Source organism: Vibrio sp. Isolate33 (assembly GCF_022397895.1).
GTDB classification, from domain to species: domain Bacteria; phylum Pseudomonadota; class Gammaproteobacteria; order Enterobacterales; family Vibrionaceae; genus Vibrio; species Vibrio pomeroyi.
The window spans coordinates 114301-229643 of the sequence record NZ_JAKEUP010000004.1 but is presented as its reverse complement, the minus strand read 5'-3'; the positions used below and the strand labels follow the sequence as shown (position 1 = coordinate 229643).

Below are 115343 nucleotides of genomic sequence, written 5' to 3'. Positions count from 1 at the left end.
ATATAAAAATTGGGGAGCTATCTATATATCTAGAAAATTAACGCCAAACTCAGGGGCTCGGCGCTATGTAGCTATGTAGCTATGTAGTATGTAGATATGTTAATTACGCTTTTTCAGTCTCAACCGTTTGCTTAGAACTAGATAGAAGAGCATCCACAATTTCTTTAGAACGAACAGCCAACACTGAAAGAAGCGTGTCACTTAGACCGTGAGAAGATTCACAACAACCCTGTAGGAAGATTTTGACGTCACAGCTTGGCTTCATGTCTAATTGGTATGAACGCCCTACCGATTTACTATCAATCAGAGGTTCAATTGAGCTCAGCATTTGGTTGAACTCATCGTATCGATAACCAGTGGCAAGAATGATGGCATCGTATTCATTCCATGCCTGTGCTTTGTTGATCGTGTCATTCAAGCGCAATGCGACTTTCTCGTCTTTCTGCGCGACTTCTTGAATGTCATGGCAGCGTAGATGCTGATGTTTGCCTTCTCCCGTTACTTTTTGCAAATAGAGTAACTCATATATTGCATTGAGCTCTTCCGTATCGACTACCGAGTAGTTGGTTGCACTAAATCGAGAAAGAATATGATCGCGCTGCTCTTGCGTGCTTTCATACATATGGTCAGTGAAATCAGGATCGAACACCTCATTAACGAACGGACTGTCATCAGCAGGGTGTAATGCGAAGCGACGGTTGACCATATGTATCTCGCCATCGGCATAACGGTTTGTTAGATCAACGAATATTTCTGCCGCGCTCTGTCCTGCTCCGACTATCGCGATTTTAGGATCTGAACTTCCTTTAAAGGTCTCGCGCCATGCTTTGTATTTTGAAGAATGAATAATTTGTTCATTATCATGGCCTTCAAACTGTTTCGGTAGCTTCGGCATTCCTCCCATACCAACAATAAGGTTCTTAGCGATTCGAACCGTCTGATTGCCGTGTATATCGGTAGAGGTAACTTTTACTTTTGAGCTATGACCGTTTTCTTCAATCGCTTCAATATCAATGACTCGCTGGCCGTAATTTACGCGTTCTGAGAATTGATTAGCAACCCAAGTCAGGTAGTCGTTAAACTCAACACGGGAAGGGTTCATGCTGCCTAGGTTGATGAAAGCGTTGAGCCTGTCTTTGGTGTGCAAATAGTTTACGAACGAGTATGGGCTTGTTGGGTTTCGTAGCGTCACCAGATCTTTCAAACAAGAGATCTGCATTCTTGTTCCATCAAGCAACATGCCGCCGTGCCATTCAAAATGAGGTTTTTGCTCTAAGAAGCAATAACTTAAGCCTTTGTCTTTAGCTTGTTCTTCTAACGCAATGGCTATCGATAAATTAGCAGGGCCAAAACCTACTCCGAGAACATCATATTCCTTAATTTGTTTCGTCATGTATAACCTCATGATAATTGTTGGGTACAAGGCCCCTATTCCGACTCCCTTTACCAGTACTTACCGCTTCATTATTAGAACTCGTTACTGAAAAAGCTGTCTTTCAACTGACACATTAAAGCCGCACGTTTATGCGGAAATTCAAATTCTTTTACTTTGGCAAATCCATACTTCTGCAGATATCCGATCATCTTGTCGTTATCGGCTCTTGGCTCGCTAACAATCTTTTCTGTACGAGGATCTGATAGGTAGATGAAGTGGCAAACAGAAGGCAACCAAGCAGCAACTTTATGTGCACCACGGTGGGATTCTTCACCGACCAACATATGAATACCTCGGTCATAATCCCCCGCCGCGTAATAAGGTGCGATTCGGTCTTCTTTGGTCCAGTACACTTCGATATAAGCGAAAGGCTGATTGTCTAAGCAAACAATAAGAAGCTGATTCTTATTGTTTTTAACTGATTCTTCTAAGTACTTCCTGTGCTCTTCCAGTGAGCCAGTTTGCTCCCAGAAATTCGCTACACGTTGGTTGTTTTGCCACTTATTGAAGAAGGTTAAGTGTTTGTCGACATCTAAGCCTTCTAGAGTGAGCACGGCGTTAAGATCGGGAATATAACGGCGATACAGCTCACCCAATAAGGGTTTTGGTCTGGCTGGGTGATACCCTGCAGCGTCGAGGACTTGCTTGTGCGGATAAAGGCAATGATTCCTATTTTTGAGCCAAAGATCAGGCGTTTGCATAACGGATTCACGCCATAACACCTTTAAACCTTCAGCAGTTTCAAAACACAAAGAATCCAGCACTTCGCTTTTAAACTGTCCAAGTTCAATCGTTCGAATCCCAGGGTTAGCAGAGAACAGTATGGCAAAGGCAGAAAGTTGCTCCGTATTAAGCGCTGTCATTTGAGATAAACGCCAAAACTGGTTTGTTTCACGCACAACTTCAATCACACCTGAGCTTACTTCCACGCAGTAACTGTCTTGTGCCTCACTTAAAGACACACTCTGCCCATGGGGCAGAGTGTTCAAAGGCTGGTGGCTACCAGTCATAAGTTACGCTCGCAATCACATTACGGCGATCGCCGTAGAAGCAGTAGAAGTCACACGTAGCCACGTACTCTTTATCTGCTAAGTTCTTCGCTGCAACTTGGAACTTGTAATCTTCGATTCGGTAACTCAATGTTGCGTCAAACAATGTGTATGAAGGAACAACGTTAGTCTCGGTATTATCAGCGTATGAATCACCAACGTAACGTGCACCCGCACCAACGGTTAGGCCATCAAGTGGACCACTCAAGAAACGGTAGTTTGCCCAAGCCGAAGCCAGTTGATCAGCAATTTGTGACGGAGTGTTACCCACATAACTGCTGTTTGCATCTTCAGTAATTTCAGAATCAATGAATGACACGTTACCGATTAACGTTAGCTCTTCGGTTACGTTAGCCACCGCTTCTAATTCAAGACCACGGTTACGAACTTCACCAATTTGCGTTAGCTGGCTATTAACAGTGCGTGCTAGGTTTTCTTTCGAGACTTCAAATGCCGCTATATTGAAGTAGCCTTCAAAACTACGCGGTTGGTATTTCAAACCTACTTCATACTGTTCGCCGCGTTCTGGTTTAGCCGGGTCGCCATTTACGTCAAGTTGAATAATAGGATTGAATGACTGTGCGTAACTAACGTATGGCGTAAAACCATTATCCATTAGGTAAGCAACACCTAAGTTAGTTGTCCATTCTTCGTTATCAACCTTAGTTTTCTTACCTGTCGTGGTGTTGTGAGTCTTGTTTTGAGAATCATCATAACGGACACCAACCTGAACAGCCCATTTGTCAGCAATCATCATCTGATCTTGTAAATACAAGCCAAGCTGATTATTTTTGGTCTTGGTCGTTTGGCGGTCAGATTCATCAACAACACTAAAGGTTGAATCAAGCAGAGTAACGTTATTGCTATATGATGGGTTGAACACATCAAACAATGGATTAGCGATTGGAACTAAGCCCACTCCGGGCACTGGAATGCCAATCGAACTATTGCCATCTGCAACAAATGGATCTGCAGCATAATCTTTACTATCAATATCGATGTTTTGGTAATCAATACCAGCCAATAACGTATGCTCTACAACCCCGGTTTTAAAGGTATGCACAACTCGGTTATCAATGTTGAATGCGTCCGATGTACCTTCTTCCGTTGATGCCCCACGTAGAATCTGACTGTCCGTAGGGTCATATGCTCCTAACCGATTATCTTTTGCATAACCAAGGGAATACATTTGACGAAGGTTAATGTCCATCTTGCTGTAACGCGTGTTCTGCATGAAGTAAGTGCTGTCATTGAAATGATGTTCAAATTCATAACCTACTGACAGTTGTTCACGCTCGAACGTTTCCCAATCTGTATTGCCTACAGCAGTGCTATCACTGATTTTGCCATTCGGATTCGAGGTTAACGTTCCTTCCATTGGTAAAAACTGTAGGTACGGATCAGAATCATCTTTCTGGTAACTGGTTAGTAATGTGATTTTTGTGTCGTCTGTGAATTTATAAGCCAGAGAAGGAGCGATAAAAATGCGTTCAGCTTCTACACCATCGACACGGCTGCCATTTTTACGCCCAAGTGCCTGCAGGCGAAACGCCATTTTATCGTTAACTTCAGAGTTCACATCTACGCTAATTTGCTTGCGATCATCAGTACCGTATTCGATAGCAAACTGACCCGAGCCACCATCAAACTGTGGGCGCTTGCTGATTACGTTAATAACACCACCTGGAGGGGTTTGGCCGTACAACGCTGATCCTGGACCACGTAAGATTTCTACACGCTCCAAACCAAACGGGTCGATTTGCCAACTGTAGAAACCGGATGAATACAAACGCGTTCCGTCTTGATACAAGCCACTGTTTGCTTGCTGAAAACCACGGATAACAAACCAATCTTGCTTGTTGTCTTCACCAAAATAATTCGCTTGGATACTCGGTGTGTATTGCAATGCATCGGCAATACTGATTGACGCTCGGTCGTCCATCTGTTCACGAGTCACAATCGAAATAGCGCGCGGTGTCTCACCTATAGCAACGTCAGTTTTGGTTGCTGTGCGACTGCTTAATCCCACGTAACTAAAATCTGGACCTACTGAACTGTCTTCTAGCTGCTGACCAATAACAACAACGGTTTCATCTTCGTTGGCCTGAACCATTCCTGACGATATAACTAAAGCGACCGCAAGTGCTGTTGGGGTACGCATAAAGTGCCGATTCATATAATTCTCCTTCAATACGGCTATGAACCAATTGTAATAAAAACACAAACAATAACGATAATGGTTATCATTGCGATTAATAATTTAACGGAGTGTACCACGTAATTTTCAAAATAAAACATTTCAGCAATAGATATTTATAAAATTATTCACAATACAAATGTCTGTATAAGTCTTTGATTACTGTATTGTTCTGTACGATCCCTAAATGATCCGTATCTATAACAGAGGAATATTGAAGCTTGTTATGCTTATTCAACCCTTTTGATAACAGCTCTGAGCGCCCATTTGGTTGCCCTGCCCACCAACAATGCAACTGGGTTTTTATGCTCGGTAATTGATACCCACGACACAAAGCACGCATGTGTTGTTCCACAGCCCAGCTATAGAGCATCTGTTGTGCATTGTCCGCCATGTAGCGGTCGAAGTGATTTTCCGCTAACCATGTATTAAAGACTTCTGACCACCTTCTAGGGGGTACGGAGTCGAGCAACTCTAAACATCGCTGCCCTTGAGCTTCCGTAATTGAACCGAGCAGCAATGAAATATGCTCGATGAGTTTGTTTTTTGAGGTTGGTGAGTCCCACTGATCTTCAGCAATTTCAGTACCTGGCACATAGCAATCAAGTAACCCGACGAATGCAATATCGTCACCATTCTTCTCTAAACGTAGTGAGATTTCCTGAGCGAGTGCCCCGCCCAAAGACCATCCAACTAATCGATAAGGGCCATGAGGCTGGATCTGTTTGATCGTTTGGTAGTAGGTGTCGGCCATGTCATTAAACGAGGAATCAAATACGCTCTCTGATGCAAAGCTCTGTGACTTTATGCCAAATACACTTCTATCACCTTCAAGTGCTTGTGCGAGTCTCTGGTAACCCGTCACACGCCCTGTCACAGGGTGAATACAAAAAACAGGTTCATTCTCGCACGCTGTATTATTGAGTTTGTCTACCAGTCGCAGATTGGCAATGCACTGATTACTCTTTGCTACTTTCGGTCCTTGTTTCATAGCACTGACAAGCGCCGTTAAACTCTCAACGTATTGCTCTGCTATACGCTCGATTTCCGTCAATGAATAGTGCGTTTTCGCAAATTCCCATGACAGGCTTAACTGCCCAGACACAACCTGAGCATTGACGACAAGTGGCGTCAGCATCTGATTTAATCCAGATTGAGGTAGGCTTCCGTCTTCTATAGGTGTACACCAGTGTGCGAACCCATCACTTGAGTACTGGCCGAGATAGTTAAACGTTGCACTTGCGCGATAACTATCATTAGTCTCTTTGTTTAAATACCTAACGCCATAGCCAATGCCGCCATCTTGCTTAACGCTCTCTAAATAGTCATGAGTTTGGTTGAGCACACCTAGAATATCAGGTTGGAAATGCCCAATCATTGGGTACAAACTGGTCGTCCAACCCACCATTCTTGATAGTTCAACGCTAGAAAAAACAGAGGCTTCTCGACCATGTCCCTCTAAGTAAAGAGGAACCTCAGGTTGCACTTCATTCGTTAATGCTGACACTAACGCAGCAATCAACACGCTTTGAATATCTCCGTGATTGGTGTTTGAAACACGCAATAACGTTTGAGTGAAGTCATTCGATAGCTCAGTTTTGTAAACCTGTTTATCTTGATAAAGCGCAGGAGGAAGCTCTTGATTACTCTTGACTGAATTTGACGATTTCTGGACCAAATCATGCCAAGTGTATTGCATCAACTCTCCCTGTTCAGTAGTCGACCATTGTTCAACCTGACGGACGGTTTCATCGATTTCACTCGAATTCGACATTAACTGGATAGCTTGCCCCGCAACTTGTTGTTGATACGCCTTCCAAAGGTCATCTAACAGAATTCGCCAAGACACACCATCCACTGCTAAGTGGTGAATAGCTATCATCAAACGATTTGGGGATTCTGAACATTGCGCGTAACCAGCCTGAATTAATCGACCAGTATCGATATCCATGCTTTGATGAATCTCTTGTGCAAATGCTGAAAATGCGTCTTCAGAGCTCACCGAGCTTATCCAAAGGTATTGGCGTTCTTGATAAGGTTGATACTGTTGTTTCCAACGACCTTGATGTTGTTTGAAAGCGAGCCTCAGACTTGGGTGTTGTTTAACCAACGCTTGAATCGCCAATTCCAAATAGTCGGTATTCATGTCTTGTTTAAGCTCAACACAGATATGCTGATTCCAATGATCAGGCTCAGGAAACTCTTGAGCAAAGAAATGCGCCTGGATTGGCATTAAGCCAAACGCTTCTTCGGTCAAAACACGCTCTGTTGCGGCCTTATGGATATCCAACGCTTCGGCTAGGTCAGACAACGTTTTGCCTTCAAAGACTTGCCGTGGTGTTAAGTTGTAGCCCGCAACACGTACTTTACTCACCATTTGTAAGCAAAGTATCGAATCACCTCCCAATGCAAAGAAGTTATCCGCACAGCTCACTTGATCGATGCCTAGTAGCTGCTGCCATATATCTACAAGCAACGCCTCTTGTTCGGTTGTAGGTAACACAACTGTCGCGATCGATTGAACGTTCTCATCCATCGCGGGGAGCGAGGCTCTATCAACTTTACCAGCAGGTGTTAAAGGCAATTTATCCAAGAGCATTAATTGGTTTGGTACCATGTAATCGGGTAACTCTCGTGAAAGTGCTTCTAGAATTTCATCGAGATTGAAGCGCTCAGGCTCGCTACTCTGCAAATAACCAAACAACTGTTTGTGTTGGCCGACCTCTTTCGCTGCAACAACGCAATGCTCAACCTTAGAGATGGATTGGAGGCGACTTTCAATCTCTCCTAGCTCAACGCGAAATCCTCTTATCTTAACCTGTTGGTCTACACGGCCTATGTATTCCATCACGCCATCGTGGTTCCACCGAACCAGATCACCAGTTCGATACATACGCTGACCTACTCGTGCGTTATTGCTATGTCTATTGCTCGTGTCATCGAGATTAAACGGGTCAGGCATAAACCGCTCAGAAGTTAAGTCTGGTTGGTCTAAATATCCACGAGCCAACCCAACCTCTCCACCGATGTATAACTCCCCAACGGCGCCAAATGCGACCTTATTGAGCTGCGAATCCAATATATACAAACGACGTTCGCCGACAGGCTGACCAATCGGAGCATACGCACTGTCCAATTTATCCTGAGGGTATGCGCGCCAAATCATCGGAGTGACAACCGTTTCTGTTGGTCCATAACCATTGATAATACGAGGAGGATTCACAACCTTTTGCAAACGTTGATAGGTTTCAGCGGTAAAAGCTTCACCACCAAGTGTCCAGGAGCGAACAACGATAGATGGTTTTTGATATTCTATCCAATCAAGCAACGGACCCACGTAACTCGGCGGGAAACAGGCAATAGTAATCTTTTCATTGCGCAGTAGCTCGCAAGTTTTCTCCGCACTCCACAACTCTTGATCTCGGATCACAAGCTTGCTACCAAACGCTAACGGCACTGTCCAACGCTCAACCGCACCATCAAAGCTAATCGAAGCGAAGTGGAGCTCAACGTCTTCTGGTGTCATACCATATTGCTTCCCAATGGTTTGAACATGCATAGACAAACCATTGTGGTTAACTGCCACGCCTTTCGGTTTACCTGTCGAACCGGAGGTATAAATGATGTATGCCAATTGCTCAGGGAGTATCGTTGGCATTAATTCAGTTGGTAAACATTGTCCGTTATCTAAAGATTGAGTTAGGTCTTGCAGACGATAAACTAAAGAACTTACTTTCGGTGATGAAACGTCAAACTCAAATTGAATGTTTTGCCAACGTAGCTCTAAGCCTTGCTGCGTAATCACAAACCCTGCCTTAGAATCTTGAACCATATATCCAAGACGCTCAGTTGGATAATCAGGGTCTAGTGGTAGAAATGCCCCGCCCGCCTTCATGACTGCAACCATAGAGACAATCATTTCGACGCCTCTCTCGAACAGCACACCGATCGCTTGATCTCGAACTACGCCTTTAGTGACAAGTTTGGACGCCAATTCTGATGACGCCGAATCCAATTGCGCGTAGCTCAACTCAAAGTCATGATGCTTTAGTGCGATGGTATCAGGTCGTGCTCTGGCTTGAACTCCAACAAGCTCAACAATTGACTGAAACTCCCACTCACCTTCTGGCTGCGAAAGTTTTTCTAGAACAGATGCATCGTGTCGTGTGAGGTGATTGATTCGAGCTAGGCTGATATCTACATTCGATTTCAGGCTGCCGATTAGATGTTCAAGTACAGCATTCAACTCAACCATCGCATCAGAATCGATTCGATCTTTTGAGTACGTGAGCACGACACATGTTTTTCGCTCTGTCTCACGTATATCCAGTGCAATATCGAATAACGCAAACTCCCCGTTTTGTTGCTCAGCCTTCAATGTAAGTTGACTATCTAATTGAATCTCATCAGCCAACGAACTTTGATGGTTAAAAAGCACTTGAAACAAGGGAGTTTGTCCTGCTTTTCGTTCGTAATTCTTTGGCTCACCGTCGTTTTGCTCAGTCGTGAAAGCACTGACTAACTGATCGAATGGCAATAGTTGATGTTCTTGCGCGTCAAGTACTTTGTTGTGGGCTCTTTCAATCACATCAGATAAAGAGCTGTTAGGCGTTATGGATTGCTGAATAACCATTGTATTCACAAAAAAGCCTATCAGATTAGACACTTCGTGGCGGGTACGATTCGCCATCGGTACGCCGACTGATATATCTGTGCGAGACGTTACCTTGGCTAAAGCAGCCTGCCATATCCCTAACCATAAGCTCGAAGTCGTTACCGACAACTGACGCGCAATCTGTTTTAGTTTGTCAGATTGCGACTCATTGAGTTCATAGGTGATCGAATCAGCAATGCGTCTTTGATTTGGTGTAACGTCACTATGCCAAGGGAACAGTGGGCTTTGATCTGTTTGTAAAAGCTCACGCTTCCAAAACTCAATATGTTGCTGCCCTTTCCTCGCATCCAATAACGCGCTTTGCCAATGAGAATAATCACGATATTGAATCGCTAACTCTGGCAATTTACCTTGTTGATAAAGCGTAACGAGTTCATTTAAAAATACGCCAATCGACCAACCATCAGAAACGATGTGATGCATGACAAGCTGTAGCTTCCACGAATGATCACCGGTTCGTAAACATTGCATACGAATTGGCAGTTCAGTCTCAAGCTCAAACGCTTTGCCAATAAACTCCTGCTCTGCGTCTTGAATTTGCTCTTGATTCCAACTTTGAGCATCAACACCAACCGGATGCATCACCGCCGCTTTGTCGACAAACTGAATAACCTGCTCTGTGGTACTGGTAATAAAGCGTGTTCTCAGCACATCATGACGTTCTAAGACTTGGTTGACGAGCTGGGTTAATCGGTCAATATCCAAATCACCATTAACTTTGAACGTCCCCGACATATGGTAGGCACTGTTACCTTTGTCTAGACGATAAATATCCCACAAACGTTGTTGTGCCGGAGATAACGAGACTTGCTGTTCAGAACTAACCGCAACAATAGGTAGTTTTTCGAAATCTAAACCTTTGTTACTCAGCAGTTCGATAAACTTGATTTGCTCTGGTTTTCCCAGTTGTAAAAAACGTTTTGCTAACGCATGTTTATCGATTTGTCCTTGATTAGTGGCCTTGGGTTGAGTCGTCGCTTTTGACTGACTCTTTGTTTGTAGATTGTTCTTGTCTATTGGGTCGTTCATAGCAGCTCCAGCTCGTCCATCAATGCTGCCATGGCATCGAATTCGTCTTGTTCATGTTCATTTTGTGTTTGATATTGAGCTTGCAAGCTATCCGTTAACGCCTGCAGGTTATTGGCCTCGAAAAAGTCTTTCAGTACCACCTCTAAACCAAGCTCTTGATGTGCTTTAGCGACCACTCGAGTTGCTAATAGTGAATGACCACCCAGAGCAAAGAAGTTATCGTCCAAACCCACTCGAGGGATTTCTAGAACCTCTTCCCAATTACTCGCAAACCATAATTCCAACTCCGTCTCCGGAGCGCGGTATTCGATTGATTGCCATTCCGGTGCAGGTAGAGCTTTTCTGTCGCGCTTACCATTTGGAGAAAGTGGCATTTCACTCAGCCCAATCAATATCGTTGGCACCATGTAGTCAGGGAGATGTTCAGAAAGGTGTTTGTTCACGAGTTCTTGTTTGTCTTGATCCCAATTGGAGTCGATGACATAGCCAACCAATTGATCGCCAGTTTGATGCTTAAACGCGATCACAGCTGACTCCTCTACCCATTCGAGTTGATTAATCACATTTTCGATTTCTTCTAACTCAATGCGTAGACCGCGAATTTTGACTTGATTATCCAAGCGACCCAAATATTCCAATCGACCATCAGCAAGTTGAATAACCTGATCTCCCGTTCGGTACATTCGGCTTCCTGGCGCTCCAAACGGATTGGGTACGAATCGGTCTGCGGTAAGGTCCGGGCGAGCAAGATATTCACGCGCTAATCCAATACCCGCTAAATACAATTCACCAGGAACACCAATCGGCACAGGGTTCCAGTTGTCATCAAGTACATGTAGCTGAGTATTGCTGATCGCATAACCTATCGGGATACGCTTAGACACGGGTAACTCACACGGCCAATACGTCACATCGATCGCCGCTTCAGTAGGCCCGTATAGATTGTGCACTTCAACAAGAGCGTTATTAAGCACTTGGCCAACAAGGTCGGCAGGCAATGCTTCACCACTACAGATAATGCGTTTTAAAGAGACACAGTCTGATATGTCTGTTTCTACCGAGAACGCGTTCAACATCGACGGTACAAAGTGAAGTGTTGTGACCTGTTCTTGTTGAATGACTTCGGATAGGACACTTGATTGGCGATGAGCGTCAGGCGGCGCGATCGCTAAGCGGGCGCCAGTCATCAATGGCCAGAAGAACTCCCATACTGAAACATCAAAGCTAAATGGCGTTTTCTGTAACACACAATCGGATTCATTGAGTGCATACTCTTGTTGCATCCAATTCAAACGGTTTTGTAATGCGGCTTGAGTGTTCACCACTCCTTTTGGTAAACCCGTTGAGCCAGAAGTAAAGATCACATACAACGCCTGTTCTGGATGCCATTGCACTAATGGAGGCATTGATGACTGCGCTGAGGTATCTAACTGGCTTAAATCGAGATATTCGCAGCCCTCACTTTCTGGCCACAAGTGCATTGAGCTTGAATCCGTAAGCAGCAAGTCTATATTCGCCGACTGCAATATATACTGAAGTCGTTCTGCCGGATAACTTGGGTCCAATGGCACATAAGCACCACCAGCACGAGTGATAGCATGCAAACCAACCACTAAGTCAAACGAACGTTCAAGTCCTAAACCAACACGTGTTTCACTAGTAACCCCTCTCTCACGCAGCCAGTTAGCGAGTTGGTTAACACGATCATCAAATTGTTTGTATGTAAGGGTTTTACCTTGCATAGATAAGGCGACGGCATCTGGTGTTTCTTCAGCTTGCTGTTGAATCGCTTGTGACGGCGTCACTAAGTTACCCCAATCAAGTGAGGTGTTATTGAACGCTCGACTTTGCTGTGTTGCATTCTCATCGATCAAATGAAGTTGGCTAACTAACTTATCACTATTTGTAGCTACCCTAACTAAAAGCAATAGCCAATGATCAAGTAACGCTTGTGCGAAATCTTGTGTGAAAATCGGTGATACATAGCTTATGAAACCATGCCATTTACTCTCAGACATCTGTTGAACGTCCATACCGATTTCGAGCTGAGCATTCACAACACCTGGATCAAATGGCTCGACATCGAGTCCTTGCCAGTCGAACAATGATTGCTCATCAAAGCTCTGGAAGTTGAAACTGGTTTGGAACACTGGGTGGTACCGCAGATTTCCGGTAATCCCAAGTGATTCAACCAACATTTCAAATGGGAAGTCTTGTCGCTGTAGTGCCTGTTCAGTGAATGACTTCACTTGATTCAGTAAAGCAGAGAAAGACAGCTCTCCACTAAATTGTGCTGGAATAACCAAACTGTTGATGAAGCAGCCTTGCATCGTCTGTGTTTCAATCTGTGTTCGACCTGCGACCGGCACACCGACACGTATTTGCTCTTGACCGGAATACTTGTGCATCAGCAAGTGCCACAACGTCAGCATGACATTAAAAGGAGTCGTGTTATGCGCTGCCGCAAGTGCAGTGATATTGGAAACTTGCTCACTTGTCAGTTCAAAGTGGAGTCGGTTACCTCGCGTATCCGCTTGAACTCTAGACACGTCACTGTGCAATACCAGTGGTTCAATGTCATATTTCAGCGCATTCAACCACCATGCTTTTTGTTCGGATGCTTCTTCAGATTCAAGCCACTGCTTTTGCCAATTCGCATAGTCTACGTACTGCAAATCATTAGTAATTTCAGGTGTTCGTAGCCCCTGTCCTTTCCTTTCCTCTTCACTTCTGATCATGGACACATAGCAATCAGCCAATTCTGAAAGCAGTTGCTGCATGGAGATTCCATCAGAAATAATATGGTGCGCGACAATAAGCAATTCGCCCTGTTTAACATTCGCTGATGTCTCAGGTTTTTCATTCTGCGATGTTTCAGGTTTAACGATTATCCAATCAAATCGAATCAACGGCCCTTCAGAAAAATCAAAAGGGGTAGCAATCAGATCTTGGTAGGCAGACAACCTTTGTCCATCGGTTGCAAAGTGCTCATGAAGACCTAGAGGAATTTCTCGCTCAGCATGAATAGATTGCATCAGCTCACCTTCAACCTGGCTAAAGTTCGTCCTCAATATTTCATGACGCGCAATCAGCATATTGATTGCTCGCTCAAGAACCGTGACGTTTACATCCCCATTAAATTTAAGTCCTAAAGGCATGTGGTAAGCGGCACTGTTTGGTAGCAGTTGTTGAACGAACCACAATCGTTTCTGTACAGCAGAAGCCGGCATGTATGGCAGTCGTGACACGCGCTCGATGACAGGCATTTCTCTTCTACTCTGAGTGTCTGACAAAACACATTGAGCAGCAAGGTCTTTAAGCAAAGGCGTATCAAATACCGCCTGTAATGGCAGCCTGATGTTGTCTTGTTGGTTCAGCCTTCCTACAAGTTGAGTCGCCAATAGCGATTGACCGCCCAAAGCGAAGAAATCATCCTCACGGCTTATCTTCTCTTTGCTAAATAGTACTTGCCATTGATTTGCTAACGCTAGCTCCATCTCCCCAATTGGCGCTATATACTCTGAGCTAGCTTCCTCTTGCCAGTTTGGCATCGGTAGGCGCTTTTTATCGACTTTACTTGCTGGAGTTAAAGGAATCTTATCCATTTTGACAACTTGGCTAGGCACCATGTAATCAGGAAGATCTCTGGCAAGATCTTTCAGAGCCTGATCATTAGATAGCTCGTTATCGCTTTGTATGTATGCTACCAGCTGCTTACCTGATGGGCTATCACAAGCAATGACCGCACACTGCTCCGAATCGGTGATCTTTTGTAAGCGAGATTCTATTTCACCAAGCTCAACTCTAAACCCTCGAATCTTAACCTGTTCGTCGCTACGACCGAGATACTCCATAACGCCATCTGAACGCCATTTCACCACATCTCCGGTTCGATACATTCGCTCACCATTACTTGAGAATGGATCAGGAATAAAACGTTCAGATGTTAGATCAGGACGTTCAAAGTAACCTCTTGCGAGCCCAACTTCTTCCCCTATATAGAGCTCTCCTGAAACACCTGCAGGAACACGGTTTAATGCCGAATCCAACACGTATAAAGTTCGATTTCCGACGGCTTTCCCGATAGGTGCGTAAGCACTTTCTAATTCAGTTTCTGGGTAAGCTTCCCAAATCATTGGCGTGACAACGGTTTCGGTTGGCCCGTAACCATTAATGATTCGTTTAGGTTTTAGAACGCGTTGCAATTGGAAATAGGTATCACGAGTGAAGGCTTCGCCACCTAATGTCCACGAGCGCACATAGAGTTCGGGGCTACAGCCTTCAATCCATTCTAACAATGGCAGCACATAACTTGGTGGGAAACACGCAATAGTGATCTTTTCGCGCGTTAATACATCACAGGTTTGTTGCGCGCTCCACAATGATTGGTCTCGAATGACCAAGCGTGAACCGAATGCCAATGGCACAGCCCAACGTTCAATCGCACCATCAAAACTGATTGACGCGAAGTGTAGCTCTACATCGTTTGCTGTCATGCCGTATCGCTGTCCGATGGTTTGGACGTGCATGCTCAACCCTTGCTGTGACACACAAACTCCTTTCGGCTTGCCAGTCGAACCCGATGTGTAGATCATGTAAGCCAGTTGGTCAGGTAATATCGCAGGTTTTTGGCTGAGGGTTTCAGTTAAATCAAACGAGCTATAACTAATAGTTTTAGCTTGGTTCCTGATACGATTCGCTAACGATTCACTCAATAAATCATGAACCAAAACACGCGCACCGCTGTCTTTGACCATAAAGTCTAAGCGCTCTTTAGGATATGAAGGATCTAATGGCAAGAACCCCGCCCCCGCTTTCATCACGCCCATCATTACCACCAGCATATTGCAGTCACGCTCAAAGAGCACACCAACAATATCATCGCGTTCAACACCTTTAGTAATGAGCCTCGACGCTATCGCATCACTCTGTTCAACCACCTGCTGATAAGTTAAATGCTGTCTTTGTTGTCCATTATTCACCTCTACGTTCGATACTAGCGCTTCATTATCCGGACGCAGTAACATCTGCTTTGCCACTAAGTCGGTAAACGGTTCAAATGTCCAAGCCTCTGGTTCACGGTCAAATGAACTAAGCTCTTTCACCTGCTCTGGAGCCAATTCAGGCAATCGCCCTAAGTCTTCCGTTAAGTGTTGAACCAGTTGAGTTAAATAGTGTCGATTAGTTGCACACAAAGCGTCTATTTGCTGGGGTGTAAACTTGCCCTCGTCGTAAGCAAAAACAATGCGAAGCGACTCGCTCGGCAAAATAGCCAAGGTTAACGGGTAATGGGTAAACTCATAACTTTCAGGCTCACCAATGCTAAATTCTCCGTTCCCTTCACTATTTAGAAGAGCTTCATCCAAGGGGTAGTTTTCAAAAACCACTAAGGTGTCGAATAGGTTTTCACCAGACCACCCAGTTTGTGCTTGGATATCAGACAGAGAAGAATAACTGAACTCACGCTGATCACTGGATGATGTTTGAATCTCTAGCATCCATTCAGATACTGATTTAGAAAGATCAATTCGATGCGAGATAGGCAACGTATTAATAAACAAACCCACCATCGAATCACTATGAGCCAGCTCTGTCGGACGCCCCGCTACCGTATTACCAAAAACTGGGCTCTCTTGCCCGGTGAAGCGGTTCAATGTCAGTAGCCAAGCTGCTTGAGTTAACGTGTTAAGCGTCACACCCGCTTGTTTTAGCTTAGGTAACCATTCGCTGATGGTCTCAGATGAATAGTCGTCATTGTAACGATGGAAACTGGATACGTTAGAATCGGCGACCTCGGCATTCGGTTTACCAAAAGATTCAACCAAACGTGTTGGTGATTCCATGTTTTGAAGGTAGCGCTGCCAATACTGATTAGACTGCTGACTATCTTGGTTCTGTATCCAGGATAAATAGTCTGCAAACTCACCTTTGACTGGTGCAACAGTATGACCTTTATACAAGGCAAACAGATCGCTGAGTAGTACACCCGTACTCCAACCATCCATTAGAATGTGGTGGATCGTAAATATACACTGCACTTGATCATCATAGGTTTGAACGAAATCGACGCGCCACAAAGGTTTTACTTTTGCATGATCAACAAACTGCTCTAGCTCAAAGCCTTGCTCAATCGTTTTCTGCTTGTAGGAATCAAGGTCAAATTGGCTACGCTTTCGAACATCCAATATCGTGTAATCCAGACTAAGTTCTGGCCATTCGGCAAGGTACGCCCCACCATCAAATGAGAACAATGTAGAACGCAGCATTTGGTGTCTATTCATCACACCTTGCCAAGCATCAATCATCTTGGTCACATCAACGTTGTTTAAGGGCAACGTTATCTGGTTGACGTACGTACTGTTACTTTCAGACAGCTTCGCGTGGAAATATAGCCCTTGCTGTAAGGTTGATAACGGTAAAATTGTTCGAGGTAATGAGCTTGATGAACTGGCACCAGCACAAAGTTGATTTAATTGGGTTTGAGTCAACTCAACCAGTGGTACATCGTTGCTGGTTAATACCGGATTGGCTTCAATAAACAGTTCATGTAAGCGTTCGATGCTGCTATCAAATGCCGCAGGTAGTGCCTCAACTTCAACTTGTTTGAAATTGTGGCTATCCAACTCAACATCCCATGTTAAGTTCTCAGTGTGCACAGAAGCATTAATAACAATCGCCGCATCTGCAGCGTTTGATTCATCACGCCATAAGCCCGTATTTGTTACCTCAACTGCGTCATTCATCTGTTGAGTAAGATTGCCTAAATAGTTAAACAGCACATCCATATCACCAACATGAGGCCAAAGATTTTGCATCACACCAGCATGGAACGTAACGCCGCCTAGCTCGTCTGCACTAGAATTATCTTTGAGGGATTTTACCCACTCTTCCAACGAATCAAGAGCAGGAACGGTTTGCGGATATAATGATGTGTACCACCCGACAGTTCGACTTAAATCAATCCCAGAGTCCTCGGTATAGCGACCGTGAGATTCACGATGAATGGTTAACGCCTTTCCTTGGTTTAACGTACTGACCGTTAAAGCACTCACAATGAATGCAATTTGTTCCTGAGTGAGGCGAGCAAATTCTTGGCCAGCTTTATTTAGAGCATTGATTTTTGATACAGGAATATGCCATTGCATCGCAATAGGCTTTCCACGTTTTCTCAGATAAAGCGGTGGTTTCGTTTGCTCTGCCCAGTACGCTTTTTGATCTTTAGATATCGTCAATGTACTTAAGGTATGGCCCCAGTTACCTTGATGATGTGTCTTTTGACCCAATGAGAGTTCAGGTGATGCTTTTTGAGACTTATCTTGAGTTTCATAAGCTTCTTGATGTGCACTATAAAGCTTAGCGAGGTCTTCAATAATCACTGGCCACGAAAGTGCGTCTACAACGAGATGGTGAATCGCAATTAAAATTTCGCTTTGCTGACTAAGTTCACCCTGTTTGTTCAGGCTGCGAGTTCCGACAGCACCAATTACACCATGAGTTAGATCTATACTCGCCTGAACTTGTTCAAGGTTTATCTCGTCTTCAAATGAATGAATAGCAAACTCGGCGTTGTCTTGATAATTTGCCGTCGCTTTTAATGAAGAGTCCGACGAATGAGCAAAGCGCAGTCTCAATGCGTCGTGGTGTTCAACAAGACCTTTGAATGAAGCAGTCAATCGTTCAACATCTACTGGATAACGCCAGTTAAACTGAATGAACTGATTACAACGACTCAGATCAAAATGGTCGATGTATCTTTGCTGAATGGGTAACAGTGCGACTTCGCCTTGAAGCTTAATCTGTTCAGCTTTCAGCAACTTGGTTTCGGTTAGATTGTCCGCCATATCACTTAACTTCGGAAAATCGAAAACTTGTTTTGGCGATAACATGAAACCTTGTTGACGCAACTTTCCGACTAGTTGAAGAGCAGTAATCGAGTCACCACCTAGCGCAAAGAATCGGCTATTCGCTCCAACACTCTTCACCTTAAGTAGATCACACCAAATATCAGCGAGAACTTGTTGTCGCTCGTTCTCAACTTCACCTTGTTCGGTGTGTAGCTCAGACCAATCAGGAGCAAACAATTGCTTTCTATCGACCTTACCTGCAGGTGTCAGAGGCAACTTGTTTTGCACAATAATACACGCAGGTACCATATAATCAGGCAGCGTTTGCCCTAATTGATCAATCCATCGCGCTTCTTCATTTCTATGAGTACTTTGCGATAAAACATCGTTTAGTTCGGCATCATTTGCTTGAGTCTCGCTTTGCCGACCTTCATTTAGCTGAACATAACCGACTAGCTTTTTACCCGTAGGAGATTCATGATCGACAACAGCACAGAACTCCGCCCCTGAAAGCGCCTGAAGTTGGGATTCGATCTCCCCTAGTTCGACACGGAACCCACGAATTTTTACCTGTTGGTCTACCCTACCTAGGTACTCCATGATGCCATCATCGCGCCACTGAACGAGGTCACCCGTTCGATACATCCTCTCGCCATTATTAGAAAATGGATCAGGAACAAAACGTTCAGCAGTTAAATTAGGCTGTTTCAAATAGCCTTCAGCTAAGCCCACTTCAGAACCAATGTACAACTCGCCACTGCAGCCAAATGGCACTTGGCTTAACTCAGAATCAAGTACATACAGCTTTCTGTCACCGACTGGAGTTCCAATCGGAGCGTATGCGCTCTCCATTGAGTCTTGTGCATACGCTTCCCAAATCATCGGCGTGATAACCGTTTCTGTTGGACCATAACCGTTAATGATTCGTGGCGGCGCTAACACGTCTTGGATTCGTTCAAAGGTCCCACGAGTGAACGCTTCACCACCCAAGGTAATGGATCGCAGTGCCAATGGTGGTTTTGTCGCTTCAATCCAGTCGAGTAACGGGCCGACATAACTTGGAGGAAAACACGCAATGGTCACTTTTTCTTGTTGCAGTACATCGCAGGTCTTTTCCGCGGTCCATAACTCTTGATCACGAATCACTAAGCGAGAACCAAAGGCTAACGGCACAGTCCAACGTTCAACCGCACCATCAAAACTAATCGATGCAAAGTGCAGTTCAACGTCATCTTCACTCATGCCATATCGCTGACCAATCGTTTGAACGTGCATGCTCAAACCTTCATGAGATATGGTGACGCCTTTTGGCTTTCCCGTTGAACCAGAGGTATAGATGATATAGGCCAGCTCTTCGGCCAACGGACGTTTAAAAGAATTATCTGAAGGCAAACCTGAAAGCTCTGCACTCTCAACACAGAACTGAGTAACACCGTCACTACCGTTTAATACATCAGTGCATCTAGACCTAGATTTAGAATGAGTCAGGAGTAGCTCAGCACCACTATCTTCCAGCATAAAATTCAATCGTTCAGCTGGATAATCTGGGTCTAATGGTAAGAAAGGCGCCCCCGCTTTCAGAACGGCGATCATTGAAACGATCATATCGACGCCACGTTCCATCATCACACCAATCGGTGATTTTGAAGTGGTACTTTGAGACAAAATCGAATGCGCCAACTGGTTTGAACGAGTCTCCAACTCTAGATAGCTCATTGACTCGTTTTGGTGTTTTAACGCAATACTATTCGGACACTTAACCGCCTGCTCCGTCACTAAATCTGTAAACGGAAGATAGTGCCAAGAGTGATCACCCGAACCATATTGGTCTATTAACCTCATGTCCTTGTTTGAGATTGCGTTTACCGACGCTACAGCTGCATCTGGTGATTGAACAATGGTCGTTAAGTTTACTTTAAAGCTTTCGATGAATTTGGTGATAAACGGACGAGTGAACTTCTCTTTTGCATAGACAAACCTTAACGGTGTATCGCCTTTATTAATAACGTCCAACACCAATTCAAACGGTGTTTCTAATACTGGGAATTCTTCAAACTCGGCTGAAACGCCGTTGGTATTAAGTGAGAATTTACCACCGTGATTCCGAAAGTTCAGTGCCGTTGTAGGAAGTGGTAAGTCGCCGACTAGCACTTCTAATGGAGTACTTTCGTAAGCTAGCGACGCTTTCATTGAAGCATGAGTGGTGTTGATTAACTGACACAGCGTCATTTCTGCGTCAATGCGGTAACCCATCACAGCACTATTCACATAAAAACCGACCGTTCTGCGATTCTTGGCATTTCGGTTTAGAGCGGGAACACAAATTGAAGGATGAACATTAGAAGAGTACTGGCGCAGCGTTAGCATCATTGCCGATGCCAAAATCTCAAATTTGGTCGCGCCTAACTCACTGGTTAACTTTTTGATTGATTCATTGGTTTCGTTAGACAAGCTAACAAGCTCATGTCTCGCCCCGTAAGTGTCTTGCGATTGGTCGTTAAGATTTGATATCGAGAGCGACTCTTCACCGATAAACTGATTCTCTACCCATGCCGCTTTCTGTTGTTTATATAAATCAGACGTTTCTGCACAGGCCTGCTCTGCTGCGTAATCAAGATAACTTTGAACCTCTTTCCCATTGTAGGTTTTGCCTGCAACCGAATTAACCAGCATCTTAATTTTGATTTGAAATGACCAAGCATCAGTGACGATGTGGTGAGTCGAAAGCAACACAGCGAAGCGATGCTCACTGACTTGATAAATACAACAGCGAGCAAGATTACCTTCCAATAAATGGAACGGTTGTTGCCAACGTTGGCGAGCATCTTGATGAATAGCTTCAACCTTATGCGAGCTACCCTGCATGTCAATACAGTCATAATCAACAGGATTAAAAGGCAACACGCGCTGAGCTGCTTTGCCTTCGATTTCAGAAAATTGACTCCGTAGCGAAGGAAATACCGAGACCATTTCGTTTAATGAATGTTGAAGCTTTTCAACAGTAACACCGTTACCTTCAAACCAAAGTAAGCCACCCAGGTTATAGGCTAAGCTCATCGGTTGTAATTGTTGGAATAACCACAAACGTTGTTGAGAGTATGAGAGCGGGTTCCAAGCGGTTACGGAATCCAAAATTTGTTCATCATCCACTGACATTTTATTACCTAAGCATGAAATTTGGTTGCAGAAACCCTCTCTTCGCCCACGACAGGCAAAAAGTACAGGTATTGGCTAAAAGTTAAATGGGTTTAGTTTTCTAGGGCAGCTATCGCATCGCGTAAACTTTTGGGGCGCATATCGGTCCAAACTTCGCGGATGTGTTCAAGACAATGTTCTTTGTTACCTTTTACTCCAACCTCAGTCCAACCGTTTGGCACTAAGTGATAAGTTGGCCAAATGCTGTATTGTTCTTGCGCGTTTATAACAACGGTAAATTCTGTATTCGGGCTATCAATACTCATTCTTTCCTCAACTAACTTTGTTTTATTTTAGTTTTGAACCTAACTTGGCTCTTAAAAACTCAAGCGACAACACTTTCTAGTGCTTGGTGCGCTTGAGCTAAATTCCCTTTACTCAGCTCAATGAGATTGCCTGTATCCATTTTGAAAATTCGGTCTGCGGCATCAAAATAAGCGTCATCATGAGTAATAGCGATAACAGTCACACCACGCTGTTTAAGTAGCGGAAGTAACTGGCGGTAAAAGAGTTTTCTGAATCTTGGGTCCTGATCAGCCGCCCATTCATCAAGTAAAATGCATCCACGCTTTTCGAGTACTGACATCATCAATGCCAGTCGTTTCCGCTGACCTTGCGAATATCTCACGTCGCTCAACTTACCTTGCTGATGTTCGACCTTGTGTGCCATTTCAAGTCGTATCATCCATTCATCAATATCTTGGTTTTCGATGTCTTGGCCTTCACCATCGACGATTTGATGAAACAGATGAAAGTCACTGAACACTGCTGAGAATTGATGGCGATAGTCTTGCCAATGTTCTTGAATTACTTCGTTACCATCGACATAAACCTGGCCAGAATGCGGTCGGTAAAGCCCTGTTAGAAGGCGAGCAAAGGTCGATTTTCCACTACCATTCCCACCAATAATGAAGATGTGTTCACCACGTTCGATCTTGAAATCAATAGGACCAACGCCAAATGAGTCACCATCAGAATCTGAACGATATCGATAGCTGGCACCTACGAGTTCTAGTGAATTGAATACTTTGGTTTGCGCTAACTTCGGGTTGAGGCTTAGTTCGGTGCTCAAGTCTAACGACGACAATTTCTTCATCGATATGTTGGCGGTGATCAGTGTTGGAATTGAGCCGACTGCTGACATCAATGGCGTTCTCATGAACAGCACAACTAAGGCGAATGTAGAAGCGACTTCCAGTGACGCCCACCCCAAACCCGTCGCAAGGTAAAAATTCAAACCGATTAACGCCAATACAACGGTGTTCGCCATGTTGGCTGCAAAACCATTTAAGATGTCTGCTTGTGTCACTTCTTTTCGATAGCCTTCCGCATTCGCCGAAAAAGTTTCATCAAAGTAACGTTTGGCCCTGAATGGATTTAACGAGAGCTCTTTACGACCATCAATCAAAGACTGGTAATCGTGATACAGTTTGTCGTCATATTCACGAACCTGTTTAACGTGCTTGGTGATGCGTGTAACGAGTATATAGCCAACAACACCCGTTAAAGAGAGCATTAATAAGCTGATACCAAACAGTGGCATAGACAAAAAAGCCAAGTAGGCTAAAGCCACCGCTGTTAGCACTAAGCCGTAAATCAACTCTGGTAAATGTACGAATGCGATAGTGATATTTCGAATATCGGTATTCAGTGAAGCAAGCACCCCTGCACTTCCTACTTTTTCAACTTGTTCGATATCGGTATTCAAGAGTTGAGAAACCAATTCACAACGTTTGCTGTAAACGAACTTATGACCCAATTTATGAAGTGCGACCTGTGCGAAAGTGGCTGTCACCAACAAACCAATCAACAACAAGGTGAACTGGAGCAAGGTGTTAGAAAGTGGCTCACTACTCTCGAGTAACTTGTGCTGAATAAAAGCAATTACCCCAACACTAAGAAACGCGCTCGCAATACTTAACAAGATCACAAGGGACAATGACTTTTTCTGTTTTTCAGCCAGTAATAGGATTAATCCCATCTCACATACCATTTAATTTATTAATTATTATTGTGATTATCATTATCAATAAATTGACAAGGTAATCCCGTTTAAGCCTAACCAAGTGACTTTGTTGTTGCTTTCTGCGTTGTTTACACCACCACTCAACTAGTAACTAGTAACTAGTAATCAGAATGGTGTCATCAACATCATTCCACTAAAGCCTTCTCAGCCCCCACATCAGGTACATGCCACCGATAATCGAAGCCACTAAACCTGCCGGAATTTCTTGCGGGTAAAGCCATTGCCTACCAAGCCAATCTGAGAACAACATCAATGCCATACCTATTAGCGAAGAGCAGATAAGGTGTTCTTTGGCGCGGCTATATCCGAAAAGCCTAGCCATGTGCGGCGCCATCAACCCAATGAAGCTCAACGGGCCAACCACCAGTGTTGCACTCACGGTTAAGCACGCGACCAGCACCAACAAAAGAATTCGAGATTTTGATACGTTGATACCAAGAGATTGGGCACTCGCCTGCCCTAGTGGCAATACATCCAACCATCGCGCACAGAGAAAACCTAACGAGATAAATACAACCGACGATATCAATAACGGAATAAGCGTTGCTTCGGTGACGTAATACGTTGAACCTGCCAACCAAGCGAGAACTTGATAACTTCTTGGATCGCCGCCCGCTAAAACAAAGCTTTGCACTGCATTCATTAAGGCTGTTATTGCGACACCTGTTAGCAACACTCTTTCAGGTTGAAAACCAGACTTCTGATTGAGCAGTACAATGATGCCCAAGGTACAAACCGCACCAATGAACCCACCAACATATAAGCCAATAATGCTACTTCCAAGCCCGGCAAAGATCGCGATGATCAAACCTAACGCCGTACCAGAACTGATACCAATAACTTCAGGGCTCGCCATTGGATTACCACTCAAGCGTTGAACGATCGTGCCAGCGACCGCCAACATGCCCCCCGCTAATGCTGCCGCAGCTAATCTAGGTAAGCGCCATTCAAGCATCGCCCAATCTTGAGTTTGAAATAACCAGCGCCAACCTTCTGTCTGTACTGAAAATAAACTGAACACCACCAGCGACAGAACAATCGATAGGCTCGCCAACACCACCGCATGTTTGTTTAAACGTGATGCCACTTCCTTATGACGCGTTAGGACGGTCTGGGTTTGTGACTGGCTTTTCATTGATAACTTAGGCAATAACCACAACAACAGAGGCGCGCCCAAGGCTGCGGTTGCTGCACCTGTCGGAATAAACATCGACATAATGCCCGGCAGCTGTTGAATAAGGAGGTCAGTTAGGCTCAATAACAAACTACCAAGTAACATCGAAACCAATAACTTAGGTACTAAACGGTGCACCCCCATTAAACGTGCTAACGCTGGCGCGGCTAAACCGACAAACCCGATAACACCGACCGCACTAACAACCCAAGCCGTTAGCAATACTGCTAATCCGAGGCAAGCAACTCTTAACTTAGGTAATGAAACACCTAAGCTCTTAGCACCTTGCTCTGATAGCTGGAGCAAACTTAGTGGCTTTACAAACAGAAATGCGGAAAGAGTTGCGATAACCAAACGCGGCGCTAAGTACTGAACATCCTCCCACCCGCTTTGGACGAGTGATCCTGCGCCCCAAATCATCAAACCATTGAGCTTATCTTGATTCATCATTAACAAGACGGTGCTGACAGCGCCAAAATAGAGGTTGACCACTAAGCCAGAAACAATCACCACGGTTGGAGACAAAGCGCGTCGCCAAGACAATGCGAACACCAAACCAATCGTACAAATACCACCAATAAGGGCGACCAACGAATACGACCATTCTAAAAGCCAAGGGGCGTAAAGCGTCGCCAACATAAGGGCAAAGCTTGAACCGCTCGCAACACCTAAAGTCGAAGGCGATGCCAATGGGTTTCTAAGCACTTGCTGCATCAACACACCCGCAACGGCGAGCGCAGCACCTGACAACAGTGTGGTAAACAGCCTTGGCCACCACGCCAAATGCAGTTTCACTGAATCAGGAGAAGAAAAGTCTGCACTCCACAAACTCGATAGACGACTGAGTCCAAACTGAGAAACAGATAAGTGTTGGCCGATGAGTGCCAACGTAGACACCATTAACAGTGTCAAAACACCAAACGAGAGAGCTCTCACAGCACACCTCCTTGGTTCAATTCAGACACAACAAAACGAGCAAAACGTGTTGCAGAAGGAATGGAGCCAAAACTCCAAACAGCGGGAACTTGTAACGCCGGATAGCCCGACTCCTTCACTATGTATTGCCAAAACTGATTTTGTTTCAGGCTCTCTTCTGTTCCAGCCGGCATTGGAGAGATAATAACAATTTGCCCATCAACACCTATCAACTGATCGATACCGACTAAACTGTATCCCCAAGCATTTGTCTGTCCTTTCCACGCGGATTCAAGACCAATCTTATTGACTGACGCTTTGTAAAGACTGTTGTTCCCAAAGACACGAACGTGGTTAGTGTCCATGAACTGCACCATTAACATAGCGGGCGCGTTATTTGGTAGCTGCGTGCCTAAACGACCCATTTCTGCATTTGCCTGTGCAATCAAAGTTTCAGCTTGAGGCTCTTTTTCAGATATCTCTGCTAATTGTCGCGTGACGCGTTCTAACGCCGACCAATCCACATCACCGCTTCGGTACAAACCAATCGTCGTGACTGGCGCAATTTTGCTTAGTTGAGTTTCCAACGTTGAAAACATCGGCGAGAGCAATATTTTATCTGGATTAAGCTCATGAATACGTTCAAGGTTTGGCTGCGTTCGCAAGCCAACATCCGCAACGGTTTGAGGAATCTCTGGGGATTTCACCCATGAGTTATAATCGGGTATTTGAGCCACGGCGACTGGCTTTACACCCAATGCCAAAAGCGTTTCAGTATGAGTCCAATCAATCGATACTAAGCGCGGGCTTGGATCAGCACTTACACCAAACGTGCCATTTTCAGCAACTGAAACAGGAGTAACGGCCAATAAGCTCGCACAAACAAGACTAGAAATAACGGAGTGCTTGATGCTCATACGACCAAAGCTAGGTTGAAGATAACGGCTAAACATCATGCTGGCTCCAAATCACCAGGCATTGCGACTGGGTAACCCGCCGAGTGCTGAGTAATGTGCATAGGTACACCATAGATGTCTTTCAATATCAACTCTTTGAACACTTCATCAACCACGCCTTCGACCAATAGCTCCCCGCTATGAAGGGCAATGATATGATCGCAAAAGCGCGCTGCCATGTTGATATCGTGTATCACGATGATCACACCGATCTCTAACGTTTCACTCAATTGCTTAATCAATGTCAGCATTTCAATCTGATGACCAATATCGAGCGCAGCTAGCGGCTCATCGAGCAATAGGTATTTGGTGCGCTGAGCCAACAACATCGCAAGCCACACACGCTGGCGTTCACCACCCGACAAAGTATCAACTAATCGATCTGCGTATTGGGCAGTGTCGGTCAGTTGCATCGCCTCTTGAACGTATTGCTTATCTTTACTTGAAAGTCGGCCTAATAAGCCATGCCAAGGGTAACGACCAAAGCTCACAAGATCTTTGCCAGATAAACTATCGGTTGCGGGTAAATGTTGTGGTAAGTAGGCAATTTGCTGAGCGAAATCTTTATCTGACCACTTAGCGACAGGTTTATCTTTAAGAAAGATATCACCAGAAGTAGCGTGTTGTTGCTTAGCGAGCAACTTTAATAAGGTCGATTTCCCGGAGCCGTTATGCCCAACTAAAGCGTAAATCTTTCCTTGCTCAAACGACACATCAAATGTCTTGAGCAATTGTTTATCTCCTACGCTAAAACCGAGTCCCTTTGCTTCGAGCATATCTTCAACCTTAAAACACATCATTCACTAAAAAATTAATGAAATACGAACATATTCATAAAATCATTAACAGACACGCTTTTATACACTTGCAAAAATTCAAATGCAAACGATTTTCATTTAGATTAAACTATATGCCATACGAGCTTTTTCCCTATAATTTAAAGGGTTAGCGTTATTACGATGAATCACATGCGCTTGTTACGGATTATTCGCCTTGTTGCAAAATGGTTAAGCCAATGAAGAACAACACCTTTCACCCATTACCACTAGATCATCCTTTTGTGGTCGATGAATTCAGTTTTAAAACAAACTTGGAATTCAAAGATAAAAAGAGCGATATCCATATCGCGCATTTTGATCAGCGGCACTTCAATGACAAGCTATTTGATATCACTAACGTGTACTGCCCCATCGCAATTACTCATTCGGTCGACAAAAGGAAGGCCGAATACTTTGCAGGGCGTTATTTGGTCTCGAAGGAGTTACTACAACTCGGCTTTGCGCATCACAGGCTTGAGCCAAACATCGATCGAAGCCCAACGTTGCCTTCAGGCATCGTGGGTTCGATTTCCCACAGTGAAGACTTGGCTTGTATCGCGGTTTTACCTTCTCGCAATTCAAACAGAGAAAGCATCGGGATTGATATTCAACACCTAATAGCAAATAACGTATGTCGTGATATCGGAAACATGGTGGCAAACGTTGATGAGATAGAGCTTATGCTGAAGTTTGGGATGACTCATTCAGAAGCTGTGACATTGTTATTCTCGGCTAAGGAAGCCATCTATAAAGCATTGGCTCGATTTGTGACTAACGGCTTGGATTTTGGCTCAGCAACACTGATCGCGATAGATAAAGACATCGTTAAGTTTGCATTATCACAACAAGTCGCTTTGCCAACTCGTAGCATTATAAGTGACAGTGTAGCAAGAAGTAACTTGAGGATAGTAACCTGCCAATACAGGTACTTAGAACAACAGCAAGCGTATTTAACCGTGTGTTATTCCCAACTCGATAAATAGCAATTACGCTGCTTAACCAACTTAAATAGGAATGCTCATTACCTGATGATCGGGGTCGGTTTCAATCTCGACGGTTAACCAACCAAGGGAGAGATACAAAGATGGGATGTTAGTGTAGGCGTAAAGATTCGACGTTGAATCTTGCGACGTTGCAGATTGATAGAAGCCTGGCATTTGCTTGACCGCACGCTTGATCAACTCACTCGCAATACCCTGACCGCGCCATTGCTCATCCACATAAACGGCATTGATCCACACCACATCCCTTACTTGATGAGGTTCTTGGAAATGGGAATACGCCAAACCGCCAATCACGACATTTTCGCGAAGCACTACGAGTACGGGTGGTAATTGAATATTGTCGGGTTTTGATTGCTCTGGCTCTGGATAGGCAGTTTTAAACTCAAAGTCCGCCCATTCACTTTGAAAAAGGCGCTCGAGCTGTTGCCAGTATGGTGAGTGTTGATCACATTGTCTGAAGACGACTTTCTGCATTCAAAATTCCTTTTCAAATACTGGATAAATGGATAGTAAATCATGACTTTTGATGTAGGGACAGAAGACGGATATAACTACTCTTCTTCCTCGTAATGATCATAGTCTGCGTCTTGATTAATCTCTTCTCCACAGCCTAAGCATTCGGCCTGTAAGTCAGTTGGCATCACAATAATCAAACCACAATGAGGGCATAAATCGCCTTGCTGATAAATACTAATTTCCTTCAACTTCACGACGATTGCTTATTCATGACGATAACTTATTCACGACGATAAATTAGGGTACTTTTGCTTGCTCGTTTCTAACCAATCATGGATAACTTGCAGGGCTGACTCAGACGGCGGTGCATTCCTTTTGCCACAGATTTGGTCAATTTCAAACGGAAATACTTTGCTCGGCACACGGCGTAAACCTATGGTTAAACGCTGAGGTTTCAATACTCTAAACACCACATAGCGGTCGCTCATGATTCTGTTATGGTACACGCCTATACAGTGTTTTTGCTCGATGCCCTCTTTCTCGAGGTCGTAATAATCGGTAATTGGATGGATGTTGTCATTACCAAGCAGAGGTACAGGATAAGGAATATCCATGTCTACTGGGCGACTGCCTTCTAAACGACGCAGTTGACGCTGTTCCGTCCATCTATCATGCAGCTGCTCAAACATCGCGAATGAGTTTTGGCTGGTAATCGAACGCAGAGGATCATCGATTTCTAAATCCTGCCCTAACAAAATTGCATCTTGAAACATCGCCATCTTCGATGGAGCATTAAGTCTACCCTCTTCAACCATCGCAATACCGAGTCGACTGCCTGTCAAAAATGGGTGTACTTGATCTAAACGCAGTGCTGTGTAGCCAACCTTTGAGTAGTGCTTAAACTTAAGAACGCGCCTTTGCAATGGCTCGAGAATTCGAACGATGTGATCGAGCTCATCGCCAACGTTGTAGTGGAGTTCTAGCTTATCGATAAATTTCAGCGTCGCTTTGCTGCTGTCTAAACCCAACTTGGCTAAGATCTTCTTTTGTCCTAAACGGCTCAGCTCTAATGCTTTCTGATTATCGACACTGTATTTCATGCAAATCAGCGCCAAGATAACGGGTCTTAATTCAAGCAGTTGCGCCGCTTCATAGGTGTTCGCAGCCAACCATAGCATTTGATACTGATACTCGGGAAAGTCATCTGTGATTTCACGATAACGAGCAGGCAAGGATTCTAACCAGCGCCCATTAACATCAAACTGCTCCACGAGGTTGAGACTTAACCCAATGCCACCATCGAGCGGACGTCTACCATCTTCAAACACATGAAAGCCCACGAGCTTTTGCGACCAATCACTGATCTCAATATCGTAATCAAAGCCGAGTGTTCGAGTGGGAATGGTAAGTAATGCTGTCATTGATACCTCTTCGTTAATGGCGCGTTGAACTGTCGAGCCTATCTCCTAGCATAAGCTACCGCTCGAACCACTATAACAACCTTTTGTAAATTTCTTATCAATCAAAGCGATATAAATACGAGGGTACTTAGAAGATCTTTGAATGATGATTTTGCGCAATATGAGACCTCTTCGATATCATTTGTGCCAGCAAAAACTATGCTTGATACATAACCCACAATAAAAGGCTTAAATTATGGAATACCGACATATTCTAGTCGCCGTTGAACTATCTGAAGACACCAAAGTACTTATTGATAGAGCGGCTTTCTTCGCCGATAAACTCGATGCGGGTATTTCGTTTGTTTATATCGACGGTACTCATGGTGAAATTTATCCTGAACTCGTTGATATACAAGGAAACGACGGTGATTTACCCATCAATGAAGATGCAGTTAATCATCTGAAAGAGTTTGAGGCTTATGCAAAGCACCCTATCAAGCATATTTTCGTGGGTACGGGCGATTTGAACGATAAACTAAAGAATACCATCGAAGCAAACAACGTCGATCTATTGATGTGCGGTCACCACCACGATTTTTGGCATAAGCTTATTTCCCATTCGAAACAGATCATCGACACCTCTCCTATCGATATTCTTGTCGTTCCTATGGAATAGAGGCTTTAACAAAGCGCCTATAAACATCCTGTCTTGCCAACCTCTATCGGTATTATTGGTTGGCTGATCCTACCCTTATTAAATCATCTCCTTAAACCCGTTCTAACTATCATTCCCTCGCTGGAATCATTTGTGATCTTGTCAGCCTACCAACTCGTAAGCGTCTAATAATTAAAAAATAACGAGTGTAAGCAATGAAAAAGATTGGACTCTATCTGTTTACAAATGACTTAAGAATCAAAGACAACCTGTTACTCCATCATGCAGCACAGAGTGTCGATGAACTCATCTGCATAATTGTCGGACCTAACCTGTCGCAATTCTCCGCAGACTTCGCCCAAGAGCTTGAATACGGTTCCCGCCGTCGTGATTTCGTATCACAATCCATAGCCAATCTTGCTGCGAATTTAGAAAGCCTTGGACAGAAGCTGCTTCTTCTAAGTCAGAACCGACTGGAGCCTTATACAACCATTCAAACGTTCAGTCATGTCATTGCTTCACAAAACGTCACACACTTCTTCTCAAGCGTGCATTGTGGTTATGACGAACGATCTCTAACGAACAAGTTGTTAGATAAACACCCAAATTTAATATCGAGTTTGTCGCATCACTCCACCTTGTTTGAGCAAGATGAATTGCCGTTTGAGTTATCAAAACTTCCGCGTTCGTTTAGCAAGTTCAGAATGCAAGTTGAACACATGGACATTGATACTCCTGAAACGGTCGTTTCCGACCTTCCACCAGCTCCCGCATCTCTACAGGACGAGTCTGAGGTCTTAACTGAGAGTCCTCTCTCTTCGGTATATCTGGGTGGCGAAACAGCAGGTTTGGCGCATCTAAAACGCTATTTTTCACAAAGCTATGCTCGCTCTTACAAACAGACTCGGAATGCGTTTGATGGCATTGAAAACTCAACTAAATTCTCGCCTTGGTTGGCTCTAGGCTGTGTTTCGCCGAAAACAATCTATCGCCATTTAAAAGAGTTTGAAGCGCACCACGGAGCAAACGACTCGACTTATTGGATCTACTTTGAGTTGTTATGGCGTGAGTACTTCTATTGGAATGGCTTATCGCTAGGATCGTCACTGTTTGGGACAAACAATGAACCCGAGAATCAGTACACCTCAACAACTTCAAACCTCTGTTTCACCAAATGGAAAAGTGGCAACACCAACTACCCAATTGTCGATGCCTGTATGCGCCAACTTAACGCCACAGGTTATATGTCTAATCGAGGAAGACAGCTTGTCGCGAGCTGTTTGATTTATGAATTAGGGATCGATTGGCGACATGGCGCAGCTTACTTCGAGAGCCAGCTTATAGACTACGACGTAGCATCAAACTGGGGTAACTGGGCATACATTGCCAGGGCACTCAACTCTCAATCAAACAGTCACGCCAACAAGCAAGCCAGTGCCAATCAACCGCAACCTAAATCACGCCATTTTGATTTAGTTAAGCAGACAGAGATGTATGACCCAGAGCATACATTTATCAACAAATGGCACCGTGAAGACGAAGCTTCAGCCTCACCTAGATACCAGGACGTAATATGAAATACAAAACCGTGCGCCTTATCTTAGGTGACCAGCTCAACATTGAGCACTCTTGGTTCACGCAAGTTAACGATGACGTTATCTACATCATCGCAGAGCTCAAGCAAGAGACAGACTACGTCGCGTCACACGTACAGAAAGTCGCTGCGTTCTTCTCTGCTATGGGCTACTTCGCTGAGGAACTGACACAACGCGGCCATCAAGTATTACACCTAACCTTGGATGACACGGCACAATTCAATAACCTCGATGCATTGCTACAGCACTACACACATGAGTTTGACGCTGAAAAGTTCGAATACCAAAGGCCCGACGAATACCGCCTGTTACAGCAGTTGAACCAGCTCAAACTAACCAAAGCGATCAAAGGTTGCTGCGATTCAGAGCACTTCCTGTTCCCGTTTGACGAAATTGAACAGCAGTTTCCGAAAGACAAACACATCATGATGGAGCACTTCTATCGTCGAATGAGAAAGCGTTTCAACATTCTATTAGAAGACGGAAAACCGGTCGGCGGTAAATGGAACTACGACGCAAACAACCGTAAGAAGCTTAAGAAGCAAGACATTGACAACCTACCCCAACCTTTGATGTTTGCTAACGATATCTCCTCTATCTTAGAAAGGATCGAACGCCATCAAGTAGAAACCATAGGACAAGTGGGTAACCAGTTATTATGGCCAGTCAATCGCGCGCAAAGCTTGTCTTTACTCGCCCACTTCTGCCAAGTTTGTCTGCCGTTGTTTGGACACTTTCAAGATGCGATGACCACAGAACACGACTCGAAATGGAGTTTGTATCACAGCCGCATTTCGTTCTCGTTGAACAGCAAACTTCTTAGCCCCAAAGAAGTCATTGATGCTGCACTCTCCGCCTACCAAGCATCTTCCAAGGTAAACGCTGCAACTATCGATATTGCACAAGTCGAAGGCTTCGTGCGTCAAATTCTGGGGTGGCGTGAATACATACGTGCGGTGTATTGGGCCAACATGCCTGCGTACGCCAACAAAAACCACTATGCCGCCGACCGTCAATTGCCGCATTACTTCTGGGATGGTCAAACCAAAATGAACTGCATGAAGCACGCGATTGGTCAGTCATTGGAGTTTGCTTACGCGCATCATATTCAAAGGCTCATGGTCACGGGCAACTTCTGCTTAATCACGGGCATAGCACCCGACCAAGTCGACAGTTGGTACCTTGGCATTTACGTTGATGCCATTGAATGGGTCGAAATGCCAAATACGCGAGGTATGGCACTGTTTGCGGATGGCGGGATCGTAGGAACCAAACCATACTCTGCCAGCGGTTCGTACATTAATCGCATGAGTGACTACTGCAAAGGCTGTCACTATCAGATTAAAGAACGTAGTGGTGAAAGCTCGTGTCCATTCAATAGCTTGTATTGGCGTTTTATGAATCAACACCGTGAAGCATTAAACCGCAACCCTCGAATGGGGATGTTGTATCGCTCTTGGGACAACATGGACGAACAAGACCAGCAAGCAATACTTGATACTGCAGAACAACGACTGACTAACTTGGAGGACTTATAATGGTGGAGCAACTCAGATTACACATATTGGTTATTGGTGGTAGCGGCGGCATAGGTTTCGCCGTGGTTAAGCACCTATTGTCTGAGCTGTCTCGCTTTGATTTTCTCGATGTACATGTCGACGCCACTTATCACTCACAACAACCTGAACTGGAAGATCACCGGCTACATTGGCACCAAGTCGATGCGACTAGCGAAGTCGATATAAAAGAGCTCAGCACGCAATTCGAAAGATTGGATTGGTTAATAAACTGCGTCGGTATGCTGCACACGCCAGACTTAGGGCCAGAAAAGAATCTGTCGTCGATCGATCCAGAGTTCTTTTTGAAAAACATCTCCGTCAATACCCTACCTAGCTTGCTATTGGCTAAGCACTTCACTCCCATTCTTAAAGCCAGCGATAATCCAAAATTTGCCGTGGTATCAGCAAAAGTAGGCAGTATTTCAGATAACAGATTAGGCGGTTGGTATAGCTATCGTTCATCCAAAGCCGCGCTTAACATGTTCATAAAAACTATGTCGATTGAATGGCAGCGAACACTCAAAAAAGGCACGGTGTTAGCACTGCACCCTGGCACAACCGATACCGCTCTATCAAAGCCTTTTCAAAATAATGTCCCGCAAGGAAAGCTGTTTGAATCGAGTTATGTCGCACATCAATTGGTTGATATTATTCGCACTGCGACACCAGAACAAAGTGGGCATTTTTACGCATACGATGGTGAACAACTGGCTTGGTAAGAATGAATAAAAGAAAACCCAACAGAGCAGTTGTTCTGTTGGGTTAATTTGTTTTTGGAAGTGATGGATTAAGACCGAGAATAATTCAAAGCTTAAGATTCAGCCCAGTTAAACTTACTCTCGTTCACGCCGTCTTTCTCTTCTTTAGCACGTTCACGTCGGTGTTGCTCTTCAATTCTGGCCGCGTCTATCTCATGCATAATCGCATCGATGTCTGCCAAAGCATCACTTTCTGTAAACTCACCAGTTAACTTGCTGTCTGGCTTAAGGTCGCCTTTTTCGTAGAGAGCCCACATTTCCTTTGCATACTCAGTTTTTGCCAACTCAGGAGCAAACTGTGCGTAATAATCACGAATGTTATTGATATCACGAGTCAGCATCCACTCGGCATTGTTGTTCGCCGAAGCATCAACCGCTTGTGGCAGATCGATAATCACTGGCCCATATTCGTCAACTAATACGTTGAATTCAGACAAGTCACCATGGATCAAACCGACACACAGCATCTTAACCACGTAAGTCATCATCACTGCGTGATCTTCGATCGCTTGCTCAGGTGACATCATAACATCATTGAGTCGTGGAGCCACGTAACCTTCGTCGTCCGTAACCAGCTCCATGAGTAACACACCGTCAAAGCAACCATATGGGACAGGTACACGAACGCCCGCCTCTGCTAACTTATATAGAGCATCCACTTCAGCGCTTTGCCACACCTTTTCTTGTTGCTCGCGACCAAAACCAGAGCCCTTTTCCATCGCTCTTGCTCGGCGGCTATTACGCACCTTTCGGCCTTCTCGGTATGCCGTGGCTTTTTTAAAGCTACGCTGGCTAATTTCCTTATATACCTTGGCACAACGGATCGTATCGCCGCAGCGTACAATGTACACCGATGCTTCCTTGCCACTCATAAGTTGGCTTGTCACCTCGTCGACTAAACCATCGTCAACTAAAGGCTTTATTCTTTTAGGTATCTTCATGCCGCCTTTATACATCACTTATCTTACAGATAGAAATATAAACTTAAGAAATGAAGGGATAAGCGATTAAAGACTTATTAAATGAAACAGAAACAAAAGGAGTACTTCAATTTGGAGTTACGAAAGTAGGATTCTATGTGGAAGGATCTTGTCAAGGCTTAAGTTTATGACGACGACACCGTTCAGAGCAATAGATAACTTCATCCCAGCAGCGCTGCCACTTTTTACGCCACGAGAAAGGTTTGTTGCAAACAGGACATGTCTTCGTTGGGAGGTGTGTTTTCTTGTGCATGCGCGGCTCCTTCTGTGTAGGGTTTTCTCCATTCAACATGCTAAACAGCGAGATTCCCTATTACGCTCGTTCCTCACTTTAGGGAATGACGAAGGTAATACCAACAAACCTAAGTCGCTATTACGCTCGTTCCTCACTTTGGGGAATGACGGAAGTAACACGAACAAACCTAGATTCCCTATAACACTCATTCCTCGCTATAGGGAATGGCGGCGGTTATTCTAGTCGTTCCTGACTTAAGTGAGTAGTGATTGATGACAACTCCCGACTCCGTCATCCTCGAGAAGGAGGAACGACTGAGTCGGGGATCTGCTTAATCTATCTCTGTATCTGGGCTGAATAACATGCCTAGAATCTACGCAACAACTTTGTACTGCTTCTCCATCTCACTGACACCAAGACCAGAGTGTTTCGTCACTTTCAGTTGAACGGGAACTCGCTCTTTTAGTGCTTCAACGTGGCTGATAACACCAATCATCTTGCCAGACGCATTCAGGTTATCGAGCGCGTTAAGTGCGATGTCTAATGTGTCGCTATCAAGCGTGCCGAAACCTTCATCCAAGAACAGAGAATCAATACTGGTTTTGTAACTCACAAGATCAGAAAGTGCTAATGCCAACGCCAAACTCACCAAGAAGCTTTCGCCGCCTGATAGCGTTTTGGTATCACGCATCACATCGCCCTGCCAAGTATCCAATACTTGCAGCTCTAAGCCATCGTCGGCTTTACGTTTTAACTCATAACGACCGTGCAAACGCTGAAGTTGCTTGTTGGCCAAATACACCAAGTTTTCCAGAGTTAGCCCCTGTGCAAACTTACGGAATTTGTCGCCATTCTTAGAACCAATTAACGAGTTCAGGCGAGAGATGTCATCAAACTCAACTTGTTGTTCAGAGATTTGTTTGAACAAGTCTTGCTGGTTACTGCGATTCTGACGATCCGTTTCAAGGTTGGCAGAAATCGCACCGATTTTGGTCGCATGGCTTTGTTGGGCGTTTTGGCATTCCGTCGTTGCTTCTTCGACTTGCTGTTGGTCTTGCTCTTTCCATGTTTGCGCGTTGTCGTGGTTTTGTAGCTCCGCTTGAGCTGCTTTTGCGGTGTTTAACCTTGCTTGTGCGCTAACAACCGCCTCGTCTAACGACTTTTTAAGGTTTTGCAGTTGAACACGAACTTCTTCGTCTAACAACGCAGCTTCAAAATCAACTTCAGCTTCGAATGGGCTCGCTTGTAAAGCTTCTAGCCAAGCAGTCGTTGCTTGCGTGTGGCTTGATTGCTTGCTCACTAACTCATCAGAGAAACCAGTGTGTTTGGTTTGTTCAGTTCGATGTTCCAGTTCACAACGATTAACAACCAGCTGAGCAGCATCAAATGCCGTTACTGCATCCGTCACTTTCTGCTTCATTACATTACTGGCAGTTTGAATGTCTTGCTCACCGAACAACTGCACCCTTTCCGAACCGATGCGAGCCAGTTCCGCCGCTAACGATTCGCTCTCTTTTGTCAGCGTATCCAGCTCTTTCTGCGCACTGCTTAGCTTGTCATCCAACGTTTTTTGCTCAGCACATTGAGTAATCAGTTGCTTCTCTAGTTCGGCGTGTTGCTGCTTGGTTTGCATCCATGTGTTTGATGTTTGGAGCTTTTCAGTGAACCAAGCGTCAATGTGTTCGAGTTCAGGTGCTTCGATAGAGGTATCAACAATACTCTCTTTTAGCGAGTTCCATTGCTGATCTTTCTGTTGAGCCGTGTGGTTTATCTGCTCGTTTACACTTTGGTTTTGCTTGTTGAGATCAGCGAAGCGTTGCTCGGCCAGATCTAAGTTTGCTTGTGCTTTTTCTGCCGTCATGCTCGCCGATAAACGCTGTTTCTCGGCTTCAGCAAACACCGTTTTAGCGTCGACGAGTGCCTTCAACTGTTGCAAGGTTTGATTAAGTTGAAACTCACATTGCTCAGCAAATGTCATCACCGCAGCTTCATTACCTAAATCGTTAACCGTTAACAATGCCAACTCTGGGGCTGTGTTAGGGAAATCAAACAAACTCTGTTGAAGCTTGTCAATTATGCCTTGCCAGTTCAATTGAGCTTGTTGAATGTCCGCTTGAGCGCGCTGAATATCGTCGTTAAGCGCGGTAACCATAGGAGCCAGAGAATCCAGCTGTTGACGATGCTCTTGACCGTCTTTCTTGATAATTGCTAACTCATGCTTTTCACGCTCTTGTTGAGCAACCAAGTTTGCAATGTCTTGCGACTGCTCAATCGAATGGTCTGTTGAACCACACAATGGGCACTCAGATCCAGACTCTAGAGCTGCTCGGTATTTTGCCAGTTCCCCTTCTTGCGCAATCAACAGGGTTAAGCGTTCAAGCGATGTCTCTTTCTCTTTGTATCGCTCGACCAACACTTCGCGCTCTTTCGATAGCTTATCAGCTTGCTGAGTATTAATTTGATGCGCTTGAGTTTTAGCCCCAAGCTGCTGCTGGGCGTTTAAAAAACTACGATTAATTTCCAGTAACGAGTGAGTGTTGCGATTCCAGAACTCCAACAACTCTTTTTGAGTATGTAACACCTGCTCACTGGTATTGCCTTGTAAGGCTTCCCATTGCTGCTTGGTAGTGTTTTCTGTCACAACCAATTCAGCTAAGGTTTGGTCTTGTGTTGCTTTGGCTTGTTGCGCACTTTTGATAACCGCTTGCTGAGTATCAAGAGCCGACAAAGCTTGCTTAGCCGAGTTTAACTGCTCTGAATGCTGACGCTCTAAGGCACGAACTTGCTCGAGCTTGGCTTGCCACTGACCTAAGTATTTTTCTAACTGTTGGTCAGCTGGGTGGGCTGTTAAGTAATCAGAGCTTAGCTTTTCTTGCTGTTTCAACTCATCGATCTGCTGCGTTAATACAAGCTGATGATTAAGCTGCTGCGAGTGTTGCTCATTGAGTGCATTCGCTGAATTAACTGCAGCAGATTGCTTTTCTTTAAGCACTGCAATTTGGTTATCTAGCGGACGAACCTGCTCAATGATCTTCTCTTGATCTTGTTGTTCAGTTTTTATCTTCTGAACAGCGTCGCTGCTGTGAGTCAGCTTAGCTTGTGCGTCTTGTTTCTCCGCGTCACGAACTGCCAGTAATTTAGTGCTGTTATTTAGGTTAGCTTGAGTGGTACTTACCTCTTGCTCGCAACGCTTTAAATCTTTATGCAGCGGGCGCAGTTTTTCAGCTGGTTCGCTATTTGCCAAGCGTGCCAACGATGCTTGGTTATCTTGCAATTCATCTTGCGCTGTTTTTAAGTCGTGCTCGCTCGTCGCAATCGTGTGTTGCGCTTTGGTCACGTCTTTCCACCAACTCAGGTGGGCTTGCCACTCTTTGAGTTGCTCGGCGAAACGCTTTTGTTCGGCTTCAAGGGTGTCACGTTCTGCTGTGAGTTCTTGAATTTGCTCTTCAGACAATAAGCTCACACCCTCGGCTTTCGCTTTCAGGTGGTTCAGTGCTTCTTCGCTCGATTTAAAGTGATCGTAAATACGCTCTGAAATCAGGCTATAAACTTCGGTACCCGTTAGCTCTTCTAACAGCTCAGCACGATCATTTGCATTAGCATTTAGGAATGCAGCAAATTCGCCTTGAGACAACATGATCGATTTAGTAAAGCGTGAAAAGTCCAAACCCGTTACCTGTTCAACTAGCTTGGTCTTCTTGGTTAACATGGTTTCTAAGACTTTATCGGTATCGGCATCCGCAAATTCACAAGTCGGTGTTTGCAATGCGCCATCGTGTTTACCGCGGGCACGTTTTTGATGGAAGTTAGAACGGTAGGTTTTACCTTGAACTTCAAATTCAAGTTCAGCAAAACATTCGCCAGTGCCGCGCGTCATCAGTTCGTTATTGCCTTTCGCAATACTCTTCAAACGCGGCGTACGGTGGAATAACGCTAAACAGATCGCATCGAGAATGGTGGTTTTACCCGCCCCAGTTGGACCTGTAATGGCAAACAGACCATTTTCTGCAAACGGCGATTGGGTAAAATCGAGTTTCCAACGCCCTTTCAAAGAGTTTAGGTTTTCAAATTCTAGGCTTAAAATCTTCATACTCGTTACTCTTCTACTTTGTTTGTTACTTGAGCGCTTTCAGACACTTCAACCATGACTTGTTTAAACTTCACCGTCATTCGCTCTAAACGTGCTTTTTCAGAGTCAGTTTCAAACTCTTCTAAGGCAATACGCTTAGTAAACACATCCATAGGGCTCAGTTCAGACAGCGTTTCTGCTGACTCTTGCTCTAAAGCTTGATTTCGACGTTCTCTCGCTCTGCGAAGTTGCAACACTTCTACGTTCAAACCTTCAGTCAAGGCACGCATGCGTTCTTGGAGATCTGAAAGGTAATCTTGCGCTTGAACTTCAATCGACAACCAAACACTCAGTTCCCCATCTGAGCCAATGTATTGGTTCAGTTGAGATTCAATTTCACTCAAGTCGCCTTTGATCTCAGCAAGCGGTTGGAACGTCGGGACAGCCAGTTGAGAAATGGTGCGCTCGCCTTCTACAAATTCGACCACACAGACCTGTTTCTGAGACTTAAGCTCATCAAAGCTGAGTGGAATTGGAGAGCCGGAATAACGAATGTATTCACGCTTCGCCACGACTTGTGGGCGGTGAATATGACCAAGTGCAATGTAATCAGCATCAGGGAAACCATCAGCAGCAAAACCATCGAGGTTACCAACATAAATATCGCGCACGGAATCTGACTGTTGAACCCCCATTGCGGTTAGGTGACCGGTCGCGATGATTGGCATGTTTTCGCTGTTTTCAAACGTCGCACGCTTTGCGACAGCCGCATCGTAAACACTTTGATAATGCTGCTTAATGGCATCACCCAACTGTTTTTGGCGCTCAACACCAGACACACCAGCTTGACTGGTCAACACATCGCGAGGACGAATAAATGGAATGGCACACACCAAGGCTTCTACATCACCCGTTTTACCTTTGAGCTCGACAACCTGTGTCGCATGATCTTTGTTGGTATTTGGGATGACATCAGCACCCATGTACTTCAGTAATTGCTGTGTCTCTTTCAACACAGACACCGAGTCATGGTTTCCACCTAATAGCACCAATTGGCAGCCAATCTTATTCGAGTCGACAACAAACTTGTTATACATCTCACGCGCATAACTTGGCGGCGTACTGGTATCGAAAATATCGCCAGCAACAATAATCGCGTCGATGTTGTGCTCAGTAACTTGCTCAAGTAACCATTGTAAAAACCGCTCGTGTTCATTCTTACGGCTTTTATTGTAGAAGTTTTGGCCAAGGTGCCAATCGGACGTGTGAAGAATCTTCATTGCTGCTCACTGGAAGTCGGTAATACTCATAATCTACCAAAATAGCTCAGATATTTCCCTTTTATAAGCTTGTGAAAACCAACTAATTTCAGGCTTTGTAGGCTCTGTGTTCAACACTTCATTGAACGTTGTTTGTTATATAAAAAAACCGCTCAAGGTTAGAGCGGTTTTGATGTGTAAATCTAGCTAAGTTAAAGCTTAATGGTTTGGGCGATTTAGTTGAAGTAAGTCCCACTTGTTGCCGTAGAGATCTTGGAACACAACCACAGTCCCGTACTCTTCTACTCGTGGCTCTTCATTGAATACAACGCCATTTGTTTTCATCAGCTCATAGTCACGCCAAAAGTCATTAGTCTGTAGAAACAGAAAAACACGACCACCCGTTTGGTTACCCACGGACTGTTTCTGCTCTTCATTACTTGCTTGAGCCAGTAATAAGTTCGTTCCGTTTGAATTCGGAGGAGATACCTGTACCCAACGTTTTCCGCCACCTAGATTGGTGTCTTCGATCAGAGTGAATTGAAGTTTCTTGGTATAGAACTCGATCGCATCATCATAGTTCTCTACGACTAACGCGATATTTCCGATTTGTTGTTGGATCAGTTCAGACATCTGTATTTCTCGACTTTGGCAAAAATAGGATTCTACACATCATGACGATATTTACGAAACTATTGAGCCATAAAAAAGCCCACGTAATCACTAGACAACATGGGCCATTTCTGAGATTCACTTGTTAAGTAATTAGAAGTTGTATGAAGCACCCAGTGTTACTGTGCTAAATGCCACATCTCTGCTGCTCAGACGTACTTTATTGCCATTAACATAAGCGAAATTTTCAATGTTTACGGCATCTGCTTGCGAGATCAGACGAAGTGTCAGGTTTTCTACTGGCGTGTATTCAACACCAACACCGAAGTGAAAACCGGCACCAGAATCATCAATATAGCTCGAATCCTTTGAGTTAAGGTCAACGTAGCTCAAGCCCGCCAACACAAACGGACGAATTGAGTTATCGAAGGTGTAGCCTAGGTTTGCTGCCACAGAAAACGATGTTGGTGAGAATACCTTAGTATCATATGACTCGTAATCAGCGTAATCTGTATAACCAAGCTCAATACCAACGATACGGTTAAATTGGTAACCACCGTAAAGGCTGTATCCCATGCTTTCAGCGTCTAAACTGCCTGCGCCGTCAGTGTCTGAATCTTGATATACACCAAGGCCAGCACCAATGTATGGACCACCTTCAATACCAGCAGCAAAAGTAGGAAGTGAAACCAAGCCAACTAGGCCCAATAGAAATGTTGATTTAAGCATGAAAATACCCTTTTTAGTTTGTCCTACAGTAACGTTAACCAACCGCTGATAGTTATCCGACACTATTCCACAGGTTGCGTTACTGTTTAAAATAAATTAAATAAACAACTCCAAGTGAATAATAAAACACTGTTCATTTACGGAGTGAATGAGAAACTATCACAACATTTTGTGTTCATCAAATGAGCAAATGGTGATATTTAATAAAGTCTCATTAGTGAGACTCACTAATTTCACTGCAATAAAATGATAGAAATTAAAAATACACAAGCCGTTATTTGACTTATAAAACCAGCTTAAATCATTAATTTTACTAGCTAATTACGATGTGAAAGAAGTAACTAAAATTAGTTATTTGGATCGTTTTTCTTACTCATAAAATTAAAAAACTCACACTATATTTAAATAGAGTGAGTTTTATTATTTTGAGGTAATTTATTTAGTACGACCTGCTATTAAAATATATATCAAGTTGTATAAATATTATTAACGAGCTTCTGCTAGGCTTGCCAAGTAGTTGTTCGTTAAATAGAAGCCACTGAATTTCTCAATAAAATCCTCAGGAACGGTTTTATCGGTCAATCCAGACTCAATCAAAGCCGCTTGCCACTTCTGCACTTTAGGGAAACCTTCCAACATATCAAAACCGGAACGTTCTTTGATCACAGATGCACGGTGTAATAACGGTAGCCAAGCAATGTCGACATTAGAGATATAATCGCCTTTAAAGAATTCTGTGTCGCCTAGTTTCTTTTCTGCTTTTAAGAAGGCTTTTTGAAGGTTCGCCAAACGTGTTTCAAAGGTCTCTTTATCTTTACTGCCCATCGTGCCGCATTGAGGCATGTAATGTTTACTCGCCTGATACGACCAAGCACGGTCTAACGCTTTTTGCTCGGCAGTTACCTCTTCAATTGGCGCATATTTATCATCCAGGTATTCAACAATAGCGTCAGACTCAAATAATACCGTGTCGTTTTCAGTCACTAACACAGGCACTTGACCGTTTGGCGAAATATCCAAGAACCACTGTGGCTTGTCGCTTAGTTCAATATATTCAATTTCAAACGGTACATTCTTCATTACAAGAGAACCCATAACACGTTGAACAAATGGGCAATTTTTAAAGCTAATCAATTTAATCATGGTTGACTCCGAATTAGGTCATTAATTTCTGTTTACACCCCTAAGACGAACACCAAAACCAAAAGACGAAAAATAATTAAATTTTTATAGAAATAGTGAAATACAGAAACTTTGAATCCCTAAATCCGGTCGATTACACGATCAACGATATTGCAATAGATGCCATGATCACACCGACGATAAATTCTAATACCTTCCATGCTCTCGGATTCTTAAACATTGGTGCCAAGAATCGTGCGCCATAACCTAGCGAAAAGAAGAACACAAACGAAGCCGTTACTGCCCCTGCGCCAAATAACATTTGATTAGGTTGATACTGAGTCGAAATAGAACCAAGCAGGACTACGGTATCCAAATAGACGTGTGGGTTTAACCAAGTGAACGCCAAACACATGGCTATCGCTTTGGTTAATGAATCTTTGGTTTCTGCACTTGCTTCCAGAGCGTGGTTTTCAGTGAATGCTGAGCGGAAGCTTAAGAACGAGTAGACGCCTAAAAAGATAGCTCCGCCATAACGAGCAAATTGCTCTATTTGAGGAAGCTGTTTAACAATCGCCCCAAAGCCCGTTACACCGAAACTGATTAGCAGCGCATCAGAAATCGCACACACCGCACAAATGGCCAGAACATGTTGGTTCTTGAGACCTTGTTTTAAAACAAACGCATTTTGAGAACCAATCGCGAGAATCAACGAAAGGCCAAGAGAAAAACCAGCAAAATAAGTCGACATGAGAAAAGGTCTTTAAATGTAGTGACGAGGGTAATTGGCCATAATAGTAGCCAAATTATCATATTGTTAACAAGTGCCCTGTTTCCATTAGCACCTCTTATCACATGTAATTGACGATTGGCGTAGCGGAAATAGCAGTACTTAAATGCACACATCCGCTTTTTCTAAGACTGACTCTCACTTTAGTTTTCACGTGCATTTCAAATAATTAACAAACTAATCAATTGATTTTAAACATCTTTATTCTTGCATCTTTATTTTATAAATGTTGTTTTTATTAATAGAATTCAGCTCAAACTTTAAGACTTTAAAATCGATCACAGTGAGATCTTCCTACCATTTCATTGACCAAACGAATGATACAAGTCTGATTGCATATTACCTTTTGACTGCTTTTTGAGCGGGCTTTTCCCACTCGTATAACTGACTTAGTAAGTGCTTCTTAAACAACTTTCCTAAGTATCAGTTTTAGGCAAACAACTATTCAGTCTCACAATGATAAGGATGCAACACAGATGAATCACGGACATAGACTTACCACTCTCGCTTTGGCCATTATGGCTTCGGCCCACGTATCTGCCTCGGCTCTTAATGAAAATAGTCCAGAGCCGCAACCTACCAACTCACCTTTCATTCAGGATGTAAAAGGGACGATAGTTGAAGATTACTCACGAGAAACCATCCAACCTGTATTTTTCTCTATGAGGATGATGAGTAACGCTGACGAACAACGCGGCGATTGGTTTAACCTCTCGGCAAGCTACACCAGACTCCAAGGCGTGGGTTCTGATGTGGTATACGACTACTTAATGCCCCCTCTTCAACCACAACCTGTCATTGTGGCCGTTCTTGATTCGGGCGTTGACGTGGAACACGAAGATCTTAAAAACAAACTTTGGACCAACGAAGACGAGATCCCAGACAACGGAATCGATGATGACGGCAACGGCTACATCGATGATGTCCACGGTTGGAACTTTCTTGGTAACTCACTTGGCATTAACGTTGACCAAGACACACTAGAAGTCACCAGAGAATACAAAAAGTACCTCGAACTCAAAGAGAAAGGTCATTGGATTCCACGCAAGAAGCGAGCTTATTTTAAAGCAGTGGAAGCCGACTATTTGTCTTCTTTGAAAGACGACCAAGATGCTTTAAACCGCGTTACAACTGCAACTGAGCAAGCCAACGAGTTCAAAGAACAGATTCTTCAATACGTCGATCAAAAAGACTTTTCTACCAACGGTTTAAAAACACTATTGGATAGCGAGAACGCTAGCGTCGTAACCGCTGCAGAAGGACTTTTGAGCGTGTTTGATTCATGGTACTCATTTGAATATCTTGAATCGCGTCGCAGTCGCTACCAAGACTCTTTAGATTTCCACCTTAACCTAGAACTCGACACACGTGGCGATATTGTTTGGGATGACATTTCTAACCCTTGGGAAAAAGGATATGGAAACAACGATGTAAAAGGTCCTGTAGGTTCACACGGTACTCATGTGGCAGGAATCATTGCAGCTGAACGTGACAATTTTATTGGTATTGATGGTGTTGCGGATCATGCTCAAATAATGGCAGTACGTATGGTGCCAAACGGCGATGAGCGAGACAAAGACATTGGCAATGCCGTGCGTTACGCAGTCGATAACGGCGCGAAGATCATTAATATGAGTTTCGGTAAAAGTTACTCACCACGTAAGTACATTGTCGACCATGCTTTCCGTTATGCGGCTCGTAAAGGCGTGCTGATTGTTCACTCAGCGGGTAACAGTCGTAACGATAACGACATCAAACCAAGCTTTCCAAACCGCTACGCTAAGCATTACCGCTCAAAGCCGATCTCAACATGGTTAGATGTGGGTGCATCCGCGAAATACGCAGACGAAACTTTAGTAGCAAGCTTCAGTAACTTTGGTCAAAAGTCGGTTGATGTATTTGCTCCAGGCTACCGCATTTTATCAACCACACCGGGTAACACTTATGGTTCGAAAAGTGGTACCAGCATGGCAGCGCCTGTCGTGTCTGGCGTCGCAGCATTAGTCTGGTCTCGCTACCCTGACCTATCCGTCAAAGAGCTCAAAGCAATGTTGATGGGCGAATCGAAAGTCTACCCGGAGCTACTGGTTAAAAAGCCTTCTAGCCCTGACGATTTGGTTCCGTTCAGCTCACTTTCAATCTCAGGAAGTGTTGTCGATGCCGAAGCCATTTTCGCGGAGCTAGAAACTCGCTAACGCTTTAATCATCTGTTATTGATTCAGGATATTCGTCATTCCCTAAAGCGAGGGACGAGCGTTATAGGGAATCTCACTTTGCTGTTAGAGATTCCACATACCTCGTTCCTCGGTTCTGGAATGACGCTGAGAATCTCTTTTTTATCTTTTAACTTATTAGCTTTTGAACTTGCACTAGCGCAGTTCGATAGTCATAAATTGACTGTGAGGATCGAGCTCGTAATCTGCGAAAGGTTCGCAATAACCAAAGCCAAATTTCTCGTACAAGTTACGTGCAGGCTTGAAATAATCTTCAGAGCCAGTTTCTAAACTGATTTGTCGATATTGGCGAGCACTTGCTGTATCCAAAACGTGTTGCAATAGTTGGCTAGCAACGCCAGATTTACGTGCAAATTGAGAGGTTCTCATCGACTTGAGTTCAGCATGTTGAGTGGACAGTTCTTTAATCGCGACACAGCCCAGTAATTGACTGTCTTTCCATGCGCTAAAAAATGTTATCTCTGGTGACTTTAGCCCATCAAGGTCAAGTGCATGAACACTTTCTGGTGGCGATGTCGCGTACATATCAGCTAAATGTTCTTCAAGTAGCCCAATCACCTCACCACCAGACAAGTCATCAATTTTTATTTCCATAAGTCTTTAATTATCCTTAATAAATTTTTAATCCGTTTCCGATACAGTAAAATTACGGTACTCTCGATAAATCATGAATATCATACTTCGCTTCCATAGTCTCGCGGCAATTAATGCGCCTTATTGCATTGGACTTGTTGCAATACAACAAAGGATACATTGGGTATCGCTGCGAAGCTCATAAGTTCATACCAAGCACCTGTTTTCGGTGAGGGGATAGATTACTAGGTCGATATGAGTATCCAATTAGACTTAACCACAGCCACACCTTGCCAGAACTTTGATTCAGCTCAGGGCTACATTACGCTTCAAGATCATCGTGTTATTGATGTTGATAATAACATTGCCAAGATATTTGGTTACGCCAGTAAAGAATCACTTCTTAAGAACGTCGACTTTGTCTATTCAATGGTGCCAGAGCATTTCCACGGAGCCATGCGTGAACGCTACTTGACGGCAATTAAAGGACAACTTCTAAAAGGAAAGCTCTATACCGACATCGTTATTAATGGTCGTAACTTGTCTTTGTTTAGCATTGCCCAAGGCATTCAGGTAAACAAGCGCCCTGCACTTCGCGTAATGATCATTGATATCACTCCTGTGATCGCAGCCGAGCGTCATAATCAAGAAAAAGACCAGATGTACCAATCTCTGCTCAACAGCTCTAAACAAGGCATACTTGTCCATAGAAACTTCAAACCACTGATGGTTAACCAAGCTTGGGTTGATTTACAGGGCGCAAAATCGGTTGAACAGGTGTTGGCCATGGATTCGATCATTTCAATCATTCCACCAGCAAACCGTCTGAATGCCATGAAACGTTGCCAGAGCATACTTAAAGGTAGCCCGCCAAATTTCAGTTCAGTTGTTGAAAACCAATGCTTTGATGGCAGTAAAAAGCACTTCAACATCTACGACAACATCATTAATTGGCAAGGCGAAAAAGCAATTCAAGTGGTGGTAGAAGACGTTTCAGATAAGGTAATATTGGAACAGGAACTTTTACATCGCGCCCTTCATGACGACCTAACACAAGTGCTCAATCGCAGCGCTATTTATGATTGGCTGAAAAAACCATTAAGTGATCAAACTGAGATGTCTTGCTTGTTGTTAGACATTGATGATTTCAAAAAGATTAACGACCAATTTGGACACAGTGTCGGTGATGAAGTGATTCGCACCCTTGCACAAACCATCAAGAAACACGTAAAAGCGTTGAACGGCGTTGTTGGACGTTGGGGGGGCGAAGAGTTTATCGTCTTCTTCCCTAAAGCACGAACGAATCAAGCGACTGCGCTAGCCACTGCAGATTCTCAAGCAAGGGTTGTGGGCGAACGTATCTGTGAAGAGTTTCGCACACGTCAGTTCTTGGGGTTCAATCGCACCAAGTTTCAATCGAGCGTGAGTATTGGCATTACCGATAGCTGTATCATGCGCACGAGCAAGGCGCTCAATACCTTAATTCGTGTTACGGATAACGCGCTCTATCAGGCTAAATCGAAAGGCAAAAATAGAGTGTCGGTTAACCAAGAAGGTGCGTGCGTAGTGTGTGGACAGTGAAAGAATTGCTAAGCATCAATAAAGGTCATTTAAACCAGTAAACTGATCCAAGATTTTCTTGTTATTTTTAAGTTCTAGTTTACTATGCGCCACCCCAATTTTTTCAGCAAATGCTGCAGGCAAACATGTCCGCCAACGCGCTCTATACCGACCTATCTGGTTACTATGATTTAATGTGTGTTGATATTGACTACCAAGCGCAAAGTAACTGCGTTCGTAGGCTACATCAGATTTTTGGAAATGAAGGAAAAACTCACCTAGACCTTGGTTGTGGTACAGGTCCTCACGTTCGTCACTTTATTGATTACGGCTATCAAAGCAATGGACTTGACCTAAACCAGCCCATGTTAGACATCGCTCAAATACGCTGCCCTGAAGCGAACTTTTCAGTGCAGAACATGAGTAACTTTGAAGTCTCCGAGCCGTTCGACCTTATTACTTGTTTCTTGTATTCCATCCACTACAACGATGGCATCGAGAAGTTAAAAGAGTGCATTGCCAGCGTTCATAAAGCGCTAAAACAAGGCGGTGTGTTCTGCTTCAATGTGGTCGACAAAGACAAGATCTGTAATGATCTTTTTGTTCGACACACAACTAACCAAGAGCAGGATGATTTTACTTTCCGTTCGGGTTGGTATTATTCAGGCGAAGGTGACAAACAGGCGTTGAAACTCAGTATAGAGAAGACAACCGCTGGAGAAACTCAAATATGGAATGATGAACATCCAATGGTGGCCTTCTCGTTCCAAGAGTTGATTGAAATACTCAAAGCCTACTTTGAAGTTCATGTCTTTGAACACGATTACGATAAGTTGTTGCCGTGGGATACCCAATCGGGCAATGCTCTCATCACTTGTGTAAAAAGCTAACACTTTTCGACACCTAAGCTCGCTCAAGTTACGAGTTCCCAAATCAAAAGAACCCACAAGACTTTAAGTCATGTGGGTTCTTTGTTTTATATGTATCTATCTACCGAATCAAACGCAGATTGATTAGAAGTCTGCAGTCATACCTACATAGTAAGTACGTGGCTCTTCAACGTAACCCATGTTCTCAAGCTCTTGAGATACCGCTTCGTCCGTCAAGTTGGTGATACCCGCACGAATACGAACAGAATCATTTACGTTGTAAACCGTACCGATATTCAACGTTGTGTAAGCATCCTGAGTTAGATCCGTTTCGATATTACGTTCGCCACGGTAGCGCGCGCTAATAAAGGTGTTTAGATCATAAGTAGGGCTCCAGTTTAGCTTAACCAAACCAGAATGCTTGTAACGCTCTAGCAGCTCTTCGCCCGTTGATTTATCTTCTGTGTCTAGGAAAGTGTAGTTACCAGAAATACCCCACTCGTCCGTGATTTGGAATTGACCCGTAAGCTCTGCACCTTGGATAACTGCTTCAGAAACGTTAACGTAAGTACGCGTACCGTTACTTACAAAGTTGTTACCGCTGTCTACACAGCCAACACCATTACCACCCCATGTGCCACCTGAAGTACATTCAGTATCGCCACGGTCAATCAAATCTTGAATCTCATTACGGAAAAGCGCGCCTTCAACATTCCAACGAGGTTGAGTATAAAGTGCAGCAATCTCGTAGTTCCAGCTTGTTTCTGGGTTTAGGTCTTCGTTACCAACAATGTCACACCAACCTTTACAACTCGCTACTGTATAGCCAGCATGGTTTTGCGTTAATGATGGCGCCTTGAATGCTTTACCAACACCACCTTTAATGATCAGGTCATTCGTTGTTTGGTGAACTAAATAAACACGTGGGCTGAACTCTTCGCCATATTTTTCGTGCTTATCTAAACGACCACCTAATGTCGCAGTTAACTGCTCAGTTACATTCCATTGGTCTTGGATGAATAATGCACCTTGGTAAGCCTCTGCTGGATCTCCCGTTACATTCTCTTCATTGGTCAACTCGCTCAATTGGTAATCTAAGCCAACTGTTAGAACGTGACTATCTCCAAGGTAGCTTGTAGCTGACGCTTCAAAGATTTGCGTCAATTCTTCTACATCACGGGTTGAATTGCCGACATCCGCAGCATTCTTATCCACTACATTCTCTCGTGAGTAACGAACTTGAGTATCACCCCAGCTCCAGAAACCACTGTGTGTTAGAGCTTGGCTGTTACGTTTCACGTTTGAATTTGAATAGTTCACGCCTGTAGCATGCTCAGCCGCAGAATCACGCTCATCATCGCTGTAACCTACGTCCAAATCGATGGTTTGATTGTCAGTTGCATGCCAAGTTAGCGTACCAAGTAAGCTAAGTGTGTCGCGCCCTTCAAGTGCAGTAATATCAGAACGATCTGTTGTTACGTTTCCATCAGTGCGAGTACCTGTATATGGCTGCCATGCATCACGGCTAGTTTGATTGATCGAGAATCGTGCAAAAAGCTCGTCTTCAATCAGAGCACCAGAAGTCGTTAAACCAACAGAGTGTTCTTGTCCGCCATTGCCATCATTTGGAGTGCTGATGTCTGTGCTCAGTGAAGAACTCCACTCATTGACAGGTGCTTTAGTAATTATGTTGATTGTACCGCCCATACCATCTGAACCGTAAAGTGCAGACATTGGGCCACGGATGATTTCAACACGTTCGATTGAATTTGCAGGGATAGTAGAAAGGTCGAAATCGTTGCCACGGATGATGGCACTTGCCGAACTTAGACGACGACCGTTTACCATAATAAGCGTGTAATCAGAATCCATACCACGAATAGAGATCATTTGACGGCCAGCACGTGTGCTATCGAAGTCAGACTCAACACTCGTTGATTCAGCAACGATGTCTGCCAAGGTAATACCTGGGCTGTCTTCGATGTCTTGAGCGGTGATAACCGACATTGAAGCTGGTGCTTGTTTTAACGCCATCTCTGTACGAGTAGCCGTAACTACCATTTGCTCATCTGTATCCTTCACTTCCTCTTGCGCTAATAGGTTTGGCGAAAGTGAAGTACAAATAACAGCGACTGCGATCGATAAAGGCTTACGAGTAAAAAAGGATCTCTCAGACATGATATTCATTCTTATATGTGATTGGTAATGATAATGGTTTGCATTAAACAGCCTACTACCACTCTTATCAATGAAAGTTTCATGTCAAAAATCGATTCTCGCTATTCACCTTTCAAATAAGCCAAAAGACCCATATTCATTTCTATAGAAGACTAAAAATCACATTCACCATTCAAATACCTTAAGCGTATAAGTCTTTGAATAGCTCTCGCACCCAACGGCACATAGGGTCATTGTGGAAACGTTTATGCCAGTAAAGGTACACATCTTCAGATGGACTTCTGATCGCTTTCGGCACACGTTTACAAATTAAGTCACGTTGCTTGGCCGCTTGCGTAGCAAATGGTGTAGGTAGGTGGAAGATGATGTCGGTCGTCTCTGCAATATCGGCAGCAATATTGAAGTTAGACAGCTGAATCGGAATCGATAGCTGGCGCTGTTTATCTATCAAGCCTAGGTCTTTAAATCGGTTCTCAATCGAGAGCTTCTTGTCCCCTTGCAGAGAAATTTGCCCCAACTGACTGTTGAGCAAATCATCGACTGTTATCTCTTTATCTGCCAACGGATGGTCTTTGCTCATCAATAAACGATAATCACGGCTAATCACGAACATGCGGTACAAGTTCTGCTCTGAGCTTGATGGCTCATGCGTCGACAGTACAAAGTGCGCATCGCCAGACAGTAAAGGCTCGAAATGACGTTTGGGAATGGAATCGATATCGACAACCATGTTCGGTGCTTGCTTGCGAATCTCGGAAACGACCTTAGGTAACAAGTGAGAAACCTGAGGAACCAAGCCGAAGAAACGAACGGTGCTGTCACTCGTTTGTGGTTCGAAAACATCCCCGTGAACTAGCTTCTCTAAGCGTGTCAGCACAGAATTGAGATCTTGCTTAATGGCTTCTGCTTTTGGTGTTAGCTCATAGCCGTAAGCCGCTCTCACTAACAAGTCATCGTTAAACACTGTGCGTAGCTTTTGCAGCGAACGACTCACGGTTGGCTGACTCATATCAAGCGCTAGTGCAGTGTTGGATACGTGCTTTTCTTCAAGAAGGTGTTTTAGGATGACTAAGAGGTTAAGGTCGACTTGTGCGAGATTCATTATTTAAATATTCACAAAATTTAAAATTCAGTGAGCGCATAGTGCAGTTTTCAGACATGTAATACAATTGATAATCACTCCTATTTTGATCTAAAGCAAAGTCTCTTGTCGCCCTAGCCGCTATATGTGCCGTCAGCAAAAGTGGTGACATCAATAACACCGAACTCATGAGTGGATTACCCAAATAAAAAAGAGAGGCATGATGGCCTCTCTTTGATCTTTTACTTTATGGTGCTTAGTCTACAGAGCTAGTTGATTAAAGCTTTGTCCAAGCATCTTGCCAGTATTGGCTATCTCCTGGAGCATAAGATGCGCTTGCACACCAAGCCGTGTATGGCCAAGGCTTGCATTCGTATAGCCCATTGTCGATGCCTACTACAATATCGCCCGCTTCGTAATTCGTTCCTGCTTCATACGGAGGGTAATCACCAGGAGGTGGCGTTGTTCCGCCCTCTTCTTTGATAGCGAATGAGTTATCGACCATCACCATTTCGCCGTCCGTTGCTTTACCAACAACCTCAAGCTTGTATTGACCTTCGGCTACATCGTACAGATCCATTGTGATTGCGCGGCTGTCAGTTAGGTTAACTTTCGTCTGCTCAACTACAGTACCTGCGCTGTTAATCACCATCGCTGTTACATCTAACGCTTCGTTTGATGTCAGTGTGAACTCTAAACGTACATTGCCGTTATCCAGTACATATTCCGACTTAAGGCCAGATACGTTCAGCTCTGGATCGTCACCTGGATCAGGATTGCCACCACATGAGCTGTCTGAAACCTTTCTCCAAACGCCCCACTCACCTGTCGTTCCTGGCTCTTCACCACGGGTATACCAACCTGCTCCCCAAGTCGCGCCGTCGTGTGATACTTGGTCACCTTCAACATAAACAGTGTCGGCATCCCATGCTGCTGCACAGTTAGAACCATCAGTCACAGACACTTTACGCTCTACAGTGACGGTTTGATGAGCACTGTCTGTCACACTATATACAAGCGTGTAGTTGCCCATTTCATTCACATCGACACTGCCTGTGTGTGTAATAGAACTCGTTAGATCACCATCTTCGGCATCGTTAGCAGTCACACCAGCCATTGGGTCAAATGCAGTACCAAGTATGACTGTTGTATCCGATACGCCATCGAAGACTGGTTTTTGGCTGTAAACCTCTACCGTTCTTGCTTTGGTTGTTTCATTGTTGTCGCTGTCTTTCACACGATAAGTCAGAACATAAGTACCAATCACACTGGTTTCAACGTAACCTTCAACATCAATTGATGATGTTAAGTCGCCATCTTCTTTATCTGTTGCTGTAACACCTTCCATCGGGTCGAAAGCCGTTCCGTGCAGAACGCGCGAGTTCTCAACACCTTTCAGTACAGGTTCACCTTCAACTGGCGGCGGTGTCACTTGACCATGAACAAATGGGCCGTAGTCTTTAATAAATTGTTCGTTGTATTGCTGGCCGTTCTTATTAGTACCCATGTCCCAGTTAATAGACCAAGTCATTACACCGCGCAGAGGCTGGCCTTGCGCCGTTAGGCTATCGAACGCGTCGTACAAATCTTGTGGCTCTTGAACAAAACCGGTTGCTGCTGCATCAATACTTGAAGGGATACCAAACACAAGTTTGTCGTGTGGGATCTTGTGGAAGCCACGCGTACCGTTGATTAGAGAATCAGAAATGTAGTAGATGAACTCTTCTTTTAGCGCATCATTGTTTTGAGCGATCCAACCAACACCTTCAACCCAGATACCATCGCCACCTTGGTTGTAAAACTGTGGGTTAATCCAGTCGTAGTAACCTTCTAGGTTGTCGATGTAAGGTACGTATTTTCCGCTAGTCGTTAGATACGGGAATTCAGGCGCCATGGTAATAAGGAAATTTTTCCCTTCAGCACGATAGTGATCTTTCACTAACTTAAGGGCATCTGGAATTACGGTTTGGTTGTTTGCTGCAGTTACTGCCGCTTGCTCTAGATCGATATCAAGACCGTCAAAGCCGTAGCGTTCAGTAAGTCGAATGATCTCATCAGCAAAGGCTCTTTCGTCACCGGTTTCAAGCTCTACGTGTGCATCTGCACCACCCAGCGCTATCAGTACAGAGCGACCTTGCTTGTTGAGTTCAGAGATTTGGTCAATAAATTGTTCTTCTGAAAGCCCAATGGTTGGGTCCAGTTTAAAAGTTGGGATTCGACCATCAGCCACGTCGTAAACCTTCATGAATGACACATTCACAATGTTGTACATCGGGTTCACTTCATCCAGTGTCACACATGGCGCATTACCGCCTTGGTAACCACCACCATCACACCAGTTGTGCCAATAACCCACCACGACACCAGAATCTGGATTTGTCATGTCTGAACCATTCGCATAAACAGCGCCAGACATAGCCGCCATGCCGACCGATACTGCTAATTGTAGAGCTTTACGTTTCAACATTAGTCCCACTTCCTTACTCAACAGCTGTGCCAATCACAACCGAACCAATTCATTTTAGCCATGAATATTTATAGATAAGTAATGGAATTTATAGGAAAAGATGACCTTTGATTTAACTTGTGATTTTAAGTCACAGATTGAATATTAGAATCAATATGATTTTGACTTTTCATTCAAATTGAAATGCTAAAAGTAGATATTTATCGCTCAAATCATTTATCAAAAGAATGAATTAAGCAACTTAATTCACTAAGGTAATTAAGTGAACTCTAAAATAATTCAATAGGTAAAAATGTTGAGTTGAAAAACAAAAAACAACCTTCGAAAACCCCGCCATCACTAGCGACAGGAAACTTTACATTGCGAGTGACATCACTAAAACCCATGAACACAAATAGCTTAAAATATGCTAGACAATTAAGTCGGTAATTGAAGTTCAAAGTAATAAAGCATGCTTTTTGGCGGGTTAAATCTTAAACTTTCAGGCTATTCATTCGCCAAAAGATGAATAATAAGTCTCAATTTTGGAAATAAAATTCATCTTATTATTTTCATTAAGCTGATTAATACCTGCTGCGGCTTTTCTACCACCACCCGTATCAAAACTAGAGCAAATTTCGTCAGCACCCGTCCTATTGGATAGCGGTGCTCGCAAACTCACAGTATAAGATTCGCCATCTTGGTTTTTGGTTAATACGGCTTGCGCACGAGCTGGATCTTGATTAACGATTTCGTTCCCAAAGACACCACTAATACGCCTTGCCCAAGTTTCCCCCGGCAGTTCAAACACTCGTGCGACGTCACTCTCGTAGATTGGGGTTAGGTTTGATAATTGTTGGTTGTCAGTTTGATAAGCGGCACGAAGTTGATAAAACACGGAGCCTTTATCATCCAAGAGATCAAACGGGTTCGAATATTGATAAAGAGCTTGGTAAAGCTCAGTTGGCGTGAAATGTAAATCACTCAATGACGAGCCATAGCCGTTGTAATTAATGAGCGTACCCAATTCTTCTAAAAAGTCAGTTTGGGATTGGTCAAAGCCACTAGTTGTTGCTAATCGTGTCGCTACCGCTTTTAAGTTGTCACCAAATGCCGCCGCGATTGCCCATTCAACATACTCACCCTTTAGCTTTTGGTTGATTAATAAACTGGTGCAACATTCCGGAGCTGTGTTAATCAGCGTATTAAGGTACTTCGATTGAGGAATATCTCCCGTGCGGTGATGATCGCAATAAAACACTTCTATATCGTCGTCGAGTAACGACTGTAATGCAGATAAGTTCTTCTCCATCGACACATCCAATACAGTGACAGAGTGTACGCTCGCGTGATCGACTTGTTCTGCGATTTGGGACGCAGCTTGAGAAACCAACTTAATATCACGCTTTACGCCAGTAATGAGCACGCTCTCTTTTGGCTCTTTTAAGCGCAATTGCAGTAAGGCGATAATGCCGTCTGCATCTCCATTGAATATGTCGTAATGCATTTTGTTCCTCTTCCTGTGAGATTCAGTCTAGATGTACAAGCGAGCCAATGAAGGCTCTATTGTGCTTGTGCCTGACACCATTTTAGCGTTATTGCACAGATGCTTAAGTCTATTTTGGAATGCCTTATTCTTATTTCGATAAACAGCACTGGAAGACAAAATCATAAAACGCAGCATCATTTGACTTATTGTATGACATATATCACAGCAACTATTATCTAAATGATCATAAAATAAGCATCCCCCACTCAAAGATAAAGATGCGAATGAACACGACCACAACTCTCATTTATGACACTTTAAAAGGCCTTGCTGCCCAGGCTCCTGAGCAACATGCCGAGATCCGCCAGCGATTATATGAGCAATTAAGCTTGCCGTTTAACCAACAACTTTCCCTATATGCCAATGTGTTAGGGCCTATCAGTTCAGGTAAGTTGTCGGGCTGCGACAATATTGATAAAGCTGTAGGTCTAGCGCTCGAAGTCTTAGAAGGCAGAAGCAAGTAAACACCGTTGATTATACAATCTACGTAATCGTTTAACTAAGCAACACTGAAACGGCCCTGCTCCTCCCCCCTTGGGTCGTTTCTTCAAGCTCCCTAGCAATATTCTAGTCATACTAATCCGGTAACTATTTTGCGCCTGCCGTATAAATTTATCCACAACATTAGTTCTTATAAGCCAGACACAAAAAAGGCGCAGATGATCCGCGCCTTTGGTATTAGCTTGTCCTTTGGAACTTACGAAGTCTTGAACTGCGCTACGGCTTGGTCCATGTCATTCGCTTGCTCTGCGACTTTATCGACTTCAATCAAACAGTGTTGAGCTGATGCGTTGTTGTCGCTTGAGATGGTGTTTAGCTCTGTGATTGAATCACTCACTTGCGCCATCACAGCACCTTGCTCTTCAATCGCTGATGCAATACGTTCAGAGTTACCTTGAATACTCTCCATGTCACTTAAGATCAGCTGTAGGCTAGCGTCTAGCTCTTCTGAGTCTTTCAGCGTCAGCTGACCTTGCTGGTTACACTCGCCAATCTCGGTCATTGAAGCGTTCATTTGGCTTTGGATTGCAGTAACAACGCTGGTGATTTCAGTAGTTGATTGATGCGTTCGGCTTGCCAATGCGCGTACTTCGTCTGCTACAACCGCAAAGCCTCGACCTTGCTCACCCGCACGTGCCGCTTCGATCGCTGCATTCAATGCCAGTAGGTTGGTTTGTTCTGCAATGCCTTGGATGATGTTGACTGCATCGCCGATTTGATCAACATGATGATTCAGTGAGCTGATTGAGTCTTGGCTGCTTGATAGACGTTCAGACAACTGAGTAATGTTGTTGATGGTGTCGACAACCACTTCACGGCCTTTATCGGCATTCACTTTCGCTTGGTGAACCCCTTCCGCTGCAACCGATGTGCTTTCTGAGATTTCACCAATCGTTAGCACCATCTCTTGTACGGATGTGGTCATAGTCGAGGTGTGGTTTGCTTGAACCTCAAACTGTTTGATTACCGACTCTAGCTCATCATGCATGTTTGACGTGCTTTGAGTTAGCTGCAGAGATTTAGACTGGGACGCTGCAATCAAGCCTTCTAGTTGATCCAACAGTTGGTTGAAGTACTCACCTAACGTACCCAGTTCATCTTTGCCATTTTCAGTTGAACGGATAGACACATCGTTCGAATCAACAATGTTGCGGATCACTGAAAGTAGCGACTCAATCTTACCAACGATAGAACGAACGATTAACCAGCTGAACAAGATGATCGATGCCAATACAGCAAGACATAAGATGTTATTGATTAGAGACAGTCGGTCCATCAGTTGTTGGGTTTCTTGCTCAAGTACCGCAGAGAACTCTTTGAACTGAGTTTCAATTGCATGAGAGCCAGAGCGTGTTTCACCCAATAAGCCAACGTTGTGTTTTAAACCGATAACCTGCTTTTGTTCGACAACTTGCTTTGCCGCTTCTATTAACGCTCCAGAGTTCGCAGCCATTGCACTTGAAGTAAGAGAAAGAACACTCGGATCAAACTCACCCTTTTCGATCAGATCGTTAAACAGATACAACTCAACTTTTTGGTCGCCAGTAACTTGTGCACTGATGGTATCTAAAATCTCGTGGAATTGACCAAGCAAGCCCTTATCTCTCGCTAAACCATACACTTCAGTGGCTCTTACTAGATTCACGAAGCTTGTGTGGTAGGTTTCGATGTCTTCACGTAAATGCGTGCTGTTGACCAAATCCAAGTCACTAAGAATGGTGGCGAGCTGAGTTTCAGACGCTAAAAATTTGTTGTAGTTTTGGTCAAATTTATCAAGGTATTTCATGTCGCTACGTAATAAGAAATCCTTCTCATTGCGTCGCAGGTTTAATAAGCGAACCTCTAGCTCTTTAGTCACTAACTTGGCATCGCTCATTTTAGCGCTAGTGTCTGCAAAATGTGAGGTGGTGAACAGCAATGAAATCATGCCGAAAATGGAAAACATTCCCAATGAATAGAGCTTTTTCTTTATATTCATATATGTGACTCGTCTTTACTAAATTAACTATGAGTATCTAAATAAATCGCATCGAAGACTGGTTATCCAACTCGCGCGACCTGATTATTGTTATGGTTTTTATATCGATAATGAGCATCTAAAGCTGTGGCTTCTGAGTCCACTCGTTATGACGCTCTTAATTGCATTTAAACAGCAAATGAAGTCGCCCACTAAAGTTAAATTTATCAATAACACAAATTTATTACATGTACATTAGTTGAATGATAAAAGTGAGAGACAGCTATTTGACGGAGAGTAAATACCCGAACGCCCTGCTATGTAAGGCTCTGAATTAAAACACTTTGACCAATTATTGGACGGATAGTTATAAATGACATTTTTTTGGCTCAGTATCTAAGTAAGAGCGAAGAACAATATTGGAAGCTTTGACTTGGTTTTTAAACGGTGAACCCATCGATCGGTGATTGTACTGTTGAGCGTAAACGGCAAAAAAAATGGACCTACTCAATTCGAGTCAGATCCATTTTTGGGATTTCTTAGTCAATCGCTTTGTAGCTAATAAGTTAGGGTGAGAAGCTAATAAATTAGAGTGTGAAGCTAAGGCTGACTAAAACGCCTTTACCATCTTAGTCAGGCATTTCAACAAGACAGCTTTCTCATCTTCTTCTATGTCTTGCGTTAACTCATTAACAAGATTCAAGTGAAGCTGGTTATGATGAACGTGGATCTTCTGACCTTCATCGGTCAATGCCACCACAATCGCACGACGATCGGTTGGGTGTTCATGGCGCTCGATCAACTCCGCCTTAACCAACTTCTCAATTTGAACAGTAAGTGTGCCAGTAGTGATGCCTAGCTTTTCTGCCAGCTCTTTCATTCTTAACGCACCATGCATACCAAGTACTTCGATGGTATGTACTTGCGCTAAGGAGTAACCCGTTTCTTTGACAACAGATTGCTCCCACGAAGACATTTTATCGTAGAACTCAGTCAGTATTTGATTAAGCTGTTCTATATTTTGCATGGCCGTTTGAGTGCACTTCGAGAGTAAGATGATTAATCTTATCAAACTTGGCGAGCATTTGTTTATATTCAGAGACGCTTTTATCGCTGTTTGATTCAAGAGTAATCGCCGCTGAGTAGTGATGCCCGCTCACCTTCCACATGTGTAAGTCGGTTACGGCGGCATAAGGAGCTAAAGCTTCAGTTATGCCGTTACGGTACTCATCGTCAATATTCTGATCGAGCAAGATTGGACTTGTCTGTTTCATGAGGTTCATTGTCCATTTGGCAATCACAACCGCACCAACCATACCCATTGCGGCATCCAACCAGTTCCAACCGTAAAACTTACCAAATAGCAGAGCAACGATCGCCAACAGAGAAGTCAATGTATCGGCCAAGACGTGCATGTAGGCCGCACGCAAGTTGTGATCGTGATGGTGATCTTTGTGCTCGGTGTGTTCTTGATGCCCATCATGTTGATGATTGTGGCTGTGTCCCTTATGTTCAGAATGAGAGTGTTCATGTCCGTGGTCATGATGATGATCCCCTAGCAAAAACATACTCACGACATTCACTGTCAAACCAATACACGCAACAATAATCGCTTCATTAAACTGAATAGCCTGTGGGTTGAACAAGCGATGTACTGACTCCACCAGCATCAACAACGCCACAATACCCAATGCTATCGCACTGGTGTAACCGCCTAATACACTTACTTTGCCCGTACCGAAAGAGAAACGTTCACTGTCAGCATGCTTCTTGGCGTAACGGTATGCGAACAAGGTAATACCAAACGCTGCTGCATGCGTTCCCATGTGCCAGCCATCAGCAAGCAGCGCCATAGAACCGTAAATAGTACCGGCAATAATCTCGACAACCATGGTGACGACAGTTAACAAGAGAACGTAGAAAGTGCGTTTTTCACCTTGTTGATTGTGTGAAGAGAAGTTGTGTTGATGACGTGTTGGAGAACTCAAAATAGCATCCTTAGCTCGTGTTAATAGTTAGACGATCTTTCTTAATAAGAGAACTTTGATCAACAAGTAGTTTGATGATCAAAGTAATTAATTAAAATTTAGTTTGATAATCAAACTTTGTCAACGATGAATTTTGAGGCTCTGATTTACAGAAGGAATGGATGATGAGATCTTTAAGTTATTTTTATAGCCTATTGCCCTGAGCAAAAACGGTGCTTTACCGACACAAAAAAGCCCACACGAGGTGGGCTTAGATAGATCTGACTGAAAGATGGAATTATTGGTTTTGCAACAGGGTAATCTCATCATTCACCCAACCTAATAGCTGCTTGGTCGCTTTAGACAACACTTGATTCTGCCTCACAATATAGCCAAGGCTCGTGCTAGAGAAATTGGTCAACGGTGTCACTTTCGATTTCAGATGCTGCTTGGTTGAGATCGCAAATTCAGGAATGATTGCCACACCAAATCCCGCTTCTGCCCAGTCGATTTGAGCGTCGACACTCCCTACTTCCATTACCCTGTGATTAGGCAGGTTTAAACTTGGTAAACCTTCATCGATGAAGTCGCGCGTTCTCGTATCATGACCCAAGAGTATCAAAGTCAATTCCGCTTCTGCACCTTCACCTTCGGACTCGCTTTGTATCGAATTATTTGCGTTTTGGATATCCATCCCTTCGCCAAGTGCACACCATGAAAGCTCTTGCAGTTTGGTAAAATAAAGCGACTCATTTTGCTGTTCTTTCGCAATCACGAACCCAAGATCTGCCTGAGCATTCTTAACTAAGCTCGATGCCTGAGATGACGTAGTGTTCAATAGCGTTAGGTCGATACCAGGATACTGCGCTTTGAATTTTTGGAACGGACGAATCAGCAAGAATCGAGAAATGATGTCACTCACAGCGATGGTTAACGTCCCTATTTTAAGGTCGTTAAGTGCATTAAGATCGGCCTGACAAATTTGCAATTCAAGTAACGTTCTTTGGCTTGTCTCTAATAGCCTTTCGCCTGCTTGAGTCAGTTGAAATGGGCTTCGCTCTATCAACTTAATGCGTGTTTGTTGTTCTAACTGCTTTAAGTGCAAGCTCACATTGGGCTGCGTCATGTGCAGTGCATTCGCCGCTTTCCCGAAATGTTTGTACTCCGCGAGCGTCACAAACGTTTTCAACAAATTGATATCAAGCATCATGTCCTCTCTCTTGTCATTTACATCACCCTCTAAAGTGAGGGATCCCCCTAAATCGTCATTTCCTGCAGTGAGGGACGAACATGATAGGGAATCTCGCTGTAGGTTAAGACTTTAAGGATATATGGAATCCTTATCAAGATAATAAAGATAATTAATTTCTCTTATTTTTATTGCAGGACTAACATGATTTCTCAATCAATCAGGAGAAAAATTATGCCATCTATTGTTGTTGTAGGCGCAAACTGGGGCGACGAAGGCAAAGGCCGTATCGTTGATTTTTTAGCAGACCAAGCTTCTGCTAGCATTCGCTTTCAAGGCGGAAACAATGCTGGCCATACCGTAGTAAACGACTTCGGTACGTTCAAACTGCATCAACTACCGAGTGGTATTTTTAATCCTGATTGTACGGCGGTTCTTGGCCCTGGCATGGTGATCAGCCCCGCTGCGCTAACTGAAGAAATTGCAGAAGTACAAGCGGCTGGCATCAAAGTTAAGATGGCGATTTCAGACCGCGCGACACTATGTCTGCCTTTGCATGCTCTTGAAGATACACTTGAAGAAGAACGTTTGGGCGATGGCGCTTACGGTTCAACACGTCAAGGTATTGCACCAGCTTACGGTGACCGCGTGATGAAGAAAGGCATTCTTGTGGGTTGGTTGAATCAACCTGAGATTTTAGAGCAGCGTATTCAATTCCTGCTTGATTGGAAAATGCCTCAGCTTAGAGCTCTATACCCTCAATGTGATTTCACTCAGACCGCTTCTGAAATGACAGAGTGGCTACTTGAAGTGACTAAAGCTTGGCGCCCGTTCATTTGCAACGTGACTGAACCACTTAAAGCACTGCAATCACAAGACGCAAACCTACTGTTTGAAGCGCAATTAGGCGCAGGTCGCGATCTTGTCTACGGTGAATACCCTTGGACGACGTCTTCTAATGTAACTGCAGCTTACGCAGGTATCGGTAGTGGTTTACCTGCCCTTCGCCCTGAACGTGTTATTGCCGTTGCTAAATCATTCAGCTCGTCAGTGGGTACTGGCACGCTAGTAACTGCAATGGAAGAGCAAGACAGCTTCCGCGAAAGCTCTAACGAATATGGCGCAACAACGGGTCGCCCGCGTGATATGGGCTACTTTGATGCTGTAGCAACTCGCAACGGCGTTGACCTGCAAGCCGCGACTGAAATCGCACTGACTAAGATTGATTGCCTGTCTGGTTTATCTGAACTTAAGATCTGTACCGCTTACTCAGGTGAGCACACAGAAAACCCAATTTGGCCACAAACGGCTGAACTAAAACCTGTATATGAAGATATGGCAGGCTGGGACGAAGACATCACTGGCTGCCGCACGTTTGAGAGCCTTCCTCAAGCCGCACAAGATTACGTAACTCGTATCGAAGAGTTGATGGGCGTGCCAATTGTGATGGTGTCAGTAGGTCCTGAGCGCGAACAAATGATCATTCGAGCTTAGTATAGAAAGCTACGACATCTTCTACATCAAAGCCCACATACAGTGGGCTTTTTTACGCCTGTCACCAACATCTAAATCTTGTTCTTCTTATTGAGGTACATGTTCTCATCGGAAGACTTTATTAGATTAATGATATTGAAACTTCGAGAATCCGCTATACCACAACCATATGAAAAACCGAGCGGCACTGCATCATCACAGCGAAAACCTTCAATGAAATCATGAAATTCAGCGTGAATGTTACTGACCAAATCAGAAGCATAACCCGGCTCTTCTGAATGTATGACGACAATGAACTCATCGCCACCCACTCTTGCCGATATACTGTTATGCGTTGAATTGTTTTTAATGCATGACGCAAACCCAGAGATATAATCATCGCCTTTGAAGTGGCCATACGTATCGTTAATATACTTCAAGTTATCCAAGTCGAAATACAAACAAACGATCTCACCATCGCTGATGTTTGCTTTGTTGAATTCATGGAAAAAGCCTCTTCGATTAAGAAGCGTAGTCATAATATCAAAATGACTGTTCTTGTATAAAATCCGACTCTCTTCTTTTAGTAGGATTTCGGAACGCAGCAAAGTTGAAATGTTTTCAATCAAGTTAACTTGGCTTTGCGAATACGTTGTTGGGCTTAAATCGAACACCAACAGAACCGCAAACACTTCACTATCGACATCCCTTACAGGGACTCCGCAAAAAGATTTGTAGGCATCCGCTCCCTTTGCAGTCGTGGATTCACCATCAGAATGGCCACTCAAATAGACAGTGCGATTTTCGTTATGCACATACTCACAAAAGAGGCTAATTTTGCTCTTATGTTGGTTGCACGATATGTTCGAGGAGCTCCAAACACTTTCAGAACCAGAGCAACTCAAATCAGAGATCATAATGATGCCAGCGTTAGACGCGTCCATTATGTCTCGTATGTTATCCAATATAGATACCCAAGTATCTATATCGATATTTTTTTCCATCCCTTCAGAAGAGATTTTATCAAAAAGCATTAATATTTCTTTAGTGTCAGACAGTTAAACTTGATTGAATATTCATTAGAGTGCGTTGTAACAAAATTCTTAAACGATAATTTAGGGCGGTTATTACCTACCACTCAGCAACAACCAAGCACTAAGCAACAACCAAACCCAATCGCGCATCTTATTTTTCTAATTTGACGCTATCGTTTTCAGAAGCCCAAATCTCGGAGCGTCTATTCTGCGCTCTCCCCTCTACGGTTGCATTGGAAGCTATAGGCTTACTTTCACCAAACGAACGAATAACAAGGCGGTTTTTCTCGACACCATCGGCGATTAAACCATCCGATGTAGTTAGCGCTCTTTGAAGTCCCAATGCTTGGTTGTAACCTTCTGCGCCCGTGCTGTCTGTGTGACCATCTACAGTAATTGAACTGCCATTAGTCTGTAATTCAGCTGCTAATTGGCTCAATGCTTTGCTGCCCATTGGCGTTAAGTTGTGTTGGTCAAAACCAAAATGGAGGCGAGCCAACAACCCTTTACGCTCTTGGTTACTTATCCAAGTCTTACAACCTGATTGGCTCATACCCAAATTGGATTGGCCTGCTAACGCTTGTTTTAACTCGCTGCTGTCAGACGGCTGCTCTATTTGTAGAAAGCCTTGTCTGTGCTGTGCAATGCCCACGACATCATCGACTCTTACACTATGCTGATATTCACTGAATGCGGTGTCGCAATAAACACTGATACCTTCTTCTGCATGGGCGATGAAACTAAGTTGCAATGTCGATAGGACGATTGAACTGATCATTAACTTTTTCATATTTTCCTCTAGTACAACTTAGTGATTCCGCTTGTTTTTGAGCCTTTACGGATGAGTTCTTCTATCTTTTCAATCAATTCATTTAGGTTAGATACATCGATGATGTCTTCATTTGGGTCTTCCACGCAGTCTTGAAAACCACTTTGTTGGGATGCTCGAAAGTCGATACCAATAACGCCTATGTATAAGCCCGGTATCTCTTCTCTTGCTTTGTCACACATGCCTCTGTCGACTAATCCTCTGAGGATGCCGTTATCAGGGCTTTCCTGACCATCACTTAAAATGAGCAGCATCTTGATTTTCTTGTTGTAGGCTTGCTGTTCTTCTTGATCGGCGCTGTTCGGGTCACCGTCATGCAAGATTTGCGATCCTCTCAATATTCCTTGAAAGGCCGCAGTTCCCCCGTCGGCCCACATCGAATTAATCGGATTCAAGTCAGAAAGGTTGTTCGATAGGCGAATGTTGGAGAACTGAGACGAATTGGAAGAACCATGCGCGTTGAATAGCTTTGTTCCACTCACACCATAAAAATCAGGCTGTAACCCTGACTTGTCCGTAAACATGGTCGACACTGAAGTCGATAAATCTACATAGTTATAAACATCAGCAACGGCGTATCGATCTGCATTAATGATATCCTTTATGCGTTTAGCATACTTTCGGTTGTCCGATTTTGGATTTGAACAATATGACTGCCAATTCGCACAGTTGATCACTTGATTTTCCGAATACGTACGCCAGTAATCCCAGTCGACATCGTTGTAGGAATAAGGTGATACGTTGGTTTTATAGTTATCTTTGTAACTCAATTGGCTTGTCGCGTTGGCTTTATTACCCGAGACGATTTCCCTCGTTCGAACATTAAAAGGCACAAAGCCAACTCGGTTAAGCAGCTTGTCTCCGGTTGTATCTTCACCCGGCTCGTCACACACATCTTTCAATTCTCCATCGACATTCTCTTGAGCAATCGATGTACAAAGAATTTTGCTGGATATTTCATCGATGGCCGTTTTCAGATCGTCGATTTTTATATGTCTACTTGAACCCCACCTTTCGTTCATTGAACCGGAAAAGTCCGACACAAAAACAATATCGATGTTGTTATCGCCAAGGTAAACGGGATACTTTCTCGCTAGGGAGCGTCCCGCTAAGTCTTGCTGCTCATCAAAAGACGGAATAAAGCTGCTCGCAAACCAAGAGTCGTGTGTCGTCTTGGCATTCACTGTGTATTGGATGTATTCAAGAACGCCAGCGCCTTCGTCTTCCGCTTGGTGAAAACGGTCTGCAGAAAGGTTGGTTGATTTGATATCACGCACATAGTTTTCGACATATTTGGTCGCAAGAGTGCGAGCCTGATCCGGTTGATCTTCAATAGTCACTGCTATGGCTGCCGCCTCTGCGGAATCTCGTAGTCGACTGGTCTCTTGCACATAACGTGTGCCTTCAACCGCCCAAAAGGTCATGCCCATGATTGGAACAAGCAATAAGCCCATCCACACCGCAGCAACCCCTTGTTGTCTTTGGAGACTGATATGTTGACGATTGATTTGACGCCCATACTGCATTTTCATTTCACTATCTCCCTGGCATTATTGAAGACGAGCCAATCTTAACCGTGGTACTGGTGCCACCGTTGAAGAAGGGTTTGAACCAAGAGCTTTCTTCTTCACAAAGACTGATGCGGTACAACGGATACACGACTCCCTTTTCTACAGGCGCCAAATCTGCATGATCCAGAATCGAATCGGTTTGGCAATTTAAGCTTCGGTACTTGCTGGTTGAGAATTCAGCGACAGTCGTTTTATTGATCAATGACTCTATCTTGATGGCCACATTATCTACTGGTGTATTAAGCATTCGACTTGCCACTTTCGCCATGTCTTCTAACTCTGCATTGGTTACGGGTAGGTTTTGTCCTGCCAGCACGTCGGCTTCAAAGTAACGAGTGCGCTCTTTAATGACATTCACCAAAGCAAAGCTGGATCGATCGAGCTTGGCACGCACGAGCAACTGATAACTCAGATCTGCAGCAAACAGGTAAACGCCCCACAAAGCCACAAGGATAAAAACCAACTCAATGGTGTAAGAGCCTTGTTGGCGACGTTTCGAAAACAGCCCCTGATTACGGCGCATCATCTTCCCACCCCTCGTGTTCTAGGTTCAAAACCATGGTGCGTGAAATATCTCTATCTGCGGCACCGGTCAACTTAATAACTGGGGTATAACGGTAGGTCACGGTGATCTCGGCTAAGTCGTAATTGAAGTTCAAGCCTTGATCTGAGTGCCCCCTGTTCGCGATAAAATCGTCATAGGTTTTGAAATACTGACCTGCAATAGAGAAACGAGAGCTATCAATTAAGAAACTCCATAGGTTGTTATCGTCTTCAATTAACGTCCTAAACTTATTCTCGTACTGTTCATTGATCCCTTTACCTTCATAGATTTTGGTATTCCTGATGGTTTCTCTCAGCGAATACTCGGTCATGTTCACAACGTAGATTTGATAACTTGATTCGAAGATCGCGAAGGTGGCAAAAAACAGCACAAGCGCACCTAATACAAACTCAATCGCCGTAACGCCTTTCTGCTTGTTAAGACGCTTCATCATTAACTCCTAATTGAGTTAGTTCAGCAGCGATGTTCTGGATCTCTTCTGCTGAGAAATCGCCTTTGAGCAGCTTTTTGGCCGAGTCGATTTGCTGAGTTTTCATCAGAGCAATAGCCAGATTAGCTTTAACGGTTTTATTTGCTGGGTCTTCTTTTAAAACCGGAGCTAGTGTTTGAATCGCTTGTTGATACTCACCATTGGCCATTTGAATCATTGCGATATTGTTCTTAACAACAACATCGTCATAACCGCGTAAACGAGCTTGGTTGAGCTCTTTCTGTGCTTCATCGTATTTCCCAACTTTGGTGTAAGACACACCGAGTAAGACGTGAATTTGCCCTGTTCTGTTTCCAGCATCGATAGAGGCTAAGTAAGCAGAAATGGCACTCCCAATGTCATTTTTTGCATCAAACACTTGGCCTTCTAATTGGTACAAGTTGGGATTTTCGACCCCCTCTTTTTGCAGGTGTTGAACATAAAAGTCTGCCGACTCGATATCCCCTTTATGGAAGTATGCCCATGCTAGATTCTCTTTCACCTCTGGATCTTCGGAGCCTTGTTCTAGCTGGGATTTATAATAACTAATGAGGCCGTCATAGTTCTTTACTTTTTCCATGCTCGTGACGTCGCCAAGCTGTAAGTCTTGTTGTGACGGTGCCGATTGGCAGCCCGCCAACACACTCAGCGTGAGTAAAATGAAGCCGATACGTTTTCCAATCATTCGCAATTCTCCCTAGATGCTCAATGTCATTTGCATGATGCTCGGCGCGAGAATCAGGATAACGATCGGGAACATGATGAAGAGGATCAAAGGCACACTCATCTTCGCAGAGAGCTTACCCACCTTTTCCTCGACCGTAAGAATCTGGACTTTTCGCATATCTTCTGCGAGATCACTCAACACGTGTGCCACGGATGTGCCGTATTGCAAGTTTTGAATGATGGTCAGTACAAAGCTACGAACGGGTGGCGTCGGAATACGTTCACTCAAATCGTTAAGCGCCTTTTCTAGACCGTGTATTTTCGCAGAGTCGGATGTGCGCTTAATCTGGTAACAAAGGTCGGAATCAAATTCCGCTAACTCTTTGCCCAAATAGACTAGCGCCGCTTCAATCGTCATACCGGTTTGAACACATACCGACATCATGTCGAGCAAATACGGCAGTTGAGCTGAGGTTCTGCTTATCAACATCTTGCGTCGCATTTGTAGCAAGGTGTCTGGCACTACGATGACGGCGATCAACGAGAAAATAACCACGAGCAGCTTGTTGGTCGATGTCATATCCCCCAATAGCACCAACCCTGAAATCAACGCCAATACCAATAACTTGGCTGGGAAATAGAACTTAGCCCACTCGGTGTTGTAATAGCCGGCCTCTATCATCTTTTGCTCGAGCTCGTGTCGATGTTCTTTACCAAAACGAACAAAAAAGCGGTTTACACGCGAAGGTGCGCGAACAGCATCGTCTCCAATGTAGAGTGCAACTTTCTTATGTCGTTGCTCTTTACGAATCGAGTCGACAATTAGAAAGAGTAACGAAAAGAACAGCACAATAAGGGAAGCCAGTAACATCATGCGCGCACTCCTCTTACTAATAACCAAACAATGAACAAACCAAAGAGCTCACTCCCAAGCACGTAAAACAATATGATTCTTCCCTCTGGGTCATAGAGAACAAAATCCACATTAGCGGGATTAACGTAGTTGAGAATAATCATAAAAATCAAAGGAATAGCTGCAACGATTTTGGCGGAAATACGTGCCTCCGACGTCATTGCCATCTTCTTTTTTTCGAGTGTTCGAGAGTCGACCAAAACCCTAATCAGACGAGCTAACACGCCTTTGAGTTGGCCACCTCTTGCTATATTCGCCCTGATTGTCACGGTAAAGAATAGAAACTCTGGGTACGGGTAGTTTTTGCACGATCGCTGAAGAACCACTTCTGGAGACTCACCGAGCTTCAGTCGCTCTCCCATTAGCTTGAACTCACGACCTATCGGGTTGTGCATCACATCGCCAACATAACTGATGGCTTGCATTAAGCTGTCACCCGCAGTAACCGCACTCATCAGAATATTCAGCGCATCAGGGAAGGTGTTTTCAAAATCACGTCGTCTTCTGGTCACCAGAAAACGATACCCAAACAAGGTAAACATCAAAGAAGAACCAAGCACCAACCAAGAATTAGTGATTGAGAGTAGATCGGTAACGATATACCACGATGCAATCAGGCTACCCGTAATATATAACGCGATGTATAACGTCGAACGCGGGCCCAACACCATCAATGTCGGTGAAATGGAGTCTTTGAACTTTTGCCAGCCCTGCTTTCGCACTAAAGATTTAACATTGATAGCGTTAAAGTTTTCCGCTTCCGCTTCTTCAATATTGAAAAACTGGTGAACATTTTTGACCTTTGAATCTCGGATCAAAAGCAGCACAAACGCAAACAGGATTAATGAAACCCAAAGCATGCTATGCCCCCTTAAACGATGCGATAAGCTCGTCATAGAGCCCAAAGAATTGCGCTTTTTTGACCAACTCAGAACGTTGCATGATGCCGTCAGTAACAAATTCGCCTTTAACGTTTTCCCCGTAATGCGCGTCGTCATAACGAAAGCGATAGATCTCTTCCATCACTACGCTCTCACCTTCCAAACCAACGATTTCAGAGATGCTCGTGATCTTACGAGACCCATCACGGAGTCTATTAACCTGAACAATCATCTGAACGGCACTGACGATCGTTCTTCGAATCGCATCTAGAGGCTGATTCAAGTTCGCCATCATCACCATAGATTCAACACGGGCAATCGCGTCACGCGGTGTATTGGCGTGCAATGTCGACATTGAGCCATCGTGACCGGTATTCATGGCTTGGAGCATTTCGAACGCTTCAGAGCCACGGCACTCACCCAGAATGATTCGGTCTGGACGCATACGCAGTGCATTGATCACCAACTCTCGCTGGGTAACCGCTCCGGTCTGTTCAACACTCGAAGTACGCGTTTCCAAGCGAACTAAGTTGGGTTGCTGGAGGCGCAGCTCGGCCGCATCTTCAATCGTAACGATACGTTCGTCTTCAGCGATGTATTGAGACAAAGCGTTGAGCAACGTGGTTTTACCTGAGCCAGTACCGCCAGAGATCAATACATTAATTCGACAGCGCGAAGCGATCATCAGCACTCTTGCCATGTCTGGAGACATCGAACCGAAGCCAATCAAATCTTCAAAGCCGATGTTCTGCTCTCTGAACTTACGAATAGAGATCGACGTACCATCTAATGAAATCGGAGGAATCACAATATTCACACGGCTGCCGTCTTCCAATCGGGCATCGACCGTCGGAGAGAGTTCATCGACACGTCTCCCGACGCGGGATGCAATACGCTTGGCAATAGCGAGCAGCTGCTCCTCATTCACAAACGAAACTTCGGATTTTTTGACCTTGCCGTGTCGTTCGAAAAAGATGTTGTTTGGCCCGTTCACCATGATGTCGGAGATAGACTGGTCTTCAACCAAAGGCTGTAAAGGGCCCAAACCAAACAGTTCATCGATAAGGCTTTTCACCAATCCCGACTTCATCATTGAAGTGATAGGTCTTTGATAGCTGTTCGCCAACAAATCTACCGCTGCTTGTATCTGAGATTCGAGGTCTCGACGGCTCATTTTCTGAACCGCTTCTGCGTCTAGGGCTTCAAATATCTGACCACGAAACGCGAGGTATAAGTCTTTATTAGAACTCATTTAGCACGCACCTTTTTCAGCCAAGAATTCATGCCCTTCTGATCCATAGGTTGACCATTGATCAGCTTCACCAGTTGCTCCATAGAACGACTGATGTGACGGTCATGCTTGTGCCCGCGTTTACCATCAATAATGATGTGCGCTAACGCTTTGCAGTAATCCACTTCTAGATCGACATTGGCGCCCAAATACTTAGTAAGGTCGGGCTTTTGTAACACGTAAGCATTTTCCGGGCGGTGATAATTCACCACAGTGATCACGCGCGTGCGAGAGGATAACGTAAGCTGTAAGCTAGAGATCTTTTCGAACAGTCTCTTCGCACTTCTAACGGATGACACCGATGCATCCAACACCAAAACTACAACATCGAAGTTTTCTACCAAGAGTTGAGGTTCAACTTTGAAATCCACACCACCGGAAAAATCTTCAATAATGAAGTTGGTGTTTCGCGCCAATAACTCACACAACGTTTGGTTGTAATTCAAAACATCGTTTTGGCTCATGTCACCATCGATAGCCAACAGACGTAAATTTTTACGTGCGTTGAATAGATAGCTCAACGCCCCTTCTTCATCCATTTCATGCAATGGTGCAGTGAACTCATCAATGGTTCGTGGCTTAAAGTCTTTGAGCCCCAACAAAACGTCAATATTGGTATCGGCATATTGATGGTCGACGAGAATCGTGTCTGAACCTTGTGTCGATAGCAGTGAGCTCACCTCGGTTGCTAGAAATGATGCGCCTACGCCACCTTTTGAACCCACAATCGCAACTCGCTTAGCTTTTCGTTTTTGGCTCACGCCAGAGAAAGTCTTCAGGTTCTTGCTCACGTGAGTTAAGAAATCCGCAAATTCCTGCTTATTGACCGGCCAGAAAACGTAGTAAAAACCCATGTCTTTGAGCGAACGTAGCGTAGAAATGGCGTCCTCTTTGCCAATCACGACTACCCCTTTGTGTGTGGGCAGTTTGCTAGCGAAGGATTTAGCATCTTCAACCACATTGGTTGATTCGTTTAGCTCTAGAATCACAATATGACTGCTTTGTTGCTCTGTGAGTTTGGTCAAACCCGCTTTGGCTTTAACACAAGCAGGATCATTCCATCCTTCAAATCGAAAGACTTCTTGAACAAGGTCTAAACACTCTTGAGATTGATAGAACAATGTACATCCTGCAACCCCAGTAGTTCCGGTCTGAACTGGCTTGGCTTTGGTTGTTAACGCTTTCGTCAGATCAAACATTATTGTTCTCCTACCAAACGAGACTTGTAAGCCACTTGCTTCAAACGCATCGATTCAACAAAACAATCTTGCTGCCTTAACCGCACATGAATCTGCGCGGGTTTGCATTCTTGAGTCTTCAAACGCGTTAACGTCACCTGAATATTTAGATCGCTAGGCAACAATTGAGCGTTTCGATACGTCACTCTTTGTGGTGCAATAAGGTGTGAAGGATATTGTTCGAAGATCGCCTGCAACATCTGTTTGCTGCGGGGTGATTTGTAATCCACAACATAGGTCGCTTCTTTGTCCATCGACTCAATATCTTGAATCAAAGCAGTAATCTGTTTGGACGTTTCAGCGCGGTTTTTCATCGCAAACTCAAAACTGTGGTGCTCTTTGTACACCAAGGCTTCGGAACCCTGTCCGACAAAGTATTGCTCAGAGGCGCAGCCGAAAAGTGACGTGGTAAATAACGCCATCAATAATAATTTCTTCATTGGATAAACCCTCCTTGCGACAACAGGCGAATCGTTGCATCAGATGACGTCACCGACTTACCATCCCATTCGACGTTAAGCCAACGCGCCAATGTAGAGGTCTTTTTGATGTAAGGCAGTTGGATGTCTTTAGGCTTGATCGGCTCAACAAGGTTCACCGTGGCAACGATGATTAACTCGGTTCGCTTTCTTTCGGTAGTTGCTTTTCTGAATGCGGCACCAAGTACTGGGATGTCGCCAACAAAAGGGATTTTTTGCATTTTTTCTAGATCAGCACTGCTCATCAAACCACCAAGGACGAAGCTATCGCCATCGGCTAGCTCAACGGTCGTCATCGCTCGTCGCGAAGCCAGTTGCGGAACTTTGATGCCAGCGGCTTCAACATAACCTTCAACTTCGCTCACTTCGGGTGCTAACTGCATTCGGATTTTGTCCTGGCTAAGCACTTTTGCAGTCAGATCGAGTTTGATGCCGAATTCTTTGAATGAAATGTTGACGTTGCTGCTGGTAGATACGATAACGGGCACTTCGCCACCAACGAGAAAGCTTGCCGACTCACCGGATAACACAGTCAAGTTAGGCTCGGCTAATACCTCTGCAATCTGATCATTGCCTAACGCTGTAATTAACGTGCTTAGGTTTGCCGCATCGAACTGGTCGAAAACAAACTCACCAACACTTGAACCTACTGAACTCCAATCAACCCCAACGGTTTGTCCAAACGATTCCGTTACCTGAGCCACCGATATTTTGACGTTCACCTGCTGGGTAGTCGCGACTTCAATGCGTTCGATGATCCCTTCCCACGTCATATTGCGGGCAAATACCATGCTTTCGGGTTCTTCGTAATTTGAGCTATCAGATTTAAACTCTAGCTTCTGAGTTTTGTCCCATTTCTCGGTTTTTTCGCGTCCCAATAGAGTTGCTACTAAACGATAGATGTCGTCACGAGTCGCTTCAGAATCAACAAGGCCACTGACGGCGACTTGCTCTCCTACAGACTGAACCTTGACTTTCGCGTCAGGGAAATGGAATTTAAGTTGGCGTCTAATATCCGTCAGATCCAAATCAACAATAATGCGATCAGAAAGCAATACCTCGTCGTCAATTCCATAGACAATCAGACGTGATTGCCCAATGCTATTAGCGAAGACGACCAAGGTGTTGTCGTTAATCACTTTGTAATCAACGATATCAGGGTTATTAATGAACACTTGGCCAATCGGGCTTTTGAATTTGATGTGTTGTCCATCGTTGAGCGTGATGGAACGATCGGCGGCAAAAGTGTTTGTTATAGAAAGTAAGCCAATCAACGCTGCTAAGATGGAAACACGCAGTGCTTTCTTGATTCGATGATGGAGCATCATTACAAAGCCTCTCTAGAGTTGTTCTCATTACCACGTAGCTCAGCAATGCCGGTATAGTTATCGATAATGTTGCGTACCTCCGCGACCTCAGGTTGCGTATAGGTTTGGCTTCGATAAATTTCTATATGCATTGTGCGTTGTGCTAGCGCGAGTTTTGGTAATTCATCAGGCTTAACTTCGATGACCACCGTAGTCAGACCGTCCTCTTTGCTCGGTGCTCGAGCGGTAATTGAACTGTCGCCAGTTTCGTCATTTCCGATGTTGAGAACTTTGACATTTTTAAGAAACATCGAGGCCTTCACTCCTCGAAAGCGCTTCGGCTTATCGATATTTCCAGCCAAGTTGGCATTAGGAGAACTCACTGTGAGAATATCGATGTGCGAACCTGGTCGGATGTAATCGTTGATTAGGTTTTTGTCACTGACTTTAAGTGGGTATAACGTCATGCCTTCTGTTATCAAGAGATCAACATATCCAGACTGACCTGGTGTTACTTGATATTCAGGCAGTACCACCTCACTGGCGTTAAGGTCGCGATTTAACAAAGTGGAAGGAGCAAAGCTGATTTGAGCGTCTTCTCTAACACCCAGCGTTAAAGCTTCACTTAAAGGAAGTTGTTGTTTAACGACACCTTGTGCATCGATTGCACGCCCTTTTTCATAGGCTTTGGTAGTCATCCAAACGGCAACATGTTCTTCATTTTTTTCAACAACTGTTTCAGCCGCTACTTTCGGTTGCGGCTCACTTTTGAATAGGTCGATAACGCCTAGTGCACCCACGATTAAGGCAGCAATGGCCACAAGTAATACCAGTCGGGATCTCATAATGTGCTCATTTTTTGAAGGTTCATATATGTGGCGTAGATTGAGTTAAAATTACTAAGTAAAATCCAATGCTAATTGCTATTCCATATGGAATACCCTCTTGCTTATGGGCATTTCCTCTTATTAATTTTTTACTTATTAGATAAGCAAGCGCTAAAATACCACCAGCAAAAGCCGTCATAATAAACGCCAATAATAAGTCATTAACAGGGATGACAAGTGACAAAATAACGACGTATTTAATATCACCCGCTCCAATCCAAATCAGTTTATATAGAATAAGTCCTCCACCTAACATCAGTAAGAAACTCATAATTTGGATATCTAATGGGGATATGAAACACTGCAAGAAGAGTAGTACGAACAAGGCATAATTTTGTATCTTACGATAGAGAAAATCAGTAGCCGACACATATATACTCAATATTGCCAAAGTCACTAAATACAATTCATGACTAAAAATTGGAAATACCACCTAAGTTTGGTTGCAGTAAATCTTATTTTACTGTGTAAATTAACCAAGCCAGACCAATGTAAACATAGGTCTGGCATAAATATCTCTCGATATCTTCTACATTAGCCAATAAGGCTTGATGTTAGCTGCTAGCTGTATCGATAGCTGTAGCTACTTGTTCAAAAGCACCTTCTAGCTTGCCAATAAAGCCATCAGCGCCTACTGCTGTAGTAACTAACACAGCCATTGCAACAGCAATAAGACCATATTCAATCGCAGTTACGCCGCGCTCATCGTTCTTGAATTGTGATAAAAACATGCTTGTTTTCACGTATAGCTTAGTAATCATTATTTGTTCCTATAAGGGCTGTTGAAAATTCGTCGCCATTATAATTAGCCCTCCCACTCTGGGGAAAATACCCCCTATCGACTTTATCAATAGGTAGAGCGAAAATTGATCAAAATAAAAAGACTAAAATTAAAAGAAAACGTAACAAATCTTTCTTCAACAATGAGTTACAGTGAAAAAGGCTGTCAAAAACCTATATTAATTTAAATTTATAAACTTGAAAAAGTAAGATGTAGCTCAATCTTTTTTGTTATATACAACTTATATAACCTTTAGATATAACCCAATTGATAATTTATTAGGCTTTATTATTCATTATAAAACCTGTTGAAATACAAGTATCATCACGCTATTGTTCTTCGAATCAACAAACAATAATAAATATAATTTCTTTGTGTCAAAGGTTAGTCGAATCATGAAACTACATTTCGAAAATATTGTTTCGTTCATAGCAGTAGTTGAAGAAGGTTCATTTAGCTCTGCTGCACGCAAGCTTGGAAAATCACAGTCAACAGTTAGCACAGCTGTTCAAAACCTCGAGTCAGACTTAGGTTTCAACGTATTTAATAGAGAGCACTCTAAAGTCTGGTTAACAGAGAAAGGGGAACGCCTATTCCAATTATCATTACCTGTGGTATCAAAATATCGGGAATTAATCACCGTTGCCCAGCAGATGAATATATCTGACCAGATAGTTTACCGCGTGGGTATTGATCCATTGGTGTTCAATAAAAACGTAAAGAAGACATTACTAGCATTCTCGGAAGCATTCCCGAATGTAGACTTACTTGTCGTGACGAAACCCAGCTTCGTGTTAGGTAACTATATAAATGAAGGGAAGATAGACCTAGCGTTGGGTAATCCGTACCACAAGACCAATTATGACTTCAACATCGAGGAGCTATTCCACGTTAACTGCTGGTGGGTGGCTCATGAAGACTTAGTGACCTTAAAGTCTCAAGCGCCTTCACAGCGAGTGCTATTAATGGACGGTTGTGAAGAGCTACTTAACTTGTCTAACATCGCAGCATATAACCTATGGCGACTGGATGATTTAGGAACCATCATCGATTTATGTAAAGCTCAAAAAGGCATCGCTTTTGTACCGGGGTTTCTTATTGAAGGTAATATCAAAGAACATAAACTTAAGGTTATTACCGATCACCCTGACTTTTTTGGTAAACGAGTTATTGCATCCCTTTTCTGGCAAATACATTCTGACTTTAGCTTGTTTAATCAGTGGATCAAAAAGGAGCTACAAACCAGTACTCAATATAAACAAACATTTGTTGCTGATTTAGCTCAATAACGCTCTCTTAAAATCTGGCAATCACGTTCTGGTACATTAGCCAGCTTCAGGATTGATACTAATAAAGCCATAAATCTTGATATAGTTCCGAAACAAATCATAGATATTAAATATAATTGACGTCGTTATATTTTGTTTATTCTATAGCTCACCAATTCAAACTTAACGACAGCTATAACCTCTCATTGCTTCGATTTAATTGATAAAAATAACTTAAGAGTATTTATCGCATACTTCTCATTTGCTGACCGCGAAATCTAAGTTTAAGTGCTTGGTAGTAAATCAAAGAGAGGGATTGTCGAATTGTCGTCCACAAGCTAACCAAAGGGATTTAGGTATATACGCATCTCTAGTCTGTCTGGGGCGACTTAGCTTTCGCGTAACCTCGTACAAGCGATATAGACGAGTAAAACTAGGCTGATGGTTATTGTCTACATTCATGCTCTTGATACAGAGACACACGAAGCCTCATTAGGTCTACAACGCCGTCTGGCAAGGCATACAGGGGCTCATAAGAACTGGAAGGTTGTATAGGAGTTATGAGAGGAATTCCAGGTACAAAAAAGCCCACACTAGGTGGGCTCTTTCGTATAATGTGGTGCCCGCTACTGGACTCGAACCAGTGACACCTTGCATGTCATGCAAGTACTCTAACCAACTGAGCTAAGCGGGCGATGTTCTAATTTCTTATTACTACCATTGTGACAAACTCAATAGTTATGCAATAAAAACTAAAGAAGGAATGGTGCGTCCGAGTGAACTCGAATCACCGACCCCCGCCATGTCAAGGCGGTACTCTAACCAACTGAGCTACGGACGCATTCCTTTAGAACGAGGAAGATATTAACGACTGATTTATTGTGGTGCAAGTAGAAATTACACTTGAATCAACCGTTTGCTCTTATTCGCATCAATACGTTGAATTTTTAGACGTGAAACGTAAATAAAGTTGAGTTACATCACACTCAGAGATGCGCCCTACTTTACGCTATTCGTCGTCCACATCGAATACAACGTTATAGTTTTCGGTATAAGTACAGTTAGGTTGGCGGCTACACGTAAAGAAGCGTCGGCCTTTATAGTCACCTTGGCTTGCGAGTTTGATGATCATTGGGCTGCCACACTTCTTACAGAATCGAACCTCTTTGGCTGGCTCGATCAGATCGATATGTGTCGCGAGCAGTCTCTTCAAGCGGCTTACTTGGTAGCTGTGTTTTACTGATGCGCCAATAAGCGGTAAGCCAGCCGATTTACACACATGAATAAGCAGTTTTTCGCGGTCAACTTTGCCTTTGTTTAACTCTTTACCGTTATCCAGTTCGATGATCACTCGTGGTTCCAATGTTCTTGGGTCGCAGACCACAAAATCAAAATAGCTACGCGATATCTTGTTATTAGCAATAAACCAGTTCTTCTTAGTGTTGGTCTTGGCGGGCGCGAGTACATTCGCCATATTCACTTTAGCAAACACAACACCATGATGACCTACGGCCGAGGTCAACGCATTGTAAAAAGTGGCTTGTTGCATATTGAGCAACGCCCCTTTCTTTTGATAAGCATGGTCTTTAGTGTCGTCATGTTTGAATACGTACTTCTGGATGAAGTAAAAGAAGACAACAAGCACCACTACAACGATAAAAATATTAGTCATTTCTGAACACGGTCACGTAAATAGGGAGATAAAAAGAGTTTGTAGCGTAAGTAGAAAACGACCAAGTGGCAAGAAAAAGAGAATCAGTTGTTAACGCTAATCACGCCCTTTGAACAATACGAATTCGCTAAGTGCTTGATTGTCAGTTTTGAGATCTAGACATAGCTCTCCAATTTGAACATTCTTCGATGATTCAACCACCAAATTGATTTAGATCAAATTACGCCAATTTGTAATCAATTAGCCTGAAAAACGTTAGCCAAATGTTAATAAGGAAATTGATATGGAACTCAAACAAGACCCAAGATGTTATACCGACGTATGTGTAGATGGTAAATGGTTCCACTATGACCACTGTGGAACCCAAGCTTATATGTTAAAAGGCGGATCTTCTGCGGTGATTGAACTCGCGAAAGAGCCAGCAACAGAAGGTGAACTGGTTGAGTTGCTGCAAGGTATTGCTAAGTAATCCAACTCAACAAGTACGTAAGGACTAAGAGACATCGCAAATTACCCCCTTATTTTACTCAAACTTTGATAGATGCGATTCCAAAACACATAGAAGCCATTCTTATCTCCCCCATGATCAGAATGGCTTTTTTATACCCGCTACCTAGTCTCTCATTTTGTAAAACGCAACGAGTTATACTGAAATATAAACGTATGACAGTGCTAAATATAAAGAAGAACTCCATTCTCAAAATATAAAACTAAGATTTAAGATAATTTCAGCATCAGCATATAGAATGATACCCCATATAAGCGTATAGTTTTTTCTTCACTTTCTAATAAAGACTTTCCTACTCATGGCTAAGCGCAGTAAGGTCGACACCAGTCGCACTATCCAACTCATCCTCGATAACGCCAACCAACAGTTATTGACTGTCGGCTATGAAAACATGTCATACACGACTCTCAGCCTCGCAACTGAATTATCGAGAACGGGGATAAGCCATCACTTCCCAAAGAAAACAGACTTCCTGACCGCTTTAGAGGGACGTTTTTTAAAACAATTGATTGATCGTTTGATCATAAATGAAGGGAGCAGCCAGTTAGAACAATCGTGGCGTAAAGCACTTCTGAATAGTGAATTCAGTGCAATTCTTAAATTAGTTTTTCATCACTCTGTGATTCGCTCTGAGCACTGCTTTTTCTCTCAGCGATTGATGACCAACCTCAGTAACATTATCGCGCTTCATCTTGGGGAGAGTGCGCACAGACAAGTAGAACATCTATTGGGTGTTAGCCTAGTTCACATTGCTAATCAGAACGCAACGATTAGCACAGAAGGCACACTAGACAACGTCTAATACAAAACAAGTTGGCTCTCTTCTATTGAACTAACATCGCATTCTAGAAGCTAGCTGCCTTTTTTATTCTGATTAGTTAGCTCTTATTCGCACTATTTGTTATTTCTTAAAAGACACGACTTGGTTTCGACCCGATTCTTTCGCTTCATAGAGCGCATCATCCGCCGCTTTCAGGTGCTTTTTATAGGTATCACTATTGAGTTGCTCAGGAGTGATATTAATCGAAGCCCCTATAGAGGTAGTAATACTTAGTGGTTTAGAGGACGTATCCACCAGCGTTTGAGCTATCGCTGAACGAATGATTTCTAGCTGCTGTTCAGGATCTAGCGCGCCCGATAGCAGTAAAACAAATTCTTCTCCGCCCCAACGAGCGACAACATCATTGGGGAACAAATGTTGTTGAATACGCCTTGCAACCTCAACCAACACTTGGTCACCAACATCGTGCCCATAGGTATCATTAACTTGCTTAAAGTAATCAAGGTCGAGAATAGCTAGGCTAATGCCAAACGATGTATCGTTGAAAGGCATAGGGTCAGCTAGCAATTGCTCCAAGTAGCGTCTATTGTATAACCCGGTTAACTCACATGTCGTCGATTGAGCCAACAACGCCTTGTTAGCCCTTTGTATAGACCGTAGCCTAACCATCAATAACGCAGCGCTAATACCGATCATAATGATCAATGCCACTACAATACGGTTTCTGAGTTGCTGCTTTTCTAGCACTAGCTTATTAAGGTCTTTCTCTGTATTGAGTAGCTCGTTTTCTTGTTCAAGGGTAGCTTTTGCGAAGTCTTGCTCTAATAGGAAAATATCGCTCTGGCGCTTGTCGAAAAGCAACGCTTTGTTACCATGATAATATTGTTTGAAGTAATACAGAGCGGTTTCTAAGTCACCTTGAGATTCGTAGTATTCACCGAGTGTTCTTAAACCCAACACTTTCCAACTCCGGCTACCGACAACTTCAAACATTGAAAATGCTCGCTCAAGGTCATTGAGTAGAAGGTCACCTTGATTCAGCCTCATTTTCGCCAAAGCACGGTTCAGATAACACTGACCATTTTGAAGTGTGTACTTTTCAATGCCCGTCGAATGAAGGCACTTATTCGTTATTGCTAATGCAGTATTGAAGTTCCCTTCTGAAAGCAACACATCACTGTAGGCTCTCAGCAAAAGGATTTTATAGCGATTGCTGACTCTCTCACTATTGAGCGCTTCAGCTTTCTCATAAGCAATACGCCCTTTTACGACATCCCCACTACTCAGGTGACTGAATGACTCATTGATATAGAGTATTCCAATCGCCTCATCTTCAAGCAAGCCGCTGTCGAAATAGAGCTTTTTAGCCTTCTCGATAATACGTAAAGCCTTCGGCCAATCTTCCAAGTAAATGTAGAGTAAGGCCATATTCGACATCAGCTTGCTATTGTATATATGCTTTGGATACTGCTTACCTAGTTGTAGGCCCTTATGGAAAAAGTACTGTGCATCCTGTAAGTCGTTACGCACATTGTTAATCGCACCAGCCGTGTTATAAGCTTTAACCAGCAACTCATCGTAACGAATCGATTCTGCTATCCCTATCGCTGATCGAATCTGGATTTCAGCGGCTGCGAGCTCCCCTTCTTTGAGATATTCAATCGCAGATTCAACCAATGATTGTGATTTCAACCACTGCATTCCTTCCTGATCTGCCAGCGTTCTGATTTGATCTAGGTATGTCATTACAGCTTTAGCATCTTGTTGATGTTGCGCCACATTGGACAAGATCATGAGTCGGTAGGCTTGATAAACGGCTAAGTCTTCAGCAGCGCTTAACTTTGGCAGCTTGTTAAGCTCTTTTGAGGCAAAAAGAGGATCACTGCGTGACAACTCGAGGAGATGAATCAGCTTTTTCCCATATTCTGTTTGGGAAAGCTCTTTTTCTGGCGTGTAGACAGAGGTGTCATGGACTTGAGGCTTGCTCAAGTCAACCTCGTTTAAAGGATATAAAAGATAAAGACCAAGCACGGCACTCATTGTAACAACAAGCAGAAACGATCCTAAAACGTTGTTTTTATTCATTTATCAATGCCGTCATAGATTGCATGCTTATCTTAAGGTTCACTTATTGAAATTGGTTATGCAGTATACCCGAGCAATATACAGATTAAAATGTTGTCTATTGGTCGAACTGAGTCGTGTTTTTCTCATTAATTGGAATAATCAGGCGACTTTCTTGATTTAACTCAGACAATCATCCTACAAAAAGGCGTTATAGTGATTTTCCTGTTCCTATAGCCGTGACTTCTAAGGAAAGAGCGGAACCATAATGAGAATTAACAATGACCCAAATTAATGAACAACGTCTTGTCGACCATTTCTGCGATCTTGTGAAAATCGATAGTGAATCACGCAACGAAAAAGCTATCGCTGAAGCGCTGGCTGAGCAGCTAGGCGAACTAGGCTTTGACGTACATAAACTGGCTGTTCCAGAAGAAGTATCAAACGGTTTCAACATCTACGCGCGCTTAGATGGCACACTTCCAGGCAGCACTGTATTCAGCTGCCACATGGACACAGTAACGCCAGGTATCGGCATTGAGCCAATCATCGAAGACGGCATCATCCGTTCAAAAGGCAACACAATCCTAGGCGGTGACGATAAGTCTGGTATTGCAGCTATCATGGAAGCGGTTCGCGTAATCCAAGCTGAAGGCCAAGCACACAAAACGATTGAAATCGCATTCACGGTATTCGAAGAAGGCGGTCTATTCGGTTCTTTGAACTTCGATATGTCTTACATCCAATCTGAGCACGCTATTGTGCTAGATACAGGCGGTCCGATTGGCACTATCGTAAATGCAGCACCTGGCCAACAGAAAATCGTTGCGAAGATCAAAGGTCGCCCTGCTCACGCTGGTCTAGCACCAGAAGAAGGCATCAGCGCAATCCAAGTGGCAGCAGACGCTATCACTAAGATGAACCTGCTTCGCATTGATGAAGAAACAACAGCAAACGTGGGTATTGTTGAAGGCGGTCAAGCGACTAACATCGTAATGCCAGAACTTAAAGTGGTTGCTGAAGCGCGCTCTCTAAACGGTGACAAGCTAACAGCACAAGTTGAACACATGATCTCGACATTCGAAGAAAGCGCGAAGCAATTCGGTGCTGAAGTCGAAATCGAATCAACTCGTGCTTACGATGCATTCGTCATTGCAGATGATCACCCGCACATTCTTTCGATCAAATCAGCGTTCGAAAAGCTTGGCGTAACGGCAAACACTAAACGCACTGGCGGCGGTAGTGATGCAAACAACTTCAATGCGAAAGGTCTAACTACGGTTAACCTATCTACAGGTATGGCGAAGGTTCACACCACTGAAGAGTACATCGCAGTGAAAGACATGGTCGCTATCACTGAGTTTGTTGTAGCTTACGTAACACAATAATCTTACTTGTTAGCTAGATGGTGAACATCATATAGCTGATATCAAAAAGCCGAGTCTAATATGGACTCGGCTTTTTTGTATCTGCGTTTTACGATCCGCTTGTTACTTCTTACTAAATGAAGAACACTCATTGATTGGTTTTGTTACAACAGTACCATTTTCTTCACATGGTACAGATGGCACCCCACCAGTAGAGCTTGCTAGCGAAGTGAATGAAGTGATTGCTAAAGCGACAGTTAATAGAACTTTCAATTGGATTCTCTCTTTAATTTGAACTCAACAATGAGCTGTAACTTGGGTTTTCCGTATTACTTGATGCTAAGAGAATCCCTTTTCTATTACCTCAAGACCAAAATACCAATAGGTATGATGTTCAGTATAATTATTAAGTAATAGATACGCAATTTTTTTCATCTTTATTTGTTTGTTCTATTTGTTGAAGAACATCTATCGCATGCTGCAGGTCATCCAACGCCACTGTTCTACCTTCCGTTAATGCGATAAACACAACCTCTAAAAAGGTGTTTGTTTGATACAACGGTTGATTAGATTGGTATTGCTCGATAAAAGTATCTTTCAATACTATCGCTTCGATTTGTTCAGCTTTGCTTGCTCCATCAGGTAAAAAGAGCAATACAAAGATCAAGAGTGGCATCAAGAAGCTAAACGCTCCCCAAAGGTAGAGATTACGGTTTTTAGATTTAGCTATCACCCCGCCAACAATTGACGAAATGAGTAGAAAGATGAAAGTTAACATGGCTCTGTCCCTACTTTTAAGCCCCCAAAACATTATGAGGCTGAGTGAGTATCGGGACAGCTCTCTATTGAGTAAAATTAAATTAGCTTATTGATACAACATTGATAATTAAACTACTGAATTTAATGTAATAAACATCATCCACTTAACAATCCAGCAATCCTCTTTGTGAGGTGCTATTACATTACTTATCTAGAACCCCCTACGTTTCCAAAACTGCCCTTCATCTTTTGCTACTAGGTCAAACGTCTTGTCGGCGATGATGTTGCCTTTTAGTTCGACCGTCATGCGCCATTTACCGAGCTTGTTCGAGACAGGTGCCCAAATGGTGTCACCTAGGTAGAAATCCCAGTCATTGTTGCCAACGTATTCTTCACCATCAAACGGTTCAAGCACTTCACCTTTGTCGGTGGTAATGTTCGGGTGGTAGATGCAGTAACGGATCTTTTCGCCTTTGGCTTTTTTTATATTCAAGATATAGCCAAACTCAACGTCAATTTCAGCGTCGACGGTGGTCGTAAACTCTTGGATTTTTGGAAGGTCTTTAGATTTAGAATCCCATGTGGAGTAAATACCATAAGAAGTCATGTCGACCACAACAGAGCGCTTTGCCATTTGAATCGTTACCTTGGAGTTGTTCTATTAATTTAATCTATGTGCCATTAAGTCACGCATCTACGAGACTATTCTTGCCAATCTTTCGCCATTCGCTTAATCACTGAAGGTTCAATGTCGTGAATAGTGCCATATTGCTCTCTACACACTTCAATAACCAAATCCGCTTTGTATTTAAGCGCAAGTTGGCGATAGGCTTTCATTTCCCACTGTTTAATGAAAGTATTTGAGACCACGACATCAAGACCTTGCTTTAGACCATCTTCAGCCGTGTTCTGACACCATTCATGGGCCTGTTGTAACTGTCTAGGATCAAAACGGTACTCACCTTGTTCATTCACATAATACATGTCCGCCTCGACATGTAATGCATCGTAGGTTTTCGCTTTTGTTGACTTACCCGAACCGGGCAACCCTCGAATGAGTATTAACTTCATCAATAACTTTACAGGCTAATTTGAAAACATGAGTTTATCTTAAATACTAACGGGTTGCTCTGATAACTGCTCCGAACCTTCTCACTACAACGACTCCCCTAGCATTACCTAAATCGACAAACAACGTGATGATATACCTTAAAAATCGATGTGTTGCTTCTGATAAAAAACACAAATAATTTACAACTATCCATTTTGTATATCGACAAGCGTATTAAACTACTATAGATTTAGATGTATAGACGTCTACATATCTAGCTTAGGGAGAAAGCTTTGCCTATTCGCATTCCAGACCAATTGCCAGCGTCCGATGTTCTTCGTGAAGAAAACATCTTTGTTATGCCGCTATCAAGAGCATCGACACAGGAAATTCGTCCACTTCGAGTCTTGATCCTCAACCTAATGCCGAAGAAGATTGAAACTGAAACTCAATTCTTACGCCTACTATCAAACAGCCCATTGCAAGTGGATGTTGAGCTGTTACGCATTGATGACCGACCAAGTAAAAACACACCAACTGAACACCTAGATAACTTTTACCGCCAATTTGAGATGGTAAAAAACCGTAACTTTGATGGACTAATAATCACTGGCGCTCCGTTGGGCTTGGTTCAATTTGAAGATGTTATTTACTGGGATCACCTGAAAACCATCATGGAGTGGGCTAACAAGCACGTTACTTCCACACTCTATGTATGCTGGGCAGCTCAAGCGGGCTTAAAACTGTTGTATGATTTGCCAAAGCGTACTCGTAAAGAGAAGCTGTCTGGTGTTTACAATCATGAGATTCATAACCCTTACCACCCTATCTTACGTGGGTTTGATGATACCTTCTTGGCACCACACTCTCGCTATGCGGATTTCTCACCAGAGTATCTAGCAGAGCATACCGACCTTGATGTGCTTGCGACTTCCGACGTGGCTGGTGTGTATCTGGCGGCAACCAAAGACAAGCGAAACGTGTTTGTGACGGGTCACCCTGAATATGATGCTCATACGCTTCACAACGAATACATTCGTGATTTGGGTGAAGGCATGGAGCCTGTGATTCCTATTAATTACTACCCAAACAACAATCCAGACAACAAACCTGTTGCGAGCTGGCGAAGCCATGGACACTTGCTATTCTCAAATTGGCTAAACTATTGCGTTTACCAGCAAACGCCTTACGATTTAGATCACTTCAGCGAAGAGAACTTCACTAAAGACGATTAATAACCGACTTTTAATCCGTATCTTAAAGCTGTGCTCGGTAATCTATTGATTAGTAAAACAATAACAATAGATTACCGGTCCCAGCTTTTTTATGGTGACTGGGTCGCATTCCACCATTGAATTACCACCTTATGTTAGCCAATTTCATATGATTGTCTGGTGTTCATAAGGAGCTTCACATGCCTGCCAAGTCATTGCTTTCATATTCCCGATTATCAACAAGTGTTGCACTACTCGCCTCTCTATCCATCGTTGGTTGTGTTTCTGTTACCGAAGGTCCGCCCAAGATAGAAAGTGACCCTATCGCGATGTCTGAATCTCGTATTGAACTAGGCTTAGGCTACATGGGGCAAGGCAATATGGTAAGAGCACGCGAGAACCTAGAGCTTGCCATCCAACACGCACCCAGCTACTACCGCGCCCGCCTCTCCATGGCGCATTATTATGAAAAAGTAGGCGAAGTCGATGAAGCAAGATCCACTTACCGAAAGGCGCTGAGTTTAGATTCCAGAAACGGAAATGTATTGAATAACTACGGTACGTTTTTGTGTAAACAAGGCGAGTATGAGCAAGCTGACAAATACTTCAACAGAGCTATCGACCAACCCTATTATTATCTCGTATCTGCCAGTTATGAGAATGCGGCCTTTTGCGCGTTTAAAGCCGGTAATACTGACCAAGCAAAGTATTACTTCACACGTGCTATTGACCACGATCCAAATCGAGCAAAGTCGATATTGCAGCTATCAAAAATTGAAGTAAGTGAAGCAGATTATAACGACGCGAGGCTTCGTCTGTTCAAGTTCCACCAGCGCTATGGCTATCAAATTCCATCGCTTCAAATATTGGTAGAACTGGAAAATAAAGCCGGAAACAGTGCACTTGAGAAGAAGTATCAAGCAAAATTAGACGAGTTGCTCTCCGCTTAGAATCACTAGAACATAAAAAACGGGCTTGTTGAATGAACAACAAGCCCGTTTTCTTAGTTAAGCTATTAGGTACTTTCGTATTGGAGAGTTATTTAAGTGCAATCCACTCTTGTCTTTGCTCATCATCCATAAAGGTCCACGCTACAAAGCGACTCACCTTTTGGCCTTGCGACATCTCTACCACTTTTAGTTGTTTCGCTCTCAACTTACCAAGCTCTGAACGAATCATGTCTACGTTGTCTTTCTTAGAAATCAGTGTCGTAAACCATAGCACTTGCGTTGCAAACTGCTGGCTCTCTCTCGCCATTTTCATAATGAAAGCCGCTTCACCACCCGGACACCATAGTTCCGCTTTTTGACCACCAAAGTTTAAGGTTGGCTTGTCTTGCTTAGCTTGCGATTTTTTAGATTCTGGCTTGAATGACTTACCTGCTTTCTTAGCACGGTTTGCCGCTAGATTATCAAGTTTACGTTGCGACCCTCTTTCCGCTTCTTCTAAAGAGCCGTGGAATGGAGGGTTACAAATAGTGACATCGTAACGTTCATTATCTTTAATCACACCTTTAAAGATGGCTTCTGAGTCTGCTTGTAGGCGTGCTCGGATCTTACCTTTTAGGTTCGCGTTACTCTCTGCAATGAAGTTTGCTGTTTTGATGGATACAGGGTCAACATCTGTCCCCGTACAACGCCATTTGTATTCTGTGGTACCAATGATTGGGTAGATACAGTTTGCGCCAACACCAATATCCAACGCCTTCACCGAAGCGTGATTATAAGGTTCGCCTTGACCATCACTGTTAAGGATGTCTGCCACTCTATGGATATAATCTGCTCGGCCTGGAATTGGCGGACATAAGTAACCCGCTGGAATGTCCCAATGCTTAACGCCATAGTGATGTGCTAACAGCGCCCTATTAAGTAACTTAACCGCTAATGGATCAGAGAAGTTGATCGTATCTTCACCGACAGGATTCATAATCAGGTGCTCTTTCAGATCAGGTAACGCAGCAACTAATAACTCGAAGTCGTAGCGACCTGTGTGCTGGTTTCTTGGATGCAGTCCGCCCACTGGTTTAGCATTATTTTTGTTTCGCGGTGAACCACCTGTTCGCTTCGAAGCAGAAGGCTTTTGCGAACCGCTCGAACTTTTTGGTGCGCTCTTATTCGAAGTGCCTTTCTTAAACGGCGCTTTACCCGCTCCGCCTTTATTATTGGTTGGTTTACAAGAAACTCGCTTGGCTTTATTCTGTCCAGCCGCTTTCGAATCTGCATTGCTACGGTTTTTATCAGAAGCGTTGTTTTTCGACAGGCTTAGCGTTGTTCTATTTTGTGATTGGCTCATTGGGCTACTTCTTTAAATCTAAATACATCATGAATAAACGGGCATCCAACTCAAGTTGGTGATATTCCGGCTCCATGTGACAGCATAGTTGGTAAAAGGCTTTGTCGTGCTCTTTCTCTTTGATATGCGCCAGTTCATGCACGACCAGCATTCGAAGCAAAGGCTCTGGTGCATTTCTAAAGACACTGGCGATACGAATCTCATTCTTCGATTTGATCTTGCCACCGTGATTCTTGGCAACGTAAGAGTGAAGGCCTAATGCATTATTGATTAGGTGTATCTTCCCGTCGTAAATTACCTTGCTGATCGGTGGTGTTTTCTTCATGTAGCGATTTTTAATCTCAATCGCATAATCAAACAGGGCCTTCTCGCTTTTTATTTCATGATTATTTGGATAGCGAGCTTCAAACCAAGGCACTAATTTACCCGACTCTACAAGTTGAGTCACAGGGTCGATAATGTGCTTAGGATAGCCTTGAATATAGCGTAAAGAAGGATGCATTCTGAAAGACCGTACAAGTTACACCACGACAATACGTTGTGGTCTTGAAAATTGAGCCGCATAGTGTAACTTATCACACTTTTCTAATCACCTAGGATTCGTTACACTTTAGCGAGATTCACCAAGAGAATGAAAAAATGAAACGTGTTGTATTGTACGTCGCAGACAAATGCCCACACTGTAAAGATGCCCAACGCTATTTGGACTCTAAGAAAATTGTTTACCGCCTAACGAATGCAAAAATGCAGCGTGGCCGTAAAGAGTTACAGGCAATGGGTGCTCGCTCTATCCCTGTACTGAAAATCGGCGACCAAGTGATGGTCGGATGGAATCAGAAGAACTTCGATAAGATGTATAACTCTAAGAACACCTAACATGTTCTGAATAAGTCATACTTCTATGCAGCTAAGCCCGCAGATCCGAATAAGGATCTGCGGGCTTTGTTTTATATTCTTATAACAGCCAGTTACCAACCTTGAGCAACGTTAACCTTTTACTCTTAAACACGCACCGCAAGCAGCGCACTTGTACCTTTCTTTAATACCCAAAAATCTGTCCAATATTGTTCGGTGAACTCTAACGAGCCTTTGATCTTTACACGTACATTTCATTGTTCTGCGATTACCAAATTAATAACTGATTGGTAAGCAATATGTCTTAGTAAATCTCAGGTAACCATATCGCAGGACACACGTTTTTCTGTAAATAATATAACTAACATTAGAGCTATCTCGTAGAAGCGAATTTTAGATCTACTTATCTTAAAAAACATTAGGTTAGACGATAGACTAATGGCAAACCAATGAGGACAACAGGTGAAATAGGATGAATGTAATTTGAAGGATTTGAATTAGATTTGAATATAAATCGACTAATCGACAACCAAACACACTTTAGAGGATAAATGCGGAACTGCTCGACAACGAAAAACACTAGACCCGTTAGATACAGGCCTATATGACAAAGCGAAGATAAAGACTAATGTGTACTAGCTTTAAATCGGATGAATTATTGGCCTTTAATTTTGAAGACCGTACCACAATTGACACACTGGTATCGCCCCTTAATACCGAAGAAACGATCCATAAACGTTCGATGAATCCTAACCAGTTTTTGCTCTTTACATTCACATTTCATAAAATCAGTATGCCATACTCAAAAGGTATAGTGATTATTGAGTATTACACGTACTTAGTAAATTATAAGCCGTTAATATTTAAGACTCAAAACGTGACATCAGTCGCAACTCGCTCGCTAAAGTGTGACCTTGGTTCAAATTACCAGCTCGTTTGACAAGAATTCATCACACATACTGCTTTACGAAATCAATAAAGGTTCGGTCTGCTTTCGACAGATAACCTTCCTTTCTCCAAGCTAGAGATAGGTTCAGTTTGACAGGGTCTTTGAATGGCACTCCGACCACGTCTTCTTCGTACTCCGTGACTAAGCTTAGCAGTGCTGTAATCGCGAATTCCCGTTTCACGATAGATAAAATCATCGGTAGCAAGTTAGTCTCGAACGCGATGGTCATATCTAGATTGTATTTCTTACAGGTCGCATCAATAAAATCACGATGGAAATAACCTGACTTGAACATGATCAGCTCTTGAGCGAAAAACTCTTCAAAAGTGATGGACGGTTGCGATGCTAGTGGGTGTTCTTTGCCTACAACCGCTAACATCTCAGAACTAAGTAGGTGGTCGGTTTCGAGATCGTCAGGCACATTTTCATGATTGATAACCCCAATATCGAGTTCACCGTTTAATAGCATCTCGCGTATCGAAGCTGTACCCGCATCAATCAGTGTTAACTTTAGATTCGGGTATTGGCTTTTAAAGGCCATCACCACTTGCGGGAAAAAGTAACTCCCCATCATGCTTGGCGCTCCTAACCGCACTTCTCCTTTCTCCAACCCCTTTAACTCGTTCATCGCAAGCTGAGCATCATCAAACTGCTGGGCAATTCTCTTAGCATGATCAAACAACACCTTTCCCTCTTCCGTTAAAGTGACGGATTTGTCTCCACGCCGAAACAGAATTAACTCCAATGTCTGTTCGAGTTTTTTGATGGAGATACTTAATGCAGGCTGTGCAATATGCAGCGCTTTAGCCGCCTGCGTGAAGTTGCCAAATTGAGCTACAGCAAGAAAATGTCGAAGGGGTTTTGATTCAAGCATGGTGATATATTTAATATATAAAGGTGATATTTTTAATATATTTCTTTAATCACATTTGTACTGATAACTTGTTCACAAATAGCTTAATTATTCGCACAGGCGCTACGTAGATGTTTGATAAAGGCAGTTCTCAATACAAACGAATCACCCAATCATTGGCGATTGGTTCGTTTATCATTTTCTGTAACCTCTACCTTTTTCAACCCATTTTGCCGCACATGGCAGAACACTTCCAAGTATCAGAAACCCAAATCAACTGGTTGTTTGCTGCTACAACACTTGGCCTTTCGATTAGCTTGGTACCTTGGGCAATTGCCTCTGAAACCTTTGGTCGTAAACCTATCATTCTGTTCAGCCTGTTCGCTATCCCATTAATAGGGTTAAGCATGGTGTTCACCACTACCTTGTTGCAACTCGTTATTGCCCGCGCATTTATGGGTATCGCTGTCGCGGCATTTGCTGGTGTGGCGGTTGCTTATATGGTTGAAGAGTTAACACCCAAAGCCTTTGCTGTCGCGATTGGTGGCTACATTGCGGCCAACTCATTAGGCGGTATCTTCGGGCGTGTATTAGGCGGCTTAATCACAGACTATTTCGATTGGCATGCAACCGTGTTGTTTTTTGTTATCGGTTCATTACTTGGTGCACTCTTTATTGCCTATCGCCTACCTGACCAACAGAACTTCAAGCCTCAAAAAGGGCTGTTCTTTCATCACAATCGTTCAGTCGTAATGCACTTAAGAAATCGTACCTTGTGGCTTGCTATGTTGATTGGCGGCGCTAACTTCGCCCTGTTTGTTAATCTGTACTCTGTAATGGGCTTTAGACTGGTATCCGAACCACACTCAGTACCTGTTGGTTTAGCCTCACTCATATTCCTCTGCTACTTGGCTGGTACTGTCAGCTCTAAGCTATCCAACAAATGGACACTTCGCTATGATCCTTTAAACGGAATCTTAATGGGCGTGTGTATCAGCTTAATCGGAATGTTGGTTTCTGCTGTTGATAAAGTGCCGTTCATGCTCGCAGGTTTATTACTGATTAGTGGCGGAGCCTTCTTCGCACACACCCTTGCCTACTCTTGGGTGAGTCAGAAAGCCCCAAGCGCTAAGGCGACAGCGACCGCGCTATACTTAGTTCACTATTACATCGGCGGTAGTTTAGGTGGATTCTTACTCTTGTACTGCTGGCAATTATTTGGCTGGAACGGTGTGATAGCGGGCGGCTCTATTTTCTATGTCGCGATATTTGCATGGGTCTATCAGTTAAAACAACTTCAAGTATCGACCTCTAAGCTCGCTGAAGCTTAACTAAGACAAGGTATACAATGAATTATTGCTTTTGATTGACGTTCGTTCTGATATCCTACGCAAAATTTCATTTCGGAACCTGTTATGTCGAACACTCAAAACACAGATCTTCAAACCATCCATGACCAAGTAAAACAATGGTTAGACGATGTTGTTATTGGCCTAAACCTGTGCCCATTCGCAGCCAAGCCACAACGTAATAAACAGATTAAGATCTTTGTGAGTGAAGCGAATACGGAAGAAACGTTACTGGAAGACATCATGACGCATTTCGTAGAGTTAGATAACACGCCAGTCGCTGAGTTAGAGACGACCTTGGTGGTTGTTCCTAACATGCTGCAAGACTTCTTCGACTACAACATGTTCATTGATTGGGTTGAAGCGTTGATCAAACAGCAAGACTGGGAAGGTGTTTACCAAGTGGCGACATTCCACCCAGATTATTGCTTTGGTGGTGCGGATCCAGAAGACGATGAAAACCTAACCAATCGATCTCCATATCCGGTTTACCATTTGATTCGTGAGGCAAGCATGGAAAAGGTACTGAAGCACTACCCTAACCCTGAAGCGATCCCAGATACCAACATCGCGAGAGTGGAGTCTTTAACGCCAGAAGAGCGTCGTAAGCTGTTCCCTTACCTATTTAGTTAAGCGATTCCGAATCGGAAAATGCAATACGTTTTCCGTATTTACGAACTTGCGCGCTCTTGATGATATGGACGAGATACAAACTGATCTCGTCCATTTTGTTTAGCGATATATAAACATTCGTCGGCAACTTTAATCAAAGAATCGAGCGCCGACATCCTTTCCCCTTTGCTATCACCTGTACTCAACTCAAAATGACACGCCCCGATTGATATCGTAACAGGCTTTCTATCGAGTGTAATTTTCTTCATATCTTCCAAAAGCGCTCTGAACTTATCTTCAACACCACTTGGGTTACTATTTGGGTACCAAAGAATGAATTCCTCTCCGCCGAAGCGTGCGACAAACTCGCCTTCTTGAGTGTTGTTGCTCAGAACATTGGCAACTTTCTTCAACACAACGTCACCCATTTGGTGACCATAAGTATCATTAACCTGTTTAAAGAAATCGATATCGACAACAGCCAAAGTGCCCTTTCCTAAAGAGCCTTTTAGTTGCTCGACTTCTGCGTTGAGCGTTTTGAACAAACAACGTCTATTCGGTAGATGTGTGAGCGGGTCATATAGAGCTTGGTATTCTAGCTTCTCGTTCAGCTCTTGCAGCTTGTGCTCTTGTTGTCTTCGAACCAATTCCACTTCGATCCATGAAGCCATTAACTTCATTACATCAATATCAAACTCTTTGAACTCGCGATAATACGGATTACCACTCGAGAAATTTAGAGTGCCATAAAGCTCGTCGTCGACGAAAATGGGAATACCAATGTAAGATTCTAAGCCAAAGGATTGGTAAGCAGGATGTCTCGCATAGATTTTGTGTTTACCGCAGTGTTCAATGCAGATAGGGCCACTCGATTTGCAGGTGATTTCGCAATAGGTCGAACGGTAGTCGAACATGTCACCGCTTTTTAAGTCGACACCTTCTGGAGTCACGCAATGTTCTACTAGGTAAGTGTTGCCATCTACTTTCGACAGAATACCAATATCTAGATCGAAGCGTTCAAGCCCCATGATAAGCAACTGAGCGATCTGAATATCGAAACCCTTTCGATAATCATTGGTGATTTGGTACAAGCGGCGTATAACAATTTCACTTTCACTAGCTTGGTGCATACTTGGGGTCCCACTGCTGCCGAAGTTAGTGACAACATCAATATTTGGTATATTTAAAAGAGTAAAGTGTAAATAAACATAATAATCAATTAGTTTGTGTGCAAAATACCTCATTGATCCAATGAATAAAAGTCGACTTCCTCCACTTTGCGTTAGCACCCTATTCCCAGCTTTGATAAAATAATCCATTAACGAAACAGAATGGATAGGAAAATGAACCTTTCTCAACTAAGCCAAGAAATCTACGATCACCTTTACCGCGACATTGAAGAGTTCCGCAGTACTTTTGATCTGCCTGTTGCTGCTCCTGAAACAATGGACGAAAAAGGCGATACGCTACATACCTCTCTAGCGATCGAAGAACTGACAGAACTTGCAGAAGCTGACTCTAAAATCGAACAAGCGGACGCTATTGTAGACAGCGTTTATGTTTTGATGGGACGTTTGGTTCACCTTGGCCAAGCTAAGGTAGAAGACAACCTAGCAATCAGCTACCTGATCGACCTACTGTTGAATGTTTCTAAAAACCGTTCAATCGATTTTCTACCTTGTTGGGACGAAGTACACTCAAGCAACATGAGCAAAGTATGTCGTAACGAAACAGAATACGCAGAAACTGAAGCTTTCTACGCTGAGCAAAACATCAAACTGATGGCAGTTCAGAAAGGCGAATACATCATTGCTAAGTGCGCAGAAGATTTCGTATCTGAAGGCAAAACCGTTCGCCAAGGTAAAGTACTAAAATCTGTACACTACCGTCCTGCGAACCTTGAGCCTCTTACAGCTTAAGTAAAGTTAAAACTGAAGCGCTGCAAAGCATCAGTTAACTGAAATAGAAAACGCCACGTTCTGTAACGTGGCGTTTTATTATCTATTAAAGAACTCTAGCTGTGTTAGCTATAGCCGTGTGTTAGAAACCGAGCGCTATACCAGTCGAGCCATATGATAAGCCGCCACATATTCGCCATTTCTAAAGGCAAACCCTGCTGACTCCCCTTCAATAACGAAACCAAACTTTTTATACAGACTGATCGCTCTTTCGTTATCGGTATATACCGTAAGCTCAAGTCGTTTGATGTTAATCCAGTTATCACACAAGTCGATTGCGGTCGCGAGTAGCTGACTGCCGACACCTTTGCCTAATACATCGTCTTTGACACCCATACCAAATGAAGCAACATGACGCCTTCTCGGGTTTACACACACTTCCATTCCCAAATTGCCGACAATTTTTCCATCGATTAACGCGACATAGGAGTACACATTATCAGGTATATTGGAGATTCGTTTCTGCCAGCTTTCCAGAGACGGATTTGGGAGTTGCAGCGTACCGGTATAAGCATTAGTGCATTCGTAGATTTCTTTTATTCCCTTCGCATCTGACGGTTCAGACCGTCTCACTATAATACTCATCGCAACTCCTACTATTATTCTTCACTAATTGTGATGCACATCCTCAATGTGCACCTAGACACACTAACAAATAGTAAATATTTAACAATAGGTTAGATGAAAATGTTTCAAAATATATAATTAGCAAGTGGAAGGGAAATAGTATTTGGACGAAGGCGTGTTAATAGTATGGTTTTACTTGTAGTGGCTAACGAAAGAGTTTCAGATGGAGAGATTAAAGGATAGGTTACTATGTTGATGTGATATGGACACAAAGATACGTGCCCATATTGTTAAACTAGCTCTCTTGATTAGTCACGCTCACATTGAACTTGGAGCACTTTAAGGTCGGTCGCATTTAGCTTCTCGGCTAATGCCGCGCCTTCTTCATTACATTGTTCAAGAGTCGTAAATTGGGTATTAATTTCCATTTCAGCGGTGCTGTCAGCGCCACCGATCATTAAGCTTAGTAGTAGTGTTAGTTCGTACATCAATTAATCCTCTTTCGAGTTTTCAAAGCATCCATTCGAATTAGATAAAGTAACCAGAATAAGCCCTAGTTCACTTGTTTCGTTTGAGATAATTCTAGTCATTCACTCGATTCGAGTCTTACCATTTTGTGCCAAGAGCTAACAAAGTAAGTACACTTATTTTACTTTGCTTAGTTGATACTGAGTAAACGCCCTCGTTCGATATCTTGCTCAAGCACCTCTGGTGTCAAATCGCCATGTCCATGGTGGTCATGATTATGGTGATGCCCATGATCGTGGCCTTGGGAATGACCTTGATGTTCATTTGCTCTTTGAGCTAACTTGTCTGAGTCCAAATAGGTATCAGTCAAATCAACACAATAATCTTCAGTCCATAAACGGCGAGCCTCATCATCACTCATGATTTGCTCGGCTTTAGGGCCCAACTTGTCCATGTAGAACATCCCTAACTCCTCTCCTTCCACATTGGCGTGGTTGATAAGGTTCATGAAAGCAGGTTCTTGGTTTTCATCAGAGAGATGACCATTTTTGTAACACACAGTTAGACCAATAATGTCATCACCAAGTTGTTCTAGTGCAGGGTTGAAATGATTGTGACTGTGATTATGTTCAGCAGCGGCTACAAGCATTGGAGTAAGTAAAACACATGCAATAGCCAGTAGTTTAATAGTGTTATTCATGGATAGACCTTCTAAATTTGAGAGAACAATTTGATTAGTTGCTTGGCTTAACTTCTGGTGAGATGAGCGGATGGGAACGTCAGGACTATTTCAGCCTGAGCCCCTCTCTCATCTCACTACAAATAATCAATATGATTGGATAACGAGGCTCGATATAACGAGCATTCTGAAAACAAAAATCACTTATCAACCACGATTCTTGCTGGAGCGATGGTGTAAGCCATCTGCTTCATTTCCCATTGCCCTTTTGCTTCTAAGGCAACCGCTAATGCTTGCGCCTCTTCACATACCTTCGCTGGTTTTCCATCAGCCCAGAATGAAGGACCCGAGGTGTATCCACACATAACAGAAAAAGCGTGTTGGCCATCCTTTATTGTGTATTCCGTCATAATGCCTCCACCTTCACCGTGCGTTATTTTTAGCGAGCCTTCATCGGCAACATGCATTGCATCGGAAGGGTTCGGTTTGACGTACGTTGTGTAGGTGCCGCCATCTGACATGTATTGGTTATCGTACATGGTGTAGCCTTCTTTTTCTGAAGGTAAGGTCAGTTCGTAGTTAGGATCAATGTCCGCTAATCGTTCTGAGTTATTCGTCGCACCAGGTTGATAGTTGTGAGCATTTGACTGTCCGTTAGCGAAAACAGACCCTGCCACTAAAGAAAGGATAACGACCGCTAAAATTGATTTTTTCATAATGAACTCCAGATATTCTAAGCAAAGAAGTTGTAAGCAATAGCTTTATGATTGAGTAAGAGAATGGGTTTGTTTACCTAACTTTTTAGGATGTGAGGGCAATATCAGCCCTCACTGCAAATACCCTATTTGTTATCGGTTCCTGCTCCTTCACCAGGCTCAGTTGGACGACTTACCGACTTGCGCTCAAGATTGTGGTGAGCACGCACTCTATCCATGTATTCTTGCTTGGTGTTCATACCTTGCTTCATTGCTTCTGGTACTTGTTCAGCTGGGATCACGATGTCACGGTCGACTGGCCACTCTGTTAACAGCTCTGGGTGGTAGCCTTCTGGGTAGTACAGTTTTGGATCCAACTCTAAATCACGAATCTCTTGTTCTTGTATGTCTTCACGGCTGTTTTTCGGCAACGGGATTCTAAAGTCAGACCCATCTGCCATATCAAATTGTGGCGCTCGCGCATTCGGGAAATCAGGTAAAATACCTTCACGAACCCACGCATTATCTTTAGTCATGTTAACGACAATGCCATCTGGCGCACCGAAGTGGTAAGGCCCTTGCCAATGGTGGCGAACCTCAGCAACGGTTTCCTCATTGAGATATGGGTCGAATGTCATGTGCGTTGTCATGAACAAGCGCGGTTGTACTTCATTCGCCACATAACCCGCCGCGTACGCTGGTGTATGGTGGGTATCAACGGTGTAACGTGCTAAGAATGGCGGTACACCTTGAATAATCGAAGACACACCAAACGTTTCGGTTTGCAGTTCAGTAATGAACAAGTCTGCGCCTTTTGCGTATTTCAAATCCAACTCGGTTGGGCGACCGTCTCCTGTCCAAACAAACGAAAGCACTCGACCGTCATCTTGAGTCCAATTCAAGCGGTAACCAGACGCGCCATCTTTTGCGTGACTGCGTCGCCAGTGAATCACTTCCACATTGTCTTGGTCATAGATAACGCCACCGTCGTCGCGGAAATCAAACTCGTGTACCACTATGTCGTTGCCTGATGGGAACACATCAAATGCATCGGTGTGCCAGTTCAACATTTGCTGCATGCCTTCAATCATATGACGAGTGCCATATTCTGGAGTCGCACCACTCGGGCCATAAATGTTAAGCGGCTTTTCCCAGCGACCATTCCAACCACCAAATTGATACAGGTAAGGTAACGAGCCGTAATGGTCTACGTGTAAGTGAGTAATGAAGATATGGTCGAGTTCATTCATCGCGACACCCGCCGCTACGTAGTTCGCAATTGACCCTTCACCTAAATCAAAGACAAAGTTAGAGCCGTTACCCAATTCTACGTATATTGAGGTGTTTGCTTGCCCCGGGCGAATCATTGGTGATGTCCCCATGAACGTGACACGCATTTCATCCGGTTGAACTTCTTCAGTTCGTGGGAACCAGTTGGCGCCCGACACCATGTGATCGCCATAAGGTGCAATGCCCTCAAACATCAGGCCTTCTTTCCAACCTGAATTGGTTTCTTTGCGATAGTCACCATTGTTTACACCGCCCATTAACACAGAAAGGACCTCTTCTTCTGAAGAGTACAAGTTCCCCTTAGGTTGAGTGCTCAGATACTCTTCAAGGGTTTCACCCTCGTGATATTCAAATTTCTCGAGTTTTTGAATATCAGAGTTGGTCTGCTTGGTGTTGTATTGCATCATTGGGTCAGCAGCAAAAGCGGTTGTCGTGATGATCATTGCTGTCGAGATGATTGATAATTTTGCGAAAGTTCTCATAGTTTCACCTATCGGTCTGAGTATTTAGTAAATGAATGAAGTTCCTTCCTCACTCCGATGCAAACAAGTTTATTAATAAACCGAACCTTGATATATAGTGTAAACTTTACTTAAAACCTCCATTTCATTTATGAGTTAATAACGATTCCACCATGATTTGGATGAGTGGCAATAAGAATAGAGGGAACTGAATTTGGACCTTAATCTACTGACGACATTTTTGGCCGTTTACAAACACAGCTCTATCACCGTGGCATCAGAGCAGCTCGATATTTCTCAACCCGCGGTAAGCGCGGCTATTAAGAGACTCGAAGGGGTCGTGGGCAAAGCTTTATTTGTGAGAGAAGGACGAGGTATCGCGCCCACTGGAGCTGCGGTATCACTCGCTAACAAGATAGAAGACCCATTGAACATCATTGGAACGGTTGAGCAGCAAAAGAATGACCTTAAAGTCTATTGCACAGAGAGCTTGCTTCATTTCGTTAGCCAGGTTGAAGGCGTAAGCTTTACGGAAGCGCCGCTCGAAGAGGAAGAACTGTTTGATGCGCTTACTGCACAAAAAGTGGATATCGTCATTGATGTACTTTCGAGTAAGAAACACTCATTGATTGAAGAAACCATCGTCGATGAGGAGCCCGTGTGTCTGACTCGAATCAACCACCCTCGAATTGGTGAGACACTGAGTAAAGAGGAGTATTTCCAAGAAGAACATATTGCACTCAAGATCAAACGCGCCAACATGAACACGGTCGAGTTTTTATCAGAGAGCGATATCGAGCCAAGAAAAGTCAGAATTGAAACCAGCTCAATTTCAAGCATGCTGATTTTGGCAAGCACGACAGATTACATCGCCGCTTCTACTCGTTCTTTTGCAGAAATGCTCGCACCAGCGCTTGGCTTACGCGTTCACCCTATCCCCATCAAATTAAAACCGCTCACGTTTCGAATGCTCTATCACCGCCGTTATGCTAACGACGAGCAACACATCAAAACCCGTGAAGCAATCAAATCGGCATTAAGAAAACATAAATGAAACTGAGGTTTTAACTAAAGTTAACCCTATTAATATAAATTTGGTTTCATCACATACTCTCCAGCAAGTTAATTCAATAGAACAACACTGGAGAATCCATGAAAAAGCTTAACCTTATTGCTCTACCACTTACATTACTCAGCAGCGCAGCGTTTGCGACCTCAACTCAAGTTTACATCGAACAAAACGTTGCCTCTAATGCTGCAGATAACGGTGTCTACACCACAGAAGCTGGCGCATTAATCGATACCTCAGAAAATGGACAAGTCTATATAGGTTTTGATGACCAGGGTTGGCTGGCAGCGGGTTACGGGCACGACTTTCACATCAGCGAGTCTTTCACGTTCAACCTATACGGTGAGCTTGGTAAATGGGACAACGGTGAAGAGTTATTAATCGAAGGTATTATTGATTATCAAGTGAACGACAACTTCAATGTATTCAGTGGATTGGGATATAACCAGTCAGGGCAAGTACTCGAAAATATAAGCGACACCACGATCAACACCAATAAGTTCATCGCCGGTGCGGGGTACTCACTCGCCGGTTGGGATTTAGCTTACCAATACACTCACGAAAACAGTGATGGATCCAATGGCGGGTTTACCCATGACGGTAACAATGTCTATTTTCATCAAGGCGATTACCGTACGAATGAACACGAAGTTATTCTCTCTAAGAGCATCGACGACTGGACACCCTACGTGAAATACACCTACTTCAATACCAACGAAGGTGACCTTTACTTGAACGGCCAATCGATGGGCCCGATCGACAACGACAATATCATTACGCTTGGTTTGTCTTACGACTTCTAAACATCTCAGATTCAATTCTCATAGGCAGATGGATTTGCCCACCTTTCGAGGGCACTACTATGAAAATGACTCCTCAACGCAACAAAGTCATTAACATCGCTGCAGCGATCAGTATCGTTTTGTTTTCCGCAATTCCCACCTACGCAAATGCTGATCACTTAGATTTCCATTATCTAGAATCGAGTTATCTAGAAACCAGATTTCTAGACTCCTCCTTCTTCGAATTCATGACACCAGATTTTGGTCAGGGGTATCTTAACGATGAGATTAAAGAAAACCTTATTCTGGAATAATTCGCTAACACATTACAAAACGCAAAAGCTGAGGCTTGGATACACTCGATGGAGTAGTAAATGGGAACATCGAAAAAACCAGCCGTTAACCCAATGTACTCTTTAGTCAGACTTGAACTAATAAAGATAAACACAATTCACTTCACAGTCGAACCAGTACTATTATTTTCATGGAGATATCGCATCATGCTTTACTTATACCCCAAAAAAAAGCACCACACTTATAAAGCATGGTGCTGATGTTACTGTGTAGTTTTGACTAAGCTAATTAGTATCTTTAAAACAAAGACTAGTTAGCTGGACGCCAAACGCCCCATTTGTCATTTTCGTAGGTCACTTGAGGGTTTGTACCGCCTTGAACCCACCATTGTGCTTTCCATGACTGGTTCGAGTAAGTCACAACTTCACCACCAAGGTAAACGTTAGATGAATCCCATGTTCCCGGGTTTGGTGCAGGATCAGGGTCCGGCGTTGGATCTGGATCTGGTGTAACGCCACCGTCATCAGCAATCACTTCGAACGTGAAGGTTTCTACACTTTCGCTTTCAATTGAGCTAGCAATGAACGACAAAGTTTCGTTCGCTGTAATCGCAGTCGTATCTACAACAATTGAAGCCGTTCCGTTGTTTTGAATGCTAACAGCAGAACCTTGAGTCTGTGTCAGGTTTGCTGCTTCGCTCGTCGCAATCACAACTTTGTCGCCAGCATTAACGACATTGTCACTCTTCACTAGTTCGTAGATGTCGCCTTTTAATGGCTCAACACCGCCGTCGCCACCTTCAATCAGCGTTAACTGACCAGAAGCACGGCTATCTTTTGAGTTGAAGAAGTTACGTGAAGGGTCGTTTTGGAAATACATGTAGTGCTGCATCTCAGCGTGCCAGTCACCAATGAAGATCGCGCCATCTTTGAACTCTTCGTGCCAGCCATTGATTTCTGAAGCCAACAAACGAGCCCAATCGTTAACGTTTGAAGCGTCGATAACGATGTCGAAGCTGCGCGCTACTTCACCATACTTGTTGATGATGTCGTACTTAACTGTGTCACCAACTTCTGGCGTTCCAAATTGGTCAGAAACAAACAGATCACCACGCACTAGATCGGGCTCTGGACCCGGCTCTGGTGGAGGGGTTGTACCACCCGCGATAGTGATGTCTGAACAGTTGTAGAAGCCTTCGCCCGCAGCATCATTACGCTGCCAGCGTACATATAGGATCGCGTCACCAGAACGGTCAGATGGAATCGTCACATTGATACGGTATTTACCACCGCTTACAGGAACATTGCCCACTTCTTGGATAAGATCTAAGTCACCCCACGCTAGGCCTTTGCTCAAGTCTGCGTTTGGTTTCGTTAGGTAGAACTCCCAGAATGAAGGGTTGTGTGGCGCAGTCGCGTTGAATACATATTCAAACGTGCCTGTACTTAGCTCGGTACGAGTCCAACCAGTATGAGGCGCACCCATACCGCGTTTTTGTGAATCGTTGGCATAACATAGCGTGCCATCAGGAATCGCCGCTTTCACAGCGTTAATGTTGTTGAAATCCTGAATATTTTTTGCATATTCGTTACGTTGAACAAACGGGTATGAGCCAGAAATATCTTTCGCTTGAGCACATGCGGCATTCGGTGGTGTACCTGACCAAATCCCGCCTTGCTCGTAACACGTGTTCTGACGTGCGCTTGGAAATTCAGACCAACCATGAGCGTTTGCCACTGACGGCACACTCGATAGCATAGCCATACCTACTGCTACTTTTAGAAGATTATTATTTATTGTTGTCACTTTCCCACTCTCTATTATTTTACCCTGCACACAAGACTAACTGGTCAACAACCAATCAATATTGCAGTTCGAGGGTTTATAGTTTTTGTTTAAAGAACAACGAAAAATATATACGTCAATTTTATCAATAACAGCGGGTTTTATATTGATAGGAATCAGAGTCACACAACTCATAGAAATGCGTTGTCGATAGATGATGTTGCTTCGAATTATTGGATCTCAGTATTCCATCTTGATTGAGGAAACAATATTCAAAGTGAATAAAAAAACGGCTTAATGAGTAAGCCGCTTTTTTGGAGATTCGCTAGATGTACAGTAGAAGGTGTACTTAGCAAGATAATGAGAAGACCTTAATAGCGACTATTCATCCCCATGCGATGTGACATGTCATCGTCCATGCGACCACCCTTCCAGCCGCTGCCACCTAAAAGGTTTAGAACGTCGCGGGCGTTGTAGCCTTCACCGCCAAAGAAATCGTTAGACACATCATTTCTCAGCAATTGAATGATGGGAGCTAGTTCAACATGAAGATCTTGTGGATCAGCAAACAAAGCCAATGCAATTTGTTGTTGGCGCTTGCTCAGCTCTTTAGAACTGGTTTCGACTTGTCCAATAGAGAAGAAATCACGGCTCCCGTAACTCTTAGCCATCTTTGCAGACAGGAGTTTGATTACCTTTTTGATTCTTCGACGCTGAATGTACCTTAACACCTTGATTCCTTTTCTAATCTACAAAAGTCACGTGACATATTTATAAGATATGGCAGGTGGTTAGGATGTCATTCTTTGTTTGTGTACTCAATAAAAAAGTCAGCAATAAAATTGCTGACTTCAACGTAGTTCTCGAAGGTTATCTAGTACATATACACTAGAAGCACTTTCGTTTTACCTGCCCAATAAATGGAATAAGGAAGATAAAGCGCCCAACATAAAACAACGTAAATGCTAACCACAAACCGTGATTCCCCCAAGACTGCACAGCAAAAAACTGTACCACCAAGAACAACACCAGCGTAATGAAACTCGAATTTCTCACAGGGCGAGTGGTTCCCGTTCCGGTAAAAATACCGTAGAAGGTTAAGCCGTAGCCCGCTACCAATGGGAACACCAATAACCACGGACTCATCGATAAGTAAATCTCGATCAGTTCTGGCAGTGAGGTGAAAATCATGACGACTTGATGTTTAAACATCACGGTAAGCACTGTCATCACGATAATGAATGCCGTTGTCCACTGCGTGTTTAACTTAATGACATTATCAAGCAAGCTTGGATTTTTCTGCCCTATCGCTTTACCCGCAAATACGCTCGATGCATTCGCAATACCATCAAACATGTAGCTAATGATAAAGGTCACTTGCATTAAGATTGCGTTTGTCGCCAATACGTCCGAACCTAATTGAGAGCCCACGCGTGCCATCATGTTGAAAAACACAAGGATACAAACTGTGCGCAACAGCAAGTCCATATTCGATGACACGATGACCTTAAAATCTTTAGACGAGATTTTAAGTGAGCGCGCATGTTCCCACAGCGAAAACTGACAAGTATGGAACACAAAGTAGAGACCGATAGCGAACGTGGTGATCTGAGCGATTAAGGTCGCAATGGCAACACCTGCAATCCCCATATCAAGATACATAACAAACACGATATCGAGCACTATGTTCAGCACATTACCGACCACTTGAGTAAACAAGGTCGCTTTAGCTTTCGCCTGCCCCATTAACCAACCAATGATTGTGTAGTTAATCAGAACAAAAGGCGCACCAAAGATCATAATATTGAAGTATATCTTGGCGTTAGCACCTACCGCGGCTTCCGGCTCAATAAGCCACTCCGCACCTTGCCAAATCAATGACTGCAACAGGATAAAAACAACGCCAACACATAACGCGAGTAACAGTGGTCGAATTAAACTGCTTGCCTGCTCTGCATGGTTGTTTCGTCCCAATGCAATCGCACTTTGCCCTGTTGTGCTTACACGGAAAAAACCGAATAACCAATACAGGGTATTCATGATAACAGCGCCAATCGCCACACCACCAATAAGCTCAGCAACGCCAAGCTTACCAATCACGGCGGTGTCTACAGCGCCCAATAGAGGTTGAGTGACTGTAGAAACGATAAATGGGAACGCTATTTTAAAGTAATCTTGATGAGTCAGTTTCATTGTTGGTCAAACTCAGTTTCAAACGGTATTTCTAGATAACTAGCCGCTTCTAACAAACTCTTGGTGTAAGGATCACGTACGTGTTTCAGAATTCGCATATCATCGACTTGCTCGACGATTTGGCCGTCTTTGAAAAACATCAAACGATCACAAAGAAAACTCGCGACAGCAATATCGTGAGTGATAAACAAATACGAAATCTGACGCTCTTGTTTGAGTTTTTGTAAGAGGTCGAGAACTTGTACCTGAACGGAGACATCTAACGAGCTCACCGCTTCATCAAGCAAGATAAACTTAGGGTTCGGCGCTACCGCTCTGGCAATACACACACGCTGTAATTGTCCGCCACTGAGTTGATGGGGATATCGATCAAGCATGCCTGCATCTAAGCCAACCTCTTCAAGTAGCAGAACCAAATGGGACTCTCGCTCTGCCTTACCGACTTTTTCGTTAATCAGAGGCTCATTGATGATCTCTCGAATCGTCAGTCGCGGGTTTACCGAGGTGTTGTAATCTTGGAATACCACACTCATCACTTGGTGCATGGGTAGGTTCGAAATGGCGTTGCCAAGTACCACCTCGCCACTGTCAGCTGCTTCTAGACCAAGTATGACTTTCCCTAGTGTACTTTTACCACTGCCCGATTCGCCAACCACGCCGACACATTCACCTTCATTAACTGTGATAGAGACGCCATTGAGTACGTTTTGGTAGCTAGGGAATAACCAACTATCGTCGTTTTTGAATGCCTTAGTGACGTTCTTTACTTCAATCAACATTAGCGGCTCTCCATGACAGATTTAAATCGATTTACTAATGCCATACGAGTATCCACTAAGTAACGCGTGTGTTTGCTTTCTGGTTGAGTGAACACCTTGCGAGTAGCACCGTACTCAACCACTTTGCCTTGGTTCATAACCATAACGTTGTCTGCGATATGAGACACCAAACTCAGGTCGTGGCTAACGAAAATCAAACTGGTACCAAACTGCTCTCGTACAAACTGCAGTTCCTTAACCACTTCACGCTGCGAGATATAATCAATCGCCGTTGTGGGCTCATCAGCAATAATCAACTTGGGTTTCAGTACCAACGCCAGTGCCACCATAATTCGTTGCAGCATGCCTCCACTAAGTTCATGGGGGTACTTCTTAATTAAATCTCGGACTGATTTCAGGTTAACCCGAGTCAGCACATCGCAGAATAGGTCAACAGCCTCTTTAGTGCTCATTGACTGGTGTTGCTTTATTGTTTCCACGGCTTGATTGCCAATAGTGAACAGTGGATTGAAAGCCGTCATCGGGCTTTGCATGATCATCGAGATTTTCTCCCCCCTTAATTGACGACGCTGCTTCTGCGGCATATCAAATAGATTCTCGCCTTCAAACAACGCATGACCCGAAATAGAGAAAGAGTCGTTCAACAACCCGTTAATCGCATTGCATGTCAGGCTTTTACCACTACCTGATTCACCCAAAATCCCCAAACATTGGTCTTCTTTGAGTGTAAAGCTCACATCAGAGACTAGCTCTCTGTGTGTCGGTTTATGTAGCGCGACGCTAAGATTTTTAACTTCTAACATCATCTTTGCTCCGTTCTTGGATCTAATACATCACGTAAAGAGTCGCCAAGTAAGTTACAACACGCCACCACTACCATGATTGCGATCCCAGGGATGACCATCTGTTCAGGGTTAGAGAAGAGAACTTCTTTAGCATCACTCAACATTGCTCCCCACTCTGCCGTTGGCGGCTGTACGCCTAAGCCAAGAAAGGACAGTGTTGAGATGCTCAATATAATCCAACCTAAATCTAGAGTCGCAAGAATGATGACCTCCGCAGCGATGTTCGGTGCTAAGTGCTTACGAAAGATAAAACTTTGAGGTGTCTTAACCGTTCGTGAGTACAGGATGTAGTTTTGGTGATTAAACGCAATCACGGAGCTTCGAACAATACGCACATACCATGCGATTTTCGCAATAAAGTTCGCAATGATGATGTTGAAAATACCCGGCCCCATAATGCCCACAATACTCAAAACAATAATTTCATACGGGAATGACAACATCACTTCACAACCACGCATGATCAATGAATCGACCTTGCCTCGCATGTAGCCAGAAACCACACCAATAAAGCCGCCGACGACTGCCGTAATAACCATGGTTAGTAGCGAGTAATACAGCGTAGTACGAATACCAAACAACAAACGAGAATAGATGCATCGACCCAAATGGTCAGTACCGAGTGGGTACTCCATCGACATCGGCATCATAGAGTTAATCACATCCGCCAAGTTAGGATCGTGCGGCGCAAGGTAAGGCGCAAAAGCCCCCATCAAGCAGATAGCCGTTAAGATAAACAGGCAAACAACAACGGTCTTATTGGAAAGTAGACGTCTTATCATGAGTTCTTCGCTCCTGACTTGAGACGGGGATCGACCACCGTGTGTAAAATATCAATCAGCAAATTAGAGACCACAAACAAGCTGCCCATCACCAAGATATAAGCTTGGATAATTGGGTAATCACGATTGAAAATTGCAGCCAACGCAAGTCGGCCTAGGCCAGGTATCGCGAATATACTTTCGATAACAACGGTACCCGCAATCAAACGAACGATGCCTATACCTAGCGCTGTCATTGAGGTTTGCAGTGAGTTTTTAAGAAGATGCTTCCAAACGACACTGTGCTCTGAAATGCCACGAGCGCGCGCGTAATTCACATAGTTGTGATTCATTGAATCCAACATGGAGTTACGGATAAGACGAATGTAGGTAGCAACGTAAGCCATACACAGAGTGACTGACGGTAATATGAAATGGCTGAAAGTGGTCGCACCGCTGCTTGGCAACCAATATAGATTGATTGAAAACACCCAAATAAGAATGAAGGCCAACCAGAAGTTAGGCATTGCGGTACTGGCGAAAATGAATACTCGGACAATTCGATCAAACCAATGATCTTTATACACGGCGCTGAGCACACCCATCGGGATACTGACACATACCAACAAGATGAGTGATAACCCTGCAAGTTTCAGCGTATATGGAAAGCTTCGTGCAAGTTCTTCAGAAACCAGTCGATTGGTATTGGTGTACGAGATACCAAAGTCGCCTTGTACAGACGATACTAGCCAATCGGTATAACGGACTAAAAACGGACGGTCTAACCCAAGCTCTAAGCGAATTTCTTCAATGGCTTCAGGGCTCGGTGTCGTGTCATTGACACGCAGTGCCACTTCAGCAGGATCTGCTGGAATAATATTAACTAAGGCGAACGCGATAAAAGAGACAAAAAACAGTGTCACACTCGCACTCAGTAATCGCTTTAGGATGTATTTAGCCATTCGGTTACTTTCTTAATGTAAAACAGTAAGCAAAAAGACTGACACCCCCAAAAGAGTGCCAGTCAATAAGCTAGTCAGTGGTAAAGGAAACAGACAAGGATTATCTATTTCTTACTTTACAGACATACGTTGTAGCGGGATTTCAAACTGCGATGGGTTGAAACCAACGCCTTCTACACGCTTGTTGAATACCGCACGGTTTTGCTCGTAGCTGATCGGAATGTAGATCGCTTGCTCGTGCAGTGTTTTCAGAACATACGTGTAGTGTTCTTGACGCTTGGTCTCATCAATGGCTTCCAACGCTTCTAAGATGTGGTTATCAATCTCAGCCTTTTGTGGAATGCCTTGTTGCGCAGCGTAATCGCCATATACTGGTTTACGCATACCACCAAGGAACGATTGAGGATCGTAAGGTGTACCCCAAGAAATATTGAACGATAGATCAAACTCACCTTGTTTCAGGCGGTCGCGGTGCGCTTGTTCTTCTTCACCAACGATGTTCATCTTCAGGCCAACCTTCGACCATTCACTTTGTAAGTACTGTGCGATGGTACGCTCTACGACCTTGTCACTGTCGTAAGAAAGCGTAATTTCAAATGGTTTGCCGTCTAATTTACGAGTCTTACCATCCTTCTTCCAACCTGCTTCATCCAACAGTTTTTCAGCTTGAGCAACGTCATATTGGTATGGCGTCAATTCGATATCAGCGTAAGGGACATTCTTCGCAAGCAAAGTATCTGCCGGCTTTTCTAAGCCCAACATGATGCGGTCTGCGATGATTGATTTGTTAGTTAGGTGACTCAGAGCCTGACGAACACGAGTATCACTTAGGTTCTCGCTGGTCGAGTTCAAAATCAACATACGTGTCGATACTGGCTCAGATAGCTCAGTGCCAAAACGCGGATCTTTTTCAAACTGTTTGTATGACTGCGCGCTCACCAGTTGCAGGCCGTAAACCATATCGATTTCACCACTGCGTAGTGAAAGCAGACGCGATTGATTGTCTGGAATTACTTTTGCCACAATCTTGTCGACTTGTGGTTGTTCACCCCAGTAGCTTTCGTTGCGTTCGAACGTCGCACGTTGATCAACCACGTTATCAGTCAGAACATAACTGCCGGTACCTACGTAACAGCTCGCACCATTCTTGGTTGTTCCGTCTTTAAAACATTCAGGAGAAAGGAAACGAAACGGACGCGTTACACCAAGCTCAACAAGGAACGGGTAGTAAGATTCAGCAAACTCAACTTGAACCGTGTGGCTGTCCACAACTGTCACACTCTCTTTGCCTGTCTTTTCAATTTCCACCATCAAGCGGATAGACTCCAGCCATGTGTGACGGTTCGCGTTATCCAATAATGCATCGAAGTTCGCTTTCACGACATTAGCATCAAACGGCTTACCATCAGAGAACGTGACGTCATCACGTAATTTGAATGTATAAGTTTTACCATCCTCAGAAGTGCTCCAGCTTTTTGCAAGCCAAGGTTCAAGAACACCGTTTTCACCAAGATGCACCAACCCTTCAAAAATAAGGTTTTGTGCAAAGATCTCACCACCGTAAAGGTGTGGGTTTAGGTCACGGATATCACGATAGTTCGCAAAAGTAAGTGTACTCTCCTCAGCAAACGCGCTTTGGACGGGAATAACAGCAGAAGCAGCAACGGCTACAGTAGCGATAAGTTTTTTAAACGGCATAAACAAACCTTAATGGTAATGATAATTATTATGATTTACTGGCTAAATAGTACTATAACGATAAATATCATCAAGAGTTAGCGACATATTCATTTTTCTTATTGTTTGTTTCAACAATAAGAATGATGTTGAAAAGCGGGCTGTGAAGATCGTTCAATCTACTAAGCGTGCGTATGACAGTAAGAGGTGTGTACCTCCCTTCTTTGCCAACAGCACATTAGTGTCCGTTGCCACACGCAATCATTTAGCCAATTGGTAGCCTATAGACGCGTACGCAAACAGGATTAAGAGTTAACGATATTCAGGGGTTAAGCGAATGGAGGTGAACGTGTACGAGGCAGTTCGGATAGAGAAAGTGATACCGCAAAGCGCGTTAACTTTTGATAAGTAGGCGCTTGAGTCTTAGTTGTGGTGGGGAAACTGCTGCTATGAACGGCACTTTGCACCGCGTCATAAATACCGCACTGATGCTGCGCATGTACCTCTTCTCCCATTTCCAATTCGTGCACGATCGACGATATATTCAAGCTTAAAGGAAGCATGAATAACGACAAAATCAACAATGTGCGTTTCGCAGTGCGAGAGAAAAGGTTCAGAGTTTAGGCCCTATCGAGGTAATGCTAAGGAGACTACCACCGATAAACATGCCATTTATGTATCTAGATCAAAGTAATATCACTAATCGAAATCATTCTCATCACTATATAAAATGAGAGCAATGACAAACCAAAATCAGCGTAAATGCTTCTAATTATTTATAAATTAGTGATATGGGATAGAAGAGTATTCAAGCGAATACAGCAGGAGTTACTCGAAGACTAGATAGGTTTGACCATCTACAGAGATGCTTTTCACTTGTGTGTTAAACACAGACTCAAGTTGTTCTGGAGTCAACACTTGTGTCGCAGCACCAGAAGCTTCTAAAACGCCTTTATCGAGCAGCAACACCTGGTCGGCGTGTCTTAGGGTTCGGTTAAGATCGTGATTTGCCATGATCACGGCAATGCCCTTCTCTGCTACTCGTTCAATGAGCTTGTAGAGCAAGGCTTCTTGAGCAATATCCAATGGCGCCGCTGGCTCATCGAGAATTAACAACTTCGCGTATGGGTTAAGTGTCGGCCAAATTTGCAAACACATGCCCGCTAAGCGAACGCGTTGCCACTCACCGCCAGACAAAGCTTGAATAGAACGATGAAGCTTATCCGCAATGTCGAGCATCTGGCTGATTTCTTCCAAAGCAGCGTTGATTTCAGTATCAAGGCCTTGTGAAGAACTTGGCAGAGACAACGCAAGGTATTGGAACACTTCTAAGTTGAAAGCAGGTCTTGCGCTTTGACATAAATAGGCACGATGCAGTGACAAGTCTTGCAGCGACAGCTTTGATAAGTCTTGCTCATCAAGCTTTATATCGCCCTTGTAACCATCACCAATACCCGAAATGGCCTCAAGTAAGGTACTTTTGCCACTGCCATTGGGACCGATAACGTGAGTCACCTGCCCTTGCTTGAGCTCAAATGAGAGTGGTAATAAACGAGCGCCGACGCTCAGGCTCTTAATTTGAATCATGATTTTTAATTAACATCCAAATGAAGATAGGCGCACCGATACTTGTGGTCATCACACCCAAAGGTAATTCTGCAGAATCCAATAAAGTACGCGCGCAAATATCAGCAAACACCAACAATGCAGCACCCGCAACCGCAGACAAAGGAAGCAAGTATTTGTTGTCAGTACCAATCGCTAAACGAAGTAAGTGTGGCACAACCAAGCCCACAAAACTGATTACGCCGCCTAATGCCACGGCACAACCGACCAAAATAGACACAGCGAAGATTAAGCGCCAACGTAACTTAGGCACATTCACGCCCAGCTGCGCAGCGTGTGTCTCCCCTATCATCATTTTGTCTAACTTACTGCCTTGCAAACACAACCAAATAATCACCGGAATCATGACTAACGTGAGCGAGTGTTGATACCAAGTAACGCCACCTAAGCTACCCATTAGCCAGTACATCAATAATCGAAGGCTGAGATCGTCACTGAAATAGAATGCCCATGTCACCATCGCGCCAGAAAGAATGCCTAACGCAACCCCCACCAGCAGCAGTTTGGCTGTGGTCAGTCGCATCGCTTTTACCATGCTTACCAGAATCACGGTGAAACAGAGCGAACCTAAAACGGCAGCAATCATAAAGAGTTCTGGAGTCGGAGCAAACGGCAAGAAGAACAGCACAATCACCATAGCTAGGCTTGCACCGCCAGAAATGCCGAGCACACCTGGCTCTGCCAATACGTTACCTAATAACACTTGTAAACTTGCGCCAGATACCGCTAGCCCTGCCCCGATAGCAATAGCGGCTAATAATCGAGGTAAGCGTAAATCAATCAGTAGTTTTTGTTCTAACGTGGACAAGGTGCCCAGAGGGGAAATGAAGAGATCGCCAACCATTAGGTAAATTGCACTCAGCGCGACAAGCAGTGCTGCCATCAGATAAATGGCTCTCGTCCATTTGCGCTGTTTTTGGTGAAGAAGTTGTTGGAAATCCATATCAAGCTACTTTGAAAATGTTCGCGTAACCTTACCTGTATCCCCAAATAAACTCAAGGCTCACACCGTAATGTGAACCTTGATATTTCAACCAGTTGAGCGGTTGTTTTCGTCGTTTAAACCCGAGTCGATATTAATCGTACACAAGCTGACCATGGTCGAATCGCGTTTCAACTTCACACACCATTAAAGCCGCTCGCTGACCAATCGCCACATTACGATTTGGGAACACCACCGCTTCGTTTTCATTCTTCGCCATTAACGGTTTATCACCATCGTGGCCGAATACTTCACCGTGCTTGAACGCGGTAAAGTTCTCTACAGAATCTGAGAACATGAAATCGAAATCATCATGCAAACGAACAATGGTTCGGCTCACGCGATAAGTAATGGTTCGTTTCGGTAAATGCTCTGGTTCAACTTCAGCAATCAAGTTACGCATCGCCAAGTCAAAAGCTGTTAGCTTATCAAGTTGGTTCTCACCAATTCTCGCAACCTGCCCTAGCTCCATTGTCAGTGCTTGTGCCTCGAAGTTTTCAGCGCTGTACCAACTGAATGTGCTGGTTGGCGCATTTGACAACAACACTGCTTCAACGTGTGCACTGTTGATGAAATCAAACAACTCTTTGCTGCGGACTTCATGGCGAACCTTAGGACTCACTGCGAACGAGTAATGCTTAGATAAACGGATTGCACAGTGCAGATCTAGATGCCAACGAGTGGCAGGTTCCGTTTCTTTGTAAAACTCAGTCACCAAGAACTTCAAGTTCTTCGCGATATCCACTTCTCGATTGCTCTCGTACTGCTTTTCATCAAACAGGCGATTCATGTTCACATCAAGAAAACGAGTATGTGCGTTGGTGGCTTCTGGGTGAGCGATGATAAACA

Annotated in this window: 94 protein-coding genes and 2 tRNA genes (1 of these 96 running past the window's edge); 23 read left to right on the top strand and 73 right to left on the bottom strand. The window is 43.7% G+C overall.

Features of this window, described 5'->3' with window-relative positions:
* Positions 1 to 103: 103 nt before the first annotated feature.
* From L1D37_RS09605 to L1D37_RS09560, 10 genes are all read right to left on the bottom strand, one after another.
* Entirely contained in the window at positions 104 to 1393 is a 1290-nt protein-coding gene (locus tag L1D37_RS09605; RefSeq protein ID WP_239847751.1) for a lysine N(6)-hydroxylase/L-ornithine N(5)-oxygenase family protein, read from the bottom strand.
* 74 nt (positions 1394 to 1467) lie between these two features.
* Positions 1468 to 2445 carry a GNAT family N-acetyltransferase gene (locus L1D37_RS09600; protein ID WP_239847750.1) on the bottom strand — a complete coding sequence of 326 codons (978 nt, stop codon included), beginning with the start codon at positions 2443 to 2445 and terminating at the stop codon, positions 1468 to 1470.
* Positions 2435 to 4645, bottom strand: a complete 2211-nt coding sequence (locus L1D37_RS09595; protein WP_239847823.1) for a TonB-dependent receptor — start codon at positions 4643 to 4645, stop codon at positions 2435 to 2437. The genes L1D37_RS09600 and L1D37_RS09595 overlap by 11 nt, the downstream gene beginning before the upstream one ends.
* A 160-nt stretch (positions 4646 to 4805) precedes the next feature.
* Positions 4806 to 10385 carry a non-ribosomal peptide synthetase gene (locus L1D37_RS09590; protein ID WP_239847749.1) on the bottom strand — a complete coding sequence of 1860 codons (5580 nt, stop codon included), beginning with the start codon at positions 10383 to 10385 and terminating at the stop codon, positions 4806 to 4808.
* On the bottom strand, positions 10382 to 21385 hold the full coding sequence (locus tag L1D37_RS09585; protein ID WP_239847748.1) for a non-ribosomal peptide synthetase: 11004 nt from the start codon (positions 21383 to 21385) through the stop codon (positions 10382 to 10384). Before L1D37_RS09585 ends, L1D37_RS09590 begins: the two co-directional genes overlap by 4 nt.
* Positions 21386 to 21477: 92 nt before the next feature.
* Positions 21478 to 21690 (bottom strand): MbtH family NRPS accessory protein, encoded by a 213-nt coding sequence (locus tag L1D37_RS09580; protein WP_086713289.1) that lies wholly within the window; start codon positions 21688 to 21690, stop codon positions 21478 to 21480.
* A 59-nt stretch (positions 21691 to 21749) separates the two neighbouring features.
* Positions 21750 to 23405 (bottom strand): multidrug ABC transporter permease/ATP-binding protein, encoded by a 1656-nt coding sequence (locus L1D37_RS09575; protein WP_239847747.1) that lies wholly within the window; start codon positions 23403 to 23405, stop codon positions 21750 to 21752.
* A gap of 178 nt (positions 23406 to 23583) precedes the next feature.
* On the bottom strand, positions 23584 to 25560 hold the full coding sequence (fhuB, locus tag L1D37_RS09570) for a Fe(3+)-hydroxamate ABC transporter permease FhuB (RefSeq protein WP_239847746.1): 1977 nt from the start codon (positions 25558 to 25560) through the stop codon (positions 23584 to 23586).
* On the bottom strand, positions 25557 to 26456 hold the full coding sequence (locus L1D37_RS09565; RefSeq protein ID WP_239847822.1) for an ABC transporter substrate-binding protein: 900 nt from the start codon (positions 26454 to 26456) through the stop codon (positions 25557 to 25559). The genes fhuB and L1D37_RS09565 overlap by 4 nt, the downstream gene beginning before the upstream one ends.
* A gap of 35 nt (positions 26457 to 26491) precedes the next feature.
* On the bottom strand, positions 26492 to 27271 hold the full coding sequence (locus L1D37_RS09560) for an ATP-binding cassette domain-containing protein (RefSeq protein ID WP_239847745.1): 780 nt from the start codon (positions 27269 to 27271) through the stop codon (positions 26492 to 26494).
* A gap of 239 nt (positions 27272 to 27510) precedes the next feature.
* Here L1D37_RS09560 and L1D37_RS09555 point away from each other — a divergent pair, with 239 nt between their 5' ends.
* Positions 27511 to 28296 (top strand): 4'-phosphopantetheinyl transferase superfamily protein, encoded by a 786-nt coding sequence (locus tag L1D37_RS09555; protein WP_239847744.1) that lies wholly within the window; start codon positions 27511 to 27513, stop codon positions 28294 to 28296.
* Between the two features lie 21 nt (positions 28297 to 28317).
* On the opposite strand, the gene L1D37_RS09550 is transcribed toward L1D37_RS09555, so the two are convergent.
* From L1D37_RS09550 to L1D37_RS09540, 3 genes are all read right to left on the bottom strand, one after another.
* A complete protein-coding gene (locus L1D37_RS09550) occupies positions 28318 to 28791 on the bottom strand; it encodes a GNAT family N-acetyltransferase (protein WP_239847743.1) in 474 nt (157 codons plus the stop codon).
* A 77-nt stretch (positions 28792 to 28868) separates the two neighbouring features.
* Positions 28869 to 29027, bottom strand: coding sequence for a hypothetical protein (locus tag L1D37_RS09545; protein ID WP_239847825.1), 159 nt, complete (start codon positions 29025 to 29027; stop codon positions 28869 to 28871).
* Positions 29028 to 29057: 30 nt separating this feature from the next.
* Complete coding sequence (locus tag L1D37_RS09540) at positions 29058 to 30194, bottom strand: PcfJ domain-containing protein (protein ID WP_239847742.1); 1137 nt, start codon at positions 30192 to 30194, stop codon at positions 29058 to 29060.
* A gap of 235 nt (positions 30195 to 30429) precedes the next feature.
* Between L1D37_RS09540 and L1D37_RS09535 the strand changes: the two genes are divergently transcribed.
* The 4 genes from L1D37_RS09535 (at position 30430) to L1D37_RS09520 (ending at position 34704) form a co-directional block, all read left to right on the top strand.
* Positions 30430 to 30852, top strand: a complete 423-nt coding sequence (locus tag L1D37_RS09535; protein WP_017632938.1) for a universal stress protein — start codon at positions 30430 to 30432, stop codon at positions 30850 to 30852.
* 194 nt (positions 30853 to 31046) lie between these two features.
* Complete coding sequence (locus tag L1D37_RS09530) at positions 31047 to 32408, top strand: DASH family cryptochrome (RefSeq protein ID WP_239847741.1); 1362 nt, start codon at positions 31047 to 31049, stop codon at positions 32406 to 32408.
* Complete coding sequence (locus tag L1D37_RS09525) at positions 32405 to 33964, top strand: cryptochrome/photolyase family protein (protein ID WP_239847740.1); 1560 nt, start codon at positions 32405 to 32407, stop codon at positions 33962 to 33964. The genes L1D37_RS09530 and L1D37_RS09525 overlap by 4 nt, the downstream gene beginning before the upstream one ends.
* Positions 33964 to 34704, top strand: coding sequence for an SDR family oxidoreductase (locus L1D37_RS09520; RefSeq protein ID WP_239847739.1), 741 nt, complete (start codon positions 33964 to 33966; stop codon positions 34702 to 34704). Before L1D37_RS09525 ends, L1D37_RS09520 begins: the two co-directional genes overlap by 1 nt.
* Positions 34705 to 34796: 92 nt before the next feature.
* Here the strand turns inward: L1D37_RS09520 and L1D37_RS09515 are convergent, their stop codons facing one another.
* The 8 genes from L1D37_RS09515 to L1D37_RS09480 all read right to left on the bottom strand — a co-directional run bounded on the left by L1D37_RS09515 (position 34797) and on the right by L1D37_RS09480 (position 44500).
* Positions 34797 to 35684, bottom strand: coding sequence for a PA4780 family RIO1-like protein kinase (locus L1D37_RS09515; RefSeq protein ID WP_345779432.1), 888 nt, complete (start codon positions 35682 to 35684; stop codon positions 34797 to 34799).
* 151 nt (positions 35685 to 35835) lie between these two features.
* On the bottom strand, positions 35836 to 35976 hold the full coding sequence (locus tag L1D37_RS09510) for a DUF2256 domain-containing protein (protein WP_239847737.1): 141 nt from the start codon (positions 35974 to 35976) through the stop codon (positions 35836 to 35838).
* Positions 35977 to 36331: 355 nt separating this feature from the next.
* The gene (locus L1D37_RS09505) at positions 36332 to 40048 is read right to left on the bottom strand and encodes an SbcC/MukB-like Walker B domain-containing protein (protein WP_239847736.1); all 3717 of its coding nucleotides are present in this window, start codon (positions 40046 to 40048) and stop codon (positions 36332 to 36334) included.
* A 5-nt stretch (positions 40049 to 40053) separates the two neighbouring features.
* Positions 40054 to 41307 carry an exonuclease subunit SbcD gene (sbcD, locus tag L1D37_RS09500; protein ID WP_239847735.1) on the bottom strand — a complete coding sequence of 418 codons (1254 nt, stop codon included), beginning with the start codon at positions 41305 to 41307 and terminating at the stop codon, positions 40054 to 40056.
* 198 nt (positions 41308 to 41505) lie between these two features.
* Positions 41506 to 41919, bottom strand: a complete 414-nt coding sequence (locus L1D37_RS09495; RefSeq protein ID WP_017629818.1) for a VOC family protein — start codon at positions 41917 to 41919, stop codon at positions 41506 to 41508.
* A gap of 132 nt (positions 41920 to 42051) precedes the next feature.
* Positions 42052 to 42627 (bottom strand): porin family protein, encoded by a 576-nt coding sequence (locus L1D37_RS09490; RefSeq protein WP_239847734.1) that lies wholly within the window; start codon positions 42625 to 42627, stop codon positions 42052 to 42054.
* A gap of 486 nt (positions 42628 to 43113) precedes the next feature.
* Complete coding sequence (locus L1D37_RS09485; protein ID WP_176681321.1) at positions 43114 to 43770, bottom strand: glutathione S-transferase family protein; 657 nt, start codon at positions 43768 to 43770, stop codon at positions 43114 to 43116.
* 133 nt (positions 43771 to 43903) lie between these two features.
* Positions 43904 to 44500, bottom strand: a complete 597-nt coding sequence (locus L1D37_RS09480) for a LysE/ArgO family amino acid transporter (RefSeq protein ID WP_239847733.1) — start codon at positions 44498 to 44500, stop codon at positions 43904 to 43906.
* Between the two features lie 515 nt (positions 44501 to 45015).
* Here L1D37_RS09480 and L1D37_RS09475 point away from each other — a divergent pair.
* Positions 45016 to 46734 carry a S8 family peptidase gene (locus tag L1D37_RS09475; RefSeq protein WP_239847732.1) on the top strand — a complete coding sequence of 573 codons (1719 nt, stop codon included), beginning with the start codon at positions 45016 to 45018 and terminating at the stop codon, positions 46732 to 46734.
* Positions 46735 to 46908: 174 nt separating this feature from the next.
* On the opposite strand, the gene L1D37_RS09470 is transcribed toward L1D37_RS09475, so the two are convergent.
* Positions 46909 to 47367, bottom strand: a complete 459-nt coding sequence (locus L1D37_RS09470; protein WP_239847731.1) for a GNAT family N-acetyltransferase — start codon at positions 47365 to 47367, stop codon at positions 46909 to 46911.
* Positions 47368 to 47601: 234 nt separating this feature from the next.
* Here L1D37_RS09470 and L1D37_RS09465 point away from each other — a divergent pair, with 234 nt between their 5' ends.
* Complete coding sequence (locus L1D37_RS09465; RefSeq protein ID WP_239847730.1) at positions 47602 to 48927, top strand: sensor domain-containing diguanylate cyclase; 1326 nt, start codon at positions 47602 to 47604, stop codon at positions 48925 to 48927.
* A gap of 125 nt (positions 48928 to 49052) precedes the next feature.
* Complete coding sequence (locus L1D37_RS09460; RefSeq protein WP_176681326.1) at positions 49053 to 49796, top strand: class I SAM-dependent methyltransferase; 744 nt, start codon at positions 49053 to 49055, stop codon at positions 49794 to 49796.
* Between the two features lie 123 nt (positions 49797 to 49919).
* Here L1D37_RS09460 and L1D37_RS09455 read toward each other — a convergent pair whose 3' ends face one another.
* The 4 genes from L1D37_RS09455 to L1D37_RS09440 form a co-directional block, all read right to left on the bottom strand.
* The gene (locus L1D37_RS09455; RefSeq protein WP_239847729.1) at positions 49920 to 51953 is read right to left on the bottom strand and encodes a TonB-dependent receptor; all 2034 of its coding nucleotides are present in this window, start codon (positions 51951 to 51953) and stop codon (positions 49920 to 49922) included.
* 181 nt (positions 51954 to 52134) lie between these two features.
* Complete coding sequence (locus L1D37_RS09450; protein WP_239847728.1) at positions 52135 to 53055, bottom strand: LysR family transcriptional regulator; 921 nt, start codon at positions 53053 to 53055, stop codon at positions 52135 to 52137.
* A gap of 256 nt (positions 53056 to 53311) precedes the next feature.
* Positions 53312 to 55501, bottom strand: a complete 2190-nt coding sequence (locus L1D37_RS09445) for an immunoglobulin-like domain-containing protein (protein WP_239847727.1) — start codon at positions 55499 to 55501, stop codon at positions 53312 to 53314.
* A gap of 490 nt (positions 55502 to 55991) precedes the next feature.
* The gene (locus L1D37_RS09440; protein ID WP_239847726.1) at positions 55992 to 56987 is read right to left on the bottom strand and encodes a DHH family phosphoesterase; all 996 of its coding nucleotides are present in this window, start codon (positions 56985 to 56987) and stop codon (positions 55992 to 55994) included.
* Between the two features lie 266 nt (positions 56988 to 57253).
* Between L1D37_RS09440 and L1D37_RS09435 the strand changes: the two genes are divergently transcribed.
* A complete protein-coding gene (locus L1D37_RS09435; RefSeq protein WP_132761846.1) occupies positions 57254 to 57493 on the top strand; it encodes a PAS factor family protein in 240 nt (79 codons plus the stop codon).
* Positions 57494 to 57726: 233 nt separating this feature from the next.
* Here the strand turns inward: L1D37_RS09435 and L1D37_RS09430 are convergent, their stop codons facing one another.
* The 4 genes from L1D37_RS09430 to L1D37_RS09415 form a co-directional block, all read right to left on the bottom strand.
* Positions 57727 to 59457 (bottom strand): methyl-accepting chemotaxis protein, encoded by a 1731-nt coding sequence (locus L1D37_RS09430; protein ID WP_239847821.1) that lies wholly within the window; start codon positions 59455 to 59457, stop codon positions 57727 to 57729.
* Between the two features lie 640 nt (positions 59458 to 60097).
* Positions 60098 to 60514 (bottom strand): MarR family transcriptional regulator, encoded by a 417-nt coding sequence (locus L1D37_RS09425; protein WP_102433445.1) that lies wholly within the window; start codon positions 60512 to 60514, stop codon positions 60098 to 60100.
* The gene (dmeF, locus tag L1D37_RS09420; protein ID WP_239847725.1) at positions 60492 to 61475 is read right to left on the bottom strand and encodes a CDF family Co(II)/Ni(II) efflux transporter DmeF; all 984 of its coding nucleotides are present in this window, start codon (positions 61473 to 61475) and stop codon (positions 60492 to 60494) included. The genes L1D37_RS09425 and dmeF overlap by 23 nt, the downstream gene beginning before the upstream one ends.
* A 277-nt stretch (positions 61476 to 61752) precedes the next feature.
* On the bottom strand, positions 61753 to 62664 hold the full coding sequence (locus L1D37_RS09415; RefSeq protein WP_239847724.1) for a LysR family transcriptional regulator: 912 nt from the start codon (positions 62662 to 62664) through the stop codon (positions 61753 to 61755).
* 213 nt (positions 62665 to 62877) lie between these two features.
* On the opposite strand from L1D37_RS09415, the gene L1D37_RS09410 reads away from it, so the two are divergent.
* Entirely contained in the window at positions 62878 to 64137 is a 1260-nt protein-coding gene (locus L1D37_RS09410) for an adenylosuccinate synthase (protein ID WP_239847723.1), read from the top strand.
* A 71-nt stretch (positions 64138 to 64208) separates the two neighbouring features.
* Here the strand turns inward: L1D37_RS09410 and L1D37_RS09405 are convergent, their stop codons facing one another.
* The 15 genes from L1D37_RS09405 to L1D37_RS09335 form a co-directional block, all read right to left on the bottom strand.
* Positions 64209 to 65150 (bottom strand): sensor domain-containing diguanylate cyclase, encoded by a 942-nt coding sequence (locus tag L1D37_RS09405; protein WP_239847722.1) that lies wholly within the window; start codon positions 65148 to 65150, stop codon positions 64209 to 64211.
* Between the two features lie 151 nt (positions 65151 to 65301).
* Entirely contained in the window at positions 65302 to 65940 is a 639-nt protein-coding gene (locus L1D37_RS09400; protein ID WP_239847721.1) for an OmpA family protein, read from the bottom strand.
* Positions 65941 to 65948: 8 nt separating this feature from the next.
* Entirely contained in the window at positions 65949 to 67505 is a 1557-nt protein-coding gene (locus tag L1D37_RS09395) for a TadE/TadG family type IV pilus assembly protein (protein WP_239847820.1), read from the bottom strand.
* 10 nt (positions 67506 to 67515) lie between these two features.
* Positions 67516 to 68073, bottom strand: a complete 558-nt coding sequence (gene tadF / locus L1D37_RS09390; RefSeq protein WP_239847819.1) for a tight adherence pilus pseudopilin TadF — start codon at positions 68071 to 68073, stop codon at positions 67516 to 67518.
* A complete protein-coding gene (locus tag L1D37_RS09385) occupies positions 68063 to 68545 on the bottom strand; it encodes a TadE family protein (RefSeq protein WP_239847720.1) in 483 nt (160 codons plus the stop codon). Before L1D37_RS09385 ends, tadF begins: the two co-directional genes overlap by 11 nt.
* Entirely contained in the window at positions 68532 to 69269 is a 738-nt protein-coding gene (locus L1D37_RS09380; protein ID WP_239847719.1) for a tetratricopeptide repeat protein, read from the bottom strand. The genes L1D37_RS09385 and L1D37_RS09380 overlap by 14 nt, the downstream gene beginning before the upstream one ends.
* A gap of 12 nt (positions 69270 to 69281) precedes the next feature.
* Entirely contained in the window at positions 69282 to 70124 is an 843-nt protein-coding gene (locus L1D37_RS09375) for a type II secretion system F family protein (RefSeq protein ID WP_176681342.1), read from the bottom strand.
* Positions 70121 to 71023 carry a type II secretion system F family protein gene (locus tag L1D37_RS09370; protein WP_239847718.1) on the bottom strand — a complete coding sequence of 301 codons (903 nt, stop codon included), beginning with the start codon at positions 71021 to 71023 and terminating at the stop codon, positions 70121 to 70123. The genes L1D37_RS09375 and L1D37_RS09370 overlap by 4 nt, the downstream gene beginning before the upstream one ends.
* 1 nt (position 71024) lies before the next feature.
* Positions 71025 to 72296 (bottom strand): CpaF family protein, encoded by a 1272-nt coding sequence (locus tag L1D37_RS09365; RefSeq protein WP_123487204.1) that lies wholly within the window; start codon positions 72294 to 72296, stop codon positions 71025 to 71027.
* Positions 72293 to 73534 carry a chromosome partitioning protein ParA gene (locus L1D37_RS09360; RefSeq protein ID WP_176681345.1) on the bottom strand — a complete coding sequence of 414 codons (1242 nt, stop codon included), beginning with the start codon at positions 73532 to 73534 and terminating at the stop codon, positions 72293 to 72295. The genes L1D37_RS09365 and L1D37_RS09360 overlap by 4 nt, the downstream gene beginning before the upstream one ends.
* Positions 73534 to 74013 (bottom strand): hypothetical protein, encoded by a 480-nt coding sequence (locus L1D37_RS09355; protein WP_239847717.1) that lies wholly within the window; start codon positions 74011 to 74013, stop codon positions 73534 to 73536. The genes L1D37_RS09360 and L1D37_RS09355 overlap by 1 nt, the downstream gene beginning before the upstream one ends.
* A complete protein-coding gene (locus L1D37_RS09350) occupies positions 74010 to 75380 on the bottom strand; it encodes a pilus assembly protein N-terminal domain-containing protein (RefSeq protein WP_239847716.1) in 1371 nt (456 codons plus the stop codon). Before L1D37_RS09350 ends, L1D37_RS09355 begins: the two co-directional genes overlap by 4 nt.
* A complete protein-coding gene (gene cpaB / locus L1D37_RS09345; RefSeq protein WP_239847715.1) occupies positions 75380 to 76204 on the bottom strand; it encodes a Flp pilus assembly protein CpaB in 825 nt (274 codons plus the stop codon). The genes L1D37_RS09350 and cpaB overlap by 1 nt, the downstream gene beginning before the upstream one ends.
* A 22-nt stretch (positions 76205 to 76226) precedes the next feature.
* On the bottom strand, positions 76227 to 76652 hold the full coding sequence (locus tag L1D37_RS09340) for a prepilin peptidase (RefSeq protein ID WP_239847818.1): 426 nt from the start codon (positions 76650 to 76652) through the stop codon (positions 76227 to 76229).
* Positions 76653 to 76800: 148 nt separating this feature from the next.
* On the bottom strand, positions 76801 to 77007 hold the full coding sequence (locus tag L1D37_RS09335; RefSeq protein ID WP_123283226.1) for a Flp family type IVb pilin: 207 nt from the start codon (positions 77005 to 77007) through the stop codon (positions 76801 to 76803).
* Positions 77008 to 77422: 415 nt separating this feature from the next.
* On the opposite strand from L1D37_RS09335, the gene L1D37_RS09330 reads away from it, so the two are divergent.
* A complete protein-coding gene (locus L1D37_RS09330) occupies positions 77423 to 78316 on the top strand; it encodes a LysR family transcriptional regulator (protein WP_176681350.1) in 894 nt (297 codons plus the stop codon).
* A 596-nt stretch (positions 78317 to 78912) separates the two neighbouring features.
* Here the strand turns inward: L1D37_RS09330 and L1D37_RS09325 are convergent.
* The 3 genes from L1D37_RS09325 to L1D37_RS09315 all read right to left on the bottom strand — a co-directional run bounded on the left by L1D37_RS09325 (position 78913) and on the right by L1D37_RS09315 (position 79967).
* Positions 78913 to 78989, bottom strand: a tRNA-Val gene (locus L1D37_RS09325).
* Between the two features lie 70 nt (positions 78990 to 79059).
* Positions 79060 to 79136 (bottom strand) — tRNA-Val (locus tag L1D37_RS09320).
* Between the two features lie 168 nt (positions 79137 to 79304).
* Positions 79305 to 79967 carry a DUF2726 domain-containing protein gene (locus L1D37_RS09315; protein WP_239847714.1) on the bottom strand — a complete coding sequence of 221 codons (663 nt, stop codon included), beginning with the start codon at positions 79965 to 79967 and terminating at the stop codon, positions 79305 to 79307.
* Between the two features lie 283 nt (positions 79968 to 80250).
* On the opposite strand from L1D37_RS09315, the gene L1D37_RS09310 reads away from it, so the two are divergent.
* On the top strand, positions 80251 to 80436 hold the full coding sequence (locus L1D37_RS09310; RefSeq protein WP_239829420.1) for a hypothetical protein: 186 nt from the start codon (positions 80251 to 80253) through the stop codon (positions 80434 to 80436).
* A gap of 337 nt (positions 80437 to 80773) precedes the next feature.
* Positions 80774 to 81277, top strand: a complete 504-nt coding sequence (locus L1D37_RS09305; RefSeq protein ID WP_239847713.1) for a TetR/AcrR family transcriptional regulator — start codon at positions 80774 to 80776, stop codon at positions 81275 to 81277.
* Between the two features lie 99 nt (positions 81278 to 81376).
* Here the strand turns inward: L1D37_RS09305 and L1D37_RS09300 are convergent, their stop codons facing one another.
* A complete protein-coding gene (locus L1D37_RS09300) occupies positions 81377 to 83341 on the bottom strand; it encodes a GGDEF domain-containing protein (RefSeq protein WP_239847712.1) in 1965 nt (654 codons plus the stop codon).
* Positions 83342 to 83601: 260 nt separating this feature from the next.
* On the opposite strand from L1D37_RS09300, the gene L1D37_RS09295 reads away from it, so the two are divergent.
* Positions 83602 to 84708 carry a M20/M25/M40 family metallo-hydrolase gene (locus tag L1D37_RS09295; protein ID WP_239847711.1) on the top strand — a complete coding sequence of 369 codons (1107 nt, stop codon included), beginning with the start codon at positions 83602 to 83604 and terminating at the stop codon, positions 84706 to 84708.
* Between the two features lie 385 nt (positions 84709 to 85093).
* Here L1D37_RS09295 and L1D37_RS09290 read toward each other — a convergent pair whose 3' ends face one another.
* From L1D37_RS09290 to L1D37_RS09280, 3 genes are all read right to left on the bottom strand, one after another.
* Positions 85094 to 85465, bottom strand: a complete 372-nt coding sequence (locus tag L1D37_RS09290) for a hypothetical protein (protein ID WP_239847710.1) — start codon at positions 85463 to 85465, stop codon at positions 85094 to 85096.
* Between the two features lie 192 nt (positions 85466 to 85657).
* Complete coding sequence (locus L1D37_RS09285; RefSeq protein WP_019824122.1) at positions 85658 to 86080, bottom strand: DUF3859 domain-containing protein; 423 nt, start codon at positions 86078 to 86080, stop codon at positions 85658 to 85660.
* Between the two features lie 68 nt (positions 86081 to 86148).
* Positions 86149 to 86517 (bottom strand): ATP-binding protein, encoded by a 369-nt coding sequence (locus L1D37_RS09280; protein ID WP_239847709.1) that lies wholly within the window; start codon positions 86515 to 86517, stop codon positions 86149 to 86151.
* 273 nt (positions 86518 to 86790) lie between these two features.
* Between L1D37_RS09280 and metA the strand changes: the two genes are divergently transcribed.
* Complete coding sequence (metA, locus tag L1D37_RS09275; protein ID WP_004739682.1) at positions 86791 to 87732, top strand: homoserine O-succinyltransferase; 942 nt, start codon at positions 86791 to 86793, stop codon at positions 87730 to 87732.
* 179 nt (positions 87733 to 87911) lie between these two features.
* Entirely contained in the window at positions 87912 to 88661 is a 750-nt protein-coding gene (pilW, locus tag L1D37_RS09270) for a type IV pilus biogenesis/stability protein PilW (RefSeq protein ID WP_239847708.1), read from the top strand.
* Between the two features lie 88 nt (positions 88662 to 88749).
* Here the strand turns inward: pilW and rlmF are convergent, their stop codons facing one another.
* Together rlmF and L1D37_RS09260 are read right to left on the bottom strand one after the other, a co-directional pair.
* Positions 88750 to 90003: a 23S rRNA (adenine(1618)-N(6))-methyltransferase RlmF gene (gene rlmF / locus L1D37_RS09265; RefSeq protein WP_239847707.1), complete on the bottom strand. Its 1254-nt coding sequence runs from the start codon at positions 90001 to 90003 to the stop codon at positions 88750 to 88752.
* Positions 90004 to 90007: 4 nt separating this feature from the next.
* Positions 90008 to 90505: a M48 family metallopeptidase gene (locus tag L1D37_RS09260; RefSeq protein WP_161680468.1), complete on the bottom strand. Its 498-nt coding sequence runs from the start codon at positions 90503 to 90505 to the stop codon at positions 90008 to 90010.
* A 137-nt stretch (positions 90506 to 90642) separates the two neighbouring features.
* Between L1D37_RS09260 and L1D37_RS09255 the strand changes: the two genes are divergently transcribed.
* Positions 90643 to 90879: a glutaredoxin family protein gene (locus L1D37_RS09255; RefSeq protein WP_016786183.1), complete on the top strand. Its 237-nt coding sequence runs from the start codon at positions 90643 to 90645 to the stop codon at positions 90877 to 90879.
* Positions 90880 to 91808: 929 nt separating this feature from the next.
* Here L1D37_RS09255 and L1D37_RS09250 read toward each other — a convergent pair.
* The gene (locus L1D37_RS09250) at positions 91809 to 92681 is read right to left on the bottom strand and encodes a LysR substrate-binding domain-containing protein (RefSeq protein ID WP_239847706.1); all 873 of its coding nucleotides are present in this window, start codon (positions 92679 to 92681) and stop codon (positions 91809 to 91811) included.
* A gap of 110 nt (positions 92682 to 92791) precedes the next feature.
* On the opposite strand from L1D37_RS09250, the gene L1D37_RS09245 reads away from it, so the two are divergent.
* The gene (locus L1D37_RS09245) at positions 92792 to 93991 is read left to right on the top strand and encodes an MFS transporter (protein ID WP_239847705.1); all 1200 of its coding nucleotides are present in this window, start codon (positions 92792 to 92794) and stop codon (positions 93989 to 93991) included.
* A gap of 84 nt (positions 93992 to 94075) precedes the next feature.
* Positions 94076 to 94642 carry a DUF1415 domain-containing protein gene (locus L1D37_RS09240; RefSeq protein ID WP_239847704.1) on the top strand — a complete coding sequence of 189 codons (567 nt, stop codon included), beginning with the start codon at positions 94076 to 94078 and terminating at the stop codon, positions 94640 to 94642.
* A 38-nt stretch (positions 94643 to 94680) separates the two neighbouring features.
* Here the strand turns inward: L1D37_RS09240 and L1D37_RS09235 are convergent, their stop codons facing one another.
* Entirely contained in the window at positions 94681 to 95751 is a 1071-nt protein-coding gene (locus L1D37_RS09235; protein WP_239847703.1) for a sensor domain-containing diguanylate cyclase, read from the bottom strand.
* 213 nt (positions 95752 to 95964) lie between these two features.
* Between L1D37_RS09235 and L1D37_RS09230 the strand changes: the two genes are divergently transcribed.
* A complete protein-coding gene (locus L1D37_RS09230; protein ID WP_017059167.1) occupies positions 95965 to 96540 on the top strand; it encodes a nucleoside triphosphate pyrophosphohydrolase family protein in 576 nt (191 codons plus the stop codon).
* A 135-nt stretch (positions 96541 to 96675) separates the two neighbouring features.
* Here L1D37_RS09230 and L1D37_RS09225 read toward each other — a convergent pair whose 3' ends face one another.
* The 5 genes from L1D37_RS09225 to gntH all read right to left on the bottom strand — a co-directional run bounded on the left by L1D37_RS09225 (position 96676) and on the right by gntH (position 100760).
* A complete protein-coding gene (locus L1D37_RS09225; protein ID WP_239847702.1) occupies positions 96676 to 97164 on the bottom strand; it encodes a GNAT family N-acetyltransferase in 489 nt (162 codons plus the stop codon).
* Positions 97165 to 97454: 290 nt separating this feature from the next.
* On the bottom strand, positions 97455 to 97634 hold the full coding sequence (locus tag L1D37_RS09220; RefSeq protein ID WP_192888814.1) for a hypothetical protein: 180 nt from the start codon (positions 97632 to 97634) through the stop codon (positions 97455 to 97457).
* Between the two features lie 170 nt (positions 97635 to 97804).
* Positions 97805 to 98314, bottom strand: a complete 510-nt coding sequence (locus tag L1D37_RS09215) for a hypothetical protein (protein WP_239847701.1) — start codon at positions 98312 to 98314, stop codon at positions 97805 to 97807.
* A 179-nt stretch (positions 98315 to 98493) separates the two neighbouring features.
* On the bottom strand, positions 98494 to 99009 hold the full coding sequence (locus L1D37_RS09210; protein ID WP_048611397.1) for a hypothetical protein: 516 nt from the start codon (positions 99007 to 99009) through the stop codon (positions 98494 to 98496).
* 125 nt (positions 99010 to 99134) lie between these two features.
* Complete coding sequence (gene gntH, locus L1D37_RS09205) at positions 99135 to 100760, bottom strand: guanitoxin biosynthesis MBL fold metallo-hydrolase GntH (protein WP_017068281.1); 1626 nt, start codon at positions 100758 to 100760, stop codon at positions 99135 to 99137.
* A 193-nt stretch (positions 100761 to 100953) separates the two neighbouring features.
* Here gntH and L1D37_RS09200 point away from each other — a divergent pair, with 193 nt between their 5' ends.
* The 3 genes from L1D37_RS09200 (at position 100954) to L1D37_RS09190 (ending at position 102904) form a co-directional block, all read left to right on the top strand.
* Positions 100954 to 101793: a LysR family transcriptional regulator gene (locus L1D37_RS09200; protein WP_017078016.1), complete on the top strand. Its 840-nt coding sequence runs from the start codon at positions 100954 to 100956 to the stop codon at positions 101791 to 101793.
* A gap of 98 nt (positions 101794 to 101891) precedes the next feature.
* On the top strand, positions 101892 to 102611 hold the full coding sequence (locus L1D37_RS09195; protein WP_050645270.1) for a hypothetical protein: 720 nt from the start codon (positions 101892 to 101894) through the stop codon (positions 102609 to 102611).
* 59 nt (positions 102612 to 102670) lie between these two features.
* On the top strand, positions 102671 to 102904 hold the full coding sequence (locus L1D37_RS09190) for a hypothetical protein (protein ID WP_239847700.1): 234 nt from the start codon (positions 102671 to 102673) through the stop codon (positions 102902 to 102904).
* A 289-nt stretch (positions 102905 to 103193) separates the two neighbouring features.
* Here L1D37_RS09190 and L1D37_RS09185 read toward each other — a convergent pair whose 3' ends face one another.
* The 12 genes from L1D37_RS09185 to L1D37_RS09130 all read right to left on the bottom strand — a co-directional run.
* Positions 103194 to 104648 carry a lytic polysaccharide monooxygenase gene (locus L1D37_RS09185; RefSeq protein ID WP_239847817.1) on the bottom strand — a complete coding sequence of 485 codons (1455 nt, stop codon included), beginning with the start codon at positions 104646 to 104648 and terminating at the stop codon, positions 103194 to 103196.
* Between the two features lie 392 nt (positions 104649 to 105040).
* Complete coding sequence (locus tag L1D37_RS09180; protein ID WP_239847699.1) at positions 105041 to 105400, bottom strand: DUF6559 family protein; 360 nt, start codon at positions 105398 to 105400, stop codon at positions 105041 to 105043.
* 157 nt (positions 105401 to 105557) lie between these two features.
* The gene (locus L1D37_RS09175; RefSeq protein ID WP_239847698.1) at positions 105558 to 106862 is read right to left on the bottom strand and encodes an MATE family efflux transporter; all 1305 of its coding nucleotides are present in this window, start codon (positions 106860 to 106862) and stop codon (positions 105558 to 105560) included.
* The gene (locus L1D37_RS09170; RefSeq protein ID WP_239847697.1) at positions 106859 to 107641 is read right to left on the bottom strand and encodes a dipeptide/oligopeptide/nickel ABC transporter ATP-binding protein; all 783 of its coding nucleotides are present in this window, start codon (positions 107639 to 107641) and stop codon (positions 106859 to 106861) included. Before L1D37_RS09170 ends, L1D37_RS09175 begins: the two co-directional genes overlap by 4 nt.
* Entirely contained in the window at positions 107641 to 108447 is an 807-nt protein-coding gene (locus L1D37_RS09165; protein WP_239847696.1) for an ABC transporter ATP-binding protein, read from the bottom strand. Before L1D37_RS09165 ends, L1D37_RS09170 begins: the two co-directional genes overlap by 1 nt.
* Entirely contained in the window at positions 108444 to 109268 is an 825-nt protein-coding gene (gene opp1C, locus L1D37_RS09160; RefSeq protein ID WP_239847695.1) for a nickel/cobalt ABC transporter permease, read from the bottom strand. The genes L1D37_RS09165 and opp1C overlap by 4 nt, the downstream gene beginning before the upstream one ends.
* Positions 109265 to 110209, bottom strand: a complete 945-nt coding sequence (gene opp1B, locus L1D37_RS09155; RefSeq protein WP_176681369.1) for a nickel/cobalt ABC transporter permease — start codon at positions 110207 to 110209, stop codon at positions 109265 to 109267. The genes opp1C and opp1B overlap by 4 nt, the downstream gene beginning before the upstream one ends.
* Positions 110210 to 110320: 111 nt before the next feature.
* Positions 110321 to 111907 (bottom strand): nickel ABC transporter substrate-binding protein, encoded by a 1587-nt coding sequence (nikA, locus tag L1D37_RS09150; protein WP_239847694.1) that lies wholly within the window; start codon positions 111905 to 111907, stop codon positions 110321 to 110323.
* 308 nt (positions 111908 to 112215) lie between these two features.
* A complete protein-coding gene (locus L1D37_RS09145; RefSeq protein WP_275665484.1) occupies positions 112216 to 112503 on the bottom strand; it encodes a DUF2607 family protein in 288 nt (95 codons plus the stop codon).
* Positions 112504 to 112714: 211 nt separating this feature from the next.
* Positions 112715 to 113473 (bottom strand): vitamin B12 ABC transporter ATP-binding protein BtuD, encoded by a 759-nt coding sequence (gene btuD / locus L1D37_RS09140; protein WP_239847692.1) that lies wholly within the window; start codon positions 113471 to 113473, stop codon positions 112715 to 112717.
* Complete coding sequence (gene btuC, locus L1D37_RS09135) at positions 113460 to 114455, bottom strand: vitamin B12 ABC transporter permease BtuC (protein WP_102310939.1); 996 nt, start codon at positions 114453 to 114455, stop codon at positions 113460 to 113462. The genes btuD and btuC overlap by 14 nt, the downstream gene beginning before the upstream one ends.
* A gap of 133 nt (positions 114456 to 114588) precedes the next feature.
* A protein-coding gene (locus L1D37_RS09130) for a succinylglutamate desuccinylase (protein WP_017059157.1) crosses the window boundary here: on the bottom strand, positions 114589 to 115343 show its 3' portion. It continues 274 nt past the right edge of the window; 755 of the gene's 1029 nt are visible here — the last part of the coding sequence; its start codon lies off the right edge, out of view; it ends in the stop codon at positions 114589 to 114591.

Bases quoted from the DNA above. Each gene is read 5' to 3' on its own strand.
- rlmF (WP_239847707.1), bottom strand. From the start codon at position 90,003: ATGAGCCAATCACAAAATAGAACAACGCTAAGCCTGTCGAAAAACAAC.
- L1D37_RS09560 (WP_239847745.1), bottom strand. From the start codon at position 27,271: ATGCTCGAAGCAAAGGGACTCGGTTTTAGCGTAGGAGATAAACAATTG.
- tadF (WP_239847819.1), bottom strand. From the start codon at position 68,073: ATGCGCCGTAATCAGGGGCTGTTTTCGAAACGTCGCCAACAAGGCTCT.
- L1D37_RS09305 (WP_239847713.1), top strand. From the start codon at position 80,774: ATGGCTAAGCGCAGTAAGGTCGACACCAGTCGCACTATCCAACTCATC.
- nikA (WP_239847694.1), bottom strand. From the start codon at position 111,907: ATGCCGTTTAAAAAACTTATCGCTACTGTAGCCGTTGCTGCTTCTGCT.
- btuD (WP_239847692.1), bottom strand. From the start codon at position 113,473: ATGATTCAAATTAAGAGCCTGAGCGTCGGCGCTCGTTTATTACCACTC.
- L1D37_RS09230 (WP_017059167.1), top strand. From the start codon at position 95,965: ATGAACCTTTCTCAACTAAGCCAAGAAATCTACGATCACCTTTACCGC.
- L1D37_RS09240 (WP_239847704.1), top strand. From the start codon at position 94,076: ATGTCGAACACTCAAAACACAGATCTTCAAACCATCCATGACCAAGTA.
- L1D37_RS09595 (WP_239847823.1), bottom strand. From the start codon at position 4,645: ATGCGTACCCCAACAGCACTTGCGGTCGCTTTAGTTATATCGTCAGGA.
- L1D37_RS09400 (WP_239847721.1), bottom strand. From the start codon at position 65,940: ATGAAAAAGTTAATGATCAGTTCAATCGTCCTATCGACATTGCAACTT.
- L1D37_RS09280 (WP_239847709.1), bottom strand. From the start codon at position 86,517: ATGAAGTTAATACTCATTCGAGGGTTGCCCGGTTCGGGTAAGTCAACA.
- L1D37_RS09285 (WP_019824122.1), bottom strand. From the start codon at position 86,080: ATGGCAAAGCGCTCTGTTGTGGTCGACATGACTTCTTATGGTATTTAC.
- L1D37_RS09215 (WP_239847701.1), bottom strand. From the start codon at position 98,314: ATGAATAACACTATTAAACTACTGGCTATTGCATGTGTTTTACTTACT.
- L1D37_RS09435 (WP_132761846.1), top strand. From the start codon at position 57,254: ATGAACACGACCACAACTCTCATTTATGACACTTTAAAAGGCCTTGCT.
- L1D37_RS09535 (WP_017632938.1), top strand. From the start codon at position 30,430: ATGGAATACCGACATATTCTAGTCGCCGTTGAACTATCTGAAGACACC.
- L1D37_RS09165 (WP_239847696.1), bottom strand. From the start codon at position 108,447: ATGATGTTAGAAGTTAAAAATCTTAGCGTCGCGCTACATAAACCGACA.
- L1D37_RS09300 (WP_239847712.1), bottom strand. From the start codon at position 83,341: ATGAATAAAAACAACGTTTTAGGATCGTTTCTGCTTGTTGTTACAATG.
- L1D37_RS09520 (WP_239847739.1), top strand. From the start codon at position 33,964: ATGGTGGAGCAACTCAGATTACACATATTGGTTATTGGTGGTAGCGGC.
- L1D37_RS09600 (WP_239847750.1), bottom strand. From the start codon at position 2,445: ATGACTGGTAGCCACCAGCCTTTGAACACTCTGCCCCATGGGCAGAGT.
- L1D37_RS09530 (WP_239847741.1), top strand. From the start codon at position 31,047: ATGAAAAAGATTGGACTCTATCTGTTTACAAATGACTTAAGAATCAAA.
- L1D37_RS09250 (WP_239847706.1), bottom strand. From the start codon at position 92,681: ATGCTTGAATCAAAACCCCTTCGACATTTTCTTGCTGTAGCTCAATTT.
- L1D37_RS09515 (WP_345779432.1), bottom strand. From the start codon at position 35,684: ATGAAGATACCTAAAAGAATAAAGCCTTTAGTTGACGATGGTTTAGTC.
- L1D37_RS09550 (WP_239847743.1), bottom strand. From the start codon at position 28,791: ATGCAGAAAGTCGTCTTCAGACAATGTGATCAACACTCACCATACTGG.
- L1D37_RS09185 (WP_239847817.1), bottom strand. From the start codon at position 104,648: ATGGCTATGCTATCGAGTGTGCCGTCAGTGGCAAACGCTCATGGTTGG.
- L1D37_RS09290 (WP_239847710.1), bottom strand. From the start codon at position 85,465: ATGTTAACTTTCATCTTTCTACTCATTTCGTCAATTGTTGGCGGGGTG.
- L1D37_RS09225 (WP_239847702.1), bottom strand. From the start codon at position 97,164: ATGAGTATTATAGTGAGACGGTCTGAACCGTCAGATGCGAAGGGAATA.
- L1D37_RS09255 (WP_016786183.1), top strand. From the start codon at position 90,643: ATGAAACGTGTTGTATTGTACGTCGCAGACAAATGCCCACACTGTAAA.
- L1D37_RS09480 (WP_239847733.1), bottom strand. From the start codon at position 44,500: ATGTCGACTTATTTTGCTGGTTTTTCTCTTGGCCTTTCGTTGATTCTC.
- L1D37_RS09505 (WP_239847736.1), bottom strand. From the start codon at position 40,048: ATGAAGATTTTAAGCCTAGAATTTGAAAACCTAAACTCTTTGAAAGGG.
- L1D37_RS09425 (WP_102433445.1), bottom strand. From the start codon at position 60,514: ATGCAAAATATAGAACAGCTTAATCAAATACTGACTGAGTTCTACGAT.
- L1D37_RS09565 (WP_239847822.1), bottom strand. From the start codon at position 26,456: ATGAGCATCAAGCACTCCGTTATTTCTAGTCTTGTTTGTGCGAGCTTA.
- L1D37_RS09430 (WP_239847821.1), bottom strand. From the start codon at position 59,457: ATGATTTCATTGCTGTTCACCACCTCACATTTTGCAGACACTAGCGCT.
- L1D37_RS09355 (WP_239847717.1), bottom strand. From the start codon at position 74,013: ATGAAGAAATTATTATTGATGGCGTTATTTACCACGTCACTTTTCGGC.
- L1D37_RS09220 (WP_192888814.1), bottom strand. From the start codon at position 97,634: ATGTACGAACTAACACTACTACTAAGCTTAATGATCGGTGGCGCTGAC.
- L1D37_RS09210 (WP_048611397.1), bottom strand. From the start codon at position 99,009: ATGAAAAAATCAATTTTAGCGGTCGTTATCCTTTCTTTAGTGGCAGGG.
- L1D37_RS09370 (WP_239847718.1), bottom strand. From the start codon at position 71,023: ATGCTTTGGGTTTCATTAATCCTGTTTGCGTTTGTGCTGCTTTTGATC.
- L1D37_RS09295 (WP_239847711.1), top strand. From the start codon at position 83,602: ATGACCCAAATTAATGAACAACGTCTTGTCGACCATTTCTGCGATCTT.
- L1D37_RS09410 (WP_239847723.1), top strand. From the start codon at position 62,878: ATGCCATCTATTGTTGTTGTAGGCGCAAACTGGGGCGACGAAGGCAAA.
- sbcD (WP_239847735.1), bottom strand. From the start codon at position 41,307: ATGAAGATTCTTCACACGTCCGATTGGCACCTTGGCCAAAACTTCTAC.
- L1D37_RS09585 (WP_239847748.1), bottom strand. From the start codon at position 21,385: ATGTCAGTGGATGATGAACAAATTTTGGATTCCGTAACCGCTTGGAAC.
- pilW (WP_239847708.1), top strand. From the start codon at position 87,912: ATGCCTGCCAAGTCATTGCTTTCATATTCCCGATTATCAACAAGTGTT.
- L1D37_RS09260 (WP_161680468.1), bottom strand. From the start codon at position 90,505: ATGCATCCTTCTTTACGCTATATTCAAGGCTATCCTAAGCACATTATC.
- L1D37_RS09525 (WP_239847740.1), top strand. From the start codon at position 32,405: ATGAAATACAAAACCGTGCGCCTTATCTTAGGTGACCAGCTCAACATT.
- L1D37_RS09405 (WP_239847722.1), bottom strand. From the start codon at position 65,150: ATGCTTTTTGATAAAATCTCTTCTGAAGGGATGGAAAAAAATATCGAT.
- L1D37_RS09245 (WP_239847705.1), top strand. From the start codon at position 92,792: ATGTTTGATAAAGGCAGTTCTCAATACAAACGAATCACCCAATCATTG.
- L1D37_RS09470 (WP_239847731.1), bottom strand. From the start codon at position 47,367: ATGGAAATAAAAATTGATGACTTGTCTGGTGGTGAGGTGATTGGGCTA.
- L1D37_RS09590 (WP_239847749.1), bottom strand. From the start codon at position 10,385: ATGAACGACCCAATAGACAAGAACAATCTACAAACAAAGAGTCAGTCA.
- L1D37_RS09445 (WP_239847727.1), bottom strand. From the start codon at position 55,501: ATGTTGAAACGTAAAGCTCTACAATTAGCAGTATCGGTCGGCATGGCG.
- L1D37_RS09475 (WP_239847732.1), top strand. From the start codon at position 45,016: ATGAATCACGGACATAGACTTACCACTCTCGCTTTGGCCATTATGGCT.
- L1D37_RS09495 (WP_017629818.1), bottom strand. From the start codon at position 41,919: ATGTCTGAACTGATCCAACAACAAATCGGAAATATCGCGTTAGTCGTA.
- L1D37_RS09485 (WP_176681321.1), bottom strand. From the start codon at position 43,770: ATGATTAAATTGATTAGCTTTAAAAATTGCCCATTTGTTCAACGTGTT.
- L1D37_RS09605 (WP_239847751.1), bottom strand. From the start codon at position 1,393: ATGACGAAACAAATTAAGGAATATGATGTTCTCGGAGTAGGTTTTGGC.
- btuC (WP_102310939.1), bottom strand. From the start codon at position 114,455: ATGGATTTCCAACAACTTCTTCACCAAAAACAGCGCAAATGGACGAGA.
- L1D37_RS09175 (WP_239847698.1), bottom strand. From the start codon at position 106,862: ATGAAACTGACTCATCAAGATTACTTTAAAATAGCGTTCCCATTTATC.
- L1D37_RS09415 (WP_239847724.1), bottom strand. From the start codon at position 62,664: ATGATGCTTGATATCAATTTGTTGAAAACGTTTGTGACGCTCGCGGAG.
- L1D37_RS09170 (WP_239847697.1), bottom strand. From the start codon at position 107,641: ATGTTGATTGAAGTAAAGAACGTCACTAAGGCATTCAAAAACGACGAT.
- L1D37_RS09450 (WP_239847728.1), bottom strand. From the start codon at position 53,055: ATGAATCTCGCACAAGTCGACCTTAACCTCTTAGTCATCCTAAAACAC.
- cpaB (WP_239847715.1), bottom strand. From the start codon at position 76,204: ATGAGATCCCGACTGGTATTACTTGTGGCCATTGCTGCCTTAATCGTG.
- L1D37_RS09315 (WP_239847714.1), bottom strand. From the start codon at position 79,967: ATGACTAATATTTTTATCGTTGTAGTGGTGCTTGTTGTCTTCTTTTAC.
- L1D37_RS09395 (WP_239847820.1), bottom strand. From the start codon at position 67,505: ATGCAGTATGGGCGTCAAATCAATCGTCAACATATCAGTCTCCAAAGA.
- L1D37_RS09310 (WP_239829420.1), top strand. From the start codon at position 80,251: ATGGAACTCAAACAAGACCCAAGATGTTATACCGACGTATGTGTAGAT.
- L1D37_RS09190 (WP_239847700.1), top strand. From the start codon at position 102,671: ATGAAAATGACTCCTCAACGCAACAAAGTCATTAACATCGCTGCAGCG.
- L1D37_RS09455 (WP_239847729.1), bottom strand. From the start codon at position 51,953: ATGTCTGAGAGATCCTTTTTTACTCGTAAGCCTTTATCGATCGCAGTC.
- L1D37_RS09460 (WP_176681326.1), top strand. From the start codon at position 49,053: ATGTCCGCCAACGCGCTCTATACCGACCTATCTGGTTACTATGATTTA.
- L1D37_RS09465 (WP_239847730.1), top strand. From the start codon at position 47,602: ATGAGTATCCAATTAGACTTAACCACAGCCACACCTTGCCAGAACTTT.
- L1D37_RS09330 (WP_176681350.1), top strand. From the start codon at position 77,423: ATGAAACTACATTTCGAAAATATTGTTTCGTTCATAGCAGTAGTTGAA.
- L1D37_RS09540 (WP_239847742.1), bottom strand. From the start codon at position 30,194: ATGACAGCATTACTTACCATTCCCACTCGAACACTCGGCTTTGATTAC.
- L1D37_RS09365 (WP_123487204.1), bottom strand. From the start codon at position 72,296: ATGAGTTCTAATAAAGACTTATACCTCGCGTTTCGTGGTCAGATATTT.
- L1D37_RS09235 (WP_239847703.1), bottom strand. From the start codon at position 95,751: ATGCACCAAGCTAGTGAAAGTGAAATTGTTATACGCCGCTTGTACCAA.
- L1D37_RS09335 (WP_123283226.1), bottom strand. From the start codon at position 77,007: ATGATTACTAAGCTATACGTGAAAACAAGCATGTTTTTATCACAATTC.
- L1D37_RS09375 (WP_176681342.1), bottom strand. From the start codon at position 70,124: ATGATGTTACTGGCTTCCCTTATTGTGCTGTTCTTTTCGTTACTCTTT.
- L1D37_RS09580 (WP_086713289.1), bottom strand. From the start codon at position 21,690: ATGAGTATTGATAGCCCGAATACAGAATTTACCGTTGTTATAAACGCG.
- L1D37_RS09510 (WP_239847737.1), bottom strand. From the start codon at position 35,976: ATGCACAAGAAAACACACCTCCCAACGAAGACATGTCCTGTTTGCAAC.
- L1D37_RS09380 (WP_239847719.1), bottom strand. From the start codon at position 69,269: ATGATTGGAAAACGTATCGGCTTCATTTTACTCACGCTGAGTGTGTTG.
- L1D37_RS09575 (WP_239847747.1), bottom strand. From the start codon at position 23,405: ATGGGATTAATCCTATTACTGGCTGAAAAACAGAAAAAGTCATTGTCC.
- opp1C (WP_239847695.1), bottom strand. From the start codon at position 109,268: ATGATAAGACGTCTACTTTCCAATAAGACCGTTGTTGTTTGCCTGTTT.
- L1D37_RS09350 (WP_239847716.1), bottom strand. From the start codon at position 75,380: ATGATGCTCCATCATCGAATCAAGAAAGCACTGCGTGTTTCCATCTTA.
- opp1B (WP_176681369.1), bottom strand. From the start codon at position 110,209: ATGGCTAAATACATCCTAAAGCGATTACTGAGTGCGAGTGTGACACTG.
- L1D37_RS09555 (WP_239847744.1), top strand. From the start codon at position 27,511: ATGAAGAACAACACCTTTCACCCATTACCACTAGATCATCCTTTTGTG.
- gntH (WP_017068281.1), bottom strand. From the start codon at position 100,760: ATGAGAACTTTCGCAAAATTATCAATCATCTCGACAGCAATGATCATC.
- L1D37_RS09360 (WP_176681345.1), bottom strand. From the start codon at position 73,534: ATGTTTGATCTGACGAAAGCGTTAACAACCAAAGCCAAGCCAGTTCAG.
- L1D37_RS09490 (WP_239847734.1), bottom strand. From the start codon at position 42,627: ATGCTTAAATCAACATTTCTATTGGGCCTAGTTGGCTTGGTTTCACTT.
- L1D37_RS09440 (WP_239847726.1), bottom strand. From the start codon at position 56,987: ATGCATTACGACATATTCAATGGAGATGCAGACGGCATTATCGCCTTA.
- L1D37_RS09195 (WP_050645270.1), top strand. From the start codon at position 101,892: ATGAAAAAGCTTAACCTTATTGCTCTACCACTTACATTACTCAGCAGC.
- L1D37_RS09385 (WP_239847720.1), bottom strand. From the start codon at position 68,545: ATGAAGCGTCTTAACAAGCAGAAAGGCGTTACGGCGATTGAGTTTGTA.